Genomic DNA, 115343 nt, shown 5'->3' with positions numbered 1-115343 from the left:
GTGATGTTGTAGAAGTATATGGAGAAAATGGATTAATTGGCAAAGGAGAGGCAAGTTGTTCCGCAGATGTAATTATGAAAGAATTGCAACTAAGGAGCGCGGACAAAGATTGCTTATCATCTAGGGTTATTCATCGAGACCGTTGGGTGAGATTAACATAATTTTAAATGAAACAGGGAGGAATGACGATGACAGAAGTACAAGAGAAAGGAAAGTTGGCAAAAGTTGCAAGCTACCAGTTGAATGGTATCACAACAAAGGAAAAGAACGAAGCGTTGGAATACATTGCAAAGCAGTTGGTAGAAGACAAGGAGAAGCTATTAAAAGAGAACGAGAAGGATTTACAGATAGGAGAAAAAAATGGCATCTCAACATCGATTTTAGATAGAATTATGTTGGATGAGACGAGAATTGAAGCCATGCATGACGCTATATATCAACTCATTACATTAGATGATCCAATTGGAGAAGTTTTGGAGCGTCTTGAAAAAGATAATGGTCTTCGTATGGAAAGAAAACGCGTTCCCATCGGCGTAATAGGAATGATTTATGAAGCGCGACCAAATGTAACGATTGATGCGGCAACATTAGCTTTAAAAACAGGAAATGCGGTTATTTTAAGGGGAAGCTCATCTGCTGCGTTTTCCAATCGAGCTATCGTTGCATCGATTCACCAAGCTTTGGCTAAATCAAAGCTTCCAGTCGATGCGGTTCAACTCATTACGGATACAAGTAGAGAGACCGCACAACAATTATTTACGTTAAATGAATACTTAGATGTATTGATCCCTCGAGGAGGGAAAAACCTCATTCAAAAAGTTTTACAATCATCAACAGTACCAGTAATTGAAACTGGAGCTGGTAACTGTCATATGTTTATTGATGCTTCTGCTGAGCAAGAGCTAGCTTTTAAGTTGGTTTTAAATGCAAAATTACAGCGTCCGTCTGTATGTAATGCAATCGAATCATTGCTCGTTCATCAGGAATGGTTTAAGGAACATGGAAAATCTTTACTAGAAAAACTGGATAAAAAACAGGTGAAAATTTACGGGGACGAATATGTTTGTAAAGCTTTTTCAAAAGCGAAATTAGCGACAGAAGAAGATTGGTATACAGAATATCTTGATTTAGCAATTAGTGTTAAATTAGTTTCTACATGTGAGGAAGCGGTCAAACATATTAATAAGTATGGCACACGGCATTCAGAGGGGATTATTACGCAGGACAATGAACATGCTGCTTATTTCCAGCAGCACGTCGATGCCGCCGCTGTTTACCACAATGCTTCTACAAGATTTACAGATGGTTTTGAATTTGGGTATGGAGCGGAAATTGGCATTAGTACTCAAAAATTACATGCTAGAGGACCTATGGGATTACCTGCACTTACTTCAAGTAAGTTTTATATCTATGGAGACGGTCAGATTAGGGAATAATAGGAGTGGGAAAAGGTGTGGTATGCGCTTAAAAGTTGCACGCCTTTTTCCAAAATAAAAGATGTGTGTTGGAGTCAATAAGGAAGAAAAACAGCCCTACATGTTTTATTTCGTGGGCTAGGAAAATATAAAATGAATGCTCGTGTATAACAAGAAAATCGAATGGTCATGTCTAGAAGGTGGAAGAGATAATAGGATAAAAAACGAAATTTTTAGTGTTAAAATAGACTAGGATGAAAAACTTTTACGAATTGAAAACTCACTTTATTAAAATATTGGAGGCGTTAACATGGTTCATATAGAAGATTTCCAAAAAATAGATATGCGTATTGGAACAGTGAGAAACGCAGAACCATTTCCAGAAGCAAAGATACCAGCAATTAAACTATATATTGATTTCGGGGAGCTAGGCATAAAACAAGCATCTGCTCAGATTACGAAACGATACGAACCAGAAGATTTAGTAGGGAGGCAAGTAACAGCAGTTGTTAATTTTCCGCCTATGCGAATCGCAGGCTTCAAGTCTGAAGTGCTCGTATTAGGTGGAGTGCCAGAAAAAGAGGACGTTGTTTTAATAGCACCTGATGTTGTGGTGGCAAATGGGACAAAGATATCGTAATGATAAGTAAGTGCTTGCATGTTGAAAAAATGGTGTATGTGAGTAAACAGTAAAATGTTTAAAAGCGATATTCTACGTGAATAAATCTGAATTGCGCCACTTATTTGTCTAGTATAAACAATGTAAAAGATTTTGCCATGTGAACTTAGCTAAAAGCCGAGTTCTTAAGCATAAAACGTATAAAGAATATAGCATAGCAACGATTGGGTTTTTCCGTTACAAAGTGTGGTGATAGTTTTAGTTTTCTAAAATAAAGTAAAAACATATTGAACTATTTAATAATTAGGCATATAATATTCCGAAAGAAAGGTGGGGTTTCATTGGATAAAGATTTGCGAATTAAAAGTCATGTTTTTAGTGATGGTGTTATGCGGGCGCCGAACCGAGCAATGCTTAGAGCAGTTGGTGTGTCAGATGAGGATTTTAACAAGCCGATGATAGGCGTGGCGAGTACGTGGAGTGAAGTAACCCCGTGTAATATACATATTGATGAGCTAGCTCGTCAAGCAAAAGACGGGGCGCGAGAAGCTGGGGGTGTTCCATTAATTTTTAATACGATTACAGTGTCTGATGGAATATCAATGGGAACGCAAGGAATGCGCTATTCCTTGCCTAGTAGAGATCTAATTGCAGATTCCATTGAAACAGTAGTAGGCGCGGAGAATTTAGATGGGTTAGTAGCTATTGGTGGATGCGACAAAAATATTCCCGGATGTATGATTGCGATCGCTAATGCGGAAGTACCTGCTGTTTTTGTATATGGTGGAACGATTGCACCTGGCTCTTTAAAGGGGAAAGATATAGATTTAGTGTCGGTTTTCGAGGGTGTTGGAAAGCATAATAATGGTTCCATTGACGGTGAAGAGTTACGCCAAATTGAATGTCACGCATGCCCTGGAGCAGGTTCATGTGGTGGTATGTATACGGCAAATACGATGGCTTCAGCAATCGAAGCGCTAGGCATGAGTCTTCCAGGAAGTTCTTCTAATCCTGCCGAATCAAAAGAAAAAGCAAATGATTGTAATAAAGCTGGTAAAGCAGTTTATCACTTATTAGAAAAAGGCATTTATCCAAAAGATATTATGACGAAAGAAGCTTTTGAAAATGCCATTACGGTTGTAATGGCATTAGGTGGCTCAACCAATGCAATATTACATTTGTTAGCTATTGCACACGCTATAGAAGTGAATGTAACCATCGAGGATTTTAATCGCATGCAAGTAAAGACGCCTCATTTAGCTGATTTAAAACCAAGTGGTAAGTATGTTATGCAAGATTTACATCGGGTGGGCGGTGTACAAGCTGTAATGAAGTTCCTTCATGAAAATGGGTATCTTCATGGCGATTGCTTAACGGTAACAGGTAAAACAATTGCTGAAAATTTGCAAGAAGCGCCGTCCTTACAAGAAGGGCAAGAAGTGATAATGCCCTTTCATAATCCGAAACGTAAAGATGGACCACTTATTGTGTTAAAAGGTAACCTTGCACCAAATGGCGCTGTAGCAAAAGTATCTGGTGTAAAGGTAAGTCGGCATGTAGGACCTGCGCGAGTTTTTAATACAGAAAAAGAAGCAACTGAAGCGGTAATGGATAATAAGATTAAAGAAGGAGATGTACTTGTCATACGCTACGTTGGTCCAAAAGGAGGCCCGGGTATGCCGGAAATGCTGTCTATTTCAGCTATTTTAGTTGGAAAAGGGCTAGGTGAAAAAGTAGCTCTATTAACCGATGGTAGATTTTCTGGTGGGACACATGGGCTAGTCGTCGGGCATATCGCACCAGAAGCGCAGGTTGGTGGTGCAATTGCTTTCTTACAAGAAGGGGATATGGTGACGATTGATTCTACGCAAAAAGAGATATCCTTTGCAATATCAGATCAAGAATTAGCGGAAAGACAGAAACATTGGACTGCGCCTCCGTTATATAAAAAAGGTGTGTTAGGTAAATATGCTCATAACGTATCCTGTTCTTCGTTAGGAGCTATTACGGATTATTTAAATAAATAGTCTAGTGAGATACCGATATATTTGTTCATGAAATACTTTTTCAAATTCATAACTAGCGCAATATATGCTAAAAATATATTGCGCTTTGTTATTTTTATTTTAAACCTATAATAATAAAGTTTTAACTGATATATCGCTTTGTAAAGAAAATGTAATAAAAAAGGCAAAATGAAGTCCGGCAATGCTGTAAGCGTATACAGTTTAACGTAAAAAATATTAGTATCAAAAAACTTTAAAAAAGCTGTTGACGTCTGATTGAAAACAGTATATTATTAACGGCAATATCAAAAAAACAAATAAATGGAAACAATGATTATTTACAAAAGAATATGTATTTAATGCGATGAAGGGAAAAAAGAGTATGACTACTGTATTCACAGAGATTCGGGGACGCTGGAAGCCCGAAAATACAATATACTCTGACATCATCTCTGAGTGCTGGACTGAACAGGCAACCTAATAGGCCAGCCAGGTGCAATTTGTATGTACCTGTTATCCAAAAGAGTTTAGGTTATGTTTCTAATATCGTAACCGATGATACTCGTCGAGTTAGTATTCGTGAGGATACTAAAAAGCTGGGTGGTACCGTGAAGAGCAGACGCTTTTCTCCCCAATTACTGTAATTAAGCTTGCAGTCTTATGGGGGAGGAGGGCGTTTTTTATTTGTTGTACAATAGGAAACCATCTAAGCTAACACGAATGCTTTCGCCCAATAGACTTTGGTGGCAACTATCTCGCTGAAAACAAACAATTTATTTTCAAAAGATTAGGTCTATATTGAAGCATAAGGAGTGATTGTGATTTAGAAATGATATGTGTAGAGCTTAATTTAATACAATAGACAATTTTAGGGATTATATAAGAAAAATGACAGCTTTCAAAATAAAACTTTAGCGGCAAGCCAAATATTCCTAATATTTATTTTTTAAAAAGGAGGCACGAGAAGTGAAAGTGCAGGTAAAGCATGAATTGGAAAGTACAAAAGAATTAGTTACAGGTGCTGATGTGTTAATTAATGCCTTAGTAGAAGCAGAAGTGGATACAATTTTTGGTTACCCGGGTGGTGCGGTCTTACCGATTTATGATGCTATTTATCGCAGCAATGCACCATTTGAGCATGTTCTCTCTCGTCATGAACAGGGTTCCATTCATGCGGCGGAAGGATATGCTCGAGTTACAGGGAAGCCGGGGGTAGTTATTGCTACATCTGGTCCAGGAGCTACCAATTTAATTACTGGAATTACCGATGCCATGATGGACTCATTGCCAATTGTTGTTTTTACTGGTCAAGTAGCTAACAGCGTCATAGGTACCGATGCTTTTCAGGAAGCAGATGTCATGGGGATTACCACCCCAATTACGAAGTACAATTATCAAGTAACAAATCTTTTGGAGTTACCAAGAATTATAAAAGAAGCCTTTCATATTGCTTCTACTGGAAGACCAGGTCCTGTAGTCGTAGATATTCCGAAAAATATTTCTTCTGAGTTATCGGATGCTGTTTACGATGATCACTTTGCGCTTCCTGGCTATCAACCAAATAAAAACCCAAATCCATTGCAAATTACGAAACTAATGGATGCATTAAGCAAATCTAGCCGTCCATTAATTTTAGCTGGTGCAGGAGTTATTTTTGCAAATGCAAGTGAGAAATTAATCGCATTTGCAGAAAAGTTTCAGCTTCCAGTTGCGAATACGTTATTAGGGCTTGGAGGGTTCCCAAGATCGCATGACTTGTCACTTGGTATGGCAGGTATGCATGGGAGCTATACAGCAAACATGGCAATCTATGAATGCGATTTGTTAATTAATATCGGTGCTCGTTTTGATGATCGTTTAACTGGTAACTTACAGCATTTTGCTCCTTTAGCTAAAGTAGCGCATATTGATATCGATCCAGCGGAAATTGGTAAAAATGTCTCGACGGAAATACCAGTGGTGGCAGACGCAAAAGAAGCATTAATAGCGTTACTAGCAACTTCTAATGAGCCTGTAGACCGATCAGCTTGGCGAGATCAATTAACTTCGTATAAAAAGCAATATCCGCTTTGGTACGATCGATCGGAAGCATTTATTTCACCACAATGGTTGATGGAACAAATTCATGATTTGTCAAAAGGAGAAGCGATTGTAACTACGGACGTTGGGCAGCATCAAATGTGGGCAGCGCAGTATTATGCGTTTGAAAAGCCCAACCGCTGGGTTACATCAGGAGGCTTAGGGACAATGGGATTTGGATTTCCGGCAGCGATCGGCGCACAATTGGGAGCGCCAGATGATATCGTCATTTCGATTGTAGGGGATGGTGGATTCCAAATGACGTTTCAAGAATTATCCGTCGTAAAAGAGAAAAAATTGCCCGTAAAAGTTATTATTGTCAATAATCAAGCTTTAGGCATGGTAAGACAGTGGCAGGAAAGCTTTTATGAAAAACGTTATTCAGAATCCTTGTTTATGGAAAATCCAGATTTTGTAAAATTAGCTGATAGTTATGGCGTACGTGGCATGCGTGTTGAAAAAGAAAAAGACGTTCCAAAAGTATTACAAGAAGCGTTAGCTTTCGATGGTCCCGTTGTAGTTGACTGTCGTGTTGTACAGCAAACTTCTGTTTACCCAATGATCGCACCTGGTAAGGGAATTCATGAAATGATCGGGGTGAGAAAATGAGGCGGATTATTACGGCAACCGTACAAAATCGTAGTGGTGTCCTCAACCGAATTACAGGAATGCTATATCGACGACAGTTCAATATTGAGAGTATTTCTGTAGGTGCCTCAGAAACAGAGGGTATTTCAAAAATGACGTTTGTTGTTGAAATTGAGGACCATCAGAAGTTAGAACAGCTTACAAAACAGTTAAATAAGCAAATCGACGTATTAAAAGTTTCTGATATTACAGAAAAGGCAATTGTAGCGAGGGAACTAGCATTAATTAAAGTTGGTGGAAGTGGTCAGTTACGTGCAGAGATACAAGGAATGATTGCCCCGTTTCGGGCTTCTGTGATTGATGTGAGTAGAGACAGCTTAACTATTCAAGTAACTGGGAGGCCAGATAAGGTAGAAGCACTTATTTCATTATTAAAGCCGTATGGGATTAAAGAACTAACTAAAACTGGTGTAACAGCTTTCTTACGTGGACAGCAGCCAACACAGGTGACAGAACTTAATGCATTTACGATTTAAAATAGGGAGGAATAAAAAATGTCAAAAGTACTTTATGAACAGGATGTAAACACAGAGGTTTTAAGAGAGAAACGAATTGCTATTATTGGGTATGGTTCACAAGGCCATGCACATGCTCAGAATTTAAGAGAGAGCGGGTTTGATGTTGTCGTAGGACTGAGACCAGGAAAGTCTCAAGTAAAAGCAGAAGAGGATGGGTTTACAGTCTTGTCGGTAGCAGATGCTGTAAAACAGGCAGAAGTAGTCATGATTCTTTTACCAGATGAAATGCAAACTACCGTTTATACAGAGAGCATTGAACCGAACTTGCAACCTGGAAATGCGCTCGCTTTTGCCCATGGATTTAATATTCACTTTAGTCAAATTGTCCCGCCATCTAATGTTGATGTTTTTCTTGTAGCACCGAAAGGACCTGGTCATTTAGTTCGTCGTACGTATGAAGAAGGAGCCGGAGTTCCTGCGCTTTATGGCATTTATCAAGATGTGTCTGGAAAGGCAAAAGAACTTGCATTAGCATATGCTCAAGGGATCGGCGCTGCTCGAGCTGGAGTATTAGAAACGTCTTTTCAAGAAGAAACAGAAACGGATCTTTTTGGCGAGCAGGCTGTATTATGTGGAGGCGTGACAAGTTTAATTAAAGCAGGATTTGAAACCTTAACGGAAGCTGGTTATCAGCCAGAAGTAGCCTATTTTGAATGTTTGCATGAGATGAAGTTAATTGTTGATCTTCTCTATGAAGGTGGCTTGGAAAATATGCGTTATTCTATTTCTGATACAGCCCAATGGGGGGACTTCGTATCAGGGCCACGCGTAGTAAATGAAGAAACGAAAGCTAGAATGAAAGAAATTTTGCAAGATGTGCAAACAGGAGCTTTTGCTAAAGGTTGGATCTTAGAAAATCAAGCGAATCGACCGCAATTTAACGCAATTAATGCGAAAGAGAACCAGCATCCAATTGAGCAAGTAGGAAAGGAGTTACGTGCATTAATGCCTTTTGTTTCAGAGCCGTTACAGAAAAAACAAAATAAACAAAAGGATGTGAAGGTGCATGTCAATAATTAACCTATTCGATACGACATTGCGCGATGGAGAACAATCACCAGGCGTCAATTTGAATAAACTAGAAAAATTAGAAATCGCCAAACAGTTAGAACGGTTAGGTATGGATCGGATTGAAGCAGGTTTTCCTGCTTCGTCCAAAGGCGATTTTCAAGCGGTCAAGGAAATTGCCGACACGATAAAAAATACGTCCGTTACTGCTTTAGCAAGAACAGTCAAGTCGGATATTGATACTGCTTGGGAAGCATTAAAAGGTGCAGATGAACCGCGAATTCATATATTTCTAGCTACGTCGCCAATTCATATGACGTATAAGCTAAAAAAGACGCCGGAAGAAGTAATTACAACAGCAACAGATATGGTGGCATATGCAAAGCAAACATTTTCACAAGTGCAATGGTCAGCGGAAGATGCGTCACGCTCAGATTGGGAATTTTTAGCGCAAATTATTAAAAAGGTCATTGATGCTGGTGCGACTGTTATTAACTTACCAGATACGGTAGGTTACACAACACCGAAGGAATATGGGGAAATGTTCCATTATATTAGAATGAATGTTCCTAATATTGAAAAAGCAGTACTATCATGTCATTGTCATAATGATCTCGGGATGGCAGTTGCAAATTCTATTGCCGCTGTCGAAAATGGTGCGACACAAATTGAAGGAACTATTAACGGTATTGGTGAACGAGCAGGAAATGCATCCTTAGAAGAGATTGCCGTTGCTTTAAAGATTCGTTCTGATTTTTATCCTTATCAAACAAATTTAAAGCTTGATGAAATAAAAAGAACGAGTGATATGGTGGCAAAACTGACAGGAATGCATATCCAAGCAAACAAGGCAATTGTTGGTAGAAATGCATTTGCCCATGAATCTGGAATCCATCAGGATGGTGTGTTAAAACATGCTTCCACGTATGAAATCATTACTCCTGAGTTGGTTGGCGTTCAAGCAAATACGCTGTTTTTGGGGAAACATTCGGGGCGTCACGCTTTTAAAGATAAATTAAAAGAACTTGGAATGCGCGTTACAGAAGATAATATGAAGCAAGCGTTTGAAGCGTTTAAGCGATTAACAGATCATAAAAAAGAGGTAACGGATGACGATATTTTTACCATTGTAACGGAGATTCAAACCAACACTGCTACAGTGGATAAATATACGTTGGAAATGTTTCAACTACAATATGGATCCAATAACATTCCGACTGCTGCTGTTGAATTAAAGACCCCGTCTGGTAAAAAGGTGAAAACGGCGTGTACGGCACAAGGGAGTGTCGAAGCTTTGTATAAGACACTAGAGTCATTAACCGAAGAAGAGACAAGATTAATTGATTATCAGATTAACTCTGTCGGAGGTGGAAAAGATGCGTTAGCGGAATCGCGCGTCCAACTTACAGTGAATGGAGAAACTGTAAATGGCCGGGGTTCGGCACAAGACGTCATGGAAGCTTCCGTGCAAGCGTATCTAAATGCAGTCAATCGGTATATTATTCAACAGGTGAATGCAGAGAAGAAAGAAGTTGTAAAAACTCAGTGAAAAGGAGAAGAAATGTATGAATAAGCAAATTGTTATTCTTCCTGGTGACGGTATTGGTAAAGAGATTATGGATGCCGCCGTACGTGTTTTACAAGCAATTGCTGAAAATTTTAATCATCAATTTACCTTCTCAGAACATCTCATAGGCGGAGCTGCAATTGATGGAGAACAATCGCCTTTACCGGAAACGACGATTCACGCATGCAAAAAAGCGGATGCCGTTTTATTAGGAGCAGTGGGAGGGGAGAAATGGGATGCCTTACCTGGAGATAAGCGACCGGAGAAAGGATTATTAGGTATTCGCAAAGAGTTAGGCTTATTTGCAAATTTGCGGCCAATTAAGGCTTTTACTCCTTTACTACATGCCTCTCCTTTAAAGGAAGAGATAGTAGCGGGAAGCAATATTTTAATTGTTCGTGAATTAACAGGTGGATTATATTTTGGCGAACCGAAAAAACGTATTCCAGAGGAAAATGCAGTAGTTGATACATTGTATTATACTCGAACAGAAATAGAGCAAATCGTTGATAAAGCTTTTCAAACAGCTAGAACGAGAAAGAAGCGTGTCACTTCTGTGGATAAAGCAAATGTTTTAGAATCAAGTAGGATGTGGAGAGAGGTTGTGGAAGAAAAGAGCAAACAATACCCAGACATTGCTGTGGATCATTTGCTTGTCGATGCTGCGGCAATGAAACTCATTACAAATCCAAAGCAATTTGACGTCATTGTGACGGAAAATATGTTTGGTGATATTTTAAGTGATGAAGCGTCTGTTTTAACGGGGTCTTTAGGAATGCTTCCCTCTGCAAGTGTTCGAACGGATGGCGTAGGTCTCTATGAACCTGTTCATGGATCAGCACCGGATATTGCTGGCAAAGGAATTGCCAATCCACTCGGGATGATTCTCTCTGCAAGCTCTATGCTCCGTCAATCCTTTGGTATGGAGCAGGAGGCTGACGAAATAGAGTACGCTGTAGAAACAACACTTGAACAAGGCTACCATACGCCTGATTTATCTATTAAAAACGGTACGGTCGTTGGAACAAAACAAATGACAGAGATCATATTAGGAAACCTTGCTACGAATGATGCTTCACAATGTATTTGTAATTCTTATGCATAACAAAGGTGGGTGAAAAATTGGCTACAGCAAAAACAATTATTGAAAAAATTTGGGAACAACATATAGTGCATCAAGAAGCAGGGAAACCAGATTTATTATATATTGATTTGCATTTAATTCATGAGGTAACTTCCCCACAAGCGTTTGAAGGTTTACGCTTGAATAATCGCAAAGTACGACGACCAGATTTGACCTATGCGACGATGGATCATAATGTACCAACCAAAAATAGAGAGGAAATAAGAGATGCGATTTCGCGGAAGCAGATGGAAACATTGCGGCGTAATTGTAAGGAAAACCATATATCATTAGCAGATATGTTCCACCCTGATCAAGGGATTGTTCATGTGATTGGACCGGAGTTAGGTTTAACACAACCGGGAAAAACGATTGTTTGCGGGGACAGTCATACGTCCACACACGGAGCGTTTGGAGCCTTAGCTTTTGGAATTGGTACGAGTGAAGTGGAACATGTATTGGCGACGCAAACGATATGGCAAGAAAAGCCAAAAACTTTAAATGTCCATGTGGAAGGTGATTTAGGGCCAGGTGTAACTGCTAAAGATTTAATTTTAGCAATCATCGCTAAATTTGGCGTTCGTTTTGGAACGGGGTATGTTATTGAATACACGGGGGAAGCAATTCGTAATCTTCCCATGGAAGGTCGGATGACCGTTTGTAATATGTCCATTGAAGCTGGTGCGCGTGCAGGTTTGATTAGCCCTGACGAAAAAACGGTGGATTATTTACGTGGAAAGGCGCATGTCCCGGAAGGAGAAGCATTTAACGAACAAGCGCAACAATGGCTCGCTTTAGCTACAGATGAAGGTGCAGTATATGACCTTTATGTCAACATCCGAGGTGACGAAGTAGAGCCACAAGTAACATGGGGGACAAATCCATCTATGTGTGTACCAGTAAATGGATCAACACCAAGTCTAGAGGAGACAGATTACCCTGAAGATGTAGAGCGTGCGCTTCAATATATGGGGTTATCGGAGAACCAGCCCATCTCATCTATTCATATAGATCATGTATTTATTGGCTCGTGCACGAATTCACGATTAAGTGATTTACAAAAGGCTGCATTAATTGTAAAGGGGAGAAAAGTCCATCCTGAAGTACGCGCCATTGTTGTTCCGGGTTCATTTAGCACTAAATTGCAAGCAGAGAAACTCGGAATAGATAAAATTTTTCAAGAAGCGGGGTTTGAATGGCGTGATGCAGGTTGTAGCATGTGCTTAGCTATGAATGACGATGTAGTTCCTCCTGGTGGACGTTGTGCTTCTACTTCCAATCGTAATTTTGAAGGCAGGCAAGGAAATGGTGCTAGAACACATCTAGTTAGTCCAGAAATGGCAGCTATTGCTGCGATTGAAGGGAGATTTGTAGACGTTCGAGACTATGCAAGCACAAAAGTTTCTTCTTAACTTATTTTTATGCATAAAAGAAGGAGGGTAGCCAGTGGAAGCTATTCAAAGGCATAGAGGTGTAGTATACCCATTAAATCGAACGAATGTCGATACGGACCAAATTATACCGAAGCAATTTTTAAAACGAATTGAGCGTACTGGATTTGGGCAATATCTTTTCTACCATTGGCGATTCGATGATGATGGAGAGCTTAGAAAAAATTTCAACTTAAACGATAAACGGTATGAAGACGCCTCGATAGTAGTGGCAGGTGAAAATTTTGGTTGTGGTAGTTCCAGAGAGCATGCTCCATGGGCACTATTAGATTTTGGGTTCCGAGTTATTATAGCGCCAAGCTTTGCGGATATTTTCTATAATAATGCTTTAAAAAATGGTATCATCGTTATCCAAGTAAAAGAAGAGCTTGTAAACCAATGGTTAAAAAAAGCGGAACGAGGGGAACTTATTTTAGACGTAGATTTGGAAAAGCAACAAATTATGGACCGAGAGATGGTTTATCCGTTTCAAATTCCAGAATACCATAAGCAAAAATTAATCAACGGATGGGACGATATAGCTTTAACATTACAATATGAGGAAAAAATTGCACGATACGAAAAAAGTATGCAATAAAAATCAAGAAAAATTCTAATTTCGATAGGGAGTGTGGAGATATTGGGGATTGCTTAACAGGTGAAAAGGTATATAATGCGTTGCAGCGACTTGCTCCGCTTGTTCATCGAACACCTTTATTAACATCACAGACAACGAATCAAGCTTTAGGGAAACATGTTTATTTTAAAATGGAAAACCAACAGAAAACAGGTGCCTTTAAATTTAGAGGTGCTACCTATAAATTAATGCAATTAAAACGTCGGCAACTAGATCAAGGTGTGGTTACTGCTTCTGCTGGAAATCATGCACAAGGAGTCGCCTATGCAGCTCGTAAATTAGGAGCAAAAGCAACCATTTTTATGGCAGAGAAAACACCACAAGCAAAAGTAAATGCGACACGCAATTACGGAGCAGAAGTCGTTTTGTCTGGAGAAACTTTTCAAGAAGCATATGAGGCTTCTCTGGACCATCAACTTCGTACTGGGGCAACATATATTCATCCCTTTGACGATTACGATGTCATGGCTGGTCAAGGAACAGTTGCAATGGAATTATTACGTCAAGAAGATCGGATTGACACGATATTAGTTCCAGTAGGTGGTGGAGGGTTAATTAGCGGTATTGCTGTTGCAGCAAAGCACGTGAATCGAAATATAAAGGTGATTGGGGTGCAAGCAGAAGGAGCAGCTGCTATTTATAAAAGCTTCCATACTGGTGAAACAGAAAAACTGGATGCTGTCCAAACAATTGCTGAGGGAATTGCAGTAAAAAAACCAGGTGAACGAACATTACCGTTAATCAGGCAATACGTGGATGATATGATAACCGTTTCTGACGAAGCGATTGCTTCATCTATTGTTTACATGCTTGAACGAAATAAAACATTAATGGAAGGAGCGGGAGCTGCAGCAATTGCCGCCTTATTCACCCATAATGAGCAAATAAAATCCCGACATTGTGGGGTCATTGTAAGTGGTGGAAACATGGATATTAGCACTATGCCTAAAATACAGGAACTAGCTGCACGTTTGTCTCACCGTGAGCTTGTTTACTCATAACGCTAGTTTATGGAACCCCATAAAAACGGTTTTCAAAAATTACCCCCGTACCATATGAACAAAAATGGTACGGGGGCTGCTATGCGAAGAATCACGTTAAAAATGATTTAGAGTTTTTGTCCATAATATTTATCAAGTGAGAAACCTCTACCTAGTATTTCGGAAGCATTCAAGAAGATGACAAATGAATCGGTTTCCTCTCGCTGCAATATCTTCTTTAATTGAACCGCCTCTTGCTGTTCTGCAACACAAAGAATCATTGTTTTCTTTTTATCGGAATAACCTCCAATAGAACGTACTTTTGTTAAACCTCGATCCAATTCCGTTCGAATAATGGATTGAATACGCTCTTCATTATCCGTAATAATCATCACCAATTTTGTCGCTGAGGTTTGTAGTTGAACAATATCGATCGTTTTACTTGTGATATAAATACACATGAGTGCAAAAAGTGTTAATTCCAAGTTAAATACAATAATGGAAGAAACGACAACTACTCCATCCACCATTAATTGGGAGTATCCGCTCGATAATCCGGTGAATTTCTTTACAATTTGCGCAATAGCTGCTGTACCACCAGTTGATCCATTTCCTTTATAAACAATCCCTAATCCAACTCCAAGGATAATCCCTCCGTATATTGCACTAAGTAAAGGGTTGGTTAACGTAATGGGGATGTCGGAACTTAACCAAATAATAAATGGAACCCAAAATGTACCTACCAGCGTTTTCGAGCTGAAGTCTTTACCTAATGCTATCCATCCTATAATAAAGATGGGGATATTTATTAAAAATTGAACGGAAGAAGGACTGATTTCGTACAACTCAAATAAAATGGTACTTACACCAGAAATGCCGCCTGCTGCCAATTTAGCAGGTAATAGAAAAATATTATAAGCTAAGCCGACTAGCGTAGCACCAAGGATAATTTGTATGTATGCTAGTACGGTTGGATTCATTTTTTTCGTGATAGTCGTCATGTATATAAATCCCTCTCTTTAAAAAGCAAAGTAAACACGCATATCATTCTAACATGTAGGAAATATGCTGTCGACTTTCTCTAGAACAGGGGATGTGTCAAGTTTTTCTAATGATTTGTTACGAATTAGCAATAGCAACTGCTTTGTAGTATAGGAAATGATAAACGGAGGTGCTTGTGAATAATGAAATAATCGAATAGCCACTTCTAGCTCCATCGCCTTGCAGCTAGGCGACTTCACCAAATCGTTCTACAATAAGTCATCGTCGGATTCGTCACGAAGAGGAAGATCGACTTAAGAATGGGCTTGCTACCCGACGTCGACATAACCTTTTTTTAGTGGCAGGATTCCTAAATCTTTCGTTGATTCGTTCCCGTCGCTCTAGTACTAAACGAGCGCTTGCGCCTTTATTCCGTACATATGACGAATCATTGCATCTATGAAGTTTGAAGTTAGTTTCGGTAGAAATGCTCTTAATGAGCCATTTACCATTTTTCCAGCCAATCCTTTTGCATGGAGTGTAAGAGAGAAAGTGAAATTGGTTTCTCTATCGCTAAGCTTATTGGCGCAAACTGTTCCATTCCCTGTTAGCATTTGGTTGCTGCTGGATAGTTGGAAAGAGATTTTTTCTGGTTCATTCCATTCAGTAATAATTACGGTTAATTGAACCGTTTTTTGGAACGATCCAACTTTTCCTTCACATACCCAGATGGATGTCTTTTGGTTCACCATTTTATGCTGTTCATATCCAGGAACCAGTGGTGCCCAGTTATTAAGGTCACTAATAAATGACCACATGTTATCAATATTTATCTTGATGTTTCTTTCGCAAATGGTGTTTGGCAATGCATAACTCCTCCTTGTTGTAGTTTTACTATAATTCAAACGTACACCAAAAGATATATATGCAAAAAATAAGGGATTAGAAGTAACTATTTGGTCCGTTTTATGTAAAAAATGTGACTAATTTTTGTGTGAATGATGAATTTACTTGTTTAGAAGTCATAAGCGATGTAGGATATAGTTGAAATGAAAAAAGTTAATTTCACCTTGAAAGCGTGTACTTCAAGAATGCTAATAGATGAAGTGTGCAAGGCAAAAGATGATGATACTAATTGTTAACGATGTGATTTGCAACAACCATACATACAAAAAGGAGAGACAACAAAATGAGTATATTAGTATTAGGCGGTGCTGGTTATATAGGTTCTCATGCGGTATACCAATTAATGGATCAAGGGAAAGAAGTAATCGTAATAGATAATTTAGAGACAGGTCATCAAGAGGCAATTCATCCGAAAGCTGTATTTTATAACGGAGATATTCGTGATATTCATTTTTTACGCATGGTTTTTGCTAAAGAATCCATTGAGGCTGTGATTCATTTTGCTGCCAATTCTTTGGTTGGTGAGTCGATGGAAAATCCATTGAAATATTTTGATAATAATGTGTATGGCACGCAAGTTTTACTACAAGTCATGACTGAATATAACGTGAAACATATCGTTTTTTCATCTACTGCTGCTACATATGGAGAGCCAGAAGCCGTTCCAATTACAGAAACAATGGCTACTCATCCAACTAATACGTACGGCGAAACAAAATTAACAATGGAAAAAATGATGAAATGGACTGAACAAGCACATGGAATAACATATGTATCGTTAAGGTATTTTAATGTTGCTGGAGCAAGAGAAACAGGCGAGATAGGGGAAGACCATCATCCAGAGACACATTTAATACCAATTGTGCTACAAACAGCGTTGGGACAACGAGACCATATAACCATTTTTGGAGATGATTATGCTACGGAAGATGGTACATGTATTCGTGATTATATTCACGTGCAAGATTTGATTGATGCACATTTACTTGCATTAGATTACTTACAGCGCGGAGGAAAAAGCGATATATTCAATTTAGGAAGCAGCCAAGGGTTCTCGGTGAAAGAAATTATTAATACGGCTAGACAAGTAACTGGTAAGAAAATACCTGCCCAAATTGGCAAACGGCGTGCAGGCGATCCTAGTACACTAATTGCAAGTTCACATAAAGCGAAAGAGATATTAGGATGGAATCCAAAGCGCACCCTAATAACAAAAATTATAGAGGATGCCTGGAATTGGCACGTTGGAAATCCTGATGGATATCGTAAATAAATATAGGAATGTACTCTGAATGCGTAGTGTACTTGTCTTTGTTGGACAAGTACATTTTTTTGTAAGATAAGAAAATGTAAAAATTAGATGCTTTGGAATAAGAAAATAACAGAATAAGCCACGTCCGGTTTAAGCGCTCAGCAACTAGGCGGCTTCACTCCATTGCCCTACGCTAAGTCATTACCGATTCGTTCTAAATAGGAAGGCCGACTAAAGACGAGCTTGCCGGAGGGCACCGGCATATACCTGTTGCAGGAACATGATTCCTAAAACTTTTAGTTGACTTGATTCATTCCACTCGCTACGTTGCTAAACGGGCGCCCCGATCCTTTGTTCCTGTTCAACGACGCGCCATGGACAACGAAAATAAAACAGTAAAAACTGGTAAGTCTTTTGTTCTATATAAGCTGTTTTGCTAGTTCTTTTATCTTATTTCGCTGCAGAGAAAACAATATCTCTAAAAAATGTAACAACATCCTTATTGTGAAAGCGCTTCATTAAGGATAGGCTTAACTTAGTACTAGTACTAAAACATAGACATTTGGAGGAGGTTGCTATTTTGAGTAAAAGCTTGCAAAAAAGACTAGCCATTTTTCTTACTGTACTGATGCTCGTATCGACAGGAATAATCACAAGTATGTCTCCATCTCGTGTTGCAGCTGAAGAATCTGATGCTAACTCAGATGTAAGTGATTCAAAAGTACAAGTGGAGAAGCAATCAAAAACTGAAGAAAAATCAGAGTCTGTCCATATTACAGATTCCAATCTGGAAGAAGGAGATTTTGAAGTTTTACAAGGAGATGGGACGCTAAAGTATAACAACGATGGTTCCGTTACGTATGGTGTAACATCTCATGGAAAGAACAAAATAGTCTATCGTAACATGCCTAAAATAAAGAATGGAGTTTTCGAGGCAGATATTACAGCAGATACGGATTTAAAGCGTTTTGGCTTTATATACCGAGTTCAAGATACTTCTGCTTACACGTATGTTGGAACCGGAGATAGTAATAATCAGTATTTTGGGGAAGTATTTGGTCCGACAAATAAGTGGACTTCCATGACAAATAGTGTGGCGTTAGAGGCAAATAAAACTTATCAGCTTCGGGTTAAATTTATGGATGATACTGCAAGCCTATATATTAATGGTGACAAGATAGGTGCTTGGACACAAACAGAAGGTGTTGATTCACCAGGGTTACTCGGTTTAGAAAAGAGCCGAGGTGAAGCAAATATAAACATTTCGAATGTGAAAATAAAAGAATATGTTCCACCAACGCCACCAAGTAAAGATCCTATATTAGAAACGTTAAGCTCTGATTATATGGATGTAACTGTTGATCAAGTCTATCCTCGAGTAGTGGAATATGATGTAGACGGGAAAATGATGCATGGACAAGAAACGCCAGTATATGGATTAAAGGTAAATAACACGCTTTACTATCCAGAAGTGGCGTTTGAAAAGGCAAGTGATCACGAAGCGATCTATTCATTACATGTAAAAGATGAATATGAAAATATAGACGTGCATATGGAGCTTTCATTAAAAGTAGATGGTAACCAAGTCGTTTACCAAATACAGAAAGTAGATTCGAAAACAGATGTTCAAATAGAAACAATAGAATTTGCGGATTTAAATTTTATTTCGGTGCATGATGCGCAAAAAGGTGCCGAAGCCAAGCTTACTAATTTGAGCAGTGATGTTAAGAAACCGGGAGATACTACTGTAAAAGTGGATGCTACAATGAAGGATATCGGCGCAAAAAAAGGCTATTATACGGCGTTTTTGTCCACTAATGAACTTAGTGCAGGTGTATGGTCGAGCTCAGAAGTAAACGGTTATCGAAACCTTGTAGCAAGCCGTTATGAAAATGAAAACGGTAATAAAGTAATGGGAATTGGTTCAAATGCTTTATACTATCACCGTGATTTTATGAATCAACCTGCTTCTAATACGCCTACCGTTAAAGTTGTTATTGCAGAAGATATAAATGACGATGGACAAGTTAATTGGCAGGATGCAGCCATTGAATACCGAGATTTACTGCCAAAAGTAGAAGGTGCGGAAACGGTAAACAATACAGTAGGAACTCGAATTGCTATGAACTTTGGCTCTCATGCGCAACAGCCCTTTTTGAAAACGCTTGATAATGTGAAAAAGGTTGCTTTAGCAACGGATGGACTAGGACAAGCAGTTCTCTTAAAAGGATACGCCAATGAAGGACATGATAGTGGACATCCAGATTACGGCGATGTTGGGGAACGTATTGGTGGCATAAAAGATATAAACGCATTAATTACAGAAGGAAACAAATATAACGCAGAATTTGGTGTGCATATTAATGCTCAGGAAGCTTATCCGGAAGCAAAATCATTTAGTGAAGATTTAATAAATGGACCAGAAGCAAAAGGATGGGGCTGGTTAGATCAGTCTTACACCATCGATAAGTTAAAAGATTTATATACTGGCTCGCGTGCGAAACGCTTGGATGAACTGAAGGCAAATGTACCAAATTTAGATTTTATTTATTTAGATGTATGGTATCAAGATCAATGGGAATCTAACCGTGTAGCAGAGCAATTTGCTGATCGAGGCTGGAGAATGACGACGGAATTTGGCACAGCTATTGCTAATTATTCCACATGGCAGCATTGGGCTACTGATAAAAATTATGGTGGATCAACTGATAAAGGGATTAATTCGGAAGTGCTTCGTTTTATTAGCAATCACCAAAGAGACTCATGGGTGCTGAATTGGCCGGAAGCTGGTGGCACAGCAGATCATCCATTGCTCGGTGGATTTGAGTTAGCTGGATTTGAAGGCTGGCAATCCGATAAAAACTTTGACCAATTTATAAACATGACTTTTGACACGAACGTACCAACGAAATTTTTACAAAAATATTATGTCATGAATTGGGAAACAATGGACGGTGACCCTACTAAAACGAATCTAGAAAAAGAAATTACTTTAAAGGATCCTAGTAATGGTGATGTAGTAAAAGTTACGAGAAAAGACAATTCCAGAGAGCGTATAATTACGCTGAATGACAAAGTTGTTTTAGATGGCGACACCTATTTATTGCCATGGGTGGAACAAGATTTTGAAACACCGACACCTGATGCAAAAAAATTATATCATTGGAATTTAGAGGGTGGTAAAACGACTTGGGAATTACCAGATGAATTTAAAAATGCATCGAAGGTATACGTGTATAAATTAACCGATCAAGGTAGATCCAAAAAACAAAAGATAAACGTTAAAAATAATCAGATTACCTTAAACGCTCAACCAGCTACACCATACGTTATTGAAGCGAAGCAAACGAAAGGCGTGCAAGTAAAAGAATGGAGTGAAAACGCCCACGTTAGTGATACAGGCTTCCATGCTGGAACTTTGAAAACGAAGCATACAAAGGTTTCTGGCGATAAAAAATCAGTTCATGTAAAACGGACAGATCAAACAGGTAGTGAACGGAATTTAAGCAGTGGCGATTACTATTTGCAATTTACAAATCCAACCAAAGACTCTAAAGTGACGAAGAAAATGAGTAATTTAGAGCCAGGAAAAGATTATGTTGCAGAAGTTTACGTAGAAAATAATAGTGATGCAAAAGCGAGTATTCAAATCGAAGGCAGTAAGCAGAAAAATGTAGAGAATTATACGTATCGTAGCTTGCAAAAAAATTATGTGAAAGCAGATTCTCATGCAACTAATGACGGATATAATAGTAAGATGCAACGTATGCAAGTAGCATTTACAGCAAAAAAATCATCTGCTAAATTAATTTTAAAACGTGAATCTGGAGAAGGGATTACGAAATTTGATGATATTCGTATCGTTCAAAAAAGCTTAAGTAACCACGTTTCTGAAGCAGTATTTGAACAAGATTTTGAATCTGTTGTGCAAGGTATCTATCCATTCGTGGTCGGTAATACAGAAGGCGTAGAAGATAACCGCGTTCATTTATCTCAGCATCATGCCCCGTACACACAAAAAGGCTGGGCAGGCAAAAAAGTAGTCGATGATGTATTAGCTGGAAATTGGTCGCTGAAAGTAAATACAGGTAATAAAGGTCTCGTTTATCGTACTATACCGCAACATTTCCATTTTGAAGCGGGTAAAACGTATAAAGTAACGTTTGATTATCAAACAACAGCCGACTCTTACCGATTTATCTCTGGTAACAAGGCGATTGATATTCGAGACATTCATAAAGCGGAAGGGATTCAAATTAATGAAAAACTTTCGTCAGCAGTTGACACGAAAACGGCAACCTTTACGGTAAAAGGATCAAAAAATCACCAAACGTATATTGGTATTTTTAATGACGGTACATCATTGAATGGCGATACTGGAAAAGGTACATTTATGCTAGATAATTTACGTATTGAAACCGTAGAAGATTAGAGACCAATGAAGTAGTTATGCATACGCATACTAACACTAAGAATATTGTATAAGACGAAGAAAATATAGGTACTTATATCATATCACTATAATGAACCGCATGAAATGAAAGTTTAAGAAGAAACTTGTTTTCATGCGGTTTTTCTCTTTATCTCCAGGTATATGTATAATTAGCATGGGATTTATATTCAAGTCAAAGTGGAAGGTAGCATTATCTTAATGCCTTTTTTCATCAGAGGCCTTCAGGTCATCCCCCTTGATTTCTAGCAATCAGTGGGATGTGTAAGCACCCCTCTTAGTTATGAATTCGCTCTCATTTTCTTCCGGTATTTAGAAGGCGTTTGCTTTGCTAAGCGCTTGAATGCTTGTGTGAAAAAAGATTGGGATGAAAAACCAGTAAAAGCAGCGATGTGCGCAATAGAGTAATCGGTTGTTTCGAGCATGAGCTTTGCTTCTTTAATTCGGACTCTGTTTAAATACTCAATTGGTGATATACCCATATCTTTTTTAAATGTATGTGCTAAATAATATTTATTAATATGTCCGACTTCAGCCAATTTATTTAAGTTTAAGTCATCACGGTAGTTTTGATTTATATAGTACATGACAAACGCAGAAGCTTTATTAATATTTGGTGTCTCCGTTTGATTGATGGTAAGTTTTTTGTCTCTTTGCAACTTGATAATCATTATCTCAATAATGTTTTGACAAATTAATTCATGCCCTTCTTTATGCTCCTGTATTTCCTCTAATATTCGGTTCAAGTAGAAAAGAATGTTAGTTCGATCTACTTGAAAACGGTATAAGCTAGAGTGTGGGTCTTTATGATCCGCTTGGCTGAAAAACAATCCCTCTATCCCTAAAGCAATATATTCAAGGGAATCATCCCAATTAGACTTTTCTGTATGTTCGACATTCGGATTAATAATAACTAAATCATTTTCTTTAATGGGAACTTCTCGGTCAGCAAGTATAAATGAGCCTTTACCTTTGACAATATAAAATAATTCGGAAAAATGATGGGTGTGTTGCGTGCTATGCCAGCCTTTATCATATTCGGAATGAGTAATATATAGAAGCTTGAACGGTGGCTTTTCATGCTTTGCATCTTTTATTTGGTACACCTCATAGGACATTTACTATAACCCCTTTTCTATCATCTATAAGCTCGTGAAGTGGTAAACAAGTATATGTTACTATTGAACTACACTTTATTTGTTTTTTATATAGAAAATCTACTACATTTTTATATCTAACTAGGAATGGGTGCATGCAAAGGAGGTAGTTTCATTGTATACACGATAGGCTTTATAGTTTAAGCATAACGACCGCTTTCGCCAAAAGAATTCTAATTACGAATATTTTCATATGATGCATCTATACGTACTATTTTATAGGGGGCTTTTGCAAAAAGCAATAAACCTAAAAAAGTAGACAAGATGTTTATTGTGAAAGCGTTTTAACCATTGTAGTATAAGGGTAAGCAAGAAAACAATTAAAACAGGGGGCTTCAATAATGAAAAAAATGAAGTTTTTATTAACTGTTTCTATCATTCTCGTTATTTTTACTTTAGCAGCATGTTCCAATGGAGAAGAGAAGGAAGAAAAATCAGCAGATAAAGAAGGTAGCGGCGAGAAAACAACATTAAAAGTAGCTGCATTAGAATCTGCATATGGTACGGAAATGTGGGAAAATGTTGTGAAGTCTTACGAAGAAGTAAATCCAGATGTAGAGGTTAATCTGCAAATGGAAAAGAACTTAGAAGAAGTTGTACGACCAAATATGCAAGCCGGGGATTACCCAGATGTGTTATTACTAGCTACAAACAGAGAAGAAGCTTTAACGGAAACCTTAATTAAAGAAGATGGTGTAGAAAACATTACAGATGTTTTTGATATGCAAGTACCTGGAGAAGAAACAAAAGTAAATGAAAAACTTTTAGAAGGTTTTACCGATACACTAGCTACTAACCCATACGCTGATGGAGAAACTTATTTAGCGCCAATGTTCTACAGTCCAACTGGCTTATTCTACAATGCAGGTTTATTTGAAGAAAAAGGTTGGGAAGTGCCGAAAACTTGGGATGAGATGTGGGAATTAGGAGATAAAGCAAAAGAAGAAGGTATTTCATTATTTACGTATCCAACGAGCAACTACTTTGATACGTTACTTGGATCTATGCTATATGCTGCAGGTGGAGCAGATTTCTACAGCTCTGCTATGACCTATGAAGATGGCATTTGGGAATCCGAGGAAGCAACTAAAGCATTAGAAACCGTCGAAAAACTAGCAGACTATGTACATCCGAATACAGTAGCAAATGCTAATCCAAATGATTTTACAAAAAACCAGCAATTAGTCTTAGATAATAAAGCTTTATTTATGCCAAATGGTAACTGGGTTGTCGATGAAATGAAGGAAGCACCACGTGCTGAAAACTTTGCTTGGGGTATGACTTCTATCCCTGCCTTTGAAGATGATGGTGACCGTTATGCATTTACTTTCTTCGAGCAAATTTGGATTCCAAAAGATGCAAAGAATAAAGATGTAGCGAAAGATTTTATTGCGTATATGTATTCAGACGAAGCAGCAGATACATTCTTAGAAGCAGGAGCAGTACAGCCAATTGAAGGTATTACTGAACAATTAGATGGCCAAAAACAAACTTTCTATAGTATTTATGACGAGGAAGGTGTGCTGCCAGCTATGGGAACTTTTGCTTCTACAAAACCAGTTCCTGGGGCGAATATGGGTGATACTTTATACGGAAGTATTGATAGTGTCATTAGTGGCGATATGACGTTTAAAGAATGGCAAGAGAAAATAGAAGAAGTAAGTGATAAGCTTAGACCAGCTCTAAATTAATTATATCCAATGGACGTTCCAAAGATTATTGTTCATTCCAAATCTATTCGCTCAGTCTTTAACAAATAATTGGATGAATCAATAAATGGATTTACAGGGCAGCCTCCTCTGCATGCATGTTGTTTTAGGAAGAACAGCATTTCAGCAATTGGCTGCCTTCCATGAATATACAAGTCAGGGCAAGATGATTACAATGAAATGTTAATACATACCTATAATAGCTTTTGACATTTCTAAGAAGCGTTTGAATGACATTCATGTTACATGATGGTTTTGTAATGGAGAGAGGTGAGAAAATGAGCAAAACGAGGTCACGTAATCTATTTATTGGGTTATGCGTTGCGCCAGCTTTGATTTTATTAATCGTCTTTATGTTTATGCCAACATTCGAGGTGTTTCGGATGTCGCTTTACCGTTGGGGTGGTTTTTCTAACACGCAACAGTTCGTTGGCTTAGATAATTTTAAGCTACTTTGGAATGATATGACGTTTATTCGTTCTTTTCAAAATTCCATCTTCTTAATCGTTGTCGTCGCGATTGTTACATTTTCGTTTGCCGTCTTTTTTGCGGCAATTTTAACGAAAGAAAACGTAAAGGGTGGAAATTTCTTTCGGATTATTTTCTACATCCCAAATATTTTATCCATTGTTGTTATTGCGGGGATATTTTCAGCCGTTTATGACCCTTCAAGTGGTCTATTAAATAGCATTCTAGGTATATTCAGCTTAGAGAATCTACAACAAATGTGGTTGGGGGATCAAAAGGTCGTTATTTATAGTTTGGCTGCAGCTCTTATATGGCAAGCCATTGGTTATTATATGGTGATGTATATGTCAAGTATGGCAGGTATCCCACCAAGTTTTTATGAAGCAGCTTCTTTAGAAGGGGCAAGTAAACTAAAACAGTTTACGAGTATTACATTACCTCTAGTATGGAATAACATTCGTACAACGCTAACCTTCTTTATTATAAGTACGATTAATTTGAGCTTTTTATTAGTAAAAGCGATGACAGGCGGAGGACCTGATGGGTCAACAGAAGTATTTCTTTCTTATATGTATGATCAAGCATATGGAAACTCTACCTTCGGCTACGGAATGGCTATTGGGGTTATTGTGTTTCTGTTCTCCTTCTTATTAGCAGCGATTGTTAGCAGGATAACAAAGCGCGATGTATTAGAGTATTAAAGGAGGTTTGAGTCTCTAATGAAAAATTCTAAGAAATTGAGTTTAGATGGTTTAATGCGATTATTTATTTATGTGGCGTTAATCACGTTAGCGGTTTCCATTATTGTACCTGTCGCATGGGTGTTTTTAGCATCGATCAAGCAAAATAAAGAGTTTTATGAAAGTCCTTGGGCGCTTCCAGAAGGTATTCATTTGGCTAACTTTGCAGAGGCATTCCAAGAAGCGCAGATGGGTGAATATCTATTAAACTCTGTACTTGTTACAGCGATGGCCTTAATCATTTTATTAGTCGTAGCACTACCAGCGGCATATGTATTGTCTAGATTTGAATTTAGAGGAAATCGTTTCATTAATGGCATGGTAAAAGCGGGCTTGTTCATTAATGTTAGTTATATTGCAGTACCAATTTTCCTAATGCTTTTAGATTGGGATACAGGTTTAAGAACGATTGTAGGCAGTGAGTTTTTACTGAATAATCGATTTATGTTGGCGCTCATTTATGCTTCAACAGCTTTACCATTTACGATTTATTTATTATCAAGTTATTTTAAAACATTACCTTCTGATTTTGAAGAAGCAGCGGGTATAGATGGTGCTGGTTATTATCGGACGATGTTTTCTGTCATGTTTCCTATGGCTGCACCGAGTATTGTGATCGTTATCTTATTTAATTTCTTATTATTTTGGAATGAGTATATATTAGCGCTAACGCTAATGCCGGCAGAACATCAAACGTTGCCAGTTGGATTGTTGAATTTAATGGCTGCGGAACGTTCAGCAGTAAATTACGGACCGATGTATGCAGGTATGGTCATTGTCATGCTTCCTACATTAATTCTATATATATTGGTTCAAAAACGTTTAACACAAGGAATGACAGTTGGTGGAGTGAAAGGTTAGGTGTGAGAGATGAAAAAAACAACAGGAAGAGTTACATTACCAAGTCAACAACATTTTTTACAAGAGACGAAGGAATTGATGGAGCGCTGGGGTGCAGATGCACTACGAGATAGCGATGGAACGAAGTTGGATGATGAGATCAAGCAATTAGATGCGAAAATTTATACGACGTATTTTGTGGCGCGAAATCATAATGATTTTGCTAAACAGCATCCAGAGGAAATGCAGCAACTATATTTAATGTCTCCCTATTATACAGCAACAGAAACCACGTTGGAAATTCCGTTTTTAAAGGGTTATTTTGAGGAGCAAATAACGCCAGATTATATTCATGATCCAAAGCGTTGGTGGGAAGTAATCGACAGAACAACGGGTGAGGTTGTCTCACCAGATTATTGGCAAGTAGATGAGGCAACGAATTGTGTAACGATGAAACAAGTTGAACAGTGGCATGAATATACGGTCTCTTTTTTAGCATATATGAAATGGGATCCGACGCAAATGTATAATCATATAACAAATGATTGGGGAGATACACCGCATGATATCCCGTTTGATGTCCGTCAACCTCATTCTAATCAGTATGTAAAAGCATATTTACAACAATGGTTAAAGGAAAATCCAGATACAGACGTTGTTCGCTTTACGACCTTTTTCTATCATTTCACACTCATTTTTAATGATTTAGGTAAGGAGAAGTTTGTGGATTGGTTTGGCTACGGTGCGAGTGTTTCCGTTGCAGCGCTTGAAGCGTTTGAAAAAGAGAAAGGCTACCGTTTAAGGCCAGAAGATATTGTGGATAAAGGCTATTACAACACGACTTTTCGTATTCCTTCACAAGCGTATTTAGATTATATTGATTTTATTCAGCAGTTCGTTGCAAAGGAAGTGAAAGAATTAGTTGATATCGTTCATGAGCATGATAAAGAAGCGATGATGTTTTTAGGCGATAACTGGATTGGAACAGAACCTTATGGTAGTTATTTTCCATCTGTCGGCATGGACGCTGTAGTTGGTAGCGTTGGTGACGGAACGACATTACGAATTATTGCTGACATTCCAGGTGTGCAATATACGGAAGGAAGATTTTTACCTTATTTTTTTCCTGACACATTTTATGAAGGCAATGATCCGGTTATTGAAGCAAACGAGAATTGGTTAACAGCAAGAAGAGCGTTAATGCGCAAACCTTTAGATCGAATAGGTTATGGCGGTTATTTAAGTTTAGCATATAAGTTTCCTAAATTTGTTGATTACGTGGAGAAGGTTACAGATGAATTCCGAGAAATTTATGACAATATTCACGGTATTCAACCGTATACAGGTCTTAAAGTGGCCGTTTTAAATGCATGGGGGAAATTGCGAACATGGCAAACCCATATTGTTGCGCACGGGAAATGGTATAAAAAAGCGTATTCTTATCATGGTGTATTAGAAGCATTAAGTGGATCAGCAGTGGATGTATCTTTTATTAGTTTTGACGATGTAATCGCAAAAGGAGTACCTGAAGATATAGATGTGATTATTAATGCAGGTGATGCAGGAACTGCATTTTCTGGCGGCGAAAAATGGAAGAACCCTCAATTAATTTCCATACTTCGTAAATGGATATATGAGGGGGGCGGCTTCGTTGGTATAGGAGAACCAACTGCTTATCATCATGAAGGGCGCTATTTTCAGCTTGCTAATGTTTTCGGAGTAGATAAAGAATTAGGTTTTAGCTTATCAACAAATAAATATTTTACAGAAGTAACCGAGAATCATTTTATTACTGAAGATATGGCTGCATTTGATTTTGGTGAAAGCATGGAATACATCTATGCATTAAATGAAGCAACAGAGATTATCGAATATTCTAATGATGGCGTTCATCTTGCTAGCTCCGGTTTCGGAAAGGGAAGAGGCGTATATATCGCAGGTTTACCGTATAGTCATGAGAATACGAGATTATTATTACGTTGCATGTATTATGCAGCCCATAAAGAAGAAGAAATGAGAAAATGGTTTGCTTCAAATGTGCATTGTGAAGTACATGCATACCCTGAAAGAAAAAAATATGCCATTATTAATAACTCTACCGAAAAGCAAGTTACCGATGTCTATGATGGCGATGGGAACAAACGTCGAATGGAGTTAGAAGCAAGCGAAATAATATGGGAGGACTTCACATGAAGGATAAAATTTTCGTAGTTGTCAAGGTTGTTTTCTTTCTATTTTGTCTGTTTCTCATATTTTATGGACAACAAACCGTTGGTAAATTCGAATTATTTCTTCAACTTATTGGCTTAACAGGTCTTTTATTCTTACTATGGAACTATAATCGGAAATTTGTATAAAGGAGTAGCGCAGTCTTTACTCTGTGTGCGGAAGATTAAAAAAGCAGGCTTCGTTCTTGAATTGTAGAAAACATAAAAATTTTAAATTTTACAGTATAAGCATAACTATGTTTTTCGCCATAAGAATAGGCGATATCTAAATGTATCTATAAAAAAATAACTTAAGCCATGTGTTGTAAAGGTGAGGATAAGGATGAAATACAGCATTGGAATTGACATTGGTGGAACAAAAGTGGCGGCAGGAATTGTAAATGAATATGGCAATTTAATTCAACAGGTAAAAGTGAGCAGTGATCCTACAAATAAGGAAACGATGTTTGCTAAAGTTGTGCAATGTGTAGAACAACTGCTGGATCATTCTAGTATTCCAAAGCATGAAATATATGGCATTGGTGCAGGTGTCCCTGGGAAGGTAGATCGTGAGCGAGGGATTGCTGTTTATCAGAATAATTTACCTTGGGATAACTTTCCATTTATGGAACGACTCCAAAAAGCAATTGGTATTGACAAAATTGCCATTGATAATGATGTGTATATGGCTGCGTTTGCAGAGTGGAAAAAAGCGGAAATGGCTAATCAAGAATTGCTTGTTTATATTACAATTAGTACTGGTATTTCCTGTTCTATTATTCAAGATGGTGAATTTATTCGTGGTGCTGGTTTTGCTGGGGAATTAGGTTTAATTCCAGTTTATTCTAAATTAAACAGCGAAGCCTTACAAAGACTGGAAAATGCTGCTTCAGGACCAGCAATGCAACTACAGGCAAGAAAGATATATGCAGATGATCAGGTCATAACGAAAGATATTTTTGCTAACTATTTGACAGGTGATGAAGAAGCGCAACAGTTGATAGAAGAAATGGTATTTGTTCTAACACAGGGTGTCTATATTGTCAGTAGTTTATTAGATCCACATAAAATTGTTTTTGGAGGGAGTGTAGTTACCCATAATCCTTGGTTATTAGAGCTAATCAAAGTAAAACTCCAAACGTATTTGCTTGCTGAACAAATCCATATCCTAGAAAATATGGAGATTAGTAAGCTGAACAATCACCAAGGCATTATTGGTGCGGGGCTAAGAGCGTGTGTGCTTACCTAGGTGGATGTTATGTGAAATTGTAGAATATGGATCTTAAAGGAGTGATGAAGGATGGTGTATCCCTATTTAGCAGGGCTTATTGAAAAAGCAGTCACCACAGAAATGATTGCACAAGCTGACAAAGTATATGCTAGGAACCAAATTATGAATGTCTTGCAATTAGAAGCATATCCAGATGGAGTGGTACCAGCAAGAGATACTTCCATCCCAAATTTAGTAGAGCATTTGATTGAATATGCATTGGAGCATGAAATTATTCGCAACGTTTTAAGTGAAAAAGAAATACTGACGGCTCATATCATGAATTGTCTTATCGCGCGCCCTTCAGAAATTAACCAGACATTTTATGAAAAATATAAGCAATCACCAATAGAAGCTACGGATTACTTTTATGCTTTATCAAAAAATAGTAATTATATTCAAATGAATCGAATTGCGAAAAATATAAGCTATAAGGTGGACACGGCTTATGGGACAATGGATATTACGATTAATTTATCCAAACCGGAAAAAGACCCAGAGCAAATAAAGCTAGAGCGGGAAAACGTTAAAAATGTGACGTATCCGAAATGTTTATTATGTATCGAGAATGAAGGCTATGCTGGGCGAATAGATCATCCAGCTCGGGCAAATCACCGCATGATAAGGGTGCCTTTACAAGACGAGATGTGGTTTTTTCAATATTCTCCGTACGTATATTATAATGAGCATAGTATATTATTAGCTGGTGAACATCGGAATATGAAAATCGATCAGCAAACATTCAAGCGGCTCTTAGCATTTATAGATATATTCCCGCATTATTTTATTGGCTCCAATGCAGATTTACCAATCGTTGGTGGATCTATCTTAAGTCATGATCATTATCAGGCAGGGAAGTATGAATTTGCTATGACGAATGCGAAAGAAGCGTTTTCCTTTTCGTGGAAAAAGTATCCAAGATTGCATTGTGCTGTCCTACATTGGCCATTATCCGTTATTCGTTTAGTAGGAAGCAATCGTGCTGATGTAGTAGAAGCAGCAGATGACATTTTAGCCTCTTGGAAAAATTATTCGGATGAAATAGCGGATATTCAAGCTTTTACGAAGCAAACGCCGCATAATACCATTACGCCAATTGCTAGAAAACGTAATGACAAATATGAATTAGATCTTGTCTTGCGGAATAACCGAACGACAGAGCAATACCCTCAAGGTATTTTTCATCCGCATGCAGACGTACATCATATTAAAAAAGAAAATATAGGATTAATTGAAGTGATGGGCTTAGCTGTATTACCAGCTCGTTTGAAGCAAGAATTAGCTGAAATAGAGAGCTACTTATTACATGGACAGCAGCAAGTCGCGGAGTATCATAGCGTTTGGGCGGACAACTTAAAAAAGCAGTATCCAGATGTACAAACTACAGAAGAAGCAAGAAAAATTGTGCGTAAAGAAGTCGGTAATACGTTCGTACGTATTTTACAAGATGCAGGAGTGTTTAAAGACAATCATTCTTTTCAACGATTTCTGCAAGGGTTTATTAATGAATAAAAGAAATAAATAATAGTATAAGTTTAAAGGCACTCCATGGGGTGCTTTTTTGTTATAAGAAAGCATAGAAGTTTAAAGGTTTATAGTATTAGAAAAGCTTGACTTATCGCATAACACTTGTCGCAATACATGTTTTCTACATAACAGAAAATATAGCATTTATAGAAGAAAACGATATTTGCATTTGTCCGATCCAGGCTTGGCGATTAGTGAGGTAAGGGGGAATGCTTAAAATTTTGATAAAATATGAAACTGTGCTTAGTACCTCTTCGTACTTTATTTAAGAAGGAGGAATTATTGTTGCAATGGGTTGTAGAAATAGCAAGTTTCATTGTCATCATATGTCTTTTATATAAACGAATAAACGATATAGATGATATATCCCTTATGCATGTGGTATATATTGTTTTGGCATTTATCATTATTTCAGTTCTATCTGCTATTATTTTTTATTATCCTGGTAGTTGGCTTGTGAATAAGATTAGTAATAGCTTCTTACGTACCATTGTAGCATATGCGATAGTTATCATCGTTATTTCAATTGGACGTTGGTTATGGGCGAAAACATTTGTGAAACATCGCTGATAGGGGTGGGAATTTGTTACAAGAAATGTATAAACGAAGAGAAAAAATGGGGTATATATTTTTAGCTATATTTATCGTTGTAGTTCTTGGGTATATATTGATTTGGACGCCAACAGGAGCCAAACAGTGGGGAGAAGTATCCATTATAGGTTTACCCGTTTTATTTTTAATAATAATAATTATTCGAAGCAGAATAAGCTACCAGAAATTAAAAGACGTAGAGATAGGCCTTTCACAAGTATCTATTTTGCAACTTGATCATGTCGTACTTAAAAAGGATGCTAGTTTGTTACCCCGTTTATTATGTTTTGAAAAAACGGGCAAGTATGTTGGCGCTTTTCAACTTATGCACGTTTCGTTCTGGTGCTATCCTTTGCTCATTTATAATAGTTCGTTCATAAATTGGCTACCAGTAAAGCTTGCATTTATCTCTAACACTGGAGAACTGATATTTAAGTTGAAGCGAAAAGGCATGAAGAAAACGGCAGTTACGTATTACGATGCAAGTGACAATTATATCGGGTCTTATATTCAGGAAGATTTTAAAAGTGTCTTGCGACTAAAAGGGAAGCTCTTTGATGAGAAAGGAAAGCAAATGCTTTTTATTGATGGGTCTACTATGACTGGTGATTTCACATGGATCGATGAACATCATCATCGCTGGGCCTATTTTTATAATGGAAGGTTTCCACATGAATATACTACTTTGTTTCACGACTTAAATAATGATATTGTCGAGGTCTCTGATAAGTTATCTCAACAGTATAAGCAATTGCTGTTCGGGGTAATTGGATTCTTGTTTATTCAGAGAACGAACAATTAACGCACCCATTAACCGCTTTGCCTGGAAGTGCATTTTAAGCAGGCAGAGCGGCTTCTTGTTGTACAATGTAAATGTGTTTCTTATAACTAGGAGTTAAAATTTGTTACGTACGGATAAATAGTAGATTGTAATTTGTGCAATCGGAAAGATGAATAAAAGTAACATCGGATAAGAAGGAAACGTGTCAGCTAAGAATGGATACAAGCCCATTAAAAAAAGGATTATCCCAAAAATCAATGGCATGAAAAGATAAACTTTACGACAGGCGTGAGCGTTAATCATTTTTTCACGTTCATCTTGTTCAGAAAACTCTGCAGGCATGAATAATTTCAGCAGCATACGCTTATGTTTCTTTGCATTATGTCTGTACATCAAGATGCCAACCCCGATACAGATGAATAAAAAAATGATTGTCGGTGTAATATTAATCCATTCTCCTGTGCTCTCACCTTTAATCACATTGGCTACATGCATGGCAAATGAATAAATAGGGATAAATCCCCAAGCAGCTAGCAACAATAACAATACGTTAATAAAGAACACCCATTTTAATCTCATCTTTTAATCGTCCTCCAATAACCAAAAAGTTTCTTCCATAGGAAGATGGAACACTTTGCATATGTTTAATGCCAAAAGTAAGGAAGGTACATAATCGCCTTTTTCAATGGCAGCAATGGTCTGTCTGGTTACGCCTACTTTTTTGGCGAGTTGCTCTTGCGTTAAATCAAATCGCGCTCGTAGTTCTTTTACACGATTGTTTAATTTCACGAAAGCCATCTCCTTCCTAGAGAACTTCCAATGCGCGAGTTGTTTCTTCATACATATATTACAAATAGTGTATGAGATAGTGGATAGAATGTCAAGTTTATTTACCATTATGTTAAATCAAGTTAACATAATGGTATAGTATAAAGCGCTTGTAGGCGACCTTACTCAAGCAAAACGCACGTTCAACGCTTCATCCCATTACTATAAATTTTCTAGGATTATTTTCACGGGACGAATAACCGATGTTCAAATTATAGAAAATCATGTACATTGATCTTATAAAGTCAAATTCAAGAATGGATTTCATTCCGAATTGTTCCTACAACTTGCGTAAGCCGGGAAAGACCTCTTTGAAAAAAGGCAAATAAGTACTTATTTCCTGCTGTCCAGCATATAACCCCCATTTATAAACTGGAAATCAGTACTTATAGGAAAGAGGATCACACTTCTTATTGCTTCTTCTATAATAGCGTTTCAAGATAGTTATGACGATACATGTTGAAAACCCACCATCCCGACTTTATCCATTATGTTATTTTCTTAGAATGAAAAGCTTTTCAGACATTTTGCAAATCCCATCATTGTCTAATGATGTTTCTATAGATGACAAATTTAAAATGGAGGAGAAAAAATGGCGAAACGTTTATTTCTGTCGTTGTTGTTCGGTTTATTGCTATTGTCCACTCCATCTTATGCTATTGCACAATCGCAAAGTTTGTCGGAAGCCAAACAGCTTCATGAAGGAACAAAATGGTCTGTAATGGGAAAGGGAGATAACGGAAACGATGAAACGCCAGGGGAGTGGTTTGTAGGAGAGACGCCGACTAATCCAATACCTGACGCCCCTTTGCTTTTATTTGTGCCTGGTTTAAACAATGTGGCACAAGTATTTTGGGAGGATGGTGGATTGTATGAAGCAGCTTGTGAAGCGGGATATGAAACGGCTTTTATCCAGCTTCATGATGCAGGTGGCGCTTCTGCCGATATGTGGGATAATGGGAAATTGCTCGCTGAAAAAATTACGGAAATTTCAGATCAATTTCAAGGGAAGCCAATTACGATTATTGCGTATAGTAAAGGTGGCGTTGATGCGCAAGCTGCGGCAACTTATTACGGAGCTTGGCAATATATAGATCGTATTATTACTTTATCTAGTCCGCATCATGGATCGGAACTAGCGGACTTGGCTAATAGTAGTTGGGCTGGTTGGCTAGCTGAATTACTCGGGATGCGAGGTGAAGGAACATCTGCGGTTGAGACCGGATATATGGAACATTTTCGTTCTTTGACGGATGAAGAAACCTATGCTTATGTCAATGATTATTACACTTTAGGTGGGACGGATTGGGGGTCGACATTTTCATCAACATGGTTTGGAGGCATGTATTTATCCAGTTATGGTGATAATGATGGCGTGGTAACAACTGTGAGCAGTCGCTTGCCTAAAGGAGAAGAAGTGGCAATTGGGGCTTGGGACCATACTTCTATTCGAAGTAATCGCATCTTTCCTATTATACAAGACAATGTGTTGCAGCAAAATAACCCGAGTCGCGATCATTTGATTTATAAGGAACAAATTTCAAAGCTTACAAAACCAGAGCAATATGTACACGGCGATGCATTAAGGAATAACAAAGCTGAAAAGCATTTATTTCCTATTGAAGACGCTATTGACAAGGTAAATATACAGTTGTACACAGCTACTCCACTCCAACGTGTAGAACTTATTGATCCGAATGGAAACGTTTATGACGATGTGCAAGTGACGCAGCAGGAGGGTGGTTTTTTCGCTGGAGCGACGGGGTATCACATACAAATTCATCAACCTTCAGCTGGAGAATGGTCATTAAAAATGCGTAGTGATAAGAAAAACGCCTATTTATTGCATGGTCAATATGATAAAGCAACGCAAAAGCAAATTCTATCAGAGACACAAGATCGTAGAAACGATAGCAAATGGAGAACGAATAAACAGCAAGTAAAAGAAAAGAGTATAGAAGCACACTATACCATCGTGGAGTCAGGGAAGCAAATTCCTGTAGTGACTGCAACGTCAAAAGGTTTACCTTTATTATCAAAAGAATTTTCACATCTAAAAAAGAATCGAAGTTACAATATTACGATGGATATAAAAGGCGAGACAGTTTCTGGATCGCCTTTCAAACGGACAGTGGTTGATTCTGTTTATCTATCTGAATGACGAATAAAAATAATTCCTCTTGCGTAATAGGAGCTGTTATACCCTGTAGATTAGGGGCTAACCGCTCTTTTTTCTTTTGATTTCGTTTCATAAGTATAGCACTACTTGAAAGGCATAAAAGAAAACCTCCACAGATGCCATTTTATCGTGTAAGTAAAACAACAGTGCTTTTTGTCGTGAATATATGCTAATAAACCGCGTTTTTATGTCAATAGTAGCACGGACACAAAAGAGGCAATAAGTTAAAATAGTATGATGTGTTCTGTGTTTAAGAAAAAAGACGGAATATTTTGTTTAATAAAAATAAGTTCGTAAAATTTTATAAAATAAAAAATTTTCCCTTTAAATAAAAACTTGATTAGGCAGGTCTTTTACCGTATAATACAAATAATTATTTTATTTTAGTTTACAATAATTTAGAGTTCATCCGTGACGTTAAATGTGAATTACTAAGCACCATAATTCTAGATTAAATGTCAGAAAAATTAAAACAACGAAACCATCAAATTTTGAAAGTTGAAAAGAAAGAATTTTCTTTCTTTTTTGATTGGAATTTAGAAGGAGGTCAACATGAGTAATAACATACTGGAGATTAAAAATCTTAAAACATCGTTTCGTATTAATGATGACTATTATGCCGCCGTGGATGATGTTTCTTTATCTGTGAATAAGAATGAGACGTTAGCCATTGTTGGTGAATCAGGCTCTGGAAAAAGCGCCTTAGCATTTTCTATTATGGGATTACATACAAAAGCCAAAATAGATGGAAGCATTCAATTTAAAGGTGAAGATATTGTTCATATAGCAGCTGGAAAATTAAACAAGTTGCGAGGCAATGATATGGCGATGATTTTTCAAGATCCATTAACAGCGTTAAATCCGTTGATGACAGTGGAAGATCAAATTGGGGAAGCTTTATTATTACATAATCGACAGTTATCGAAAACGAAACGAAAAGAACGAGTGATTCACTTGTTAAATCAAGTTGGTATTCCTCGCCCGGAGTACACTTGTGAACAGTACCCGCATCAATTATCTGGTGGTATGAGGCAGCGAGTGATGATTGCCATCGCGATTGCCAATAAGCCTGAACTACTCATTGCTGATGAACCTACTACAGCGCTTGATGTAACGATTCAAGCCCAAATACTAGGGTTAATGAATGATTTAAAAGAACAAATGAATACAGGTGTTATTTTAATTACCCATGATTTAGGTGTTGTCGCTGAAATGGCGGATCGTGTAGCCGTTATGTATGCAGGACAAATTGTAGAGATTGCGGATGTTTATACGTTATTTCAAAAGCCGCTTCATCCATACACGAGATCGCTATTAAATTCCATTCCGGCTGAAGATAGTGTGCATGACAAACTCCATGTCATACAAGGAATTGTTCCATCTTTGCAAAATCTTCCTCGAGAAGGGTGTCGATTTAAAGCACGAATTCCGTGGATTAGTGAGGATGCACATGAAGAAAATCCTGAGCTGCATGAGGTAACGCCAGGACATTTCGTCCGTTGTACCTGTTATCAGCAATTTTATTTTCCGGAAGAAAAGGTAGAGGAGGAATCAAGTCATGGCACTTCTTGAAGTAAACGATTTAAAGGTCCATTTTCCCATTAGAGGGGGAATCTTAAATCGTAAAATAGGTGCAATAAAAGCTGTTGATGGCGTATCTTTTTCCATTGAAAGAGGAAAAACGTACGGTCTTGTAGGAGAGTCTGGCTCGGGAAAAACAACAACCGGAAAAGCGATTATCGGTTTAAATCATATTACTTCAGGAACGGTGAAGTTTGATGGTGTAGATTTAGCAGGCTTTACATCCAAAAAGTCTGATATTCGAAAAGATATTCAAATGATTTTCCAAGATCCTTATTCTTCATTAAATGGCAGAAAACGAGTACTTGATATTGTTGCAGAGCCGTTGCGAAACTTTGAAAACTTAACGAAAACAGAAGAAAAGAAACGTGTACAAGAATTGCTTGAACAAGTAGGATTAAGCCCTGAAAGTATTATAAAATATCCGCATCAATTTTCTGGTGGGCAACGGCAACGGATTGGCATTGCAAGAGCGATTGCTTTAAAGCCAAAACTCATTATTGCTGATGAGCCTGTTTCTGCATTAGATGTTTCGGTTCAGGCACAAGTCCTTAACTTTATGCAAGATATTCAAAAGGATTTAAATTTGACGTATTTATTTATAAGCCACGATTTAGGCATCGTAAAGCATATGTGTGATGAGATTGGCATTATGTATAAAGGACGTTACGTGGAATCGGGTACGAAAGCGGATATTTTTAATCACCCACAACATATTTATACGAAACGCTTAGTAGCAGCTATTCCAGATATTAATCCAGTTAACCGTCAACAGCAGAAAGTATACCGCGAAGAAGTAGAGAAAGAGTATCAGCAAAATTATAATGATTATTTTGATCAAGAAGGTCTAGCGTATACATTACGCCATATATCCGACTCCCATTTAGTAGCTTTACCGCAGAAAGGTTGATAGCATGTGGAAATTTATTGTTAGACGACTGTTAATTACGATGCCACAAGTTGTTTTGCTAAGTATATTAGTATTCATTATGGCACAACTAATGCCAGGGGATGCGTTGTCTGGTTTAATCGATCCAAATATTGATCCGTCAGCGATTGAAGAGCAACGAGAGAAACTCGGGCTAAATGATCCATGGTACGTACAATATAAAGATTGGGTGACATCAGCCATTCAAGGCGACTTAGGACAATCTTTTCGCTTTAAGATGCCTGTCTCTGAGTTAATTGGCCAGCGCCTTGTAAATACATTCTGGTTATCTTTAGCGACGTTAATCATTACATATCTCATCGCCATCCCATTAGGTATTACGAGTGGACGTTATAATGATACATTGCGAGATCAATTAATTAATGGTTACACGTATATTGGTTTTGCCACGCCATTATTTATCTTTGCTTTAGTAATGTTATGGGCGTTTGGTTATGGTTTAGGTTGGTTCCCAACTGGCGGAAGTGTAGATCCAGGATTAGAACCAGGCTCATTTGCGTATATTATGAGTAAAGTTAATCACTTATTACTACCAGCCATATCGATGGCATTAATTACTACTGTAAATACGGTGCAGTATTTGCGTAGTGAAATCATTGATACAAAACAGAAAGACTTTGTCATTACGGCAAGAGCAAAAGGTGCTTCTGAATCACGCGTTTATCGCCGCCATATTTTCCGCAATTCTTTATTACCAATTGCTGCTTATTTCGGTTTTGAAATTACGGGACTTATTGGTGGGACCGTTTTTATTGAAACCATTTTCAGCTATCCAGGTATGGGATTGTTATTTATGGAATCTGTGCTACAACGGGATTATAGTGTCGTAACATCTGTTGTCTTGTTATTCGGAATCGCATCTATTTTAGGCGCATTATTATCGGATATTATTTTAAGTCTCGTAGATCCGCGTATTCGAATAAAATAAACAATAGGTTATCATGGAGGTGACACATAAATGGAGTATTCAAATGTAGAAGTAGTAGAGGTAGAACAAGAAAAAGCTCCTTCTATGGCGAAAGTAATTTGGCGAGAAATTGTGCGAGATAAAGTAGCGCTTATATCTTTTATTTTTCTTATTGTTATTACAAGCCTTGTTTACGGAGTATCTTTATTTTTAAATCAAGATGAAATTGTTAAAGTAGATTTATTTGCGATTAATCAGCCACCGTCTAATGAGTTTTTGCTAGGAACGGATTATGGGGGCAGAGATATTTTTGGTCAGCTTATTATTGGCACGCGTAATTCCTTATCGATAGGTATCTTAGTGACGCTTATGACAGGGATTATCGGTATTACTTACGGGCTTGTATCTGGTTATTTTGGCGGTACAGTTGATAACATTATGATGCGTATTGTTGATTTCTTTTTAATTTTACCATTTTTAATGATCGTTATTGTGTTTGTTGCGATTGTGCCTAAATATAGCATATGGTCTTTTTCTTTAATTATGACAGCATTTCTCTGGATGGGGATTGCTCGGTTAATTCGTTCAAAGGCATTACAAGAGCGAGAACTTGATTATGCACAGGCTTCCAAAACGTTAGGGACTCCGAACTGGAAGATTATGTTTTTCCAAGTTTTGCCGAATTTAAGTTCATTAATTATTGTGACGATGACGTTAAACTTGGCTGCGAATATTGGTTTAGAGTCTGGGTTGTCCTTTTTAGGATTTGGTTTTCCAGAAGATACCCCAAGTCTTGGAACATTACTTGGTTATGCAAGAAATCCACAAACTTTAGAGTTAAGATGGTGGATTTGGGTACCAGCAGCGATTATGGTTTTCTTATTAATGTTAGCTGTCCGAAATGTTGGCGAAGCATTGAAGCGTGCTACAGATGCAAGACAGCGCAGAGGTTAATGGTTATGTTGCTTACATCACATGATGTTAAGTATAGATCGCGTCTATGACGTATAAACAAACTAGGGAGGTTTTTACATGAAAGGAAGTCGTTGGCGTATTTTATTATATGCACTCTTGCTAGGTTTAGTACTTACACTGGCTGCCTGTGGCGGAGATGACGAGAGTAAGTCAGATAAATCGGGCAATAAGAAGTCTGGAAAAGATGGAGATCAAATATATTCAATTGAAGATTTTAATGTAGAAACGAAAAATGAAGGCAAAGCGATGGATGGCGGGCACTTGAAATTTGGTGTCGTCACAGATACAGCTTTCGAAGGGCTGTTAAATTTCAACTTCTACTCAGGGAATTTTGATGTTGAGTTTATTAAATGGTTTGATGAATCTTTATTATCTGCGGATGAAAGGCATAATTTAACCCAAGATGGTGCTGCCACATTTGAAGTAGATGATAGTGGGAAGGTGTTTACGTTTACGATCCGCGATAATGTAAATTGGCATGATGGGGAGCCTGTAACCGCTGAAGACTGGGCGTATGCTTATGAAGTAATCGGTCACCCTGATTATCCTGGCGTTCGTTATGGCGATAAATTTACAATTATTGAAGGGATGGAGGAATACCATAACGGAGAAGCCGATTCTATTTCTGGTATTGAAGTGGTAGATGAGAAAACGATGAAAATTACGTACAAAGAAGCATCCCCTTCTTTATTAAGTGGCGGAATTTGGTCTTACGCTTTACCAAAGCATGTCTTTCAAGATATCCCTGTAGATGAAATGGACAAATCTGACGCTGTCAGAAAAGAACCAATCGGCATGGGACCATATAAAGTAAAAAGTATTACGCCAGGAGAAGCTGTCGTATACACAAAAAATGAAGACTATTGGCAAGGCGAACCAAAGTTAGATAAAGTTACAGTTAAAGTCGTGAATCCGAAAACAGTTGTACAAGCTTTAGAATCGGGAGAAGTAGATACGGTTCATGAATTTCCTACAGATCAATATCCAGATAATGCGGATATGTCTAATGTGGAATTTTTAGGAAATGTGGACATGGCTTATTCTTATATCGGTTTCAAATTAGGAACGTGGGACAAAGAGAAGAAAGAAGTAAAACCAGATCCAAATAAGAAAATGGCGGATGTGAACTTACGTAAAGCAATGGGACACGCCATTGATAATGAAGCTGTAGGGAAGCAATTTTACAATGGCTTACGCTGGAATGCGACAACATTAATTCCGCCATCTCATCCAGATTTCCATGATGAAGACAATCCTGGAATCAAATATGACCCAGAACAAGCCAAGAAACTGTTAGATGAAGCGGGTTATAAGGATACGGATGGAGACGGTATGCGTGAAAATCCTGATGGTGAAGAATTGGTGATTAATTTTGCTTCTATGTCTGGTGGAGAAACGGCTGAGCCAGTTGCAAATTACTACATTCAATCTTGGAAAAATGTTGGATTAAATGTACAACTATTAGATGGTCGTTTACAAGAGTTTAACTCATTCTATGATCGAATTGGACAAAGTGGTGACGATGATCCGAAAGTCGACGTATATGCAGCAGCATGGGGTGTGGCAACAGATGTCAACCCAGCAGGATTATATGGACGTGACGCTCTGTTTAACTTCTCTCGCTATGCAAGTGAAGAAAATGATAAGCTTCTAGAGCAAGGAGCCTCTAAAGATGCGATGGATTTAGAGTACCGTCAGAAAGTATATAAAGAATGGCAAGAATTAATGGTCGAAGAAGTTCCGGTCATTCCTACCAATTATCGTGCAAAATTAGTACCTGTGAATAAGCGCGTATTGAATTACTCTGTAGCACATAACTGGGGTAATTACTATGAAATTGCGGTAATGCAAAAAGAACCAGTAAAAGCTGAATAAAACATTTAGATAGACAGTCTGTGAACCTATTTCACAGGCTGTCTTTTTGTGTGTGCCAGGCATGCACACATTCTCTAGGGTTCGAGTCCCGAACCACGAAGGCAGTAGTAGTGGTTAGCCTAAGACAAGGGTGTCTGGGGTGACCCAGAATCTGAAGGAAGTCGGCGGCAAATCTCCGCCCTTAGGAACACGAACTTCATAGAAGGCTAGGTGTACTTGGATGAGACTGCACAACAAGTCAAAGTCCTTACTGCCAAAGGGTACACAGAGTAAATGAAGTGGGGATGTGGAGAGGAAGAATGTGTGCTTACCCCGGGAGATCTGACAGAAAAGCGGTGCACACGCCGTAACCGAACATGTAAGTGTTCGCTGAACTGTCAGAAGTCAGCCGAAGCCGTAGTACTAGATATTTCTAGGAAGGGCTGAATCATTGAAGAAGAATGGTCGCTTCGGAGTACGCAATACTTGATGAAGCAGAAACAAGAAAACCTTCCTAGTGAAGGAAGCGGTGAATCCCGTGGGGGACACTAGAAGGGCTGAGAGAAATTGCCACACAAGAAGAAAGAGCCATTCACGTAGGAGTTAGATATCATGTTGGAAAGCATTCTATCACGAGAAAACTTAATATGTGCACTGAAACGTGTCGAACGTAACAAAGGAAGCCACGGTGTGGATGAAATGCCCGTACAAAACCTACGAGCGCATCTCATGGAACACTGGGCTTCCGTTCGAGAACAACTCGAATCAGGTACCTACTATCCTCAACCCGTTCGCCGTGTCGAAATCCCGAAACCAAACGGCGGAGTGAGGAAGCTAGGAATTCCTACCGTGCTAGACCGTTTCATCCAACAAGCAATCGCACAAGTTCTAACAACCATCTATGACGCAACATTTTCTGAACATAGTTATGGTTTTCGCCCAAACAGACGAGGACATGACGCGGTTAGGAAAGCGAGAAGCTATATGAAAGATGGCTATCGCTGGGTTATAGACATGGATTTAGAGAAATTCTTTGATAAAGTACATCACGACCGATTAATGAGGAAACTGAGCCAAAAGGTCAAAGATCCGAGAGTACTTAAACTTATACGTAGGTATCTCCAAGCTGGCATTATGGAGGACGGAATCGTTCAACCAAACACAGAAGGAGCCCCTCAAGGCGGACCATTAAGTCCGTTGCTATCCAACATCGTTTTAGATGAGCTAGATAAAGAATTAGAGCGAAGGGGGCTCCATTTCGTCCGTTATGCGGACGACTGTAACATATATGTTCAATCGAGGAGAGCGGGATCGCGAGTGATGAAAAGTATCACTACATTTATCGAAGGAAAACTCAAATTAAAAGTAAATGAACAGAAAAGTGCAGTAGACCGCCCATGGAAGCGTAAATTCCTAGGATTTTCTTTCACATTCCATAAAGAGAACCCAAAGATTCGGGTTTCTAAAGAAAGTATCAAACGCTTTAAACAGCGTGTCAGAGAACTAACCTCAAGAAAGAAGTCTATGAATATGCAGGATAGAATCGCAAAGCTAAATCGATACTTAGTAGGTTGGCTAGGCTACTATCAGCTAGCAGAGACGCCCTCTATATTTGAAGTTTTGGATAGCTGGATTCGAAGAAGGATGCGAATGATACGCTGGAAAGAATGGAAGAAAGTCAAAACAAAATACAAGAATTTAATAAAACTTGGAATTAGTAAAGGAAAAGCATGGGAGTGGGCAAACACGAGAAAGGCTTATTGGCGTATAGCTAAAAGTCCGATCTTACATAGAGCATTAGGTGATCGATACTGGTCAAACCTAGGCTTAAAGAGTCTACATAAACGATATCAAACGATGCGTTGGACTTAAATGAAACCGCCGTATACGGAACCGTACGTACGGTGGTGTGAGAGGTCGGGGGTTAGTCGCCCCCTCCTACTCGATTTGTTCTGGATAGAAGTTGATCTCAAGAATGGGAGAGTTGTGTGCTGGACAAGTGTAGGTGAGAGGTATCCGTCGCGTATGCTCCTTTTCGTCTTGTGCTACTTCATTAGTGAGGATTGAAAAATGCGTACGGAATGAAGAATCACTTCACTATGTAAGATGTAAGTTATATTTTGCTACATCTTTTCATAAACTGTTCTGTAGGCTCTATGCATCTAGGGAGGGTGACTTAATTTGTGTGGAATAGTAGGTTATGTGGATTTTAATAGAGATGTGCGGGCAAAGGAAAAAATGCTTGAACAGATGACAGACACATTACTACATCGTGGACCGGACGAAACGAATACTTGGATGAATCAACATGTTGCTTTTGGGCATCAGCGGCTTTCGGTTATTGATATTGAAGGTGGAAAGCAACCAATGCACAAAGCGAAAAACCGTCATACTTATACGCTTATATACAATGGTGAGCTATATAATACGGATGAACTACGTAGCGATTTAAGACAGAAAAACTATCATTTTGAAACGACATCTGATACCGAAGTGTTGCTTACTGCTTACTTGGAATGGCAAGAACAATGCGTCGATTATTTAAATGGAATATTTGCATTTGCAATTTGGGATGAAGACAAAGAACAACTGTTTATAGCTCGAGATCGCTTGGGGGTTAAACCGTTATTTTTTCAAGAAAAAAATGGGCAGTTTATCTTTGGCTCCGAACTAAAAGCTATCCTAGCTCACGAAAAAGTAAAAGCGGAAATTGATCGCTCTGGTTTAGCAGAAATATTTGGTCTTGGTCCGTCTAGGACACCAGGACATGGCCTATTTAAAAATATGCATGAGCTTCGGTCAGGTCACGCATTAACTTTTTCAAAAAATGGTCTTAAAAAATGGCGCTATTGGAATGTAAACAGTCGTCCGCATACAGATTCTATGACCGAGACAATAAGTAAAGTAAGAGAGCTATGTATCGATGCAGTGCAACGACAGCTCGTTTCTGATGTTCCTATATCCACTTTTTTATCTGGTGGTTTAGATTCGAGTGCTATCACAGCAATTGCCTCACAATATTTTCAGGAACGAGGAAAAGGGTCTCTCACTACTTTTTCTGTAGATTATGAAGGTAATGCAAATTATTTTAAGGCAAGCAAATTTCAACCGTCCATGGATCAGCCATTTATTGAGGAGATGGCAACCGTTTTTCAAACGAATCATCATAATGAAGTGATCTCTGGGGAAGCATTAGCAAGCCATTTAAAAAAGGCTGTAGAATTACGAGATCAGCCTGGAATGGCGGATATAGATTCGTCACTATTATGGTTCTGTCAACAGATTAAAAAGCAAACGACAGTGAGCTTATCAGGAGAATGTGCCGACGAAATATTTGGCGGCTATCCATGGTTTCATTCCCCACCGACGGATGAAGAAGCAGGTTTTCCATGGATGCGATCTTTATCCTCACGTATTGATTTACTTCATCCTCACTGGCAGGAGAAGTTACAGCTCTCAGAATATGTGCATGCCCGTTATCAGGAAACAATTGATGAAACACCACGCCTTGATGGAGAAAAAGAGGAGGATGCACGTAGAAGAGAGTTGTTTTATTTAAATATGCATTGGTTTATGGCTCAGTTATTGGATCGAAAAGATCGGATGAGTATGGGAGCGAGTTTAGAAGTTCGTGTGCCTTATGCGGATCATCGTTTAGTAGAGTACGTGTGGAATATACCATGGGAAATGAAAATACTGGAAGGGAAAGAAAAAGGTATTTTACGAAAAGCAATGGAAGGCATTCTACCAGAGACCATTCTTTATCGTAAAAAAAGTCCTTTTCCGAAAACATTTCAACCAGCATATACAAATGCAGTTAAAAAATGGATGCGGGAAATAGCAGACGATAAGGATGCTCGATTATTTGAGTTCTTAAATAAGGAAAAAGTAGAGGCTATTTTAGTAAGTGAAGGGAAAGAATTTAAAGAACCGTGGTATGGACAATTAATGCAAGGACCACAACTCATTGCTCATCTTTGCCAAATAGATTACTGGTTGAGAAGGTATGATGTCAAGGTGGTGGAGTAAGGATTGATTCTTCATCTAACGCTTTTCGGCATACCCCTAATTTAGTGGTATGATTCCTAAAACTTTCGTTGATTTGTTCCACTCGCTACGTTGCCAAACGGGTGCCCCCCTCGCCTTTGTTCTTAAATAAACATGTATGCACAAACATGCCGTGGTTGCACGAAGACCACGGCGTTTGATGTACAACAGCTTTTCGATGGAGTTTGTAGCTTCGTGCATGTTGAAAATAGAGGGAAATAGTTGCCTATCAATGGATAGCAAGACATTATGTTCATAAAATCAAGTACGTAATGAATGACTTGTTGATGCACGTTAGCGTAAAAGTGCATGTAGTCGTGTAGTAGACGAAGGAAAACATGTTCTTGAAAGGTCTATTGATTTTTTTATGATACTATTTTTATATTTTTCAGTAGATAAAAAATTATATCTTAAATGAAGGCAGGGGAGCAAAGTGGAAGAAAGAATGGAGGAAAAGCCCATAAAGCAAACAAGAAAGAAAACGAAAATAACCATCATTATTTTTGGGATGATAACACTCCTATTTGTAATCGCTTTCTTTGTTGTTACTGTGTACTTGGATCGTTTGGTTGAAAAAACAGAGGGAAGTATCGAACTTTCCGTTTTACAGCAGAAGGTGGACGTCATCACGGATGCCAATGGCGTGCCAAAGATACAGGCGCAAAATGAACATGATTTATATGTAGCACAAGGGTATGTTCAAGCACAATATCGGTTATTTCAAATGGATATGTCCCGCAGACAGGCATCCGGTACGATTAGTGAGGTAGCAGGTGAGGCAGCCGTTGATCAAGATAAATATTTTCGTACATTAGGACTAAGAAGAGCAGCTGAGAAATCTTACGACCTTTACTCTGATGAAGCAAAAGAAGTATTGGAGGCGTTTGCCAAAGGAGTCAATGCTTATATGCAACAAGCGAAGGAAGATAATACGCTACCAATTGAATTTAAATTAATGGGCTTTGAACCAGAAAAATGGACACCGCTAGACTCATTAACCATTGGTAAATACATGGCATTTGATTTGGGTGGTCACTGGGAGCAGCAAGCGTTCAATTATTACTTGCTACAACAATTTGGAGAAGAAAAAGCATACGAGTTATTTCCATCTTATCCTCAAGAAAAGCCTGTTATTATGGAAGAAAAATATGTTTCTGTAGAAGATAAACTATCTCAAGCAATTATTCCGCCAGCATTTAATGGGAGCAATAATTGGGTCGTTTCTGGTGAAAAAACAGCTTCTGGGTTCCCTATGTTAGCAGATGATCCACATTTGGGCTTAGCGACTCCATCTATCTGGATTCAAATGCAGTTGCAAACCGAAACGCAACAAGTAAGCGGTGTTATTTTTGCAGGAGTTCCAGGAATTATATTAGGTCATAATGAACAAATTGCGTGGGGAGTAACCAACACAGGACCAGATGTGCAGCAATTATACCTTGAAAAAAGAAAGCCTCATTCTAAAGCGACGTTTTTATTTGAAGGGAAGTGGGAAAAAGCAAGGATTATTCAGGAACCGATTGCCGTGAAAGACGGAGCAACGATTGATTATGAAGTAGTCGAAACAAGGCATGGTCCTGTTATCTCCGAATTTGCTGAAGATAGTGGGGAGGAAAATGTTCTGTCACTCAAATGGACTGCATTAGAAGCAACGACGGAATTGGAGGCTATTTTACAAATAAATAAAGCGAAGAACTGGGAATCTTTTGAAAAGGGCTTGGAAAAGTTCTTAGCCCCCGCGCAAAATTTTGTCTTTGCATCTAATAGCGGAACAATAGCTTATAAGGCAAATGGGAATATTCCAGTTTATGAAAACGGAAAAGATGCCTTGCTCCCACTTCCAGGTTGGCAAAGGGAAAATGAATGGCGTGGCTATATTCCGTTTGATGAGCTTCCCACAATGGTTAATCCAGAAAAAGGTTATATTGCGACTGCTAACAACAAAATAACGACAGAAGAGTATCCGTACCATATAAGTAATGTATGGGCGCAACCGTATCGCTATGAACGCATTGCAGAAGTATTAGAGAGTGTGGAGAAAATAACAGTTCAAGGCATGCAGGATTTACAAATGGATAGCTTTAACAGGCAAGCAAAAGAACTCATACCTGCATTTTTACAATTATTAGAAGAGAGGGAACTATCCAAACAAGCTACAGAAGCACTCCATCTGTTAGATAAATGGGATTATAAGGATGATGCTTCTGCTACTCAGCCATTACTATTTCATCATTGGTATAAAAATATTGAAAAGATCATTTATCAAGAAATACCAGATTCCATGTTAGATCTATTTAAGGGGAAGGGACAGACGACAGATGCTTTATTAAGAAAAGCAATAAAAGGAGAATCGTCTGTATGGTTAGAAACTTATGGAGGTTTACAACAAATATTATTGGATTCGTTACAACAATCTATTACGGAGTTAGAAAGGAAATATGGGGAGCCTATATCAGAGTGGAAATGGGGCGATTACCATCGCGTCTACTTTGAACACCCTCTCTCCAACGTTCATCCTGTTTTCGAGTATGTTTTTAATCAAGAAGCTCCTATTCCAGTAGATGGAAGCAATGTAACGCCAATGGCAGCAAGTTTTGAAGAAGAGACAGGGATTGTAGATCATGGCGCTTCTTGGCGGTTTGTAATAGATATGGAAACGCCATCGAAAGGCTACCATATCGTTGCACCTGGACAGTCAGGTCACGTGAAAAGTCGGTGGTATGAGGATCAATTACAAGATTGGGTGGAGGGAAATTATCATACAACCTATTTGGATAGTATGACAGGAGAGCAATTGACACTGTACCCATAAATGAATAATATTTCCCGGGGAATAAACTTTAATAACCAAATGCCTGAAACCGGTTATTTTTACAGATTTATGTAATGTTGTAAAAAACATGAGTTTATGTCAAAAAAGAACGATAAGTGGGTTCTTTTATAATCAAGGTAAGTAGTAAAAAAATATTGACAACGCTTTCTTTGTGAAGTAATATAAACTTATAAGTTAATTATGTGGCGGAGAATAGGAGATCCACACTTTATGATAGTATAATTCTTGAGGGAATGATATGCATATAAGGGTGTGGATTTTTTTCGTTTGCCGTAAAATTAAAATAATTCTGATTTTTAAGGTTGGTGAGCTAGAAAAGGCTAGTGCTTCTATTAATTGTTTGGAAAAAGGCTTACCAGTATACTTCGTCATGAGAATGGACTGAGTGAATGTAAGGTAGCAACATTAGAAGTATACAACTAGAGAGAAGCTCTCACTAAAAGAAATTTATATTTAAAGCCCATAATTAATGTAGTCTAAATCAAAGGGGTGTTATGGTGGCTGAATCAGAATTTTTAGCTGAATTAATTGGTACGATGATTCTCATTATTCTTGGTGGTGGTGTTGTTGGTGGTGTGACTTTAAAGTCATCCAAAGCAGAAGGATCGGGGTGGGTCGTTATTACGATTGCCTGGGGGTTGGCAGTTGCATTTGGGGTGTATGCAGTTGGGAATTACTCTCCTGCACACATTAACCCTGCTGTTACGATAGGTTTCGCTTCTATTGGAGAATTCCCATGGTCTAAAGTACCGATGTATGTAACGGCACAAATCATAGGGGCAATTATTGGTGCGGCGGTCGTTTTTATTAATTATTTACCCCATTGGAGAAAAACAAAGGATCAAGCTACGAAGCTAGGTGTTTTTGCTACTGGACCAGCAATTCGCAGTCCGCTTGCAAACTTATTGAGTGAAATCGTTGGTACATTTGTGCTCGTTTTAGGGCTTTTGTTTATTGGAGCAAATGAATTTACAGAAGGTTTAAATCCGATTATAGTTGGGGTATTGATTATAGCAATAGGGATGTCATTAGGTGGGGCAACGGGTTACGCTATTAACCCTGCTCGTGACTTAGGACCACGTATTGCTCATGCTTTACTTCCGATTCCGGGGAAAGGTTCTTCCGATTGGGGCTATGCTTGGGTTCCGATCGTAGGTCCAATTGTAGGAGGAATATATGGAGCATTTTTTTACGATGCCCTATTTATCGGTGAATTCACTGCTGTTTTCTGGATATTAAGTGTTGTTATTGCATTACTTATCATAGGGGCAGTTAGCATGGAGACGAAGGGAGAACGTTCTGCTAAAATAAATAATCATAGCGCTTAGGGGGATAATAATGGAAAATAAATATATTTTGTCAATTGATCAAGGTACGACTACTTCTCGTGCAATTATTTTTAATCAAAAGGGAGAGATTGTCGAGACGGCGCAAAGGGAGTTTGAGCAATTTTTTCCTCACCCAGGTTGGGTGGAACATGATGCAAATGAAATTTGGACATCCGTATTAGCTTGTATAGCAGATGTATTACGTAAAGCTGATTTAGCAGCGAATCAAATTGCCGGTATTGGAATAACAAATCAACGTGAAACGGCTGTGGTTTGGGATAAAAAAACGGGCAAACCAATTTATCGAGCCATTGTTTGGCAATCTCGTCAAACAGAAAATATATGTAAGGAACTTAGAGAAGCTGGACACAATGAATTGTTTAGAAAGAAAACAGGATTGCTTCTTGATCCTTATTTTTCTGGTACAAAAGTAAAATGGATTTTGGATAACGTAGAAGGTGCAAGAGAAAAGGCGGAAAATGGAGACTTACTATTTGGTACGATTGATAGCTGGCTCGTTTATAAATTCTCTGCTGGAACCACACATATAACCGATTATACGAATGCGTCTCGTACATTGATGTTTAATATCTATGATCTCCAGTGGGATGATGAATTATTAGAAATTTTAACCATCCCGAAAAGCATGTTACCTGAAGTGAAACAATCATCAGAAATATACGCATATACGGTATCCTATCATTTCTTTGGTGAAGAAGTCCCAATTGCAGGTATCGCTGGAGACCAGCAGGCAGCATTATTCGGGCAAGCGTGCTTTGAAAAAGGAATGGTAAAAAACACGTACGGTACAGGTTGCTTTATGCTTATGCACACAGGTGAAGAGGGTGTAGCTTCTGATCATGGCTTATTAACTACGTTGGCTTGTGCAGTAGACGGTAAAGTAGAGTATGCATTAGAAGGCAGTATCTTTGTGGCTGGCTCTGCTATTCAATGGCTTCGAGATGGGTTAAAACTCATTGAAGATTCTCCGGAAAGTGAGCTATTTGCCAAAAATGTTCCAAACACGGATGGCGTATATATGGTCCCAGCCTTTGTAGGTTTAGGCACACCTTATTGGGATAGTGATGCTAGAGGAGCTGTATTTGGGCTAACTCGTGGAACAACAAAAAGTCATTTCATACGTGCAACATTGGAGTCTTTAGCGTATCAATCCAAAGACGTCATTAATGCCATGGTTGCCGATTCACAATTAGATTTAAAAACGTTACGTGTGGATGGAGGAGCCGTTAAAAATGATTTGTTAATGCAATTTCAAAGTGATATTTTAGGTGAAGTACCTGTTGAACGTCCTATCATTCAAGAAACGACAGCATTAGGTTCTGCATATTTAGCTGGTTTAGCGTTAGGTTATTGGAAAGACAAAGATGAAATAGCCAGTCAATGGGAAGTAGAAAAAACGTTTCATGGAAACATGGGCAAACAAGAACGTGAAAAATTATATGCTGGCTGGCAAAAGGCTGTAGAAGCGACAAGAGTTTTTAAATAATCGTATAACATGTATAAAAAAGGAGGTCAAGACTATCTTAAAGATAAGCATGACCTCTTTTTACACTACAGAAAGCATAAAATTTTTAATAAAGTATAAAATTGATGCTATGGCGTAACCAAATAATCGAATGGGCCCCGTCCGGCGCAAGCGCCCAGCAACTAGGCGACTTCACTCCATTTCCTTAAGCTAAGTCATCAACGGTTCGTTTTAAATGGAAGGCCGATTAAAGAGACGGGCTTGTCGGAGGGAGCCGGCATACTCCTGTTGCAGGAACATAATTCCTAAAACTTTCGTTCCAGTCGCTACGTTGCTAACCGGGCGCCCCGAGCCTTTGTTCGGGTTTATAGTATAAGAAAAACAAAGACTTTTGCCATAAGACTTGGCGACAAACCAATTTTTCTAAAGCGAAGAGTAATAGCCTTTAAGGGAAGTACTTATACACAAGATTGTTGAAAACAAAAATTCCAAAGCCTTCCAAGTGTAAAAAAATTTTACTACAATAGAGTTAAGGAGGAATGAAGCAATGAAAAAAATTATTAATAATCCAAATGAAGTTGTACAAGATATGGTGCAAGGTCTAGTTGCTGCTTATCCGTCCAAATTAAAAGTAATTCCTGAGACGCTTGTCATCGCTCGTAAAGATGCGCCTGTAGAAGGTAAAGTTGGTTTAGTGAGTGGTGGGGGGAGCGGTCATGAACCAGCTCATGCGGGATATATTGGGAAAGGTATGTTAGATTGCGCGGTTGCAGGTGAAGTTTTTACATCACCAACGCCTGACCAAGTATTTGAAGGAATTAAAGCAGCAGATGGAGGAAAAGGCGTCTTTCTCGTCATTAAAAACTATACAGGGGATGTACTTAACTTTGAAATGGCTGCAGAGTTAGCTGAAGCAGAAGGTATTCAAGTAGAAAAAGTAATTGTAAATGATGATGTTGCTGTAGAAGATAGCTCGTTTACAACGGGGAGAAGGGGTATAGCTGGTACCGTACTCGTTCATAAAATAGCTGGGGCTATGGCTGAAAGTGGCGCCTCATTGCAAGAGGTAAAGCGTGTTGCTGATAAGGTTGTAGCCAATGTGCGATCCATGGGTATGGCGTTAACTTCTGGTACTGTCCCAGCCGCTGGAAAGCCAAGTTTTCAGTTAGAAGATAATGAAATGGAGATAGGAATAGGTATCCACGGAGAACCAGGAATTGAACGAAAGCAAATCGCTTCGGCTGATGAGATTGCTACAGAATTAGTAGAACGAATTTTCACCGATATAGACATACCAAAAGGACAAGAAGTAGTGGTAATGATTAATGGTTTAGGTGCTACTCCGGAAATGGAACTATTTATTCTTAATAAAAAGGTGCAAAACCTGTTAAAAGATAAAGGTATTGAAGTATTTCAAACATTTGTAGGAGAATATATGACATCATTGGAGATGGCGGGTTGCTCAGTTACTTTGCTAAAGGTAGATGACGAACTAAAATCTTTGCTACAAGCTCCGTCTGAAGCACCTGCATTTCGCAATTAGGAGGAAACAAAAATGCAACTAAATGTAAAGAATACCGTTCAATGGATGCAACGAGCAAATGAAAAAATGCAAGCAAACAAAGATGAATTAACGGCTCTGGATCAGCCTATTGGAGATGGTGACCACGGAATAAATATGGCTAGAGGTTTTCAAGAAGTTGCTACAAAATTGGAAGAAGCTACGTATACGAATGTATCTGAAGTTCTTAAAGATGTGGCGATGACGTTAATGTCGAAAGTAGGCGGCGCTTCAGGCCCTTTATTTGGAACTGCTTTCCTTAAACTATCAACGAAACTAAAAGGAGAAGAACTTGTAGACCAAACTAGTTTCGGCGCTGCATTAAATGAAGCAGTAAATGGGTTAAAACAACGTGGTAAAGCAGAAGAAGGCGAGAAAACTATGGTTGATATGTGGGCATCAATCGCACATTATTTTACTGATAATGAGCATTCAACACCTGCTGGGCTCATGGCCAGCGCGGATGCTGCACTTGAAAAAATTAAAGCAATGACTGCAACCAAAGGACGAGCAGCCTATTTTAAAGAAAAAACGATCGGACACCAAGATCCAGGTTCAGCTTCTACTTATTTTATTTTTGAAGCTCTAGCAGAAGTGTGGAAAGGAGATAGTAAAGCATGAGTTATGTAGGTATTGTGTTGATTTCTCATAGCCATAAAATTGCTGAAGGAGCTAAAGAATTGATTCGTCAAGTGATGAAAGAAGTTCCTATTGAAGTGGCTGGAGGAACGGAGGACAATGAGATAGGTACGAGTATTGAAAAAATTAACAGTGCCATAGAAAAAGCAAATAGCGGAAGCGGCGTACTATTATTTTATGATCTTGGTAGTGCAAAAATGAATGCTGAAATGGCTATGGAAATAGCTGACCAAGAAGACATTAAATTAGTCGAAGCGCCAATTGTAGAAGGAGCATATGTTGCCGCAGTAGAATCGGGTATGGGCAAAAACGTGGATGATGTCTATGAAGCTGTACGCAGTTCTTTCCCTGAAAAATAAATAAAATATTCTTTTAGCCCTCTTGCTTAGTAAAGTAAAGAGGGCATATTTTGATTTCAAAATTTATATGTTGGATTTTAAAAATGAATTGTGTTTAACAAAGAACCCGTATTATTTGGAAATACGGGTTCTAAAATCATTTATGAAACTATTAAGCTGCTTTTGATGGAGAACCAGCAACGCTTTCTTCAATTTTCATTCCATTTCTTGCATTTTGCCGTGCATATTTATAAAATAAGCCGATTACTCCAATTGTGATTATTGCGCTTAGTATATATGTTATATTCATTGGTATTCTAAGTCCAATTGGAGCATTGAGAATATAAGCTGTCGTTACATACGTCATGAAAATGCCTGGAATCATGGCTACGAAATAATTCTTTTTGGCAATAAATAAATACATGGAGGCTACCCATAATGCAATAACCGCTAAAGATTGATTGGCCCAAGAGAAATACCTCCAAAGCAAGGTGAAATCCATATTGGTTAAAATAACAGAGATTGAAAATAACGGTAGAGCGATGATTAAACGTTTCGTAATTTTCTTTTGTGATACATGAAAGTAGTCAGCAATGATCATGCGTGCACTGCGAAATGCCGTATCACCAGATGAAAGCGGAAGAAAAATAATCGATAATACAAGAACAGATCCCAAAATGGAGCCGAGCATCATTGTGCCAACTTCACTTACAATACCACCCGTTCCGATGGTGTTAATGAGTTCATTTAAAGTAACGGTCCCTCCGAATAAACTCATAGCTGCGGCGGCCCATACCATTGCAATAATTCCTTCTACGATCATCATGCCATAGAAGACACTTCTTGCTTCTTTTTCATTTTTTGTCGTTCTAGCAATAATAGGTGATTGTGTTGCATGAAATCCAGATAAAGCACCACATGAAATAACTAGAAACAATAACGGAAATACGGGTGTATTTTCAGGGTGTAAATTGGTTAAAGATACTTCTGGAATTGGTGCTTGATTGATAACAAGGCTAATACCTAACGCTAATGTTCCAATAAGTAAAAATGCTCCAAATATCGGAAATAGCTTCCCAATTAATTTATCGATTGGTAACATCGTGGATAGGATATAGTATCCAAAGATAATGACAATAAGTGCCACAAGTGCAATCGATCCATTTACTAAATCAAAAATTAGGCCAGCGGACGAACTAACAAAAACGGTACCGACTAGTAGTAGAAGCAGAACGGAAAATATGTTAACAATATGTTTCATATATTTTCCTAAGAACTTTCCAGCCAGTTGTGGTAGATGTGCTCCGCCATTACGAATGGAAATCATTCCTGTTAAATAATCGTGCACTGCTCCTGCAAAAATACAGCCAATAACGATCCAAAGAAATGCTACTGGTCCATATAAAGCGCCCATGATGGGCCCGAAAATGGGGCCGACGCCTGCAATACTAATTAACTCTATCATGGCATTTTTATTCCGTTTTAGTGGCAAATAATCCACGCCATCTTGTTTCGTAATGGCTGGTGTTGGTCTGTCTGGTTGAACTCCAAAAACTCTTTCGATAAATTTACCATATGTGAAATAACCTACAATTAATAATATAATTCCTCCTAAAAATGTAAACATATCACGTCATCCCTTTCTCGTTGAATTCGTTTACACTCCTAATGTAATATGAAACCGTTTTTAAAGGGAGAATTCTGGATAACATGCAAGTTTTCTTATCTAACATGTTTTGATTTTAGATTAACGTGAAAAAGATGAACAGTTTAGGAAATACGTAAGAGGAGGATGAGGAAATAGTATAATCAAGTAAACTATGTTAAGAATAATAAAGAAGATATAGACGTTTGGTAATAGTCAGACATGCCTTAGTGTAAGGCAATGTAAGATCCCGCAGGAAAAAAGCGAACTGCTTTTTCTCACTATCGGAAAGTATAAGGTTTTTTGTTTTATAGTATAAGAAAAACAAAGGCTGTCGCCATAAGACTTGCGACAAGCCAAGCTCTTCCAACAAGGGCGCTGAGCAAATCCATCGAGAGCGTAGTATTTTTCGCAACGGCTACTATCTACCTTCGCTTGTGCGTTTATAAACAATTCTCCCTGCTGATTGAAGATTCACTTTCTATGAGAAGGTGACAAAAATAAAATTGTTTAAAGTTCTAATTGTTCGCGTAAGGATTTTACGTAATTTCTACTCACTGGTAAAGATTCATTTCTGCCGAAGACCTGTAAATTATAAGCGCCATTAAACCATGGAGTGAGTTTGCTTACATAATGAAGATTAATAACATAACTTTTATGAATGCGAAAAAAACGAAAGGCGCTTAATCTTTTTTCTAAATCCTTTAACGTTTTTTTAGAAAAAAATATTTTAGATTTGGTCACGATTTTGACTTGTTTGTCTACGCTCTGCAAGTAGAGTATTTCAGTAGGGTCTACATATATAACACCATCTTCATTTTCAATCCCCAATTTATTAGCAACCTCTTGTTCCTTTTCTTCTACATGAAATAACGTTTTTTCAATTCTAGAAATCGTTTGTTCTAAATGTTTTTCATCATACGGCTTTAATAAATAGTCAATGGCTTCATATCGAAAAGCTTGGACAGCAAATTGAGGGTACGCTGTAGCAAATACTAATAATGGAGGGTGTTTAAGTTCTTTTAGTGAAGCAGCTGTTTCCATTCCATCCATTTCAGGCATCTCTACATCAAGAAAAACAAGATCAGGTTTCTTTTTCATTGTTTCCATGATGCATGCTTCCCCAGAATTTGCTTGTCCCACAATTTCAATATTTGGGAAGTCATTTAGTAAATAAATAAGCTCTTCTCGATTTAATTTTTCATCATCTACAATTAAAGTTCTAATGATGCGATTCATAATTATTCCTCCGTCTGTCTATTTCTTATTGTCCAGAAATTATAAAATGAGGCGCTTTGTTACCGCAAAACAATCGAGTAGCCACGTCCGGCTCCAGCACCCAGAAACTAGACGACTTCACTCCATTGCCCTAAGCTAAGTCATCATTGGTTCGTTCTAAATAGGAAGGCCGACTAAAGACAGGCTTGCCGGAGGGCACCGGCATACTTCTGTTGCAGGGAGCATGATTCCTAAAACTTTCGTTGATTCGTTCCACTCGCTACGTTTCTAACCGGACGCTTGCGCCTTTGTACTTGGAATTGAAAATTGCACGCATGTTCCTTCATGTATTTTGCTAGTGATGACTAACTTCGCTGATGGGCCAAATTTCATGGTTAGTCTGCGATTAATATTATATAAAGCCATTCCTGTACCGGATTTAGATGGAACCACTTTTTGACCAATACGGTCCATTTCTTTATTCGGTATTCCTTTTCCGTTATCTGTAACAGATATATGTGTAGCATTATTCTTATTATATATCTGTATAATAATATTTGCGTTTTCTTTTTTATCTTTTAAGCCGTGTTTCATTGCATTTTCAACAATTGGTTGCAAAATTAATGGAGGCACTGTTTCCTTTAAGCAATCGTCATCAATGTGATACCCCACGTGTAGGCGATCGTGAAAACGTGTTTGCTCAATATCTAAATAGGCTTGTACATGCTTTAATTCTTGATCGATGGTAACTTCTTGATCTGTCGTTACAGTTAAATTTTGCCGTAAAAAGTGGGAAAGCGATACAAGTAATTTTCTTGCTTTCATCGGGTCAATTCGTACAAGAGACGTTATCGTATTTAATGTGTTAAATAAAAAGTGGGGTCTGATTTGTGCTTGTAACGCATTAATTTCCGATGCCTTTGCTAATTGCAACGCTTCTTCGGCACGGGCAATCTCTAATTGATTACTTAGCAATTTTGCCAATCCGCTTACCATCTCTCTTACTAGACGGTTAATATCTTCTTTGGAATGATAGTAAAATTTTAACGTGCCAATGGTTTTTCCTCGTTGTTTTAATGGAGCGACAACGACGGCTTTTAACGGGCAATTATCATGGCTACAATGGATTTGTTGTCCGGAAGCAACGATTAATTCTCCAGAATGAATGGTATCCCTTGTAATTTGTGTTTGGATTTGATTTCCTTGTTTGTGATGATCATCAGCCAACCCTACATGAGCGAGAATTTCCTTATCATTCGTCATGGAAACAGCAATAGCGTTCATCTCTTGATAAAGGATGTTACAGGCTGCTTGCGCCGTTTGTTCATTTAGTCCTTTTCTTAAATGGGCAAGCGTTTTATCAGCAATACGCAAAGTTAATTGCGCTTGAACTGCGCCAACTTTATCTTCTTCCTGAATGACCATTTGAATAATGAGCATGAATAAAGCGCCGCCCAAACCGTTTGCAATTACCATAGGCAAGCCAATAACTTCTACTAAAGGAATGTTCTGTTCAAATGACCCTGCCAAAAGCAGAATAAGCAACATTTGGATGATTTCTGCCGTTGCGGTAATTGTAAATACTTTTGGTAATGAATGGTGGCTTTGTTTTTTGTGAAAATATCCGGAGAAAAAACCTGCAATAATGGTAGCAATTCCACAGCTTAACGCCGTATAGCCTCCTAGTAGAAAACGATGAACACCAGCAATAATTCCTGCGCCTATGCCAATTCTATAACCACCTAGAAGTCCTGCTACAACGACGCCGATAACTCTAAAGTTCGCAATTGCTTCATCTGGCTCAATCCCAATTCGCCAACGTTCAATTTCAGAAGTACCTGTATTAAAAATTAATCCTGTGTATGTACCAATAATGCCAAATAAGCCAAAGAAAAGCATAGCCTTATATTGTTGGCTTTGACTTAATGTATGTTGTGAAATCATATTGCGAAAAAATTGTAGACGTGTAAGTAAAAAAGCGATCATGACAATAATACCGAGTCGCTCTAACATCATAACTAGTAGGTCAAACATGCAGTCCCTCTTTTCATTTGTAACGATATGTTGGAAATTTCACAAATAACTGTAAGCTTAAGCAATGGTGGTGATGTGATTTTACTGCTTTTTAGGTGGTTTTGATTTTCCCTAAGTTTTGGATGTGAAAGGTGAACTTCTTTTTATACTATAGGATATAATAAGCAAAACTACAGTTTCAATCCAGTTCGGCTTTTAAAACGCTTTAAAATAATCGAACTTTCTACACGAGTAATACCGCTTACAGAGTATAATTCTTCATTGATAAAAGTTTCTAATTTTTGGAAATCTTCAACTAGTACATGCATATGTAATGTACTAGGACCAGTCATTTGATAGATGCTTGCTACTTGAGAATTATCAGCTAAATTTTGAGCAACTTCTTGTAATTGCATAGGTTCTACATCTACTTCAAAAAAAGCTGAGACTTGCTTGCCAAATTTTTCGGAGTTAATAACAACCGAAAATTTTTCAATAACTCCTTTATCTTTTAGGTTTTGAATGCGGTCTTTTACGGCTACTCGTGATAGACCGACTTTTTCTGCTAATTCAACGTACGATAACCTACCATCTTCGGTTAAAGCTTCTAGTAATTTTTTATCTATATGATCCAATTTCATATCATAGCTCCTACTCATTTTTTGTATTCCTATTTATTTTAACAAAAATAGCAACGTAAGAAAATTACGTTGTGTAATGAGTTCCTATATATAGTGATAGATGTAACGAAATGAAAGTTATTATTATGATTTACACCTTTTATGTTTGTAATTATAGTTAAAAAGTTTATTAATGAATGTAATTGGCTTGACAACGGAATTATTGTTTATTATTATTTAAATAATTTTAAAAAAAGTAAAATTGCTCCATTCGTATAAAGTGAATCTTTTCGCTGATCGTTCAGCACCTTGATGATATTACCTCAAGATCTTAGGAATAAGTTTCAAACTGCTATCCTTCTCTTAGATTTGTCCAGCTCACCTCTTTCATTTCTTGATGTGGGGTTTTAGTGTACCTTATACCCTGGATGAAACTTCATTTCTTATCGATTTAGCAAGATTAAAAACATTTATGAAAAAGGAGTCAAACCTTATGGAATTTTTTCAAAGGCAAACTTATCCTTATGCTGTCCCACGTCAAGCTGCATATGCAAAAAAAGGAATGGTAGCAACTTCGCAGCCGTTAGCCGCACAAGCAGGGCTTGAAATATTAAAACAAGGAGGCAATGCGATTGATGCTGCTATTGCAACTGCGGCATGTCTAACTGTAGTTGAACCGACATCGAATGGTATTGGAGGAGATGCGTTTGCATTAGTATGGACAAAAGGGAAGTTACACGGTTTAAATGCAAGTGGAAAATCACCTCAACATATCTCCGTGGATGCTGTCAAGGAGTTGGGTTATAAGGATATCCCAGAATATGGATGGGTTCCAGTCACTGTTCCTGGAGCTCCAAGTGCTTGGGCAGAGTTATCTAAAAAGTTTGGTAAGCTTTCGTTGCAAGAAGTTTTAAAACCTGCAATTCATTATGCATATGAAGGGTTTCCGGTTTCGCCAATATTAAGTAGGTTTTGGAACAACGCCTATCAAGTTTATACACGGAAACTGACAGATGATTTATTTAAAGAATGGTTTACAACTTTTGCACCTAAAGGAAAAGCACCTGCAGCAGGTGAAATATGGTACGCACCAAACCATGGAACGACATTACAGGAAATAGCAGATAGCTACGGGGAGTCTTTTTATCGTGGAGAATTAGCAGAGCGTATTCATCAATTCTCTAAGCAAACTGGTGGTTTTCTAACAAATGATGATTTAGCTAGCTATTATCCGGAATGGGTGAAACCGATCCATGTGAAATACCGAGGTTACTCTATTTGGGAAATACCACCGAACGGTCAAGGGATTATTGCTCTTCAAGCATTGAACATTTTAAAAGGATTTCATTTTGAAGAGAAAGATCATGTTGAAACATATCATAAACAAATCGAAGCTATAAAACTAGCATTTGCAGATGGACAGAAACATGTATCTGAACCATCATATATGAGGTATTCAGTAAGTGAGTTGCTAAGTGAAGAATACGGGGCGATCCGGAGAGGGTTAATAGGAGGTCATGCACTACAACCAGAAGCTGGAGAGCCTGCTCTAAGCGGTACTGTTTATTTAGCTACTGCCGATCAGGAAGGGAATATGGTATCATTTATACAAAGCAATTATATGGGATTTGGCTCTGGTATTGTAGTTCCTGGCACAGGGATTGCTTTGCAAAATAGAGGTCACAATTTTTCGATGGATCCTTCCCATGTAAATGCTCTTGCAGGTGGGAAAAGAACCTATCACACTATTATACCTGGTTTTATGACTAAAGATAATCAGCCTGTAGGACCATTTGGGGTGATGGGAGGTTTTATGCAACCGCAAGGCCATGTGCAAGTGATTATGAATACGCTTGATTTTCAAATGAACCCACAAGTCGCACTAGATGCACCACGGTGGCAGTGGATAAAAGATAAGCAAGTTGAAGTCGAAGATCGTTTTCCACATCATATTGCTTTGGAGTTAGCAGAAAAAGGACATCGTATTCAAGTACAGCTAGAACCAAATAACTTTGGAAGAGGGCAAATTATTTGGAGGAACCCAGACACTGGTGTGTTAATTGGTGGTACAGAATCGAGGACGGATGGAACGATAGCTGCTTGGTAAAACAGAGGTAGAAAAACATGGGTTCATTTTATACTAATTTAAATTGCTGTAAGACTTCGCTTCAAGAATGGGGAGCAAACTACTAACAGCACTCAAAGTTCTTATTCGTTTACCTAGCGGTTAGTAAGCGATGATTGATTCCGTAAGATATTTCAACCTTTTCATCATATAGTTTAGCTGGTTGTATGAGTCGGAGGTTAATTTTACAAAAAGGTACGTGACTTATGAAATTACAATGGAATATTTTTGTAGCTTTTTTCAGAGTAGGTATATTAGGTTATGGCGGTGGCCCTAGCTCTATTCCGCTTGTTCATAAAGAAGTGGTCGATAAATATAAGTGGATGAGTGATGAAGAATTTGGTGATTTATTAGCACTTGGCAATACATTACCTGGACCAATCGCAACGAAACTAGCGGGATATATTGGATATCGTGTTTCTGGTGTTTTAGGAACCATAAATGCTGTACTTGCAACGATTTTGCCTACGATTTTTTTCATGATTTTATTACTATCTTCCCTTTCATCTATTAAAGGTTATGATTGGGTACAAGGGATGACAGCAGCTGTAATTCCGGTAGTTGGAGTAATGCTTGCAGTATTAACCTGGCAATTCATTCAGAAAGCAGGAAAAGGTATGGGGTGGGTTCCAACAGGAGCTATGCTCGTTGTCGTTTTTGTCCTATTAGAATTCTTCAACATCCATCCTGGTATTCTTATTGGAGTTTTATTATTCTTAGCGATTGTAAAAAAAGATCGTAAAAAAGAGAAAACGCACCTGTCGGAAAGAGAAGGTGATTCATGATGATATACTGGGAGATATTTCTGGCTTTCTTTATTCCAGGGATTTTAGGCTACGGTGGAGGTCCTGCTTCTATACCACTTGTCGAAAATGAGGTCGTCTCTCGTTACGGTTGGATGGATGTTCAACAGTTTAGTGAAGTTTTAGCACTTGGCAATTCGTTACCCGGCCCTATTGCTACAAAAATGGCAGGTTATATAGGATATGAAGTAGGTGGACCGCTGGGTGCATTTGTTGGAGTGTTTGCAACTGTAGCGCCTTCCTTGATTTTGGTTATTATTTTATTAAGCATTCTATATAAATATAAAGACTCTCCGAAAGTAAAACGGATGACCTTATATGTTAGACCAGTTATCGGTATCTTGCTTGGTGGTATGGCTTGGCGATTTTTTAGTGAATCTTACGTTAACATAGGTTTGCTCCAAACAGCACTGTTGAGCGTAATTAGTTATCTATTAATGGAAAAATTTAAATTGCATCCCGCATTTGTTATTGGTGGTGCATTGGTTTATGGAGGCTTTTTGTTATAAAAGCATAGCATGCGTTTGTGTTGCAAGCTATGTATGATGGACAGAGCGTTAGCGTCAGTATAAGGCGCTGTAAGCCTCCCACTTCAAGAACTGGTGGCTGCTGTTTTGCAGGATGAAACGAAAGTGGGAGCTAACAGTACCTAAACTTTCTATGGAAGATTCACTTTATCTTTAAGCACAACGAAGGGTTTTGTTATAAGATAAGAAAACTTCCTTCTATCGGACAAGTTGCAGCTGTTTAAGCCCATTGTATATACCTGATTCTTCTACAGAAGTAGTTCTGTGCTTAGCATAAGCAAATAGCCCAGGGTTACTGTTTTCCATCGCGAATCCTTCTCCTACAACTTGTAACATTTCCTTATCATTCATTCCATCACCAAAAGCGATTGCTTGACGTGGCTCTACATCTAAATGTTGCAGCACGCTTTTTATTGCTTCTCCCTTATTAACTTGTTGACGAATGATATCATAGCAATTTGATATATTATTTACGGTTACTTCTGATAAGTAGATGTCTGCATCTAATTCTTCATAAGCTTGTACTTGACTTGGTAAGACATTAATTATAGAGGAACCTAGAATTTGATCGTGTACATCTGTAGTTAAAAGTTGGTTGTTTCTAAGTTGAAAAACGTCTACAAAATTCTTGATGGCAGGATGTGACAGAGAAGTGTAATAGTTTTTATCTTTTGTATAACAAACTAATTCATGGTGATTTTGCTGTGCTAAAGCTAAAAACTGTTCTAATACCCGTTTATCTATTGGTGTATTAACAAGTATGTGGTTTTCATAAATTGCATAAGCCCCATTGTAGCCTATGTATCCTTCTACACCCAATTCCTCACCTAATTCTTTTACTTCATGTAACGGTCTTCCGGTACAAATAAAGACGAGTATACCTTGTTGCTGTACTTGTTTAATTGCATCTTTTGTACAGGCAGTGTAAGTATGATTTGGGGTTAAAATAGTTCCATCAATATCCAAGAATAGCGTTTTGTATGTCATGATCGGTTCATTTCTCCTTTATGAATTTTTAAAGGTATCATCCTATCTATTATTGAAATGATTATATTATTTGTCAACGATACATAAGCCTGGTACTGAAAATAGTATGTACACAGTATTTTGGGAAATATTTTAAGATGCTGTTAATATAATTGTTCCATAAGCTTTTTATTTTCATTCATAAATTTTACTTATTAGAATGAAAACGAAACTACTCTTGTAATATAAAAGATGTAACTTGCGTTAATTGTGTTAGAAAAAACTTGACTAATTGAAGACGTCCATTATATGGAAACGCATTCTAAAAAAGAGTTGTTAGAGTAAAATGTTTATGGGAGAACATACACCCCCGTCATAGGTGTTGAAGTCGGAAGAGTTCAACACCTATGACGGGGCCAGCAAGCGAAGCGCGATAGTTCTACTGTCGTTTTAGATGAAAAAAAGGACCTTCTTTTGTATAGTTAAGTTTACGACAACACCAACTATAGAAGGAGGCCCTCCATTGAAAGATACCATATCTACAATCACAATGAAAGAGTTAGAACAAATTACATACCGTGCATTACAGGAAAGTTTTTCAGGGGTGATGTCACAAACGCTTCAGGAATTAGATGAAACCATTGCAACAACAAGGGATAAGAAAAGGTTTTATTTAAAGGATAAGAGAACGTTGAAATTTGAATCTGTCTTCGGGCAGGTCGAGTTGAAAAGGAATTATTATCAAGATAGAGAAACGGGGAACTATGTATTTTTATTGGATCAATATTTAGCTTTTGACGGCACCAAGGGGATGAGTCCGGTGGTGCAGGATTTGGCGATTGAATTGGCTGTTACAGGTGTTTCTTACCGTCAGGCTAGTCGAGCAATGGAAAAGCTTTTAGGTTACCCTGTGATTAGTCATGAAGGCATACGCCAGCAGTTGTTGAATACGGAGGTTGTGCCAGAGAAGTCTGTCCCGCTTGAGCAGGATGTCGTGTTCGTGGAAGTGGACGGGCTTTATACGAAAAGTCAAGAAAAAAATAAAAAAGGCAGGGAAATTAAAATTGCCAGTGTACATCAGGGCTGGGAAATGAATGGGAAGCGGGCAAAACTGATAGAAAAAAGACATTTTATTCATGAAGGAAAGCTGCCGTTCTGGGAAGAGTTTGAGCAATATTTAATGGCTACATACGAGTATGATCCGACCAAACACCATCTCGTTATAAACGGGGACGGGGCAAAGTGGATCACGTCCTGCCGCGACTATTTCCGAAGCAATGCCACCTTTGTCATTGATCGCTTTCATGTTGCCCGTGATGTACAACGGTTATTTAGGAAACATCCAAGATATCGAGCCATTCGAAAAAAACTGGCAAACTATGACTGGGAAGGCTTTATGGTGGAGTTGAATAGTGCAGTTGGTACGCTTGAAAATGAAAAGAAGGAAGAACGGTTGGAAGAGTTAATAGCCCAGCTTTCTCAATATCCGGAAGCACTTGGAGACTACCGTGAGAAGCTGAGAGGCAAAGGTATAGACACCACAGGATTTCGCCCCATGGGAAGTGCAGAAGGAACGATGAGCGTGTTCGCCAGACGCCTTAAAAATGGGCGCAGCTGGTGTGAAAACGGACTTGATAAATTTATCGACATTATGGTTGCCCTAAAAGATAATCTTGAGATTAAGACACTACAAGGTATGCTTGAACCGACAATGGAAATAGCAGAAAAAAGCAAGAAAGAGAAGCCACCTAAACACTTTGTAGAGAAATTGAAGGACAGCGCTGCAGAAGCAACCCGGAACAACTTGGGTTATTTAAAAGGGGCTCTTGGGAAACCAGTTACGGCTGCTTTAAAAGGGTTGCGAGGCATTTAAAAAAAGCAAAAAAGCTTTAAAGAATAAAGGAAGGAAGGACTGAAATCGCTACCAAAAACTGAATCTAAAACCATGCAAAATAAGGGACTTTAAAAAATCTCCCACAAGTACTTGACTCAATCAAAGAGTTAGACTTATTGACTTTATATCTGTTCAATTGTAGACTATATTCAGAAGCTATTTATGTATGAGGTGAGAGAAATGTTTCAATCGGTGCTTACAATTGGTGCAATATTAGTAGTTGCAGTAGTTGCAGTTAGTCTGATACTACTAAAAGCGACATCAAAGGAAAGCTATACAGGTTACTTCCCAGGTATCTTAATAGGGCTAGCTGGGTTGGTTTTTCTTATGTTAGCTTCCGTAATCGGAAAAGTAGAAATCATGGGCGCTGGTTTAGGGGGATGGGGCATTGCATCATTATTTGCTGCAGCGATTGGCCTCATTATTACAGCGTTAACTGACACGTATGCAAATGTAAAAGCGTAACAAAAAAGAGCGATATTTTTTCGCTCTTTTTTGTTTATACAAAGAAAAGTATGTTCTTAGGGTTTAGTGTGTAGCTTTCACCGTAAAGCAAGGTTATCTATACTTCTTTTTGGGCCAAATAAGTGTAGCCATTACGTTGTTCAACTTTGTGCTCCTTCATTAGCCTGCCGAGTGCCCGTTTAAAAGCTGCCTTACTAATGTGAAAAGTAGCTCGTATATCTTCTGGGTCACTTTTGTCATCAAATGGAATAGAGCCATTATTTGCTTGAAGATGGTCTAAAATTTGTTTTGCATCTTCCTCCATGCTTTCTTTTTTCTTTGGACGAAGGGAGATATTTAACGTTCCATCGGTCTTTACTTCAATTACCCTTCCTGTAACAAGCTGTCCTAATCGAGGTTCTTGCTTGCGTTCGGTGTAATGAATAAAACCTCGGTAATGTTCAGGTGTAATTATTGCTGAACCTTCTTTGCTAGTGAAATACACTGTACCAGAGATAGGAGTATTCCATAATTCTTCTGGAGCAGATTCTATGTCTTGTAAAATTACGGATTCTGTAGCAGGAAAAGCAAGTAACCTTCCTTTTTTATCTCGTCCCAACGTTACATATAAGCAATCATCAATTTGTGGCCATACGTTTTCGTATAGAGGGAGGTCATCTTTAGAAACAAGTATTTCTTTTGTTGTTCCAATATCCACGAATACGCCAAGATTAGGTATTACTTCTTTGACAGTCGTCCATCCATAGCTATCCATTTGTATGTGAGGAAGTTGTGTTGAAGCTACAACCTTCCCTTTTTTATCTGTATATAAAAATACTTCTATTTCTTCCCCAGGCGTTAAATCCTTGTTTGTTTCTTGATGATGTAATAAAACCTCATTCTGCTTGTAGCTTAATACATAACCAGTATCAATCATTCTTTCAACTAGCAAGTTCTGAATAGTTCCAGTTAAATGATGCATCATTTTAACTCCTTTTTTCCACTATAATATAAATTTGTAGGGTTTTATCGTATTAGCTTCGCCGTAAAGATTTGCCATAAGGCAAGTTATTGTGATATGTATTGGAAAAGGGGTACCCATCTTAGAGTACCCCTTATATTACAAAGTAACACATAAGTCTTATAATAACTCGATAGGAATCGAGTGAGAAATTCATCATTAGTTTCAGTACGTTTGAATAGTCATCAGATGTTACGTACGAAGGTAACTATCCAACTAAAAGATGCGATAGTTGAAGCAATGTGCTCATGGAAGCCAATTCTAAACAACTATTACGTCACTCATTTAAAATATGATACATGCTAATTTCATCTATAACCGCGGTAATCTTTCCACTGGATGTTCTCTAACTTAAGCAACGTAAGCCCTACCTGCTCTTACGTCCTTGCGACCCCGAAGTCGCGCCAGTGTGAATAAGCATGGTCAAAAACATAGTAGAATGCCAATGCTTATATGCCACTTCATTACAATTAAAAAATATTATCATAGTAATGTTGTTTTGTCAATGATGACTCTAAGAAAAATGATTTTTTATATGATCCAGAAGAGGAAAAGTAGCTTCATATTAGGTATACTATAATTTAGACATTTTGTAGCTTGTTTTTATACAAACAGCATCTTCGTGTAGTGAAAGAGGAAAACTTGTATAAGTAACCCATTGTTGTGGGGAAATTAGGATTAATACTTAAAAGCCATCATAAAAAGGAGCATGATTAATGGATATGCAATTACAACACAAAACCGTGTTAGTTACTGCTGGAAGTAAAGGGTTAGGAAATGCAATTGCTACAGAGTTTGCAAAAGAAGGAGCAACTGTGTTTATTAGTAGCCGAAATGAAGAAAACTTAAAGAAGGCTGTAAAAGAAATAAAAGAAGCTACGGCTAATCCAAACGTGGAATACTACGTATGCAATATGAAAGATGCGGATGCAATTAAGCAAATGATTCTCTCTATTGTAGAAAGAGAAGGGAAGATAGATGTTCTCATTAATAATGCTGGAGGTCCGCCAGCAGGAAGTTTTCTCGACATGGATGATGAAAGCTGGTATCATGCATTTGAATTAAATTTACTTAGTTTTGTAAGAACAATTCGTGAAGTAGTTCCGCATATGAAACAGCATGGAGGCGGGAAGATTGTCAATATTGCTTCCTCTTCAATTAAGCAAGCACTAGATAATCTAGTTTTATCCAATACAATGCGACCAGGTATAGTTGGTCTTTCCAAAACGTTAGCTCAAGAACTAAGTGAAGACAATATATTAATTAATACGGTGGGTCCAGGTTCTGTGAAAACAGATCGGGTGCTTGATTTAAATAAGAAAAAGGCAGAGAAGTTGGAAATATCGCCAGAAGATATCATGGCTAAAGCTGAACAAAATATTCCCATGAAGCGCTATGGTAAGCCAGAGGAATTTGCTAAAGCAATTGTATTTTTAGCTTCCGGAGCAAATACGTATATTACAGGTCAAGCTTTAATCGTAGATGGTGGTCTTGTAAAAGCATTGTAGATAAAATAAATGACGTCTCTACACGCAAACTAGACTGTTTGAACTGCGAAAGGAAAGCTGAATTAAAATTTACGAAGTCAATCAGGTCATTGTTATCCAAGTGAAAAAGTACATGTATGGATCCCATTTACAAGTACACCTAAGTTTGGATTTACAAAGACAAGCTACAGTGTGACGGCTTAGTTTTATCAACCTCAGAGGTAATTGGCAATGTGAACACATAGGTAGACTTCTATAGGTGGCGGTGAGACCCAACAATGCGTTAGAACGAACTGGGTCACCCGCCACTCGTGTAAAAGTGACATATATTTTCCGTAACGGATGAATCCATTAATTATCATAACGACAGTGTTTAAATAAATCATCTGCTTTTGACAATCATCTTAAAGTTAATGAACTAAATTTGTTATGCCAAGTGTAATGAGTAATAGCGGGGGGAGAAAGGTGAGTCGTTGCATATGCCTATTTTTCGTTAGTATTCTGCCTGCTGTTAAACCTAGGTATAAGAAAGCGCCACTCATGCAAGCAATTAACAAAGCGGTTACAATAGGGGCATATCCTAGCATAGATGCACCGATCCCCGCGCCGAATGCATCTAGAGCTAAAGCGAAGCCAAGCAATATCGCTTCACTTGGTGAAATGATACCAGAACGATCCAAGTCAGCTTTATCAGGTGTAGATAAAACAGTTGTTAAGATATTTTGTTTCCGCTTCTGGTTTTGATTCGACGTGCCCGATTTTGAACGTAAACAGTTAATAAAGGCAAAGCAACCTAATACAATTAAGATACTTCCTCCGAGCATACTGGCAATGTCTGGTGTAAGGACAGTAAGAAACATACTACCAATAGTCATAGATACAAATACGATAACTCCAGAACATACCATAATAATGAAAAGAGCATTAAAAGGAACACGAATGTTACGCATACCATAAACAACTCCTGCACTAAAGCTGTCTAAACTTACCGCAATTACTAATAGAATTAACCCTGTATAAAATAGCATAGCATCAATTCCTTTGCATTGTTCTAAAAATATTGTATGTACGATGTTATTTGTTGTGCGTATCCAACTTCTGCATGCCTCGTGATAAATCATATGCTTTATATTCACTGCATATTTTGCTTACGCTACAAGTGAGTATAAAAATTTTAGGATTTATAGGTTAAGCAAAAATTAGGCTTTCTTCATAAAAATTTGGAGATAAATCAAGTTTTTCTAAGACGAATAACTTTTCTCCTCACTAGCTGTGCAAGTACACATTTTTTCGAAGCCTATGCCTTTAAGGGTCGGAGTGTCAAAGAAACTAGCTTTTATGTTATGATGAAAAATAGGTAACGTTAGAGAGGATTTTAAATATGAGTAAAATAGTAGTATTAGCAGAAAAGCCTTCTGTAGGACGGGACATTGCCCGTGTATTGCAATGCAATAAAAAAGGGAATGGTTTTATGGAAGGTTCAAAATATATCGTCACATGGGCGCTAGGGCATCTTGTGACGTTAGCAGATCCGGAGGCTTATGAAGCAAAATATAAAACATGGAAATTAGAAGACCTTCCGATGCTGCCGAAAGAATTAAAATTGACGGTAATTAAAAAAACAGGGAAACAATTTCAAACTGTAAAAACACAACTTCATCGAAAAGATGTTCATGAAATTGTTATTGCTACAGATGCTGGAAGAGAAGGAGAGTTAGTAGCTCGCTGGGTGTTGGAAAAAGCAAATGTGAAAAAACCTGTTAAGCGTCTATGGATTTCTTCTGTAACGGATAAGGCAATTAAAGATGGATTTAAACAGTTAAAACCGGGGAAACAATTCGAAAATCTATATGCTTCAGCCGTCGCAAGATCTGAAGCGGATTGGTATGTTGGTCTTAACGCTACAAGAGCTTTAACGACAAAATTTAATGCCCAACTATCCACTGGTCGTGTGCAAACACCAACCTTAGCGATGGTAGCCTCAAGAGAAAAGGAAATAAAAACGTTTCAACCGAAAACATACTATGGAATAGAAGCAAAAACGAATAAAGGGTTTTCGCTTCTTTGGCAAGATGAAAAAAATAATAAACGACTTTTCTCTAAACAAACAGCTGAAAAAATAATTCAGAAAATAACCAATGAAGCGCTACAAATTGTGCATGTTGAGAAAAATTATAAGAAAAAATCTGCACCACAATTGTATGATTTAACAGAATTACAACGTGATGCTAACCGAATGTTCCAATTTTCTGGTAAGCAAACATTGTCTATTATGCAAAAACTATACGAACAGCATAAAGTATTGACCTATCCTAGAACAGATTCACGTGTAATTTCAACAGATATCGTTTCTACATTAAAAGATCGCGTAAAAGCGTGTGGCGTAGATGCTTACGCTCGTCATGCTAACAAGATTTTGCGTAAAGATTTAAAATTACCAAAATCAGTTGTAAATAATGCGAAGGTAACAGATCACCATGCGATTATTCCTACCGAACAATCTGTTATGCTTTCGGATCTTGATGATAAAGAACGAAAAATTTATGATTTAGTTGTAAAGCGGTTTTTGGCAGTTTTATCAGATCCTCATGAATATGAACAAACGACAATTACCGCTGAAGCAAAGGGTGAAAAGTTTGTTGCACGAGGGAAAATGGTTAAGAAACAAGGCTGGAAGGAATTATATCAGCGCAACTTCTCGGATGATATAGAAGAAGATGAACAACAATTACCGACTATAGAAAAGGGACAGCAACTTCACCCTGTTCGTTATACGTTAACACAAGGAGAGACGAAACCACCAGAACGATTCACAGAAGGTACATTATTACAAGCAATGGAGAACCCTGTTCGTTACATGAATACGTATGATACAAAGGTAGCCCATACGTTAAAAGATACGGGTGGGATTGGTACGGTCGCCACACGCGCAGATATTATTGAAAAATTATTTCATAACATGTACATGGAGTTGAAAGGAAAGTATATCTATTTAACTTCAACTGGCAAACAACTGCTTGAATTCGTACCAGAAGATTTACGTTCCCCGGCATTGACAGCCGAATGGGAGCAAAAACTTAGTCAAATTGCAGAAGGAAAAGCGAAGAAAGAGCAGTTTATTTCTGAAATTAAAGGCTACACAAAACAAGTTGTTCGGCAAATTAAATCCAGTCAGGAAAAATTCAAACATGACAATATGACAGGAACAAAATGTCCAGATTGTGGAAAACTCATGCTGGAAATATCCAATAAAAAAGGGAGAATGTTAGTCTGTCAAGATCGCTCATGTGGGCATAGAAAGAATATTGCCAAGCAGACAAATGCTCGTTGCCCTAACTGCCATAAACGTCTGGAACTTCGTGGAGAAGGAGAAGGGCAAATCTTCACTTGTAAATGTGGACATAGAGAAAAATTATCTACGTTCCAGACAAGAAAAGAACGGGAGAAAAAGCATAATGTTTCGAGAAAAGAAGTTAATAAATACTTGAAAAAGCAGGATGATGATGGATTTGCTAATAACGCTTTAGCAGAACAACTGGCAAAACTAAACTTGAAGAAATAAACGAAGTATAAAACCTTGTGATGGCTTGTATCACAAGGTTTTTGGCTCTTCAACACTTAGTTAAACTGCTTTTCTTCTAGTACTTGATGGAATTTATCGAGTATTACCACCTTGCTAGGCCTATTTTCATCTGCCATTTGTTTTGCAACTTCAATGGCATCATCTTTTGTTCCGTATAACTTTTCCGGCGCAACATCCTCAAGTTTTACAAACCACCCTGTTCCATCTACATTCGGTGTTACACTATATGTTTTCAAAATAAAACCTCCTTTTTGATGTATTATCGCCATTTATTTTTTTAGCATATAAAGAAATTCCCCATTTCAACTTGCTCTAAACACTTAAATAAGTGAACGATAAAACCGGGGTTTTCATAGAATTTTCAAAAAAATAAAATCTATGCTAAAATAAATTATTATTACAGTGTTTATATTGGAGGGAATAATGAAAAAATCGAAAATAGCTTATGAAGTCCAAAAGATAGAGAAAGAAGTGGAATTTATACGTAGATATTTCCATCAATATCCGGAGTTAAGCAATGAAGAAAATAAAACTTCAGCTTTTATTCAAGAAAAATTACGGCAGTTTGAAATCCCTTTTGAAACCGGATACGCAACACATGGTGTATTAGGTATTATTCATGGTAAATCATCAGGAAAAACCGCGGCGCTTCGAGCTGATATGGATGCATTACCTATTCAGGAATTAGTCGACCACGCTTACCGTTCAACATACAAAAATAAAATGCATGCTTGCGGGCATGATGCGCATATGGCTATGCTGTTAGGAGTGGGTTATGTGTTGCAACAATTACGTCATGAATTTAATGGAACGGTATTGCTCGTATTTCAGCCTGCTGAAGAAAATGCGCCAGAAGGAGGAGCCCAGCGATTAATGGATGAGGGTATATTCTCTGAATATGTTCCAGATGTCATTTACGGTTAACATGTATGGCCGGATTTGCCTGTTGGACAAATTGGTGTGAGAAATAAAGAAATGATGGGGGCTTCGGATAGATTTGAAATCACCCTTACTGGGGTTGGTGGACATGCCAGCATGCCTCACCAAACCACGGACGTAATGGTGACTTTAGGTCATGTTATCACTAGTTTGCAAACCATTGTTAGTAGAAGTCTAGATCCTTTGGAGGCATCCGTTGTAACGATAAGCAAAATTACTGGAGGCGAGGCAGCGAATATTATCCCTAACCAAGTAAAAGCGGAAGGTTCTATTCGTACCTATGAGCCATCTATACGAGCTCGCCTGAAGGAACGTTTTTTCACCATCACGAAACAGATTGCAGAAGCTTTTGAAGTGAAAGCAGATATTATGTATCAAGGTGGTTATCCTGCTACGATTAATACACCAAAATGGGCCAGTCTAGCAAGGGAAACAGCTAATGGATTAAAACTAGATACACCTGAAATAAATCCGTCTTTAGCTGGTGAAGATTTTAGTCGCTTTTTAGAGAGTTACCCTGGTGCATTTATTTGGTTAGGGGCGCAATTAGACGAAACGAATAAACAAGCTCCCCTCCATGATGCGCGCTTTCAAATAAATGAACGTGCTTTACCTATCGGAACATCCTTTTTAGCGCAGTTAGCGATAGATACGTTGCATGCTTTTGAAAAAGAAACATAAAAATAGATGGCAACAATAATGGTGTGTGCAATTGGAGTGGATTGATCCGTTTCACGTACTAGATTTAAAGTTTTTGTTCAAAGCTGTTTACTTGCAATCATGATCTCATGTATCATTAAATAAGAAGTAAGCTTGGTTTAATGATATAAGGGAGGTTAATATAGATGGCTTTTGTTATTTTAGATCCTTGCCGAGGCGAGAAGTCAGGCGAATGTGTTAGCGTTTGTCCTGTTGATTGTATAGAAGAAGGTCCTGATCAATTTTATATTGATCCAGATGTTTGCATTGATTGTGGCGCTTGTAAAGCAGTATGCCCTGTAGATGCCATTGAAGAAGAATATGATCTAACTGCTGATCAAGAAGTCTTTCTAGAAAAAGCAGAAGAATTTTTTGCGAATAAATGACGAGAAGAAAAAGCAAAAAATTCATTGGTATACTTACCTTTTAAATAAAAAAAATATCTTTTAGATGGTAAAAATACTTGTTTATAAATTGCACCTCCCATCGTTGAACATCAGTTGACAATGGGAGGTGCGTTTTGTTTTTCTATTATTAGAAAGTATTAAATTTCTCATCTTAATAGCGTAAGCAAAACGACGGCTCATCGCCATAAAGACTTGGTGATAGCCAAGTTTTCTAGAGCCTTTTACTGCTGCTTGACATCAATTAATGTAAAACGTTCACATACCAACATCATATCTTCAGAATATGCAAGACCTACATTCTGAAGTTCCTGTTTGAAGAACTTTTCATGCGTATCTTTCCAATATTGATATGTTCTATCCCCTTCTCCCTCTGCGATAGCGAAATCTTCTGGAACTTCATTCATAGGCATTATTTGTACGTCGATCGTTTTAATAATTGCTAATGGCTCCTCATTGCTATTTAAAATAATGCTATAGTCTTGGACAGTAGGAATTGGCTCATTTTCCAATTCATAAAATAGTAGCCCAGAGCAAGTGGCTGTTTTTAGACCATCAATAACCAGTTGAGCCAAATAGTCTGGGTCAGCGCCAAATTGCCAAGCGGTTACAGCTGTTGGTTTTTCTTCACGTCTAGCATTCCAAAAATTATTCCAATAAAATTGCGATTTTTTGTTCATCCCTTTTCCCCCTCAAACGTTTCTGTATAAATTATATTTTTCCATAGCTTAGCACATATTGTGAAGTTTCACGATTGATTTTATTAATTGATTTGTTTGATAAGGCAAACTTAATTGTTGAAAGACGAACAAATGTGTATACACTTATTTGCGCTTTTACGCATGTCCATATGAAGTTTGTATCGTTAAGCTACAAATTTAATGAAAAAAACAATCAAATGCGGAAAAAGTGTTATTATATTTGAAATTAACGTTAACGTTAATGGTAAACTATATTTATCTGATAAGTGGAAAAAGAGGTGAGGTGAAGTTAGTGGATAATAGATATGCCATTCATGAAGTAGCAAAACGCTTTGAGGTTTCTACAAGAACGATTCGTTATTATGAGGAAATGGGCATTCTAAAGCCGAAAAGAACGAATGGTGGGCAGCGAGTATATACAAAAAAAGAACTAACCCAATTGCAGCTTATTTTTCGTGGGAAAAAATTTGGTTTTTCATTGGTAGAAATTAAAGAAATGATCCGTTTGTTTGATCAAGATCCTACTGGCAAACAACAGTTAAAAAAGACAATCGAATATGGGTACTTAAAATTGGGGGAAGTGGCTGTAAGAATAAAAGAACTAGAGGAAGTTAGGAAGGAAATGGAAAGATATATTCTTTCATTTCAAGAAAAGTTAGTAGAATTGGAGGAATAAGGCATTGTTTAGTTCTAAATTGCTCGCCCATTAAACACGGAAGCTCTCAGACCATGAACTATTATTACCCCTACTTCAGTTGATGTTACTAGTATTTGTAAGGAGTACTAAAAAAGTAAACTAGCTAGCTTTAAAACCCCAAAAATATACGAGATTTTGGGATGGCTCCCAAGGAATGCGACTGGAAAGTTAATGAAAAACCAACTTCGTTCATAGAAGTAAAAGGAGGAGATCATGACATGCAAAATTTTTATTTAGAAGATGATCATTTGCAGCTATTAGTCAATCGTTATTTAACACCAGCATTTGCCACTTGGGCAAATACAGAATTAGAGAATTTCGGTGCACGTTGTGCTGGAGAAATTGATGAACGAGCAGCTTATACCGATAAAGCAGGTGAGCCTAAGCTAATCTCCTATGATAAGTTTGGAAATGAGGTTTCAAAGGTCTGGGTGAATGATGGTTATCAAAAAACTGTTCAAGAAGCGTATGGTACAGGTATTGTTGGTTATATTCATAAAGAGATACCTAAATTAGGGCATAGCGGGAATTATTTATATGCCTTTACGCAAGGTTACTTGTTATCGCAGGCCGAAGCAGGATTCTACTGTCCTGTTACTTTAACAAAAGCAACCGCTTATCTACTTAATCGCTATGCATCACCTGAAATTAAACGGCGTTTTCTTCCTCATGTACTTGCAACGGGAGAAGAAAAATTATATGAGGGAGCAACGTTCTTGACGGAACGCCAGGGAGGATCTGATGTCGGAGCGAACGAAGTACAGGCCGAAAACGCAGGTAGCTACTATCAATTATCAGGCGAGAAGTATTTTGCTAGTAATGCTGGCACTTGTGGGGTAGCTATGGTATTGGCGAGAGTAGGTGGTGGTGGTCCTGGAACGAAAGGGTTAAGTTTATTCGCTGTTCCATGGGAAGAGAATAGAGAAAATGGTGGGCTTAGGATACGCAGGTTAAAGAATAAATTAGGTGTTCGTGCCGTTCCATCCGCCGAGGTTGAATTTTATCAAGCAAAAGCGTACTTAGTAGGCGAGTTACACCGAGGGTTCACTTATATGATGGAAGCGCTTAATTTGTCGCGTGTCGCAAATGCTGTTGCATCTGTAGGTATTATGCGTCGTGCATATATAGAAGCTAAAAATTACGCAAAACATAGAAGTGCTTTTGGTAAACAACTTACAGATTACCCTATGATACGCGACACGCTCAGTACCATGGCAGCAAAGCAAGAAGTTTATTTGAGCACCCTGTTTACAATGATTCAATTAATGGATAAGGTAATGGGTGATGATGGTCCAACAACGTCTACAGAACAAATTTTATTCCGTCTTTATGTTGCCATTATGAAGAAGGAAACGGCTGAGCAAGCGATTCACTTTGCTCATGAAGCAATTGAAATGCATGGAGGAAATGGATATATAGAGGATTTTGTTACACCTCGTTTGCTACGAGATGCCCAGGTGTTGACAGTTTGGGAAGGAACGGCAAACACCCTTGGTTTAGAAGTAATTCGATTAATAGACAAATTTCAAGTAGATGAATTGTTCATTATGACGATGATAGAGCGTTTAGAAAGGGTAAAAGGTATATGTCAGATAGAAAAAGAAATTGTTCATTTTGTAGAAAATGGAATAGCGGAACTCCAAACCTATTTAGAACAGTGGAAAGAATTAGATGGTGAGTTACAAACGTTTTATAGCAAACATCTTGCTGATCGGATGACAAAGATATTAACAAGCATTGTAGCAATGGAAGAAGCCGTGAAAGGTAATGCTAGAGAAGTTGCTGTTTCGGAAGTTTATCTTCATAAAATGTGGAACCATAATGAAATAAGTGCTGATCCTATCCCACTAAAGCATTATGAAGGAATTGTCGAGAGTAACAAGTAAAAATAATAAATAATTGTTAGAAGCTATGGAGGAATTCAGCAACAAAGTCATGAATCCATTTTGTTTTCTAATTATTAGTGGGGGTGCAAGAAAGCCCCCACGGATAAAAATTTCACTTTATCATATTAAATCTATCGCTTAATTGATTGACTGATCTTCTACCTTTTTAGCTAATTTACTGGCAATCCAACGCTTCGCTGTTTCGTCATCTACGTCGTATACTTTTCCTGCACGTAGTAAGTCTCCGTGGTAGGCAGTTTGAACGTTCATTTTCACCTTCATTAATTTATAACTCCTTTTTATCCTTAAATGTATATCCATTATATCATGAATATAAAAGGAAAAAGTAAATGAGGCGCAAATTAGCAGTGATGCAGGGTGGGGAGTAATAAGGAAGAGAAATGTGCTGGAAGTGTTCGCGAAGAAGTGATTAAAAGTATCATTTCATGAAAAATATTAACATTCATTCAAGTAGTCCTTCTATCCATTTATTTTCATCTTTATATATTTTGAACATGAAATACATAAGAATGGTGAGTGCGAATAAAGGACTATTTTCTTCCACAGTGTCCTCATACTGAAAGGTTGTTTTCAAGCTAAGGGATGCAACTTTAATCTTGGCAACTTTATTATGATTAAACTTTATTTTTAAATCGCCAGCCCAACTTTCCTCGATTAGAATTTGATGATTTTCTACCTCCCCCATAACACAAAAATAAAGTATGTTACTCCCTAATTTATCTTTGAAATGATACTTTTTAGAATTAGTTTGTAGCTGATACTCGGTTAATACGAGGCGTTTCCAACCATTTTTCTTTATTCCAAGAACATAATATTTTTCCTCATCATAGCTTGTATAGGTAAAAACACGATCTTTTTCAAGTGTATTAGCAGCTGTTTTGCGAATGTATCCGACCTCTTCTTGATCAATGGTAAAAGGCATGATTTTTTTGCTGAAAAATAAATAGGAGCTTGTAAATAGTAGGTTTTCATTTGTGTTCCCCCTTATTTATAAATATACGAATTAGCATAGTTAAGGTTTCGAATTATTATATGGCTTTAAAGAAATTACGTAAAGTTTACATGTAATTAATACTAGCCAAATAATTGTTTTGTAGAATAGGGGGAGAGTGCTCAGCGAAATCAAAACTTTATACATAACAATCGTTACAAAGGAAAGAGAAGTGGTTTTTTCGGTGAAAAGCACTTGAAGATTACATCTATTAGGAGGGAACAGGCTTGAAAAAAGCAAAATACGTAGGACTATCTTTATTACTTTCAATTGGATTTCTCTCTGCTTGTGGGGATGATGCGGATAATGCACAAGCAAAAAAAGGTGAAGAAAAATTAGACGAGCTCTCTGTGCAATTTGTTCCTTCACAAAATGCAGATACACTAGAGGCGAAAGCAAAGCCTTTGGAAGAATTACTTAGTGAAGAATTAGATATTCCTGTTGAAGTAAGTGTATCTACGGATTATAACACGATCATAGAAGCTATGGATTCAGAACAAGTAGATGTTGGATTTTTACCACCAACCGCCTATGTACTTGCACAAGAAAAAGGTTCAGGCGATGTCATGTTGCAAGCGCAGCGTTATGGTGTAAATGATGATGGTTCCCCAACAGAAGAATTAGTGGATTCATATAAATCTATCTTTATTGTCAATAAAGATTCTGATATTGAGTCTGTTGAAGATTTAAAAGGAAAGAAAATTGGTTATCAAAATGTAACATCTTCAGCAGGCTTCGTTTGGCCAGCAGCTACATTACTAGAGGCTGGTATTCATCCTTTGAACGACGTTGAGCCAGTAACATTAAAAGGGCATGACCAAGCGGTAATTTCTTTGTTAAATGGTGACATAGACGCAGCTGTAACGTTTCAAGATGCTCGTAATGTCGTTGCTAGTGACTATGAAGATGTTTTTGAAGAAACACGAATTATTGAATTTACGGAACCAATTCCGAATGATACCGTAGCGATTCGTCCTGAAATTAATGATGAAATGAAGAAAGCTATTACGGATGCTTTTATTGCTATCGGAAAAGACGAGGAAGGTCAGCAAATCATTCGTGATATTTATTCTCATGAAGGATACGTAGAATCACAAGATAGCAATTTTGATATTGTGAGAGAATATGAAGAAAAGGTAAGTAAAGAAGTAGAAAAATAATCTTACAGACTGCGTTTCTGTGACTACAATAAATTACAAAGAAGGCTGCTCGCCAATCGCGAACAGCCTCCTTTTACTTCAATAGAAAGTAGGGGAAGCCTTGATAGAATTAAGAAATGTTTCTAAAGTATATTCCAATGGTACAAAAGGATTAGATGATATTGATTTACAAATTAGGGAGGGGGAATTTGTCGTTATAGTAGGGTTATCTGGTGCAGGGAAATCTACGCTCCTCCGTTCCATTAATCGTCTGCATGAAATAAGTGAAGGAGAAATAACAGTTAACGGAAATTCGATTTCTGAAGCAAGAGGAAACGAATTGTATCGAATTCGACGAGACATTGGGATGATCTTTCAAAACTTTAACCTCGTACGTCGATCCAGCGTCATGAGAAATGTTTTATCTGGGCGAGTCGGTTATCATTCGACATTAAAAATGATACTAGGTTTATTCTCTAAGCAAGATAAAGAACTTGCTATGAATGCATTAAAGCGTGTAAATATAGCAGAAAAAGCCTATATTCGTGCGGATCAACTATCTGGGGGACAGCAGCAAAGGGTTTCCATTGCTCGTGCGTTAGCGCAAGAGGCTAAAGTTATTTTAGCGGATGAACCAGTAGCTTCTTTAGATCCAATTACAACGAAGCAAGTAATGGATGACTTGCTGCGAATTAATCAAGAATTAAATATTACAATGGTAGTTAATTTGCATTCTGTTGATCTGGCTAGAAAATATGCTAGTCGAATTATTGGTTTAAATAAAGGGAAAATAGTATTTGATGGAAAAGCTAATGAAGCAACAGAAGAAGTTTTTGCAACTATTTATGGAAACCATGAATTAGTGGCAGAACAGATAGGAGTTGCAAAATGAAAGAATCACAGTTTAACCAGTCGCTAGCAATACCTGTTCCTCCATCTAAGCTAAAGCCTTTTTTTACAACAGTCTTCATAGCAGTGTTACTGCTTTGGGGAGGTTGGCAAATTGAATTTTCATTTACAGAGTTACTTCGTGGATTGCCGAATATGTGGGATCTTATTGTTCAATTGGTGCCGCCGAATTGGGATTATTTTTCGGTTATCACACAGCCGATTTTAGAAACCATTCGTATGGCGGTAGTTGGAACAACGCTTGGTGGTTTAATCGCATTCCCGTTATCAATTTTGGCAGCGCGGAATGTTTTCCGCTCTGCATGGATTACAACATCAGCCAGGTTTGTTTTAAATTTAATTCGTACGATACCTGAGTTGTTATTAGCTGCTTTATTTGTTGCCGTGTTTGGTATTGGACCTATACCAGGTATTTTTGCGCTCATGTTTTTTTCTATTGGTATTATTGCTAAGCTTTTTTATGAATCGATTGAAGCAATAGACCCTGGACCGCTGGAGGCAATGACCGCAGTTGGTGCAAATAAATTAAAATGGATTTTTTATGGTGTCGTTCCGCAAATAATGGCATCATTTATGTCGTTCTTTCTATACACATTCGAAATTAATATCCGTGCGGCAGCAGTGCTTGGTTTGGTGGGAGCTGGGGGTATTGGTCTATATTATGAACAAACACTTGGATTTCTTGACTATGGGAAAACAGCTTCCATTATTATTTATACATTAGTAGTTGTTTTAATTATTGATTATTTGTCAACAAGAATAAGGGAGAAATTAACATGAAGCGAATTCGTTTGATTGCAATTGTTGCCATCGTTTCAGCTATATACATCTGGGCTTTTGCTGGTCTACCGAAATTAGAATGGAAGGATACATCTGTTGAAGTGGTTTCTGCTATTGTTTCTGGTCTGTTTCAACCTGATTGGAGTTATGTGTATGACCCCGATGGAGAGGATTTACTTCGTGGGTTGTTAGATACACTAGCTATTGCTTTGCTAGGAACATTTATTGCTGGTATTCTTTGTATTCCATTTGCTTTTTTAGCTTCAAAAAATGTTATTAAGTCTAAAGCTACTGTTGGAACAAGTAAGTTTATGTTAAGTTTTATTCGTGTGTTCCCTGATATTGTACTTGCCTTATTATTTATTAAAGCAGTAGGACCAGGAGCCTTTGCAGGTGTTCTAGCTTTAGGTATTGGTGCTGTTGGTATGTTAGGAAAGCTAATTTCAGAAAGTATGGATCATGTAGATTTAAGTAGTAAAGAAGCATTAATATCCTCTGGAGCAAATCCAGTAAAGACATTTATTTTTGCCATTGTACCACAAGTATTACCAAACTTTTTCTCGTTCATATTGTATCGCTTTGAAGTAAATGTACGTGCCGCGGCAGTTTTAGGTGTCATTGGCGCTGGAGGAATAGGAACACCGCTTATTTTCGCTTTAAGTGTTAGAGATTGGGAAAGAGTAGGGATAATTTTGTTAGGGATTATTTTGATGGTAACGGTAATTGATATGATTTCAGGAAAATTAAGAGCACGTTTCATTTAAATGTCGTGAACAAAGGCGCAAGCGCCCATTTAGCAATGTAGCAACTGGAACGAAGCGACTGAGATAAAGGAACCACGGTGAGGGACGAACGATGGTGACTTATCGTAGGTCGATTTCGTGAAGTTGCCTAGTTGTTGGCAATGGAACCGGACGTCACTATTACGTTATTTCCTTGTCCTATAGAGCAAATTTTTATACTCCCCTATCTCTCAAAAAAGGTTGCTTTGTGGCTATGTCTTTATTCTGGATATAAGGTGACGTAAGCATTAAACAAGATGTGTACTAGGAGAGTTCTTTGAGGGAGATAATGGCTTTAGAACATATGTAACAATTCGTGGGGAGGATGAAAGCCCCCTCACTGATTGAAGTTTCATTTTATGCAGTTGAACGAAAAATACATAAAAGCATTTCTTTTTATAAGGAGTAAGAAATATTTTTATTAATATGTGGCAACTTGCTCAAATTATCCGTATACTGATTAGAAGTCAGGTTTACAGACAGAAAATTCTCTCTAGGGAGTGTGTTTTCAATGAAGCCAGTTATTGGAGTAACGCCATCTGTAGAAAACGCATCGAATATGCATTTTGTAAGTATTGCTAATATTACAGCAATTGAGGGAGCGGGAGGCACCCCAATAATTCTTCCTTTTGTACCTTCAGAAACGCACATAAGACAAATTGCCAGTTTAATTGACGGGTTATATTTAACAGGGGGCAATAGTATCGACCCTACATTATTTGTTGAAGAACCGCATCCAAAGTTAGGGGAAATTAATCCGATACGTGATCAATACGAAGTTGCATTAATACAAGAAATACAAAAGCACCAAAAACCCATATTAGGAGTTTGTAGAGGGTGTCAGATTTTAAATATTGCCTTAGGCGGCGATATGTACCAAGACATTTATGCACAAATGGAAGGGGAATTGTTACAGCATAAGCAACATGCTCCCGATGGTCATGCTTCCCATTATGTTTACGTGGAAGAGGGATCTGTATTACGAGAAATTGCCGGTATGGAAAAAATAAAAGTGAATAGTAGGCATCATCAGGCTAACCGAAAGCTTGGAGAGGGTATGCAAATTTGTGGTATGGCAAGTGATGGCGTCGTTGAAGCAATAGAAAGTAGAGAAGAGTCTTTCTTATTAGGAGTTCAGTGGCATCCGGAAAACTTAGCGATAGAAGAAGATGCTGTCTCTAAAAATATTTTTCATGCGTTTATAGAAGCTTGCAGGGAAAGAAGCTAAAATCATTCATGCATTTTAGTAAGCTTAATGGCTATTGTAGAAATGGGGCTTAAAAGAAGGAGGGAAGCTCATCTCGATCGAAGTAGCATATATGCAGCTTAACAGATAATTGTTGGTATTTTTAACATGTGAATATCAAACGGAAAAGGTGGGATTTGAACCAATAAGGCGCTTACACACCCTAGCGCATTTCGAGTGCGCCCCCTTCAGCCGCGTATATGAACAATAAATTTTGTAAAAGATATTTTCAATAGTGACAATTTATTTGCATGGAATCTATAAGTGATAGAACGAATAGTATTGACTCATTTGTTAAAATAGCATATTGTATTATGTAAAAATAAATGATTGAGGTATCAACTATGAATCACTTCATGAAGAAAAGTATTGACCACTTTAAAACGGAAAATGAAAACAAGGCACGTCTGTTAATTAAATGCCCAGATCAGCCTGGAATAGTAGCCACTGTTTCTGATTTTTTATATCGAAACGGAGCAAATATTATTACTTCTGATCAATATACATTGAATCCTGACGGCGGTCAGTTTTTTATGCGGATTGAATTTTATTGTCCGCAATTAGGTGAAAAGGCAGAGCAAATTGAGCAGGCATTTCAACCTATTGGCGAACAATTTGCGATGAATTGGCAATTCGTTTATGTTAGTCAATTGAAAAATGTAGCGATTTTTGTCTCTAATGAACCGCATTGTTTAATGGAATTGTTGTGGGAATATCAAAGCGGTGGTCTTATGGCGAATATCGCTCTTGTTATTAGCAATCATGAAACAGCTAGAGAAACAGTTGAGTCGCTGGGAATTCCTTTTTATTACATTCCAGCAAATAAAGATATTCGCAAGCAAGTAGAGGAAAAGCAACTTCAATTGCTAAAAGATTACGAGGTCGATGTTATTGTGCTTGCGCGCTATATGCAAATATTAACAAGTGACTTTGTTAAAAATTATGAGAACAGAATCATTAATATCCATCATTCTTTTTTACCAGCTTTTGTTGGTGCAAAGCCATATGAACGTGCGTATGAACGTGGTGTAAAAATGATTGGAGCGACCTCTCATTATGTAACCAATGATCTGGATGAAGGTCCGATTATTGAGCAAGATATCGGTAGAGTAGATCATAGAGATAATATCGCGAAAATGAAGAAGATTGGCCAAGCAATCGAGAGGGTTGTACTATCGCGAGCTGTCAAATGGCATCTGGAGGATCGAATCATTGTGTATCAAAATAAAACGATCGTGTTTTAGGGAAAGGGAACTTTTCTCCTTTCCCTATAGGGAAACAATAATATAAGAAAAACGTAGCTACCGTCATAAGACTTTAACGATAGCTACGTTTTTCTAATACCCAATTTTGGCGTTATGTAGTTTCCAATGCATATTTTGTTTCGGGTCACCGTTGGACATCAGTGTGCCTTTTATTGTTACTTTATCCCCAGGTTTCAATGCTTTCTTTGGAGTACTTCTTCCAAAATCGGCAAGAAACACTTGGTAGGCCTCATTTTTTTTACTTGATTTAATTTTAGACCATTTTTGCCCGTTGTATTTGGCTCCTCCCCAGACGTATACCTTTTTTCCTTTGGCTTCCATTACGTAACCTTTCCAAGTTACCTTTTTTCCAGATAAATGCTTATCCCATGTTTTCTTTTGTGTACTACGGCTTAATTTTTTGTATTCTTTCGTAAAAGTAGGGAAATTTTGTACTGCTTTTATCGTTTTTTTCTGTTGAGAAGAAAGCGCGTTCGTTTTCTTTTTGCGTTTATCATCGTCGTATTCGTCGTCATCTTCTTCGTCATCGTAATCGTAATCATCATCAATTACCCGTTTATCTTTATCCGGGGTTTCAGCTTTGCTTTGTTCTTGGTTTGCATACTTTTCTTTCAACTCGTCAGGCATCATAAAGGATGCTATGCTAAATAAAACGATGGAAACGAGTGTTATCAAGCCGCCTCTGTATTTTTTCTTTTTAATAGCACCTACGATTAGTAGGATAATGCCAGCAATGATCCCCAATGATGCGATTGTACCTAATATTGTACTGATTATAGCCATATGAATTCCTCCTCCACGTAATAGTATCATAAAAAAGGAAGCGGTTGTATAAATTTGTTAGCTAATATGAACAGCCAAAAATGCTTTTTTCCATTGGCTTAGAGAAGATTCTGCCTTGTACATATTGAATTAGGAAGGGAGGAAGTGCGTAATGAAAAAAGACGGAGAGGGTAAGGAAACTCCTGAAAGAAAAAGGGAAAGAATGAGACAAGAGGAATTAAAGAATTCTTCAAGTAGTATTCATGGAAGTGTTTTGTCGGATTTAGTAGGTGCTTTAGGTTGGAAAGGTAGTTTACTATTCGTTATTGCGATAGTAATAGGTTTATTCATCACGTCTGTTTATATTCTGAATATACATCTTTAGGAAGCGTGTATTCTAAGCCAATTAAAAAAACGTGACAATTGCAAGATTATTTGTTAAAATATTTTTTAAATAAAGAATAATTCGTATTTTAATAATTAAATTTAATTAACTGCCAAATCTAATTGACTCTCTTTTTTCGGTTGAGCAAACCCTAGATTAAAACCAGTTATATTGATGGATTTTTTCTGTCTGTATAACTGGTTTTTATTATTTTTAACTATAGGAAAATGTGAGTTTTTTGGTTTATAGGATAGGAAAAACAAAGGCTTTCTAAAGCATTGGAGGAGAAATATGAGAAAATTAAGAGTTGCTGTTGATGTGGGTGGGACGTTTACAGATGTGTTTGTATTCGATGAAGTTAATAAGAAGATTTCTGTAGAGAAAACATCATCTACTCCTGCAAATCCTGATATTGGTGTCATACAAGGGCTGAAAAAGGTTAATATACCTTTTGAAGAGATCAAGGTTTTTTCGCATGGTACGACTGCAGGGACTAATGCTTTAATAGAACGGAAACTTCCTAATACGGCACTAATTACTACGAAAGGATTTCGTGATGCAATAGAAATACGTAGAGGTACAAAATTGGATTTATGGGATGCGTATAACGATGTTGCCCAGCCATATATCAAAAGAAGAGATCGTTTTGAAATTACAGAAAGAACGGATTACGCTGGTGATATCCTTGTTAATGTAAATGAGCAGGAAGTAAAAGCATTAGCACATAAGCTGAAAAAAAGGGGGGTAGAAGCCATTGCTGTTTGTTTTTTAAATGCTTATATCAATGGGGGAAATGAACGTGTAACAAAGGAAATATTACAAGAGCAACTACCAGATGTTTTCATTACTATTTCTAGTGATATTCTTCCAGAAATTTTTGAACATGAGCGGATGAGTACAACAGTAATTAATGCTGTTCTTGGTCCAAAAATAACCAATTATATGAAGACATTGGAAAGTAAATTAGGTGAAAAGGGGTATAAAGGTGAAATTTTAATTATGCATTCTGGAGGTGGTGTGATTACTTCGGAAAATGTACCAAAATACGCGGGACGACTTGCAAGTTCGGGTATTGCTGCTGGAGCAATTGCAAGTAAACATATTGCAAGTTTATGCGGGTATAAGAATGCCATTGGATTAGATATGGGCGGAACAAGTACGGATATTTCTTTAGTTTATGATGGAAATTTGAAAATGACAAAAGAATGGTATATCGAATATGGGTATCCAATAGGATTTCCAAGTATTGAACTGATGACAATTGGTGCAGGGGGAGGGAGTTTAGCTTGGATTGATGCAGGTGGTTCTCTGAGAAATGGTCCAGAGAGTGCTGGTTCATTTCCTGGCCCTGCGAGTTATGGAAAAGGTGGAACACAGCCTACAAACACCGATGCGAATTTGGTATTAGGTCGGCTCAGCAACTCCCTATTAAATGGCGAGATGCAGTTAAAAAAAGAACAAGCTGTTCAATCGCTGCAACCAATATGTGAAACGTTTGGCTATACTTCTCTGGAAGCCGCAGACGCGATATTAAATGTAGCTAATGCTAACATGAGTGATGCGCTTCGTCTTATTTCGGTTAGAAAGGGCTATGACCCAAGAGACTTCGTATTAGTTGCTTTTGGTGGAGCAGGAGGATTGCATAGCGCTTATCTAGCAAAAGAACTGCATATTCCTCATGTTATTATACCCACCTATCCTGGTGTTGCAGCTGCATACGGCTGTTTACTTGTTGATTACCGCCACGATATAACCCAAACTTATGTAGCCAATATGGAAGATGTGGATCAAGAAGATTTAAATAAGGCATTTGCTAAATTAGAGCAAAAGGGAATAGAGTTATTAAAAAAGGAAAAGGTCTCCGTACAAAACATGCAATTGATTCGGCATTTGGAAATGCGTTACTCCGGTCAATGGAGGTCGCTAGCTGTCACTGTCAATCGTCCAATCGTTTCTTTAAGTAGTGCTTTAGACAAGTTTCACCAAGAACATGAGCGGGCATTCGCCTTCTCGAATCCAGATCAAAAGGTAGAAATTTATGGATTACGTGTTGAGGCTATTGGGACGGTACCTAAACCAGAACTAGCAAAAGAGGAGCCTTCAGGGAATTTAGAAAATGCTTTAAAGGAATATCGTCATGTTTATTTTAAGGAAGAAGATGGTTTAGTTCGTACACCAATATATAAACGGTCACTTCTCCCAGTAGATAGCTTTATACATGGACCTGCAATTGTCGAACAGCTAGATACGACAATTATTATTCCGCCACAGTTTACCGCTACCGTTGATGAGTATAAAAATATAATTATTCATGTGAATATAGGGGGAGCGTGATGGAAGTGATGAAAAACAATTCTTTAGATCCAGTAACATTTGAAGTGTTAAAGAATAGTTTTATTAATTTAGTTGATCAGATGTCGGAACAGATAATACGAACGTGTTATTCGTTTGTTATATATAATCGAGATTTTAGTTCTGCATTATGTGACGCTAATGGGAATATTGTAATGCAAGGTACGCAGGATATCGCTGTTCATGTAGGCACTTTACATTTAACTGCAAAAGCAATTATTGAAGATTTTCAAGAGGATATTCACCCCGGGGACGTATTTCTCATTAATGATCCTTATCGTGGGGGGACTCATTTTAGTGATGTTAGGGTGATAAGACCGGTTTTCTACCGGAAAACACTGATTGCATTTATCCAGTCAAATGGTCACTGGGCTGATGTTGGTGGAGGTATGCCTGGATCTTTTGATGTTAGCTCTAAGGCTCATTTTGGAGAAGGTGTTCGCATACCTCCAACTCGAATTTGGAGTAAGGGTAACTATTTGAAAGATGTAGCTAATCTTATTGTGAGCAATATGCGGGTGCCAGAAGAACGGTTTGGAGATTTACGTTCTCAGGTAGAAGCAACAAAAGTAGCGGAAAAAGAGCTTCTCAGATTAATAGATAAATATACAATAGATAAAGTATTATTAGCATTTGCTGAAGTTCAAAACTATGTAGAACGATTAACCAGAGAGAAATTAAAGCAGCTTCCAAACGGAACATGGGAAACAATAGATTATATTGATATGGATCCAGATTTTGGAGACGGAATGATTCCTATTAAAGTAAAATTATCTATTAAAGATGATCAAATTGTTTATGATTTGGATGGGACACATTCCACTATTGGTTGTTTTTTGAATGCAACTTTTGGTTCCTCACTTTCGGGTCTATATGCTGGGACGAAAACGTTTTTTCCTGATATACCATTAAACTCTGGCTTCTATCGCGTTATAGAAGCAAGTTTACCAAAAGGTTCCGTTGTTCATGCAGATTGGCCAGTGGCTGTATCTGGTTTTTGTTCAGGACCATTTGAGAAAATTATGAATGCTTGCTTTGAGTTGTGGTCACATATTATGCCGGAAAAAGCGCTAGCATGTTCTTTTAATTTAGAGTATTTATTAATTGGAGGATGGGATCAAAGAGAAGGATATAATCAATTTTTTATGTGGTATGACTGGATGGTCGGTGGCCACGGTGGTCGTATAAGTAAAGATGGGGCGAATGCTATGTCACCAGTCTTTGGAGCGGGGTTGAGTGTGCAACCTTGTGAAGGTCAAGAGCGTTTAACCCCTGTGATTACATCTTATCATAAAATTATGACTGATTCTGGAGGACCCGGTGAATATCGCGGAGGGTGTGGAGTTGAGAAAGGGGGAACACTAACGGCGATTCAAGATGCTGTTATGTCTGTATGTTGTGACCGTTCAAGATCAGTTACATGGGGGATCTTTGGCGGTTTGCCGTCAAACCCGCACGGAAATTGGTTAAATCCTCAAACAGATAAAGAAGAATTTTTAGGTGCTTTTTTTTCTAATGTTTCATTAAAAGAAGGGGATAGATTTACAAGACCATCAGCTGGAGGAGGCGGACTTGGCGACCCACTAAAACGTAATCCACAATCGGTATTAGAAGATGTTAAAGATGGCTACGTTTCTATTGCTCGTGCAGAAAAAGATTATGGCGTGGTTATCAAGGCAATTGATCCTGATGTTGATCATTATGAAATTTTACAAGAAGAAACCAGCAGTATGCGCAATTATATAAGAGAAAATAGAAAGGTGTGGCTAACAGAAGACCCACAAAATGTAATTATAAAGTATAGAGATGGGATAATAGGGAAATTAGACTTAATTCGTCAATATGGCGTAATTATTGATTTTTCAACAAACACTGTTTTGGAAAAAACAACGCAACAGTTTCGAGAGATGCTTCACAAGCGCTCAGTAGCTTATTGGGAATAGAGAAATCATCTGTGGTGGGATTTTTATAAGTATTATCTATATCAGCTAAGTTAGGAAAAAATGAGACATAGCAAATTACAAAGGCTAATATGCTATGTCTTGTTTGCGGAAAATATGCTTTATGCACATTTTTTTAATCAGTCTTAACTTAAAATGTTTAATTATTACAGTAATCTAATAAATCCAATATCACCAAAATTAGTATAGATTTAGTCGGCAGATTGGTCGGCAAAAAAATGATTGAAAATAAAAATGCTGCTCTTGAATTTATCAAGAACAGCATTGTATCAATACTTGCCAAATATGCTGGTGAGAGGATTCGAACCTCCGACCCCTTCATTACGAGTGAAGTGCACTACCAACTGTGCTACACCAGCAAAGGTATTACATAAAATATAATACTCCTATCATTTTTATTCATCAACCCTTTTCCTCATAGAAATAATAATCCCAAAAGAAGGACTTTTGTGTAAATTTGGAGAATATGTATGATTGACGTTTGGGTACTAATGGTTTACCTATACAAAATAAAAAAATTATATCGAATTATATCGGGAGTGGGGAGGAAGAACGATGGAAAGTACGAAAGCGTTAGTTCATGCATTTGCTGCATGCAATAATTGGGTAAGTGAACGAACCAAAGGGCCTGAAAAGGACATGTTTCAAGCAATTGCAAAAGGAAAATGGTCGACAGCAGAGATTATTAGTCATATGACTTTTTGGGATAGGTACATTCTTGAAGAAATGCTTCCAAAAATGAAGCAAGATGCTACTATTCAGAGCGTGGACTTTGAAATAATCAACACGCCAGCCTCTGCATATGCAAGGAGTGGTGTATCTGCAAAACATCTCATTGAGCAAAAAATGATTACGCGTGAAAAATTAGTTTTTGCTGTAAAACAGAAAACAGAAGCTGAATTTTTTGCAAACTTCACATTAAACGGCGAGAAAATGGATCAATATTCTGGTTATCCACACACATTATTTAATTATATTGCCGTATTTATTTGGCATGATAATCACCACAAACAACAAATTCATTCATTTCTGTTGCATAAAGCAGGTGGACAAATCGAGTTATCTTAAGATACTATCAGCCATATACGAAACATGGAAGCCATCCTATAGTACGAAAAAGCCTTTTGAGAAACCACCTCAAAAGGCTTTGCAATACTATTTTTTAGATTCGAAAACACGATAGGCAAGAGCTGGTACAGTTAGTGGTTCTGATATATTTATACATTCTTTCTTTACACCATTTGAAAGGGAAGAAATGCTCCATTCATTCACTTGTTCTGTTGCTTTAAAAATACAAGTATTTGAGACGTTAGCTTCTTTTTCGCCTGTATTTAACAGAAAGATAAGACGTTTTTGTTCATCATATTTTTCATAGGCAATCGTGTTGGTGTTATCATCGGCATATAAAAAACGAAATGAAGCGTCATTTCCGAATAAAGGCTCCGTTTTACGTAAACGAATCAGTCCTTGTACATAGGTGAATAGCTCTCGATTTTGATTTTCTTCATCCCATTCCATACAAGCACGGCAACCTGGATCATGCCCTCCGCTCATGCCAATTTCATCTCCGTAATAGATGCATGGAGTTCCTGAGAAGGAAAACTGGAGCAGGTAAAGCAATTTAATACGGTCGATATTTTCGTTAGCTATCGTTAAAATTCTTGGTGTATCATGACTATCTAATAAATTAAATGCCACTTCATTTACATTCCTTGGGTACATATGCAATACTTTTGTAATCGCATTTTTAAATGTAGTTGCAGCCATTGTATTTTTGGCAATGAAGTCGATAACCCCATTCGTAAATGGATAATTCATAACAGCATCAAACTGGTCGCCTTGCAGCCAAGGCATGGAATCATGCCAAATTTCACCCAATATATAAGCATCTGGCTTTGCTTCTTTAACGGTACGACGAAAATCGCGCCAGAAACTGTGATCCACTTCATTAGCTACATCTAGTCTCCAACCATCAATATCAAATTCCTCTATCCAGTAACGCGCAACTTTTAATAGATAGTCTTTTACTTCCTGATTTTCCGTATTTAGTTTAGGCATTGATGCGACAAATCCAAATGTGTCGTAGTTTGGTTGTGGCTCTGTAACGACAGGGAAATTCCAAATATGAAACCAATCCTTGTACTTGGAATGCTCTTGGTTTTCCAATACATCTTGAAACGGTGGAAAGTAATAGCCACTATGATTAAATACGGCATCAAGCATTACTTTAATCCCTCGATCGTGGCAAGCTTCCACTAGCTTTTTAAACGTTTGTTTATCACCAAACTGCGGATCGATCTCCATATAATCCATGGTATCGTATTTATGATTGGAATAGGCTTTAAATATTGGTGTGAAATAAATGCCTGTTATTCCTAAACTTTCAAGGTGATCTAAATGGTTAATAACTCCTTGAAAGTCCCCGCCAAAAAAGTTTGTTGTTGAGGGATTGGTAGATCCCCAAGGTAAAGCGCCTTCAGGATTTAGAGTTTCATCTCCGTTTGCAAATCGTTCAGGGAAAATTTGATACCAAACCGTATCTTTCACCCATTCTGGTGCTTGAAATACATCGGCTGCATTTAAAAATGGAAAGCAAAAATAGTTAGCGATATCTTTTGGAGGGTTGTCAAAAATGCCACTTTCCCCATAAAAGCACGTTTCTGATCCATCACTGCAAATAAAAGCATAACGTAAACGTTTGAATAGTGGTCGAATGGCAATAAACCAATAATCATGGAAATCTGTAGAACCCGTTTTAACCATTGAATTCGTTTCCCTTTGCCACTCGTCATTTTTCCAGTTGTATGGGTCGCCAAATACAAGCTGTACTGTTTTCATATCGTCTTTCTTTGTTTGTAGAACAATGTGCAGTGTTTCTTTGTCGTAGGCATAAGCGAAGTTATTTTTAGGCCTATGATAGATTGCTTCTTTGATCAATATAATTCCTCCTTGGTTAAAACGTTTGCGCTAAAAATGATCAAAAATAAGTTTTTGACTAAAATACAGATAACTATAAATAAATAGCATCATATAAAGCACAGTTATGAAAGCGTTATCTATACTAAAATAAAAGTTTTTTTGATGAAAAAACTTGTTGCAATTTAATAGCTTTGTTGTATAATGAAATCACAGTACTGGTGCAAACGATTTCACTAAAATGCACAGTATTGCAGACTATATTACATCCTTTAGGAGGGTTAAATATGAAAAAAGGTTTACTTTATTTACTTGCAATGATCTTATTTGTTAGCGTTTTAGCTGCCTGTGGTCCAGATGATGCTCAAAAATCTGAAGGAGAAAAGGAAGCTACTAAATCAGGAGAGATGCCAGAGAAGCCTGAAAAACTGAAACTTTGGGTAAATGCGGAAGAAAAACAAGAAGAAGCATTAAAAGAAATGACAGCAGGCTACACAAAAGAAACAGGAATAGAAATAGAAATGGTGCCTGTAGATATGCTAGAGCAAATTGAAAAATTAGATGTTGAAGGCCCAGCCGGAAATGGTCCAGACGTCATTTTTCAGCCGCACGATAGAATTGGTGATTTAGTACTTAGGGGATTAGTAGACCCAGTAGATTTGGGAGATGTTGCAAAAGAATATACAGATACAGCTTTGGAAGCGATGCAATACGATGGAGAATATTGGGGATATCCAGCTGTAGCTGAGACGTATGCTATGTATTACAATAAATCTCGCGTTGAAGAAACACCGGAAACAATGGAGCAAATTATGGAAATAGCTGAAAGAGACACGGATTCTAATAAAGATGAATTTGGCTTTTTAATGGAAGCGGCTAACTTATATTTTGTATACCCTTTCTTCTCGGGAAACGGAGCGTATGTGTTTGCGAATGAAGATGGAAACTATGATATTACAGATATTGGTTTAAATAATGAAGGCGCTTTAAAAGGTGGGGAATTAGTTTCTGAATGGTTTGATAAAGAATACATCCCACAGGATTTAACTCCAGATATAATGAATGGACTGTTCCAAGAAGGAAAAGTATCAACGATTATTAACGGACCTTGGATGGTACGTGATTACTCGGAAGCGCTTGGAGATGATTTAGCTACGGTTCCGCTACCTAAATTGGAAAATGGAGAAAATCCAAAATCATTTGTAGGCGTGAAATCGTATATGCTTTCCTTCTACTCAGAAAATAAAGAATGGGCTCAGGATTTAATGGCTTATTTGACAAACTTTGAAAGTTCTATGACATATTACGATATTGCTGGAGAACTACCTGCTCGTAAAGATGCAATGGAAGATCCAATTATTGCCGATGACCCAATTTATTCTGCATTTGCAGAACAAACACAATACGGTGAGCCGATGCCTAGTGTTCCTGCCATGCAGCAAGTATGGGAGCCGTTCAATGATGGTCTAAACTTCATTTCAAAAGGTGAACCTGTGAAAGAAGTGTTGGATGAAGCAGTTGAAATAATTAAAGAACAAATAGAGGCTTCAAGAGTCAAGGAGAAATAAGTTATATAGGGGCATAGTCCCCTATATAACGTAATTTAGAATTTGTTAAAAAAGAGTGAAAAAGAAACGAACCAGCTTTATAGTTGGTAGTTTGTGATTGGAGGAGAAACGGGATGGCTACTGAAAAAAATGATACCAACGCCCGAAGAATACAGCCTCGTACATTAGCAATGATATTATCTATTATCATACCTGGATTAGGGCAAATGTATAATAGAAGGTTTTTAAAAGGATGCATATTTTTAATTGTAACGATTTCTTTTTTAGTAACCACATGGAATTTTATTGATATTGGGATATGGGGGCTATTCACGCTTGGAACGATTCCGCGTGAGCACCATTCGATCCAACTGCTTATACAGGGTTTAATTTCGTTAATTATTCTCTCATTTGGAATAGCGATCTATGTTTATAATATAAAAGACGCTCGTGCTGATGCTATAGCTAGAGAGCATAATCGTCCTAATCCCACATTATTACAAGGTGTGAAAAACTTTTACAATAATGGTTTTCCATATTTTATGATTTTGCCTGGTCTATTAATGCTTTTATTTATTGTGGTTGTACCTTTATTGTTTATGCTCGCATTAGCCTTTACAGATTATAACCAATATAATGCGCCTCCGCGTAATTTATTAAGTTGGGTCGGTTTCGAGAACTTTGTTAACTTAACAAAAATAGATATATGGAAAGACACATTCTTAAGTGTTTTTACATGGACAGTTGTTTGGACAGTTGTTGCTACAACATTCCAAATTGTATTGGGACTATTTTTAGCATTGTTAGTGAACGATCCGAGAATTAAATTTAAACGAACAATACGGACATTTTTAATATTACCTTGGGCAGTTCCAGCTTTTGTGTCGATTTTAATTTTTTCCGCACTATTTAACCCTACCTTTGGAGCGATCAATAGGGACATTTTAAGTCAATTTAATGTAATAATTCCTTGGTTATCCGATCCGTTTTGGGCAAAAATCGCTTTAATTATGATTCAAACGTGGCTTGGATTTCCATTTGTGTTTGCTTTATTTACAGGTGTATTGCAAAGCGTTCCTCGAGATATGTATGAAGCTGCAGATGTAGATGGAGGTACGCGTTGGCAAAAATTACGTTATATTACATTACCGCATATTTTATTTGCCACAGCTCCATTGTTAATTATGCAATATGCAGGAAACTTTAATAACTTTAATATTATTTACTTATTTAATGAAGGTAACCCTGCTGTGAGAGGCCAAAATGCTGGGGGTACAGATATCTTAATATCGTGGGTGTATAAACTAACGTTTGAGTCTAATAACTATAATATGGCTGCTGCTATTACAATTATAATGGGATTAATTATCTCTGTATTTGCCTTTTTCCAATTTAGAAAGACAGCTTCATTTAAAGAGGAGGGACGTTACTAATGGCTATGTCACGTAAGAAAAAATCGAGGATAGAAGTAACGTTTATCTATATCTTTTTCCTAATTATGTTTGTAATTATTGGCTATCCATTATTTTGGGCTTTAATGATGAGTTTAAATGAAGGTTCGAATATGCTCGTAACGGATTTATTTCCAAAGAACCCAACGTTAGAACATTATAAATGGTTGTTTACTGACCCAAACAGTGATTATGTAATTTGGTATAAGAACAGCCTTTATGTTGCAGTTATTAATTCTATAGGGTCCGTTGTAATTACATCTTTGATTGCTTATGCTTTTTCTAGATACAAATTTGTTGGTAGAAAATATGGTTTGTATATGTTTTTATTGTTACAAATGTTTCCTGCTTTAATGGGGATGGTTGCTTTGTACATTCTATTAAATACGATTGGCTTAACCGATTCTCTCTATGGTTTAATGTTAATCTATTTAGGTGGGCAAATTCCTTTTAACGCATGGTTGGTGAAAGGGTACTTTGATACGATACCTAAAGAATTGGACGAAGCGGCAAAAATAGATGGGGCAGGTCATTTGAAAATATTTTGGACGATTATGTTACCATTGGCCAAGCCTATTTTAGCCGTTGTCGCATTATTTAATTTTATGGCGCCATTTATGGACTTTTTATTGCCAAGGATTGTTCTAACAAGTCCTGAAAAATACACATTGGCACTAGGATTATATAATTTTATCAATGACCAGTTTTCGACGAATTTCACTAGGTTTGCTGCTGGTTCCATCCTTATTGCTGTGCCAATTGCGCTTGTGTTCTTATTATTGCAACGTTACTTAATTTCTGGTTTAACCTCAGGAGCGACGAAAGGGTAGCAACATATCTTTTTTCGGTTCGAAAATCGACAGTAGGAGGTATTACCGTGCTAGAGGATACTAGTTTTGCTATTCATCCAGGAAATAATACAGAGACAGAAGCAATTCGATTCTGCGATATTGGGAATGTAATAGAGTTTAAGAGAAATTTCGAAGGCTACTCTTTTCGATGTGAAAAGGGACATGTCGTTGTTTGTTTTTATCATCCTTCCATTGTTAGGGTTGTAATGAATCCTACAGGGAAAGTTGATTTAAATGACTCGAAATCAGTGGTAGTAGAGCCAAAAAACATGCCAATTACTGAAAAGGAAATGTCGGATACGATTTTGTTACAAACAGAGGAGCTTGAAGTTGCTATACGTAAACAGCCATTCCGTGTCTCTATTCATGAAATCAACGGACGCGTTATTGTTCGAGAAAAAGAACGTGGCATGGCTTTTAGAGAAAACGGAGAAGTAATCGTATGTAAAGAGAAATTCACTACAGATCATTACTATGGATTCGGAGAAAAAAGTGGTTTTTTAGATAAACGCGGAGAAAAATATGAGATGTGGAATAGTGATGTATATGCACCGCATAATCCAGAAACAGATCCCTTGTACCAATCTATTCCTTTCTTTATGACACTACGCCAAGGAAAAGCACATGGTATCTTTTTTGATAATACATTTAGAACGACCTTTGATATGAAAAGCTATAATAATATGTATACCTTTCGTGCAGAAGGGGGACAAGTCGATTATTATGTGATGGCAGGGCCCACTCCAAAAGAAGTTTTAGAACAATATACTTTCATAACTGGAAGAATGCCTCTTCCAGCAAAGTGGGCATTAGGCTATCATCAGTCAAGGTATAGCTACGAATCGGAAGAAGAAGTTCGTGCTTTAGCGAAAAAATTTGTGGAGCGAGATATTCCTGTTGATGTCATCCATTTAGATATTCATTATATGAATGGTTATCGTGTATTTACGTTTGATAAAAATCGTTTCCCTGATCCTAAAAAATTAATAGCGGATCTTCGAGATATGGGAATTCGTGTTGTGCCAATCGTTGATCCAGGTGTGAAAAAAGATCCTGAATATACCATTTACCAAGAAGGGGTAAGAGATGACAACTTCTGTAAGTATCTTGAAGATGATATTTATATTGGAGAAGTTTGGCCAGGTAAAAGCGCCTTTCCAGACTTTACCGAGGAACGTGTAAGGAAATGGTGGGGCGATAAGCATGTGTTTTACAGCGATATGGGTGTAGAAGGTGTCTGGAATGATATGAATGAGCCAGCTGTATTTAATGAAACAAAAACAATGGATACCGCTGTCATGCATCGGAATGATGGCAATCCTACAACACATCGTGCATTGCATAATGTCTACGGTTTATTAATGGGGGAAGCAACCTACGAAGGATTAAAAGAACAATTAAATGGTAAACGTCCTTTTTTGCTTACTCGTTCCGGTTACGCTGGTGTACAACGGTATGCTACAGTATGGACGGGCGATAATCGGAGCTTTTGGGAACATTTACAAATGAGTCTGCCAATGGTAATGAACTTAGGGTTATCTGGTGTTGCTTTTGCTGGCCCTGATGTAGGTGGATTTGCCCATGATACAAACCCAGAACTATTGGTTCGTTGGACGCAAGTTGGCGCGTTTACACCGTTTTTCCGTAATCATTCAGCTATCGGAACGCTGTATCAAGAGCCATGGCAGTTTGGGGAAGAGTATGAAGATATTATAAGAAAATATATTAAAATGCGTTATGAATGGATGCCACAATGGTATACGTTGTTTCGTCAAGCAAGTGAACGAGGTTTGCCTGTTATGCGTCCATTATTCATGGAGTATCCTACTGATGAGAAGACCTATAATCTAAACGATCAATTTATGGTTGGGGATAATGTGATGATCGCGCCAATTTTAGCCCCAGCAGTTACAGATCGTGCTGTATACTTTCCAGCAGGTGATTGGGTAGACTTCATTGTGGGAAAAGAATTTGAAGGGGGTAAAGTACACCTTGTTCATGCAGAACTGGATCAATTACCGATCTTTATTAAAAAAGGAACAGCAGTGTTGCAAAATCCTTATATCTCTAACAAGGAAAAACAAGGAACCGATATGACCATGCATATTTTCGCAAGCCAGAAAGATGCAACATATACATGTATGCTTTATGATGATGATGGAGAAACATTTGCTTTTGAGAATGGTACTTATCTTAAACTCGACTTAGAGATCATCTCGACAAAGGATCAAGTAGCCGTTGAAGTGAAACGCAAAGAGGGTACGTATCAGCCAAGTTATCAGGACATAAAAGTGAATGTAATTGGTCTTAGCGAAGGGCAGCATGTTATAATAAATGGAGCGAAAAGTGGAAAGCAAACAACGATAAACCTATAACATATACTAACTAATGATACAAATGATGGAGTAGAGGGTGAGATGTAAAAAATGGTAACAATAAAAGATGTAGCAAAGGCGACAGGTGTATCACCTTCTACTGTGTCTAGAGTAATTGCAGATAATCCGAGAATCAGTCTGGATACGAAAAAGAAGGTTCGAAAGGCAATGAAGGAATTAGGATATCACCCTAACGTAAATGCTAGGAATTTAGTTGCTAAATCTACCAAAACGATTGGCGTTGTGATGCCTTCATCTGCTGATAAGTCTTTACAAAATCCGTTCTTCCCGGAAGTGTTGCGAGGTATCGGAACGGTTACCCATGATATGCAATATTCGATGATGTTATCGAGTGGTGGAACAGAAGAAGAGATGTTTGCTGAAGTAGAACGTATGGTTTATGGCAGTTATGTAGACGGAATCATTTTACTTTACTCACGTATGAATGACCGAATAACAAATTTTTTGCGTGAAAAAGATTTCCCATTTGTAATTGTAGGAAAACCGTATGATTATGTAAGTGAAATTACACATGTCGATAATGATAACTATAAAGCAGGAAAAGAGATAACAAATTATTTAATTGACCAAGGCCATGAGCATATTGCTTTTATTGGTGGTTCCAGAGATCTTATTGTAACGATGGATCGAGAAAACGGATATAAAGCGGCTTTAAATGAAGCGGAACTACCAGTTTGTGAAGCTTATTGTATTCATAGTGAATTCCTTCAATCAGGAGGGAGAGAAGCAATAGAGAAGTTGCTGCAATTAGAGCATCCGCCAACAGGAATTGTTGTAAGTGATGATTTAATGAGTCTAGGGGTGCTAAGTGCTTTGGAAAAATTAGGGTATGATGTCCCTACTGATATTTCATTGGTAAGCTTTAACAATGTATACCTATCTGAACTGACAAGTCCAGCTTTAACAACTGTTGACATTCAAATATATCAACTGGGTGTACAATCTGCGAAAGCTTTAATTGAAAAAACGCAATCGGATTTTGTCCCTGAAAAACGTATCATTATTCCACATGAAATTGTGTATCGGGATTCTGTAGGGGAAAGATAAAAATAAAAACCATGCGCCAGAATGTAGCTTTCATTTTTGACGTATGGTTTTTATCGTTTAAGAAAAACTACAGCATTCGCCATAGGACATGGCGACAAGCCAAGCTTTTCTATTAAGTATTATTGAAATTGTGGTAAATATTCTTTATGTGCTTCAAGTAATTCATCAAGAATTACTTTTGCTTTTCCATCATCTGTAATTAAAGGGTTAATACATAATGCCAACAATGCTTTTTCATAAGAACCTGTTACAGCTGCTTCAATCGCAACTAGCTCAAAAGACTTGATTTGTTGAATAAGTCCATTAATAGGAGATGGTAAAGCACCGACAGCTAAAGGGATTGGTCCTTTATTTGTTACGGTACAGTTCACTTCGACTACAGTGTTGTCAGGAAGACTGGAAATTGCTCCGTTGTTCACAACATTAAGCGTTTGGATGTCTCCTGTATTGTTATAAATAGATGAAATAAGATTACAAGCGACATTACTATAGTATGCGCCACCTCTTTCAGCAAGTTGGGGTGGTTTAATATTTAGGTCTGGATCTTTATAAAGTTCAAATAACTTACTTTCCAGCTCTTTGACTGTTTCTGCTCTTGTTTTTCCTTCTTGGTATTCTTTTTGTTCATTAGCTAAAATTTCCTTCGTCTTATAATAATAACGATGATAAGGAGAAGGTATCATATGAAGTGCTTTAATAAATTCCTCTTCCCATGGAAGAGGTGCTATATTGTTCATAGATAGTTGATTTTCAGGTTTAGCCAATAATTCAATTACTTCCGCTAATTTTGATTCCCCGTCTACAAATACATCCGTACCATAAGACATATGGTTTAAACCTGCGAATTCAATTTGAACTTTTTCTTCAGGCACGCCTAAAAGGTCTGCAATAGTAATTTTCATATTAATTGGCACATTACAAACACCAACCACTTTTTTATGTTTACTATATTTTACTAATGCTTCCGTAACGATACCTGCTGGATTTGTAAAATTAATTAACCAAGCGTTTGGACATAATTTTTGCATGTCTTCAGCAATCTCCATTAATACTGGAATGGTTCGAAGGGCCTTAAATAATCCGCCAGCACCATTTGTTTCTTGGCCAATCATTCCGTGTTTAATTGGTATCCTTTCATCTTTAATTCTTGAATCTAACAATCCGACTCGAATTTGTGTAGTTACAAAGTCCGCATTTTGTAAAGCAGTTTCTCTATCTAAAGTTAAATGTACTTCCATCGGGATGTTGGCTTTTTTAACCATTCTTCGAGCTAGGTTTCCTACAATATCAAGTTTTTCTTTGCCGTCTTCGATATCGACAAGCCAGAGCTCCTTGACTGGTAATTCGTTATACCGTTTAATAATGCCTTCCACAAATTCTGGTGTATAGCTTGATCCACCGCCAATAGTGACAAGTTTTATACCTTTAGTATCCAAAAATATCTCCTCCAAAAACAAAAATAATGAGTGCACTTGATAAAAGTCCAACAATCATTGAAAGCGCCATTCTTTTTCTGAAATAGATTCTTTCAGTAGGTTTACCATCAATTTTAGTTAAAACGAGCATACTACCAATGGATGAAGAAATGGTACAAGCGATAAAAAAACTAGCTGTTTTAGTAATACCTAAAGTCATGAAAAGGGTGGGAAACAGCAATAAACCTAAAATGGTTATTGACATAAACACAAATACCCCTTTAAAACTAATTCTAGGGATGATGCCTTTGGATTGAATCATATTTTCACCTCATCTATAGAGTAAAAAGAAAAGAGAACACCTTCTATTCTCTTTTCTTCATTGCTGCATAGGAAAAAATGAACGTCTTACGCAAGGATGAAATTGATCCCATATAGCTGCGTTTCACCTTGCACTCCAAATTCTTTCATATTATTACACTCCGATAATAATGAATGGGAGCCTAATGCTTTGGATGCCTGTCCCATTGTAATGTTATTTTTTTATTCCTCTCCTTGTTCCATAGCTATCATTTTTTTATCATATAGCTTTAAGAACGGCATATAGATTGTTACAGATATGGTAATATTTATTAGTACTAATACAACAGCTCGCCAATCACCACCAGTGGATAAGTATGCACCAATTGGAGCTGGTAATGTCCATGGTGGCATAATATATGTCGGGCTTACTAATCCTATAGATGTTGCAAAATAAGCAATAATCGCTGTAACAATTGGCGTAATAATAAACGGAATAATCAATAAGGGATTAAGAACAATTGGTGCCCCGAAAATAACTGGTTCGTTTATATTAAACAAACTAGGAACGATCGTAGCTCTACCCAAATTTTTAATGTATTTAGATCTTGCGAAAAGCAACATCGCAATAACGAGACCTAATGTAGCCCCAGAACCACCTATCCAAATAAACCATTGGTAAAAAGTTTCTGGTGCGATATGCGGAATGGTGGAAGCTCCATCTGCCACTGCTTGAGAGTTGTTAACAAGATATACTTCCCATAGTGGTCTTGCAATAGAACCGACGACAGAAACCCCATGTATACCGAATGACCAGAAGAAAGTGATGAGAAATACTGGTACTAATACACCGAATAAGCTATCGCCTGCAGTTACTAATGGAGCAACTAATTTATCGACTACATGATGTAGATTTACTCCCATTACAACGGTAATGGTTGACACTAAGATGATTACTATGGCAACGGGAATAAGTGCTTCGAATGAGCGAGAAACCGAAGATGGTACTTGCTCAGGTAATTTAATGGTAATCTGTTTTTGTTTACAAACTCTAAATATTTCTACAGCAAGAATGGATACAATAATGGTAACAAATAGTCCATGTCCACCTAAATATTGCATTGGTAGAACAAACCCTAATTCATCAAGAGCAGTTGGCGTTAGGGTTAATAGTAGAGCCGCAACAGCGATTTGCGCTCCGGATAAAGGGTCTACTTTATAGGACTTCGCTAGATTATAGCCAATACCAAATGCTATGTATAATGACATAATAAACATGGTCATTCGGTATGGAATTAAAATTTCTGCAGCATGCGCTGTTGCCCATTGTGTAATTGACCAATCCTGTGGTAATGGCGGAAAAGCAAAGATTAAAAAGAATGATCCAACAATAATAAAAGGTAATGCAGAAATAACTCCATCTCGAACAGCTAATAAATGACGTTGTTCCGATAAACGTGCCATAGGAGCGGATAGTTTATTTTCCATAAAATCTACAAATTTACTCAAGGTAATCTCTTCCCTTCGCTTTACTTGATGAGTTCATTTAGAGTTTTGTATAGTAAAGGACCACCTAATGGCGTGTAAGCTTGTGCTGGAATTGCTCCACAAGGAATTCCTGCTTCGTCCGCATGCACTTTGACTTGGTCAAAGCGGTGTTTAATTTGTGGTGCGACCATACAAACATCCCACCCTTTTTGCATTTCTTGTTCAACCTCACTTGTTCCAATAGCGTGGACTTCCATTTCATGCCCATGTTTTTTCGCTTCCGTCTTTAGCGCCTTAACTACAATTGCGCTAGACATTCCCCCAGAACATACAAATAACACTTTCATTTTATTACCTCCTCAATTTGTATAAGTCGTGAAAATGTGAAAAGGGTTTCACATACATTGATTATATAGTATGTGAAAGAAAAATTCAATATAAAAAAATAAAACTTAAAATTTTATTTTAAATATGATATGATGTTGATAAATAGCTAAGGAGGTCTATATCATGAATGTAGAAATGGATATTTTTTCTATTATTTCCCACGGTGGTGACGCGAAAGCTACTGCCTACAAAGCTCTGGAGTTAGCTTATGAGAGCGCATTTTCCGATGCAGAAGAAAAATTGAAGGAAGCACAAGAGCAATTAACGAAAGCGCATAATACGCAAACGAAATTAATTCAAGCAGAAATAAATGATGAACCAGTGAAGATGTCATTATTAATGGTGCATGCCCAAGACCATCTCATGACATCCATTAGTGAAATATCTTTAATTGAACAGATGATAAAAATGCTACAACGAATTCATTGCTTAGAAACAAAATTATCATGATAGAGGTGATTAGATGAGAAACTTGGGGATTTCTATATACCCGAACCATTCAAAGGTGGAAGATGATCTAGCGTATATTGAATTAGCTCATAAATATGGTTTTACTCGTATTTTTACATGCCTTCTATCCATGGAGGGTGATGCTGAGAAAATTATTGAACACTTTAAACAAACCATTCAGTTCTCCAAACAACTAGGTATGGAAGTAATTTGTGATATAAATCCAAGAGTTTTTTCAGAATTAAATATTTCATATAATGATTTATCTTTTTTTAATGCATTAGGTGTTGATGGGATTCGGTTAGATCTCGGCTTTACTGGAAATGAAGAAGCGCAAATGACTTTTAATTCGTATGGTTTAAAGGTAGAAATAAATATGAGTAATGCAACGAAATACTTAGATAATATCATGAGTTATCGTCCTAACAAAGAAAAGTTAATAGGCTGTCATAATTTTTATCCACATAGGTATTCAGGTCTTGCTTATGACTTTTTTATACAGTGTAGTAAGAAATTTAAAGATTACGGTTTAAGAACAGCAGCATTTGTATCTTCTTCCGATGCGACTTATGGACCATGGCCGATTATGGAAGGCCTTCCTACTTTGGAAATGCACCGTACATTACCTATTGAAGTGCAGGCAAAACATTTATGGGCTACCAATTTAATTGACGATGTGATTATTGGCAATGCTTATGCATCCGAAGAAGAGCTAAAGAAGCTAGGTACGCTACAACGTGAAAAAATTATTTTTGCAATGGACGTAGAAGAAGGGATCTCTGACTTGGAGAGCAAAATTATTTTTGATGAACCACATTTCTATCGTGGGGATGTATCCGATTATTTAATTCGTTCTACTCAAAGTCGAGTCAAGTATCGAGGGCATTCTTTCCCTGTGCATCACACACCGAATATAAAGCGGGGGGATATTATTATTGAAAGTGATTTATATAAGCAATATGCAGGAGAGTTACAAATAGCATTGCAAGATATGGAGAATTCAGGTAAGTCCAATGTTGTTGGCAGAATACGTGAGGAAGAAGTATTCCTTCTTGACCATCTGCAACCATGGGATAAGTTTGGCTTCGAAGAAAAATGAAAACAATTTGAGTTACATCCATTTGGTGTGGCAGCTTTTGAAAAAATTATTTACTAGCTTTACATGGATGTTAAACGAATGTAGCTCAAAATTGAAGAGAGGTTCTTTTAAATGGGTTTAGATCAAATGTCTATTAAAGAAATTATGGTTTATATGAATAAAGAAGATAAGACGGTTCCTGTTTCTGTAGAAAAAGCTTTTCATCAGATTGAGCCCGTTATTCAAAAAGTAACCGAAACGATTAATAATGGCGGGAAAATTATCTATATGGGGGCAGGCACAAGTGGAAGAATGGGTGTACTAGATGCATCGGAATGTCCACCAACTTTTGGGGTTCAACCTGATTTGTTCACTGCTTTGATTGCTGGTGGGGAAAATGCGATTAGACAAGCAATTGAAAATGCCGAGGATAGTGTAGAGTCGGGGGAACAGGATGCGAAACAGCATCTATCATCAAAAGATTTTCTAATCGCTATTGCAGCAAGCGGTCAAACACCTTATGTTATTGGTGGAATTAAGCAAGCAAAAAAACAACATGTACCTACGGCTTGTATTGTCTGTAAGGAAAATACAAAAATAAGTCAATTAGTCGATTATCCTATTGAACTTCTTGTAGGAGAAGAAGTTATTCAAGGTTCTACTCGTTTGAAAGCAGGCACGGCTCAGAAGCTGGTTTTAAATATGATATCGACTACTTCTATGATAAAAAATGGAAAAGTATATGATCATTATATGGTTGATGTTCAAGCAACGAATCAAAAATTAAGAGATAGAGCTGTTAGTATAGTATGTGACATTGCCAATGTTACAGAACATGAAGCAAAAAAAGCTTTGCAGGAATCTGAGTTTAATTTAAAGGCAGCTATTCTTATTAGCATGTTTCAATTGAAGTCAGATGAGGCCTGTTATATTTTACAGGAAAACAGTAGTAATTTACGTGAAGCCATTATGGATATACAAAGAGAAGGGAAATAAGGGGGAAATGGAATATATCATTGGTATTGATGGTGGGGGTACAAAAACACAGGTAGTAATGGTTGATCTGAAAGGAAATACAGTAATTAATTTTACAGTCGGTCCTTCGAATGCAAATGTCATTTCTAACAAGGAATTACATGAGATATTTAAACTTATATTCCAACGTATAAAAGATCGGGCACCAGTTGAATTTGAACGTGTAGTCTGTGTTTATGCAGGTATAGCTGGGGCAGGGAGCGCTGAAATAAAACAGCAAATAACAGATATTATGTCATCTTTAGTTCCTAAGAACAGCAAAGTTTATTTGGAGATTGATGCGTTAAATGCGTTATATTCCGGAACTTTGGGTGATCCGGGAATCGTTCATATATCAGGAACCGGATCTGTAGCTTATGGAATAAACAAGAAGAAAAATGAAGATAGAGTAGGGGGGTGGGGGCATCTACTTGGTGATGAAGGTAGTGGTTACAGTATAGGAAGGCAAGGTGTATCTGCCGCTTTGAAATTCCAAGATGGAAGAGGAGATCAAACAATACTATTGGATATGCTTTATGAACATTTCCGTGTAGATAATGCTCGCTCTCTCATTGACCATATTTATTTTGCGCAAGATATGAAGAGAACGATTGCAAGTTTATCTGAAATTGTGTTTTGTGCCTATAAAAGAAATGATTGTGTAGCTAGCCAGATAGTTGAAAATGCTGCAACTGAAATAGTACACCACATCGTAACGCTTTATCGTAAATTGTTTACAGATAGGGAAGAAGTGAAAGTGGTATTGTGCGGCGGAATCTTTAACGATGTGGATGGAGTTTTACCAATTGTCCATAGGAACTTGGCAAATTATGAGCATTTTCGGGTTTTAACTCCTTCTCTCTTACCTGTTTATGGATCCATTATAGGCGGTTTTAAACAACTTGATGTAAAAGTTACTTCTGATATGATAAAAAGGATGCAAGAGGCAAGTGCAAACTAAGAATTAGAATTTATACGGATGTAAGGTGCTGTAGGACTCCCAGCTTAAGAATTGGAAAATGTAAGCTAGATAAGTCTAAGTGGAAGAGAACAGCACCTATTACTTTAGGTCATCTCCTTGAATAAGCTGGAAAACATGAAGTAGAAGAACGGTAAACGGTTACTGCCTGTAGTATCACTTTATTAGGATAAACTCCCTACATATCTAATTTCTGAAATGCTAACTATAGACCTTACTCCTTCCAAGTTTCTCCTAATACGCGTATCCAATTTTTATAAGCAATTTTTTCAATTTCTTGCTCTGCAAACCCAGCTATTTCTAGCCTCTTTAGTAATTTAGGTAAACCTGTCACATCTTTTAGACTATCTGGTACAGTTGTGCCATCGAAATCGGATCCTAAAGCGACATGATCAATTCCGTAATTATCCGCTATATAGGAGATATGATCAACAATGGTATCTAATGGAATATTTGTATCAAATTGACCGTCAGGACGTAACATATTGACTGCATAATTAATGCCTACTACACCATTACTATCTTTAATTGCTTTGAGTTGATTATCGGTAAGGTTTCTTGAAATTGGACAGATAGCATGAACGTTTGAATGAGTTGCTACAATAGGAGCATCACTTAACTGAACAACGTCCCAAAATCCCTTCTCGTTTAAATGCGTTGTATCAACCATAATGCCGAGCTGATTACATTCCTTTACGAGGCGTTTTCCATCATCTGTTAACCCATCACCGATGTTAGGAGAAGATGGATAGCGAAAAGGAACACCGTCGCCATATCGATTAGGTCTACTCCAAACAATGCCCAATGATCGCAATCCAGCTTGATAAAGGACGTGAAGCGCATGGAACTCAAGATCAATCGCTTCAGCTCCCTCTATATGGAAAATAGCAGCCAATTTTTGCTTGTTCAGACAACGGATCAATTCTTTCTTGCTTTTCACGACGTTTATTTTTCCATTTGAAGCGGCTTCTAGCTTAAAAAGAGTTGCTGCCAGGGCATTCGTATAATTTAATGCAAATGGCTGATCAATAGGTGGTGGTAAGGGCATATCGTATCCTGTTTTAGTTACATGTTTTTCTGGTTCGACTTTGTAGTTCTCATTTGGAGTAAAGGCAGCAAAAAAGCCTCCAGCAAACTTGCCTGTATTTGCACGTGGCAAATCAATATGCCCAAAAGTATTTTCATTAAAGAAAATCATTTCACTTTCATGTGACCTGTGTAATCTTAATAATGTATCATTATGACCATCCAAAATAGGAATGTTTGTCATGAAGTAAACTCCTTTCCGTGACAAAGTATTTGTTTCTTATTTTACCACTTTTTAGAATAGAATGGTCATTTGCTTTTAAAGGAGTGGAAGTTTTTCTCGACATAGTTATAACTTTTATATTTCCAGTGCGTTATTTATAGTGTATTAATAACTATTGGTGTTTGCTAATTAACATAGGAAGAATTCCAATTAAATACAATTCGTTATCATTTCAGGAGATCAGAAATTGTGCAGGAATAATACTTATGAAGCCTTATAATGAAGAACGTATTCAAGAAAAATTAGGGTACCAATCCCATTTAAATTTAGAAGAAAGGCAGCCTAAGAGAGGTCACTGAAAATCTTATGATTTCTTAGTGTAAGTCCTCATTTTACTGATTTATGCACTCAATTTTGCTTATTTTTAACCCATTAGTTTCAATATTCGTTTTAGGTTTACAGAGAATATTGCCATGTCTCCTTGCATTTCCATGCCAACTAGACCCGAAGATGTTGAAACATCATATCCGTGTTTGTGTTTTAACTCGCTATTTTTCGCTTCAATCTTATAGCGTTCTTTGGATTTCTCTTTAAAATCATTCGTTTCTTGGAACTTCGCCTGTTCATTATGTTCATTCGATTTGGTGCTTACGAAATAACTCTTGCTTTTAGTTCCAGATTTGTAACAGCCTTCTCTGAACGGACAAAATTTACATTTTTCCACGTCAAAATAATAGGTATCTGTTTGGTTCTTCGCGACACTTTTCTTTCCTTGGCGTGCTTTGCGAATCGCCATATGTCCAGCTTTACAAACATACATTCCTGCATCTATAAAGACATGATTCCCATGATAAAGTTGGAAATCATATCTTTTTGGGCTTTTTCAGTGGCCTCAGTTTTTGCCCGATTTTTCTTAATTTTATTTATCTCCTTTAAGAAGGTTTGTTTTTAAAATAGGCAAAATTATTTTTATCAAATGGGTATGTTTTTAATAATTTATGCTACAACTACCATAAAATATATTATTATGAAGGGATACAGATTTTTATGTGTTAATTATTTTTCGAATTACGATATATTAAAAAGACAATCAATATTATTAAAACTATTGATCCATAGACGAAAAGTTGTGACAACAAATCTCCTAGAAACACAGCAATTCCTCCTATTGAAATTAATCTAATATTTCTTTAATTGTAGAATTAAATTTCTAAAATGTAAATAGGGGATTCCTCTTCAGGAATAGTCCCCTATTGTAAAATATTAATAATATTTAGCAGCGTAAACTTTTGCTCGGTTATTACCTATTGATGATGGGGCTAAAGCCAAGAAGTGTTGGAAAAGATCACATTTTCGTGACCTGTTGTGACTAAGTTAAATTGCCCTTCTAAGGATTGTAACCCTTGTTCTAATTGGTTTATATTTCCTTTCATATTACTTGCTCGAATGTCTAAATCGTTACACTGATCATCCACTTGCCTACTTTTTTCTCGTATTTCTTCCAATTCTTCCAGCAAATCATTCATGGTGGATAATAAATCATTTATCTGCTTTTGATTCAAGCCTCGTTTCCCCCTTTAGCATGAAGATAACCATATAAAAAAGCGCATGCGCAAAAAATAGATAAAAAGGATAAAAGTTCTGGACGGTGAAGTTTGAAGTAGTGGAGTGTATGCAGTCCGTTAAATAAGCAACGATGAAGTTCCATGAGTCACTTTTTAGCACTATAGGAAAAGTATAATTTTTTTTGGTTTATCGTATAAGAAAAACAAAGGCTTTCGTCATAAGACTTAGTGATAAGCTAAGTTTTTTCAATGCATTTTTTGAACAACCTCTAAAAAGCTTCTACATTTCACTACAAACGCGACGGTAATCAGAATACCAAGCAATCGTAAGATGAACAAGTGCATTTGGAAGGATTTATTAAGAGGATGTAGGCATAAATACGCATGTAGTTATTCTATAATTATATAGATGATATTTCCCTTCATTACATAAGTGATACCCCCTCTAATTGTAAAAGATTTTCCGCAGTGGCCACTACCGCATGAAACAAACAGTAAAAGTGTGTATAAATGAAGTGCTGGAAATTGTTTGAGACAGATACGCCCCCCTCCTACGATTGGACTTGTGGATTATAAGACTTTACAATATAAAAAAAGTCGATTTTTGTAATATAAAATACCTTTAGGCGATTCACTAGCTATGATAAAAGTACATTCTAAGTGAAGAAACGTTTAAACTAGGAGAATGTAGATATGCAAACGTATAAAAAGGTTGTCGAAGCGAGTTATTTAACGGCTGAAAAAGCTTGGAGTTATCGAGCTATTCTACGTTATTTCTATATCCAACATGAACGAATGCGTGAATTTTTATTTCCAGAAGAAATATTGACGTATTTAAAAGAATCAACGGATTTCAAAGACTATACAGAAGAACAACTCCATCAAGATTTAGATCAATTGGTAAAATGGAATAATTTATTAGCTAGACAAGAAATGGGAAGAGCACATACAATTGAGGAATTTAAAAAGAAACGTTTTCGTTATCAATGTACACCTTATACAGTCGAATTTGAACGAATGCTCGTTGAAATGGAAAAAGGTGGTGACGTATTTGGTGGATCTTTGGAGAAAAAAGAATTCGAACGGTTGTACCAATCATTAGTCGAACTAGAAAAGATGCTTCAACAGTCATTCTTTCCAGCGGCTGATGAATGTTCGCAACTGTGGAATGACATTTTCACCTATTTTCGCTCCATTACTAAAAACACCTCAGATTATATTGCACATATAAATAGTGAACAAGCAGAAGAACGTATGCATACGGAAGCTTTTCTCGTGTTTAAAGATCAATTTACGACTTATTTAAGAGATTTTATCGTTGGGTTACAGCATACGGCGCAAAAAACACAGCAATTACTTCGGACGATCGATAAGGAAAAATTATATGCTTTTATGCAGCAAGTCATCGTTCATCAGCAACATGTGCCTCGTTTTGAAGATGTAACAGAAGATGAAGCATTAATGGAAGATATGGAAGGCAAGTGGCAGACGTTAACAATCTGGTTTTTAGGAGATGCTTATCGAGAAAGTGAGTTAGATAGCTTACAAACGCGAACGAATGAACAAATTCGTCGTATTACTCGTGTCGTCCAGCGATTGGGAGAACGCCACCATTATTTCCGTAGTCGCAAAAAAGACTATCTACATTTAGCAAGTTGGTTCGCTTCCATGGATGATGTGAACGAAGCACATGAATTATCTGCTGTCGCTTTTGGTGTGTTTCATACCCGGCATTTATATAGTGATCATATACCTTCAGAAGATATATATACAGATACTTGGGAAGAAAAACCTATTGAGCACGAAACAAATCCACGCATCCGTAACTATCGAGAGAAGACGAAAGCAGGGGCAATTGTAGATCAAAAAAAGGCAAAAGAAAAGGTCAGAGAGCAATATTTACAAGAAAAAATTGCCGAACAAATGACTATTGAAAAATATATGGATGGGAATAAAATCATGTTAGAAAAGCTACCGATTATTGAAGCAAATGTTAGAAAAATGTTGCTCAGTTGGATTGGAAAAGCAATGGCGAAGCAGGATCGTACATTTAAAACGGAGCATGGGAGGGTTGTGAAGGTACATTTGGATTCCGAACGTCGTGTGCCATTACGAGCTGAAGATGGGACGATGGAAATGCCTGCTGTAATATTTGAATTTCTAAATGAGGTGAACCGTCATGGAGCATAATCAGTTTGATGAAAAAGCGCAAACAGCGATGCGTATTTTGCTCGAACACTTTTGGATATTGCGATCCAAACAACCAGAAGCTTATCAGCTTATTCGGGAAAGGGAAAAGGTTATTCAGCGTTATGTATCCGATAAATTAGGCTTTGATTTAATTGTGCATCAACATTTTATTAAATTAGAAAAAATACCTGTAGACACAAAAAGTTGGATGGGAATACAAGATTTTCAAGAACCACGAGATTATGCCATTTTTTGTTGTGCATTAGCCTTTACAGAAAATCGTACCGTTGATGAACAATTTTTATTAACGGAAATATGCGAAGATATAAAAGATCTTTACCCTGGTGATCTACCACTTGATTGGACGAATTATCATCATCGTAGATCGCTCGTTCGAGTAATAAAGCAGTTAGAGAAGTTATCCATACTCGCGGTTGTGGAAGGGGAAGTGGATCATTTCGCCTTAAATGAAGAACATGAAGTATTGTATGAAGTAACGGTATATGCGAGATACTTTATGCGTTCTTATCCAAAAGATTTGATACATTATCAATCTAAAGAAGAAATTTTGCAAGGTGAATGGGATAGGCACGAGGCAGTAGATGGCAGGAGAAAACGTGTCTACCGTAAATTACTTTTATCACCTGCTGTTCAAAGACAGAGTGAGGATGACCCTGATTTTGCTTATATACGTAATTACCGTAATCGCCTACGTGATGACCTGGAGGAGCATACGTTATTCCGGTTTGAGATTTTTAAAAATGTGGCGCTGCTTGTAGCGGAAGAGAAAAAACAGGAGCTTACATTATTCCCTGATCAAAAAGCGATTATGGATATAGCGCTGCACTTAGCGGCTTACCTTCGAGACCATGAAGATGATTTTCAACCTGATACGTTTGGCAATATTCGCATTAGCCCGGTTGCCTTTGAAAGTTTGCTGTCTTCACTTCATGAACAATATGGACCTGGTTGGAGTAAACAGTATCGTGAAGGTAGCATAAAGCAAATGCAAAAAGAATTAACTGAAACATTAAAGAGCTGGGAAATGTTGCAGCAGGATACCTTTACAAAGGATTATATTATCCGACCGTTGTTAGGACGTGTCGTTGGAAAGTACCCGAAAAAGTATGTGGAAGAAGGGATGTCTTTGTATGAGCAAAAATAAATGGGAATTACATCGGGCAGGCTTATTGAACTTCTGGTATTATGATGATGAAATTTTTCAATTTGCAGATGGAAAGCTTTTGCTTCGCGGTAGTAACGGTTCAGGGAAATCAGTGACCATGCAAAGTATTTTACCCGTTTTATTAGATGGAAAAAAGTCTCCAGATCGACTAGATCCATTTGGTTCGAAAGCGCGCAAGATGGAAGATTATTTGCTTGGAGAAAAAGATATCGTCGACCGAGATGAACGTACTGGTTATTTATTTATTGAATATAAACGAAAAAATACAGGTCAATACATTACTACAGGCATAGGTATGCAAGCTCGCAGGCATAAATCCATGAATACATGGTATTTTGTAATCACGGATAATCGACGTATAAATGAAGATATATTTTTATATGAAACGGAACGCCATGCTGGCGAAACACAACAAATCCCGCTTTCTCGTGTGCAGTTGGAGAATCGAGTAGGTGAGGGTGGACATGTTGTGCGTACGCAAACGGAGTATATGCAACTTGTTAATAAATATATATTCGGTTTTGAAGAAATCGATGCATTTGAAGATTTAATTAAACTATTAATTCAATTACGAAGTCCGAAGCTGTCTAAGGATTTTAAGCCAACCGTTATTTATGAAATATTAGAAGCAGCATTACCGCCGTTAACGGATGAAGACTTACGCCATTTATCGGATACGATTGAGCATATGGATCAAACAAAGCAACAAATTGAACAATTAGAGCGCGAGCAGCAAGCCTTAAACAAATTAATTAACCGTTATGATGATTACAATACGTATATGATTACCGCTGCTGCTCATGAGTATATGGATACGAAGAAGCAATCTGCGAAGAAAATGAATGAAATGAAAGAAAAAGAGCAAGTAGAAGGGCAGTTAGAAACAGAAATTAGCCAGCTGCACGAACGAAATAGAATGTTACAACAAGAAAAAGACATACTCGAAAAGAAAGAAGAACGGTTGCGTCATCATAAGGTGTGGAATCTAGAAAAGGATTTAACACATGAGCAACAGGTTTTAGAAGAGATCCATGCAGATGTAGGGCGTAAACAGAATCATGTCTCCGAAAAAAAACGTTTGGAATTGCAAACAGGAGATAAAATTACTGCATTAGAAGCAGAAAATGAAGTTGTGAAAGAAGAAATAAAAGATGC

At 37.5% G+C, this 115343-nt stretch carries 93 protein-coding genes, 1 tRNA gene and 2 pseudogenes (2 of these 96 cut by a window edge); 70 read left to right on the top strand and 26 right to left on the bottom strand.

Translation table 11 applies throughout. From position 1 onward, the window contains the following. The 12 genes from proB to ilvA form a co-directional block, all read left to right on the top strand. A protein-coding gene (gene proB, locus D9780_RS12020) for a glutamate 5-kinase (protein ID WP_121640239.1) crosses the window boundary here: on the top strand, nucleotides 1-161 show its final stretch. It extends 931 nt beyond the left edge of the window; the window shows 161 of its 1092 coding nt (coding positions 932-1092); its start codon lies off the left edge, out of view; it ends in the stop codon at nucleotides 159-161. A 27-nt stretch (nucleotides 162-188) separates the two neighbouring features. Further along, entirely contained in the window at nucleotides 189-1436 is a 1248-nt protein-coding gene (locus tag D9780_RS12015) for a glutamate-5-semialdehyde dehydrogenase (RefSeq protein ID WP_162985857.1), read from the top strand. A gap of 289 nt (nucleotides 1437-1725) precedes the next feature. Further along, nucleotides 1726-2055, top strand: a complete 330-nt coding sequence (csaA, locus tag D9780_RS12010; protein ID WP_121640237.1) for a chaperone CsaA — start codon at nucleotides 1726-1728, stop codon at nucleotides 2053-2055. A 320-nt stretch (nucleotides 2056-2375) separates the two neighbouring features. Further along, nucleotides 2376-4061, top strand: a complete 1686-nt coding sequence (ilvD, locus tag D9780_RS12005) for a dihydroxy-acid dehydratase (RefSeq protein WP_121640236.1) — start codon at nucleotides 2376-2378, stop codon at nucleotides 4059-4061. A gap of 945 nt (nucleotides 4062-5006) precedes the next feature. After that, entirely contained in the window at nucleotides 5007-6728 is a 1722-nt protein-coding gene (gene ilvB / locus D9780_RS12000) for an acetolactate synthase large subunit (RefSeq protein ID WP_121640235.1), read from the top strand. Continuing rightward, the gene (gene ilvN / locus D9780_RS11995; RefSeq protein ID WP_121640234.1) at nucleotides 6725-7243 is read left to right on the top strand and encodes an acetolactate synthase small subunit; all 519 of its coding nucleotides are present in this window, start codon (nucleotides 6725-6727) and stop codon (nucleotides 7241-7243) included. Before ilvB ends, ilvN begins: the two co-directional genes overlap by 4 nt. 18 nt (nucleotides 7244-7261) lie before the next feature. Beyond that, entirely contained in the window at nucleotides 7262-8305 is a 1044-nt protein-coding gene (gene ilvC, locus D9780_RS11990) for a ketol-acid reductoisomerase (protein WP_116277438.1), read from the top strand. Next, nucleotides 8292-9842 carry a 2-isopropylmalate synthase gene (locus D9780_RS11985; RefSeq protein WP_121640233.1) on the top strand — a complete coding sequence of 517 codons (1551 nt, stop codon included), beginning with the start codon at nucleotides 8292-8294 and terminating at the stop codon, nucleotides 9840-9842. Before ilvC ends, D9780_RS11985 begins: the two co-directional genes overlap by 14 nt. 16 nt (nucleotides 9843-9858) lie before the next feature. Then, the gene (gene leuB / locus D9780_RS11980) at nucleotides 9859-10965 is read left to right on the top strand and encodes a 3-isopropylmalate dehydrogenase (protein WP_073008506.1); all 1107 of its coding nucleotides are present in this window, start codon (nucleotides 9859-9861) and stop codon (nucleotides 10963-10965) included. A 17-nt stretch (nucleotides 10966-10982) separates the two neighbouring features. Further along, on the top strand, nucleotides 10983-12395 hold the full coding sequence (leuC, locus tag D9780_RS11975) for a 3-isopropylmalate dehydratase large subunit (RefSeq protein ID WP_121640232.1): 1413 nt from the start codon (nucleotides 10983-10985) through the stop codon (nucleotides 12393-12395). Nucleotides 12396-12429: 34 nt separating this feature from the next. Next, entirely contained in the window at nucleotides 12430-13011 is a 582-nt protein-coding gene (gene leuD / locus D9780_RS11970) for a 3-isopropylmalate dehydratase small subunit (RefSeq protein WP_121640231.1), read from the top strand. Nucleotides 13012-13091: 80 nt separating this feature from the next. Next, nucleotides 13092-14051 (top strand): threonine ammonia-lyase, encoded by a 960-nt coding sequence (gene ilvA, locus D9780_RS11965; protein ID WP_121640230.1) that lies wholly within the window; start codon nucleotides 13092-13094, stop codon nucleotides 14049-14051. A 107-nt stretch (nucleotides 14052-14158) separates the two neighbouring features. Here the strand turns inward: ilvA and D9780_RS11960 are convergent, their stop codons facing one another. Both D9780_RS11960 and D9780_RS11955 read right to left on the bottom strand, forming a co-directional pair. Next, entirely contained in the window at nucleotides 14159-15031 is an 873-nt protein-coding gene (locus D9780_RS11960; RefSeq protein ID WP_240458676.1) for a YitT family protein, read from the bottom strand. A gap of 387 nt (nucleotides 15032-15418) precedes the next feature. After that, nucleotides 15419-15877 (bottom strand): SRPBCC family protein, encoded by a 459-nt coding sequence (locus tag D9780_RS11955; protein WP_121640229.1) that lies wholly within the window; start codon nucleotides 15875-15877, stop codon nucleotides 15419-15421. A gap of 323 nt (nucleotides 15878-16200) precedes the next feature. Here D9780_RS11955 and galE point away from each other — a divergent pair, with 323 nt between their 5' ends. Both galE and D9780_RS11945 read left to right on the top strand, forming a co-directional pair. After that, complete coding sequence (galE, locus tag D9780_RS11950) at nucleotides 16201-17190, top strand: UDP-glucose 4-epimerase GalE (RefSeq protein ID WP_121640228.1); 990 nt, start codon at nucleotides 16201-16203, stop codon at nucleotides 17188-17190. Between the two features lie 607 nt (nucleotides 17191-17797). Beyond that, nucleotides 17798-21601: an endo-alpha-N-acetylgalactosaminidase family protein gene (locus tag D9780_RS11945; RefSeq protein WP_121641487.1), complete on the top strand. Its 3804-nt coding sequence runs from the start codon at nucleotides 17798-17800 to the stop codon at nucleotides 21599-21601. Nucleotides 21602-21900: 299 nt separating this feature from the next. On the opposite strand, the gene D9780_RS11940 is transcribed toward D9780_RS11945, so the two are convergent. Further along, nucleotides 21901-22737 carry an AraC family transcriptional regulator gene (locus tag D9780_RS11940; protein WP_121640227.1) on the bottom strand — a complete coding sequence of 279 codons (837 nt, stop codon included), beginning with the start codon at nucleotides 22735-22737 and terminating at the stop codon, nucleotides 21901-21903. A gap of 380 nt (nucleotides 22738-23117) precedes the next feature. Between D9780_RS11940 and D9780_RS11935 the strand changes: the two genes are divergently transcribed. The 9 genes from D9780_RS11935 (at nucleotide 23118) to D9780_RS11900 (ending at nucleotide 32930) form a co-directional block, all read left to right on the top strand. Further along, nucleotides 23118-24467, top strand: coding sequence for a carbohydrate ABC transporter substrate-binding protein (locus D9780_RS11935; protein ID WP_121640226.1), 1350 nt, complete (start codon nucleotides 23118-23120; stop codon nucleotides 24465-24467). A gap of 296 nt (nucleotides 24468-24763) precedes the next feature. Then, nucleotides 24764-25654, top strand: a complete 891-nt coding sequence (locus D9780_RS11930) for a carbohydrate ABC transporter permease (protein WP_121641486.1) — start codon at nucleotides 24764-24766, stop codon at nucleotides 25652-25654. Between the two features lie 18 nt (nucleotides 25655-25672). After that, nucleotides 25673-26554 carry a carbohydrate ABC transporter permease gene (locus D9780_RS11925; protein WP_121640225.1) on the top strand — a complete coding sequence of 294 codons (882 nt, stop codon included), beginning with the start codon at nucleotides 25673-25675 and terminating at the stop codon, nucleotides 26552-26554. Nucleotides 26555-26563: 9 nt separating this feature from the next. Beyond that, nucleotides 26564-28726: a 1,3-beta-galactosyl-N-acetylhexosamine phosphorylase gene (gene gnpA / locus D9780_RS11920; RefSeq protein ID WP_121640224.1), complete on the top strand. Its 2163-nt coding sequence runs from the start codon at nucleotides 26564-26566 to the stop codon at nucleotides 28724-28726. Then, nucleotides 28723-28890, top strand: coding sequence for a DUF6903 family protein (locus D9780_RS21125; protein WP_162985856.1), 168 nt, complete (start codon nucleotides 28723-28725; stop codon nucleotides 28888-28890). The genes gnpA and D9780_RS21125 overlap by 4 nt, the downstream gene beginning before the upstream one ends. A gap of 193 nt (nucleotides 28891-29083) precedes the next feature. Continuing rightward, nucleotides 29084-29989 (top strand): ROK family protein, encoded by a 906-nt coding sequence (locus D9780_RS11915; RefSeq protein WP_073012951.1) that lies wholly within the window; start codon nucleotides 29084-29086, stop codon nucleotides 29987-29989. Nucleotides 29990-30040: 51 nt separating this feature from the next. Next, the gene (galT, locus tag D9780_RS11910; RefSeq protein WP_121640223.1) at nucleotides 30041-31522 is read left to right on the top strand and encodes a UDP-glucose--hexose-1-phosphate uridylyltransferase; all 1482 of its coding nucleotides are present in this window, start codon (nucleotides 30041-30043) and stop codon (nucleotides 31520-31522) included. A 300-nt stretch (nucleotides 31523-31822) separates the two neighbouring features. Beyond that, the gene (locus D9780_RS11905) at nucleotides 31823-32107 is read left to right on the top strand and encodes a hypothetical protein (protein WP_121640222.1); all 285 of its coding nucleotides are present in this window, start codon (nucleotides 31823-31825) and stop codon (nucleotides 32105-32107) included. A gap of 13 nt (nucleotides 32108-32120) precedes the next feature. Then, entirely contained in the window at nucleotides 32121-32930 is an 810-nt protein-coding gene (locus tag D9780_RS11900) for a hypothetical protein (protein ID WP_121640221.1), read from the top strand. A gap of 93 nt (nucleotides 32931-33023) precedes the next feature. Here the strand turns inward: D9780_RS11900 and D9780_RS11895 are convergent, their stop codons facing one another. After that, complete coding sequence (locus tag D9780_RS11895) at nucleotides 33024-33488, bottom strand: hypothetical protein (protein ID WP_121640220.1); 465 nt, start codon at nucleotides 33486-33488, stop codon at nucleotides 33024-33026. 3 nt (nucleotides 33489-33491) lie between these two features. Continuing rightward, nucleotides 33492-33698, bottom strand: a complete 207-nt coding sequence (locus D9780_RS11890) for a helix-turn-helix transcriptional regulator (RefSeq protein ID WP_303046186.1) — start codon at nucleotides 33696-33698, stop codon at nucleotides 33492-33494. A gap of 631 nt (nucleotides 33699-34329) precedes the next feature. Between D9780_RS11890 and D9780_RS11885 the strand changes: the two genes are divergently transcribed. From D9780_RS11885 to dhaM, 14 genes are all read left to right on the top strand, one after another. Beyond that, nucleotides 34330-35898 carry an esterase/lipase family protein gene (locus D9780_RS11885; protein ID WP_121640219.1) on the top strand — a complete coding sequence of 523 codons (1569 nt, stop codon included), beginning with the start codon at nucleotides 34330-34332 and terminating at the stop codon, nucleotides 35896-35898. 570 nt (nucleotides 35899-36468) lie between these two features. Continuing rightward, nucleotides 36469-37488, top strand: coding sequence for an ABC transporter ATP-binding protein (locus D9780_RS11880; protein WP_073012933.1), 1020 nt, complete (start codon nucleotides 36469-36471; stop codon nucleotides 37486-37488). Further along, the gene (locus D9780_RS11875; RefSeq protein WP_073012930.1) at nucleotides 37475-38407 is read left to right on the top strand and encodes an ABC transporter ATP-binding protein; all 933 of its coding nucleotides are present in this window, start codon (nucleotides 37475-37477) and stop codon (nucleotides 38405-38407) included. The genes D9780_RS11880 and D9780_RS11875 overlap by 14 nt, the downstream gene beginning before the upstream one ends. 4 nt (nucleotides 38408-38411) lie before the next feature. Then, nucleotides 38412-39374, top strand: coding sequence for an oligopeptide ABC transporter permease (opp4B, locus tag D9780_RS11870; RefSeq protein ID WP_116277458.1), 963 nt, complete (start codon nucleotides 38412-38414; stop codon nucleotides 39372-39374). 30 nt (nucleotides 39375-39404) lie between these two features. Next, nucleotides 39405-40307, top strand: coding sequence for an ABC transporter permease (locus D9780_RS11865; RefSeq protein WP_116277459.1), 903 nt, complete (start codon nucleotides 39405-39407; stop codon nucleotides 40305-40307). Between the two features lie 78 nt (nucleotides 40308-40385). Then, nucleotides 40386-42203, top strand: coding sequence for an oligopeptide ABC transporter substrate-binding protein (gene opp4A / locus D9780_RS11860; RefSeq protein ID WP_121640218.1), 1818 nt, complete (start codon nucleotides 40386-40388; stop codon nucleotides 42201-42203). Between the two features lie 588 nt (nucleotides 42204-42791). Then, nucleotides 42792-44054: a group II intron reverse transcriptase/maturase gene (ltrA, locus tag D9780_RS11855; RefSeq protein ID WP_121638889.1), complete on the top strand. Its 1263-nt coding sequence runs from the start codon at nucleotides 42792-42794 to the stop codon at nucleotides 44052-44054. A gap of 309 nt (nucleotides 44055-44363) precedes the next feature. Then, nucleotides 44364-46211 (top strand): asparagine synthase (glutamine-hydrolyzing), encoded by a 1848-nt coding sequence (gene asnB / locus D9780_RS11850; RefSeq protein ID WP_121640217.1) that lies wholly within the window; start codon nucleotides 44364-44366, stop codon nucleotides 46209-46211. Nucleotides 46212-46674: 463 nt separating this feature from the next. After that, entirely contained in the window at nucleotides 46675-49041 is a 2367-nt protein-coding gene (locus D9780_RS11845; protein WP_121641485.1) for a penicillin acylase family protein, read from the top strand. A 515-nt stretch (nucleotides 49042-49556) separates the two neighbouring features. Continuing rightward, nucleotides 49557-50390 (top strand): MIP/aquaporin family protein, encoded by an 834-nt coding sequence (locus D9780_RS11840; protein ID WP_073012917.1) that lies wholly within the window; start codon nucleotides 49557-49559, stop codon nucleotides 50388-50390. A gap of 10 nt (nucleotides 50391-50400) precedes the next feature. Then, nucleotides 50401-51897: a glycerol kinase GlpK gene (gene glpK, locus D9780_RS11835; RefSeq protein WP_121640216.1), complete on the top strand. Its 1497-nt coding sequence runs from the start codon at nucleotides 50401-50403 to the stop codon at nucleotides 51895-51897. Nucleotides 51898-52423: 526 nt separating this feature from the next. Then, nucleotides 52424-53419, top strand: coding sequence for a dihydroxyacetone kinase subunit DhaK (gene dhaK, locus D9780_RS11830; RefSeq protein ID WP_121640215.1), 996 nt, complete (start codon nucleotides 52424-52426; stop codon nucleotides 53417-53419). Between the two features lie 12 nt (nucleotides 53420-53431). Continuing rightward, nucleotides 53432-54058, top strand: coding sequence for a dihydroxyacetone kinase subunit DhaL (gene dhaL / locus D9780_RS11825; protein WP_121640214.1), 627 nt, complete (start codon nucleotides 53432-53434; stop codon nucleotides 54056-54058). Next, nucleotides 54055-54435 (top strand): dihydroxyacetone kinase phosphoryl donor subunit DhaM, encoded by a 381-nt coding sequence (gene dhaM, locus D9780_RS11820; RefSeq protein WP_073012906.1) that lies wholly within the window; start codon nucleotides 54055-54057, stop codon nucleotides 54433-54435. Before dhaL ends, dhaM begins: the two co-directional genes overlap by 4 nt. Before the next feature lie 151 nt (nucleotides 54436-54586). Here dhaM and D9780_RS11815 read toward each other — a convergent pair whose 3' ends face one another. The 4 genes from D9780_RS11815 to D9780_RS11800 all read right to left on the bottom strand — a co-directional run bounded on the left by D9780_RS11815 (nucleotide 54587) and on the right by D9780_RS11800 (nucleotide 59931). Continuing rightward, a complete protein-coding gene (locus D9780_RS11815) occupies nucleotides 54587-56041 on the bottom strand; it encodes a carbon starvation CstA family protein (RefSeq protein WP_121640213.1) in 1455 nt (484 codons plus the stop codon). A 528-nt stretch (nucleotides 56042-56569) separates the two neighbouring features. Then, nucleotides 56570-57298 carry a LytR/AlgR family response regulator transcription factor gene (locus D9780_RS11810; protein ID WP_121640212.1) on the bottom strand — a complete coding sequence of 243 codons (729 nt, stop codon included), beginning with the start codon at nucleotides 57296-57298 and terminating at the stop codon, nucleotides 56570-56572. 267 nt (nucleotides 57299-57565) lie between these two features. Continuing rightward, nucleotides 57566-59311: a LytS/YhcK type 5TM receptor domain-containing protein gene (locus tag D9780_RS11805; protein WP_121640211.1), complete on the bottom strand. Its 1746-nt coding sequence runs from the start codon at nucleotides 59309-59311 to the stop codon at nucleotides 57566-57568. Between the two features lie 170 nt (nucleotides 59312-59481). Continuing rightward, nucleotides 59482-59931 carry an Lrp/AsnC family transcriptional regulator gene (locus tag D9780_RS11800; protein ID WP_121640210.1) on the bottom strand — a complete coding sequence of 150 codons (450 nt, stop codon included), beginning with the start codon at nucleotides 59929-59931 and terminating at the stop codon, nucleotides 59482-59484. Between the two features lie 472 nt (nucleotides 59932-60403). Here D9780_RS11800 and D9780_RS11795 point away from each other — a divergent pair, with 472 nt between their 5' ends. From D9780_RS11795 to D9780_RS11785, 3 genes are all read left to right on the top strand, one after another. Further along, nucleotides 60404-62017 carry a gamma-glutamyltransferase family protein gene (locus D9780_RS11795; protein ID WP_121640209.1) on the top strand — a complete coding sequence of 538 codons (1614 nt, stop codon included), beginning with the start codon at nucleotides 60404-60406 and terminating at the stop codon, nucleotides 62015-62017. Between the two features lie 224 nt (nucleotides 62018-62241). Further along, nucleotides 62242-62820, top strand: coding sequence for a chromate transporter (locus D9780_RS11790; RefSeq protein ID WP_121640208.1), 579 nt, complete (start codon nucleotides 62242-62244; stop codon nucleotides 62818-62820). Further along, complete coding sequence (locus tag D9780_RS11785; RefSeq protein ID WP_121641484.1) at nucleotides 62820-63347, top strand: chromate transporter; 528 nt, start codon at nucleotides 62820-62822, stop codon at nucleotides 63345-63347. Before D9780_RS11790 ends, D9780_RS11785 begins: the two co-directional genes overlap by 1 nt. Before the next feature lie 216 nt (nucleotides 63348-63563). On the opposite strand, the gene D9780_RS11780 is transcribed toward D9780_RS11785, so the two are convergent. Beyond that, complete coding sequence (locus tag D9780_RS11780) at nucleotides 63564-64352, bottom strand: HAD family hydrolase (protein WP_121640207.1); 789 nt, start codon at nucleotides 64350-64352, stop codon at nucleotides 63564-63566. 502 nt (nucleotides 64353-64854) lie between these two features. On the opposite strand from D9780_RS11780, the gene D9780_RS11775 reads away from it, so the two are divergent. Together D9780_RS11775 and D9780_RS11770 are read left to right on the top strand one after the other, a co-directional pair. After that, nucleotides 64855-66204, top strand: a complete 1350-nt coding sequence (locus tag D9780_RS11775) for an ISLre2 family transposase (protein ID WP_240458673.1) — start codon at nucleotides 64855-64857, stop codon at nucleotides 66202-66204. A gap of 201 nt (nucleotides 66205-66405) precedes the next feature. Next, complete coding sequence (locus D9780_RS11770) at nucleotides 66406-66690, top strand: hypothetical protein (RefSeq protein WP_073012880.1); 285 nt, start codon at nucleotides 66406-66408, stop codon at nucleotides 66688-66690. Nucleotides 66691-66787: 97 nt separating this feature from the next. Here D9780_RS11770 and D9780_RS11765 read toward each other — a convergent pair whose 3' ends face one another. Next, nucleotides 66788-67651 carry a CvfB family protein gene (locus D9780_RS11765; protein ID WP_121640206.1) on the bottom strand — a complete coding sequence of 288 codons (864 nt, stop codon included), beginning with the start codon at nucleotides 67649-67651 and terminating at the stop codon, nucleotides 66788-66790. 755 nt (nucleotides 67652-68406) lie between these two features. Here D9780_RS11765 and D9780_RS11760 point away from each other — a divergent pair. After that, nucleotides 68407-69198 (top strand): SDR family oxidoreductase, encoded by a 792-nt coding sequence (locus D9780_RS11760; RefSeq protein WP_121640205.1) that lies wholly within the window; start codon nucleotides 68407-68409, stop codon nucleotides 69196-69198. Nucleotides 69199-69587: 389 nt separating this feature from the next. Here D9780_RS11760 and ytaF read toward each other — a convergent pair whose 3' ends face one another. Next, nucleotides 69588-70205: a sporulation membrane protein YtaF gene (ytaF, locus tag D9780_RS11755; protein ID WP_073007779.1), complete on the bottom strand. Its 618-nt coding sequence runs from the start codon at nucleotides 70203-70205 to the stop codon at nucleotides 69588-69590. Between the two features lie 353 nt (nucleotides 70206-70558). Here ytaF and D9780_RS11750 point away from each other — a divergent pair, with 353 nt between their 5' ends. Next, nucleotides 70559-72739, top strand: a complete 2181-nt coding sequence (locus tag D9780_RS11750; protein WP_121640204.1) for a DNA topoisomerase III — start codon at nucleotides 70559-70561, stop codon at nucleotides 72737-72739. 56 nt (nucleotides 72740-72795) lie between these two features. Here D9780_RS11750 and D9780_RS11745 read toward each other — a convergent pair whose 3' ends face one another. Continuing rightward, nucleotides 72796-73029 (bottom strand): DUF2188 domain-containing protein, encoded by a 234-nt coding sequence (locus D9780_RS11745; protein WP_162985855.1) that lies wholly within the window; start codon nucleotides 73027-73029, stop codon nucleotides 72796-72798. Nucleotides 73030-73183: 154 nt separating this feature from the next. On the opposite strand from D9780_RS11745, the pseudogene D9780_RS11740 reads away from it, so the two are divergent. Together D9780_RS11740 and D9780_RS11735 are read left to right on the top strand one after the other, a co-directional pair. Then, nucleotides 73184-74380, top strand: a pseudogene (locus D9780_RS11740) (M20 family metallopeptidase). Nucleotides 74381-74544: 164 nt separating this feature from the next. Continuing rightward, entirely contained in the window at nucleotides 74545-74784 is a 240-nt protein-coding gene (locus tag D9780_RS11735; RefSeq protein ID WP_073007769.1) for a ferredoxin family protein, read from the top strand. A gap of 242 nt (nucleotides 74785-75026) precedes the next feature. On the opposite strand, the gene D9780_RS11730 is transcribed toward D9780_RS11735, so the two are convergent. Then, nucleotides 75027-75482 carry an ASCH domain-containing protein gene (locus D9780_RS11730; protein ID WP_121640202.1) on the bottom strand — a complete coding sequence of 152 codons (456 nt, stop codon included), beginning with the start codon at nucleotides 75480-75482 and terminating at the stop codon, nucleotides 75027-75029. Between the two features lie 241 nt (nucleotides 75483-75723). Here D9780_RS11730 and D9780_RS11725 point away from each other — a divergent pair, with 241 nt between their 5' ends. Together D9780_RS11725 and D9780_RS11720 are read left to right on the top strand one after the other, a co-directional pair. Beyond that, on the top strand, nucleotides 75724-76179 hold the full coding sequence (locus D9780_RS11725) for a MerR family transcriptional regulator (protein ID WP_371413656.1): 456 nt from the start codon (nucleotides 75724-75726) through the stop codon (nucleotides 76177-76179). A gap of 239 nt (nucleotides 76180-76418) precedes the next feature. Further along, nucleotides 76419-78086, top strand: a complete 1668-nt coding sequence (locus tag D9780_RS11720; protein ID WP_121640201.1) for an acyl-CoA dehydrogenase family protein — start codon at nucleotides 76419-76421, stop codon at nucleotides 78084-78086. 138 nt (nucleotides 78087-78224) lie between these two features. On the opposite strand, the gene D9780_RS21120 is transcribed toward D9780_RS11720, so the two are convergent. Together D9780_RS21120 and D9780_RS11715 are read right to left on the bottom strand one after the other, a co-directional pair. Continuing rightward, nucleotides 78225-78368 carry a hypothetical protein gene (locus tag D9780_RS21120; RefSeq protein ID WP_162985854.1) on the bottom strand — a complete coding sequence of 48 codons (144 nt, stop codon included), beginning with the start codon at nucleotides 78366-78368 and terminating at the stop codon, nucleotides 78225-78227. 181 nt (nucleotides 78369-78549) lie between these two features. After that, nucleotides 78550-79029 (bottom strand): tubby C-terminal domain-like protein, encoded by a 480-nt coding sequence (locus tag D9780_RS11715; RefSeq protein WP_121640200.1) that lies wholly within the window; start codon nucleotides 79027-79029, stop codon nucleotides 78550-78552. A gap of 296 nt (nucleotides 79030-79325) precedes the next feature. On the opposite strand from D9780_RS11715, the gene D9780_RS11710 reads away from it, so the two are divergent. The 6 genes from D9780_RS11710 to purU all read left to right on the top strand — a co-directional run bounded on the left by D9780_RS11710 (nucleotide 79326) and on the right by purU (nucleotide 85198). After that, nucleotides 79326-80258, top strand: coding sequence for a phosphate/phosphite/phosphonate ABC transporter substrate-binding protein (locus D9780_RS11710; RefSeq protein WP_121640199.1), 933 nt, complete (start codon nucleotides 79326-79328; stop codon nucleotides 80256-80258). 100 nt (nucleotides 80259-80358) lie between these two features. Then, a complete protein-coding gene (gene phnC, locus D9780_RS11705) occupies nucleotides 80359-81129 on the top strand; it encodes a phosphonate ABC transporter ATP-binding protein (RefSeq protein ID WP_121640198.1) in 771 nt (256 codons plus the stop codon). Beyond that, entirely contained in the window at nucleotides 81126-81926 is an 801-nt protein-coding gene (phnE, locus tag D9780_RS11700) for a phosphonate ABC transporter, permease protein PhnE (protein ID WP_121640197.1), read from the top strand. Before phnC ends, phnE (D9780_RS11700) begins: the two co-directional genes overlap by 4 nt. Further along, nucleotides 81923-82690: a phosphonate ABC transporter, permease protein PhnE gene (phnE, locus tag D9780_RS11695; protein ID WP_121640196.1), complete on the top strand. Its 768-nt coding sequence runs from the start codon at nucleotides 81923-81925 to the stop codon at nucleotides 82688-82690. The genes phnE (D9780_RS11700) and phnE (D9780_RS11695) overlap by 4 nt, the downstream gene beginning before the upstream one ends. Nucleotides 82691-83219: 529 nt before the next feature. Continuing rightward, complete coding sequence (locus D9780_RS11690; RefSeq protein ID WP_121640195.1) at nucleotides 83220-83936, top strand: gamma-glutamyl-gamma-aminobutyrate hydrolase family protein; 717 nt, start codon at nucleotides 83220-83222, stop codon at nucleotides 83934-83936. Between the two features lie 362 nt (nucleotides 83937-84298). Continuing rightward, a complete protein-coding gene (gene purU / locus D9780_RS11685) occupies nucleotides 84299-85198 on the top strand; it encodes a formyltetrahydrofolate deformylase (protein WP_121640194.1) in 900 nt (299 codons plus the stop codon). Nucleotides 85199-85291: 93 nt separating this feature from the next. On the opposite strand, the gene D9780_RS11680 is transcribed toward purU, so the two are convergent. After that, a complete protein-coding gene (locus D9780_RS11680; RefSeq protein WP_121640193.1) occupies nucleotides 85292-86002 on the bottom strand; it encodes a hypothetical protein in 711 nt (236 codons plus the stop codon). Nucleotides 86003-86153: 151 nt separating this feature from the next. Here D9780_RS11680 and D9780_RS11675 point away from each other — a divergent pair, with 151 nt between their 5' ends. From D9780_RS11675 to D9780_RS11665, 3 genes are all read left to right on the top strand, one after another. Then, a complete protein-coding gene (locus D9780_RS11675; RefSeq protein WP_121640192.1) occupies nucleotides 86154-86366 on the top strand; it encodes a DUF6366 family protein in 213 nt (70 codons plus the stop codon). Nucleotides 86367-86657: 291 nt separating this feature from the next. Then, nucleotides 86658-88700, top strand: coding sequence for a hydantoinase/oxoprolinase family protein (locus D9780_RS11670; RefSeq protein ID WP_121640191.1), 2043 nt, complete (start codon nucleotides 86658-86660; stop codon nucleotides 88698-88700). Next, entirely contained in the window at nucleotides 88700-90661 is a 1962-nt protein-coding gene (locus D9780_RS11665; protein WP_121640190.1) for a hydantoinase B/oxoprolinase family protein, read from the top strand. Before D9780_RS11670 ends, D9780_RS11665 begins: the two co-directional genes overlap by 1 nt. A gap of 304 nt (nucleotides 90662-90965) precedes the next feature. Here D9780_RS11665 and D9780_RS11660 read toward each other — a convergent pair. Further along, nucleotides 90966-91038: transfer RNA gene (locus D9780_RS11660), tRNA-Thr, on the bottom strand. Nucleotides 91039-91234: 196 nt separating this feature from the next. On the opposite strand from D9780_RS11660, the gene D9780_RS11655 reads away from it, so the two are divergent. Next, nucleotides 91235-91747 (top strand): DinB family protein, encoded by a 513-nt coding sequence (locus tag D9780_RS11655; RefSeq protein ID WP_121640189.1) that lies wholly within the window; start codon nucleotides 91235-91237, stop codon nucleotides 91745-91747. A gap of 87 nt (nucleotides 91748-91834) precedes the next feature. Here D9780_RS11655 and D9780_RS11650 read toward each other — a convergent pair whose 3' ends face one another. Beyond that, nucleotides 91835-93616, bottom strand: coding sequence for a glycoside hydrolase family 13 protein (locus D9780_RS11650; protein ID WP_121640188.1), 1782 nt, complete (start codon nucleotides 93614-93616; stop codon nucleotides 91835-91837). 266 nt (nucleotides 93617-93882) lie between these two features. On the opposite strand from D9780_RS11650, the gene D9780_RS11645 reads away from it, so the two are divergent. The 5 genes from D9780_RS11645 to D9780_RS11625 all read left to right on the top strand — a co-directional run bounded on the left by D9780_RS11645 (nucleotide 93883) and on the right by D9780_RS11625 (nucleotide 100887). After that, nucleotides 93883-95163 carry a sugar ABC transporter substrate-binding protein gene (locus D9780_RS11645; RefSeq protein ID WP_121640187.1) on the top strand — a complete coding sequence of 427 codons (1281 nt, stop codon included), beginning with the start codon at nucleotides 93883-93885 and terminating at the stop codon, nucleotides 95161-95163. Nucleotides 95164-95276: 113 nt separating this feature from the next. After that, nucleotides 95277-96575, top strand: a complete 1299-nt coding sequence (locus D9780_RS11640; protein WP_121640186.1) for a sugar ABC transporter permease — start codon at nucleotides 95277-95279, stop codon at nucleotides 96573-96575. Between the two features lie 5 nt (nucleotides 96576-96580). Then, nucleotides 96581-97423, top strand: coding sequence for a sugar ABC transporter permease (locus tag D9780_RS11635; protein ID WP_121641481.1), 843 nt, complete (start codon nucleotides 96581-96583; stop codon nucleotides 97421-97423). A gap of 47 nt (nucleotides 97424-97470) precedes the next feature. Beyond that, on the top strand, nucleotides 97471-99819 hold the full coding sequence (locus tag D9780_RS11630) for a glycoside hydrolase family 31 protein (RefSeq protein WP_121640185.1): 2349 nt from the start codon (nucleotides 97471-97473) through the stop codon (nucleotides 99817-99819). Nucleotides 99820-99870: 51 nt separating this feature from the next. Next, nucleotides 99871-100887 carry a LacI family DNA-binding transcriptional regulator gene (locus D9780_RS11625; RefSeq protein ID WP_116278923.1) on the top strand — a complete coding sequence of 339 codons (1017 nt, stop codon included), beginning with the start codon at nucleotides 99871-99873 and terminating at the stop codon, nucleotides 100885-100887. Between the two features lie 119 nt (nucleotides 100888-101006). On the opposite strand, the gene D9780_RS11620 is transcribed toward D9780_RS11625, so the two are convergent. The 4 genes from D9780_RS11620 to D9780_RS11605 all read right to left on the bottom strand — a co-directional run bounded on the left by D9780_RS11620 (nucleotide 101007) and on the right by D9780_RS11605 (nucleotide 104437). Continuing rightward, nucleotides 101007-102323 (bottom strand): 6-phospho-beta-glucosidase, encoded by a 1317-nt coding sequence (locus tag D9780_RS11620; RefSeq protein ID WP_240458672.1) that lies wholly within the window; start codon nucleotides 102321-102323, stop codon nucleotides 101007-101009. Next, the gene (locus tag D9780_RS11615; protein ID WP_073007740.1) at nucleotides 102313-102624 is read right to left on the bottom strand and encodes a hypothetical protein; all 312 of its coding nucleotides are present in this window, start codon (nucleotides 102622-102624) and stop codon (nucleotides 102313-102315) included. Before D9780_RS11615 ends, D9780_RS11620 begins: the two co-directional genes overlap by 11 nt. Nucleotides 102625-102845: 221 nt before the next feature. Beyond that, nucleotides 102846-104111, bottom strand: coding sequence for a PTS sugar transporter subunit IIC (locus D9780_RS11610; protein ID WP_121640184.1), 1266 nt, complete (start codon nucleotides 104109-104111; stop codon nucleotides 102846-102848). Between the two features lie 20 nt (nucleotides 104112-104131). Further along, nucleotides 104132-104437 carry a PTS sugar transporter subunit IIB gene (locus D9780_RS11605; protein ID WP_121640183.1) on the bottom strand — a complete coding sequence of 102 codons (306 nt, stop codon included), beginning with the start codon at nucleotides 104435-104437 and terminating at the stop codon, nucleotides 104132-104134. Between the two features lie 163 nt (nucleotides 104438-104600). On the opposite strand from D9780_RS11605, the gene D9780_RS11600 reads away from it, so the two are divergent. The 4 genes from D9780_RS11600 (at nucleotide 104601) to D9780_RS11585 (ending at nucleotide 107980) form a co-directional block, all read left to right on the top strand. Next, nucleotides 104601-104927: a PTS lactose/cellobiose transporter subunit IIA gene (locus tag D9780_RS11600; protein ID WP_073007731.1), complete on the top strand. Its 327-nt coding sequence runs from the start codon at nucleotides 104601-104603 to the stop codon at nucleotides 104925-104927. A 13-nt stretch (nucleotides 104928-104940) separates the two neighbouring features. Further along, entirely contained in the window at nucleotides 104941-106026 is a 1086-nt protein-coding gene (locus D9780_RS11595) for a DUF871 domain-containing protein (protein ID WP_121640182.1), read from the top strand. A gap of 111 nt (nucleotides 106027-106137) precedes the next feature. Then, a complete protein-coding gene (gene murQ / locus D9780_RS11590) occupies nucleotides 106138-107001 on the top strand; it encodes an N-acetylmuramic acid 6-phosphate etherase (RefSeq protein WP_121640181.1) in 864 nt (287 codons plus the stop codon). A 7-nt stretch (nucleotides 107002-107008) separates the two neighbouring features. Next, the gene (locus D9780_RS11585) at nucleotides 107009-107980 is read left to right on the top strand and encodes an N-acetylglucosamine kinase (RefSeq protein WP_162985853.1); all 972 of its coding nucleotides are present in this window, start codon (nucleotides 107009-107011) and stop codon (nucleotides 107978-107980) included. A 232-nt stretch (nucleotides 107981-108212) separates the two neighbouring features. Here the strand turns inward: D9780_RS11585 and D9780_RS11580 are convergent, their stop codons facing one another. The 3 genes and pseudogenes from D9780_RS11580 to D9780_RS11570 form a co-directional block, all read right to left on the bottom strand. Beyond that, nucleotides 108213-109268, bottom strand: coding sequence for a dipeptidase (locus tag D9780_RS11580; protein ID WP_121640179.1), 1056 nt, complete (start codon nucleotides 109266-109268; stop codon nucleotides 108213-108215). Between the two features lie 403 nt (nucleotides 109269-109671). Then, nucleotides 109672-110076 (bottom strand): annotated as a pseudogene (locus D9780_RS11575) (transposase); the annotation flags it as partial. A gap of 490 nt (nucleotides 110077-110566) precedes the next feature. Next, nucleotides 110567-110809 (bottom strand): hypothetical protein, encoded by a 243-nt coding sequence (locus tag D9780_RS11570; RefSeq protein ID WP_077705449.1) that lies wholly within the window; start codon nucleotides 110807-110809, stop codon nucleotides 110567-110569. Nucleotides 110810-111505: 696 nt separating this feature from the next. Between D9780_RS11570 and D9780_RS11565 the strand changes: the two genes are divergently transcribed. The 3 genes in view from D9780_RS11565 to D9780_RS11555 are tightly spaced (each overlapping or abutting the next) and all read left to right on the top strand, a layout consistent with a single transcriptional unit that may run on beyond the window. Further along, on the top strand, nucleotides 111506-113002 hold the full coding sequence (locus tag D9780_RS11565; protein ID WP_121640178.1) for a TIGR02677 family protein: 1497 nt from the start codon (nucleotides 111506-111508) through the stop codon (nucleotides 113000-113002). After that, entirely contained in the window at nucleotides 112992-114167 is a 1176-nt protein-coding gene (locus tag D9780_RS11560) for a TIGR02678 family protein (RefSeq protein WP_121640177.1), read from the top strand. The genes D9780_RS11565 and D9780_RS11560 overlap by 11 nt, the downstream gene beginning before the upstream one ends. Continuing rightward, nucleotides 114154-115343: the 5' end (the start) of a TIGR02680 family protein gene (locus D9780_RS11555; RefSeq protein ID WP_162985852.1), read on the top strand. 2962 nt of this gene lie beyond the right edge of the window; only the first 1190 of its 4152 coding nucleotides appear in the window; its start codon is at nucleotides 114154-114156; the stop codon falls past the right edge of the window. The genes D9780_RS11560 and D9780_RS11555 overlap by 14 nt, the downstream gene beginning before the upstream one ends.

The sequence above is a fragment of the Virgibacillus sp. Bac330 genome (genome assembly GCF_003667845.1).
GTDB lineage: Bacteria > Bacillota > Bacilli > Bacillales > Amphibacillaceae > Virgibacillus > Virgibacillus chiguensis.
Note: the sequence above shows the minus strand (reverse complement) of the source record. Positions and strands in the feature narration are given on the sequence as shown.

What these genes read in the sequence shown, in the direction of transcription:
- D9780_RS11985 (WP_121640233.1), top strand. Translation starts at nt 8,292, where the DNA reads ATGTCAATAATTAACCTATTCGATACGACATTGCGCGATGGAGAACAA.
- D9780_RS11795 (WP_121640209.1), top strand. Translation starts at nt 60,404, where the DNA reads ATGGAATTTTTTCAAAGGCAAACTTATCCTTATGCTGTCCCACGTCAA.
- D9780_RS11720 (WP_121640201.1), top strand. Translation starts at nt 76,419, where the DNA reads ATGCAAAATTTTTATTTAGAAGATGATCATTTGCAGCTATTAGTCAAT.
- D9780_RS11800 (WP_121640210.1), bottom strand. Translation starts at nt 59,931, where the DNA reads ATGAAATTGGATCATATAGATAAAAAATTACTAGAAGCTTTAACCGAA.
- dhaK (WP_121640215.1), top strand. Translation starts at nt 52,424, where the DNA reads ATGAAAAAAATTATTAATAATCCAAATGAAGTTGTACAAGATATGGTG.
- gnpA (WP_121640224.1), top strand. Translation starts at nt 26,564, where the DNA reads ATGAAAAAAACAACAGGAAGAGTTACATTACCAAGTCAACAACATTTT.
- D9780_RS11680 (WP_121640193.1), bottom strand. Translation starts at nt 86,002, where the DNA reads ATGGCTATAATCAGTACAATATTAGGTACAATCGCATCATTGGGGATC.
- D9780_RS11945 (WP_121641487.1), top strand. Translation starts at nt 17,798, where the DNA reads ATGCTCGTATCGACAGGAATAATCACAAGTATGTCTCCATCTCGTGTT.
- D9780_RS11815 (WP_121640213.1), bottom strand. Translation starts at nt 56,041, where the DNA reads ATGTTTACATTTTTAGGAGGAATTATATTATTAATTGTAGGTTATTTC.
- D9780_RS11655 (WP_121640189.1), top strand. Translation starts at nt 91,235, where the DNA reads ATGGAAAGTACGAAAGCGTTAGTTCATGCATTTGCTGCATGCAATAAT.
- D9780_RS11585 (WP_162985853.1), top strand. Translation starts at nt 107,009, where the DNA reads ATGGAATATATCATTGGTATTGATGGTGGGGGTACAAAAACACAGGTA.
- D9780_RS11605 (WP_121640183.1), bottom strand. Translation starts at nt 104,437, where the DNA reads ATGAAAGTGTTATTTGTATGTTCTGGGGGAATGTCTAGCGCAATTGTA.
- D9780_RS12015 (WP_162985857.1), top strand. Translation starts at nt 189, where the DNA reads ATGACAGAAGTACAAGAGAAAGGAAAGTTGGCAAAAGTTGCAAGCTAC.
- dhaL (WP_121640214.1), top strand. Translation starts at nt 53,432, where the DNA reads ATGCAACTAAATGTAAAGAATACCGTTCAATGGATGCAACGAGCAAAT.
- D9780_RS11600 (WP_073007731.1), top strand. Translation starts at nt 104,601, where the DNA reads ATGAATGTAGAAATGGATATTTTTTCTATTATTTCCCACGGTGGTGAC.
- D9780_RS11930 (WP_121641486.1), top strand. Translation starts at nt 24,764, where the DNA reads ATGAGCAAAACGAGGTCACGTAATCTATTTATTGGGTTATGCGTTGCG.
- D9780_RS11805 (WP_121640211.1), bottom strand. Translation starts at nt 59,311, where the DNA reads ATGTTTGACCTACTAGTTATGATGTTAGAGCGACTCGGTATTATTGTC.
- murQ (WP_121640181.1), top strand. Translation starts at nt 106,138, where the DNA reads ATGGGTTTAGATCAAATGTCTATTAAAGAAATTATGGTTTATATGAAT.
- ilvN (WP_121640234.1), top strand. Translation starts at nt 6,725, where the DNA reads ATGAGGCGGATTATTACGGCAACCGTACAAAATCGTAGTGGTGTCCTC.
- D9780_RS11635 (WP_121641481.1), top strand. Translation starts at nt 96,581, where the DNA reads ATGTCACGTAAGAAAAAATCGAGGATAGAAGTAACGTTTATCTATATC.
- ytaF (WP_073007779.1), bottom strand. Translation starts at nt 70,205, where the DNA reads ATGCTATTTTATACAGGGTTAATTCTATTAGTAATTGCGGTAAGTTTA.
- D9780_RS11745 (WP_162985855.1), bottom strand. Translation starts at nt 73,029, where the DNA reads ATGGCGATAATACATCAAAAAGGAGGTTTTATTTTGAAAACATATAGT.
- D9780_RS11565 (WP_121640178.1), top strand. Translation starts at nt 111,506, where the DNA reads ATGCAAACGTATAAAAAGGTTGTCGAAGCGAGTTATTTAACGGCTGAA.
- D9780_RS11845 (WP_121641485.1), top strand. Translation starts at nt 46,675, where the DNA reads ATGGAGGAAAAGCCCATAAAGCAAACAAGAAAGAAAACGAAAATAACC.
- opp4B (WP_116277458.1), top strand. Translation starts at nt 38,412, where the DNA reads ATGTGGAAATTTATTGTTAGACGACTGTTAATTACGATGCCACAAGTT.
- D9780_RS11560 (WP_121640177.1), top strand. Translation starts at nt 112,992, where the DNA reads ATGGAGCATAATCAGTTTGATGAAAAAGCGCAAACAGCGATGCGTATT.
- D9780_RS11960 (WP_240458676.1), bottom strand. Translation starts at nt 15,031, where the DNA reads ATGACGACTATCACGAAAAAAATGAATCCAACCGTACTAGCATACATA.
- D9780_RS11895 (WP_121640220.1), bottom strand. Translation starts at nt 33,488, where the DNA reads ATGAGATTAAAATGGGTGTTCTTTATTAACGTATTGTTATTGTTGCTA.
- D9780_RS11665 (WP_121640190.1), top strand. Translation starts at nt 88,700, where the DNA reads ATGGAAGTGATGAAAAACAATTCTTTAGATCCAGTAACATTTGAAGTG.
- D9780_RS11690 (WP_121640195.1), top strand. Translation starts at nt 83,220, where the DNA reads ATGAAGCCAGTTATTGGAGTAACGCCATCTGTAGAAAACGCATCGAAT.
- dhaM (WP_073012906.1), top strand. Translation starts at nt 54,055, where the DNA reads ATGAGTTATGTAGGTATTGTGTTGATTTCTCATAGCCATAAAATTGCT.
- D9780_RS11935 (WP_121640226.1), top strand. Translation starts at nt 23,118, where the DNA reads ATGAAAAAAATGAAGTTTTTATTAACTGTTTCTATCATTCTCGTTATT.
- D9780_RS11915 (WP_073012951.1), top strand. Translation starts at nt 29,084, where the DNA reads ATGAAATACAGCATTGGAATTGACATTGGTGGAACAAAAGTGGCGGCA.
- D9780_RS11840 (WP_073012917.1), top strand. Translation starts at nt 49,557, where the DNA reads ATGGTGGCTGAATCAGAATTTTTAGCTGAATTAATTGGTACGATGATT.
- purU (WP_121640194.1), top strand. Translation starts at nt 84,299, where the DNA reads ATGAATCACTTCATGAAGAAAAGTATTGACCACTTTAAAACGGAAAAT.
- ilvC (WP_116277438.1), top strand. Translation starts at nt 7,262, where the DNA reads ATGTCAAAAGTACTTTATGAACAGGATGTAAACACAGAGGTTTTAAGA.
- glpK (WP_121640216.1), top strand. Translation starts at nt 50,401, where the DNA reads ATGGAAAATAAATATATTTTGTCAATTGATCAAGGTACGACTACTTCT.
- D9780_RS11785 (WP_121641484.1), top strand. Translation starts at nt 62,820, where the DNA reads ATGATATACTGGGAGATATTTCTGGCTTTCTTTATTCCAGGGATTTTA.
- D9780_RS11925 (WP_121640225.1), top strand. Translation starts at nt 25,673, where the DNA reads ATGAAAAATTCTAAGAAATTGAGTTTAGATGGTTTAATGCGATTATTT.
- D9780_RS11780 (WP_121640207.1), bottom strand. Translation starts at nt 64,352, where the DNA reads ATGACATACAAAACGCTATTCTTGGATATTGATGGAACTATTTTAACC.
- D9780_RS11670 (WP_121640191.1), top strand. Translation starts at nt 86,658, where the DNA reads ATGAGAAAATTAAGAGTTGCTGTTGATGTGGGTGGGACGTTTACAGAT.
- opp4A (WP_121640218.1), top strand. Translation starts at nt 40,386, where the DNA reads ATGAAAGGAAGTCGTTGGCGTATTTTATTATATGCACTCTTGCTAGGT.
- D9780_RS11750 (WP_121640204.1), top strand. Translation starts at nt 70,559, where the DNA reads ATGAGTAAAATAGTAGTATTAGCAGAAAAGCCTTCTGTAGGACGGGAC.
- D9780_RS11675 (WP_121640192.1), top strand. Translation starts at nt 86,154, where the DNA reads ATGAAAAAAGACGGAGAGGGTAAGGAAACTCCTGAAAGAAAAAGGGAA.
- D9780_RS11770 (WP_073012880.1), top strand. Translation starts at nt 66,406, where the DNA reads ATGTTTCAATCGGTGCTTACAATTGGTGCAATATTAGTAGTTGCAGTA.
- D9780_RS11880 (WP_073012933.1), top strand. Translation starts at nt 36,469, where the DNA reads ATGAGTAATAACATACTGGAGATTAAAAATCTTAAAACATCGTTTCGT.
- D9780_RS11885 (WP_121640219.1), top strand. Translation starts at nt 34,330, where the DNA reads ATGGCGAAACGTTTATTTCTGTCGTTGTTGTTCGGTTTATTGCTATTG.
- D9780_RS21120 (WP_162985854.1), bottom strand. Translation starts at nt 78,368, where the DNA reads ATGAAGGTGAAAATGAACGTTCAAACTGCCTACCACGGAGACTTACTA.
- galE (WP_121640228.1), top strand. Translation starts at nt 16,201, where the DNA reads ATGAGTATATTAGTATTAGGCGGTGCTGGTTATATAGGTTCTCATGCG.
- D9780_RS11730 (WP_121640202.1), bottom strand. Translation starts at nt 75,482, where the DNA reads ATGAACAAAAAATCGCAATTTTATTGGAATAATTTTTGGAATGCTAGA.
- D9780_RS11875 (WP_073012930.1), top strand. Translation starts at nt 37,475, where the DNA reads ATGGCACTTCTTGAAGTAAACGATTTAAAGGTCCATTTTCCCATTAGA.
- D9780_RS11595 (WP_121640182.1), top strand. Translation starts at nt 104,941, where the DNA reads ATGAGAAACTTGGGGATTTCTATATACCCGAACCATTCAAAGGTGGAA.
- D9780_RS11640 (WP_121640186.1), top strand. Translation starts at nt 95,277, where the DNA reads ATGGCTACTGAAAAAAATGATACCAACGCCCGAAGAATACAGCCTCGT.
- D9780_RS11790 (WP_121640208.1), top strand. Translation starts at nt 62,242, where the DNA reads ATGAAATTACAATGGAATATTTTTGTAGCTTTTTTCAGAGTAGGTATA.
- D9780_RS11865 (WP_116277459.1), top strand. Translation starts at nt 39,405, where the DNA reads ATGGAGTATTCAAATGTAGAAGTAGTAGAGGTAGAACAAGAAAAAGCT.
- phnE (WP_121640197.1), top strand. Translation starts at nt 81,126, where the DNA reads ATGAAAGAATCACAGTTTAACCAGTCGCTAGCAATACCTGTTCCTCCA.
- D9780_RS11645 (WP_121640187.1), top strand. Translation starts at nt 93,883, where the DNA reads ATGAAAAAAGGTTTACTTTATTTACTTGCAATGATCTTATTTGTTAGC.
- D9780_RS11940 (WP_121640227.1), bottom strand. Translation starts at nt 22,737, where the DNA reads ATGTCCTATGAGGTGTACCAAATAAAAGATGCAAAGCATGAAAAGCCA.
- D9780_RS11715 (WP_121640200.1), bottom strand. Translation starts at nt 79,029, where the DNA reads ATGCCTTTTACCATTGATCAAGAAGAGGTCGGATACATTCGCAAAACA.
- galT (WP_121640223.1), top strand. Translation starts at nt 30,041, where the DNA reads ATGGTGTATCCCTATTTAGCAGGGCTTATTGAAAAAGCAGTCACCACA.
- phnE (WP_121640196.1), top strand. Translation starts at nt 81,923, where the DNA reads ATGAAGCGAATTCGTTTGATTGCAATTGTTGCCATCGTTTCAGCTATA.
- D9780_RS11580 (WP_121640179.1), bottom strand. Translation starts at nt 109,268, where the DNA reads ATGACAAACATTCCTATTTTGGATGGTCATAATGATACATTATTAAGA.
- leuB (WP_073008506.1), top strand. Translation starts at nt 9,859, where the DNA reads ATGAATAAGCAAATTGTTATTCTTCCTGGTGACGGTATTGGTAAAGAG.
- D9780_RS21125 (WP_162985856.1), top strand. Translation starts at nt 28,723, where the DNA reads ATGAAGGATAAAATTTTCGTAGTTGTCAAGGTTGTTTTCTTTCTATTT.
- D9780_RS11735 (WP_073007769.1), top strand. Translation starts at nt 74,545, where the DNA reads ATGGCTTTTGTTATTTTAGATCCTTGCCGAGGCGAGAAGTCAGGCGAA.
- D9780_RS11615 (WP_073007740.1), bottom strand. Translation starts at nt 102,624, where the DNA reads ATGATTCAATCCAAAGGCATCATCCCTAGAATTAGTTTTAAAGGGGTA.
- csaA (WP_121640237.1), top strand. Translation starts at nt 1,726, where the DNA reads ATGGTTCATATAGAAGATTTCCAAAAAATAGATATGCGTATTGGAACA.
- D9780_RS11810 (WP_121640212.1), bottom strand. Translation starts at nt 57,298, where the DNA reads ATGAATCGCATCATTAGAACTTTAATTGTAGATGATGAAAAATTAAAT.
- D9780_RS11765 (WP_121640206.1), bottom strand. Translation starts at nt 67,651, where the DNA reads ATGCATCATTTAACTGGAACTATTCAGAACTTGCTAGTTGAAAGAATG.
- D9780_RS11760 (WP_121640205.1), top strand. Translation starts at nt 68,407, where the DNA reads ATGGATATGCAATTACAACACAAAACCGTGTTAGTTACTGCTGGAAGT.
- D9780_RS11625 (WP_116278923.1), top strand. Translation starts at nt 99,871, where the DNA reads ATGGTAACAATAAAAGATGTAGCAAAGGCGACAGGTGTATCACCTTCT.